The following is a 115,343-nucleotide window of genomic DNA, read 5'->3' on the forward strand; positions in this document are numbered from 1 at the left end:
TGTCACGTAACTTGAATAGAAGGTGAAGAAATGGAATTCCAGCAATCAGATGTGTTGAAACAATTACCGAAGCAATTTTTTGCGTCCCTTGTCCAAAAGGTGCAGAAAAAAGTGCAGGAAGGGGCAGATATCATTAATTTGGGACAGGGAAATCCTGATCAGCCAACTCCTCCGCACATTGTAAAAGCCATGCAGGAAGCGGTAGCAAAACCTGAAAATCATCAATACTCCTCATTCCGTGGAACAGCGAAATTAAAAAAGGCTGCTGCCGCTTTTTATGAAAGAGAATATGGCGTCACACTTGATCCAAAGACGGAAATTGCGATTTTATTTGGCGGAAAAGCAGGGCTTGTTGAGCTGCCGCAATGCCTGCTGAATCCGGGTGATACGCTTCTTGTCCCTGATCCTGGCTATCCTGATTATTGGTCAGGTGCTGTGCTTGCTGGAGCGCATATGGTAACCATGCCACTTCTTGAAAAAAATGATTTTTTACCTGACTACGATTTGCTGCCTGAGGATGATAAGAAAAAGGCAAAATTAATGTATTTAAATTACCCCAACAATCCGACGGGGGCTACGGCAAGCCGTTCATTTTTTGAAGAAACCGTTACATTTGCGAAAGATCACAAGCTATGTGTTGTCCATGATTTTGCATATGGCGGCATTGGATTTGATGGAGAAAAGCCGCTCAGCTTTCTGCAAATAGAGGGAGCGAAAGAGACGGGAATAGAAATTTACACATTGTCTAAAACGTATAATATGGCAGGGTGGAGAGTAGGATTTGCAGCTGGAAATTCGTCTGTTATTGAAGCCATTGAGCTTTATCAGGATCATCTGTTTGTCTCCCTGTTTAAAGCCACTCAAGATGCAGCAGCGGAAGCCCTATTAAGCGATCAAACGTGCGTACAGGTGCAAAATGATCGATATGAGAAAAGGCGGAATGTATGGATTGCTGCCTGCAAAGAAATTGGCTGGGAAGTCAGTGCACCAAAGGGATCATTTTTTGCTTGGTTAAAGGTGCCGGAAGGATATACATCTGAAGCCTTTTCTGACTTATTATTAGAGAAGGCACATGTTGTGGTTGCGCCAGGTAATGGCTTTGGTGATCACGGTGAAGGGTACGTGAGAGTAGGACTTCTAACAAGTGAGGAGCGGTTACAAGAAGCTGCTCAGCGCATCGCTGCTTTGAATCTGTTTGAAAAAAAGCCATTGACAACATAAAAAAATGGTGCGATAATTCAGGCAATATTTAAGAAAATTGAATATTCTTATCAAGAGTAGGCAGAGGGACTAGCCCAATGAAGCCCGGCAACCGACTTCCATGAAGCACGGTGCTAATTCTTGCAGCAAGCGCTGAGAGATAAGATTCGGACGAATGACACGAAACAACCTCTTTAAGGCGCTCAAGAAGCACTTGAAGAGGTTTTTTTATTGAACATATGCATGACGCAATCGAAAGGGGATTCCTAGTGAGTGAATTACTGGCAACATACGTATTAACACATCGAGAGGATGAACAAATAAATCGAAAAGCGGAGCAGATCGCGCTTGGTTTAACAGTTGGATCATGGACGGATTTGCCGCAGCTCAAAAAGGAGCAGCTTCAAAAGCATAAAGGCCGAGTTGAAAAAGTATTAGAAAAGGCTGCTCCAGCCGAAAATGGTCTTTATCAATCAGAGGTGACGATTGCTTATCCTGAGGCAAACTTTTCAGCTGATTTACCAGCAGTTTTCACGACGATTTTTGGAAAGCTTTCACTAGATGGAAAAGTGAAGCTAGTCGATATCCAATTTTCTGAAGAATTTAAAAAAAGCCTGCCAGGACCTGTATTTGGAATTGATGGCATTCGAAAAAAGGTAAATGTGTTTGATCGTCCATTATTGATGAGTATTTTTAAAGGCGTTATCGGCCGTGATATGCAGGATTTAAAAGAGCAGCTCCGTTTACAGGCATTAGGCGGGGTTGACTTCATCAAAGACGATGAAATTTTATTTGAAAGTCCATTAGCTCCTTTTGAAGAGCGAATCAAAGAAGGAAAAGCGATTTTAAAAGAAACCTATGAAGAGACAGGACACCGCACGCTGTATGCTGTCAATTTAACGGGCAGAACCTTTGACCTGAAGGATCGGGCGAGAAAGGCCGCTGAACTTGGGGCAGATGCGCTCTTATTCAATGTCTTTGCTTACGGCCTGGATGTCATGCAAAGCCTAGCTGAGGACCCAGACATTCCACTGCCGATTATGGCGCATCCCGCTGTGAGTGGTGCTTTGACATCCTCTCCTGAATATGGATTCTCGCATTCTCTTCTTTTAGGCAAATTAAATCGATATGCTGGCGCTGATTTGAGCCTTTTCCCCTCACCTTATGGGTCGGTTGCACTTCCGAAAAAAGATGCCCTTGGAATCTATGAAGCTTGCGTGAAAGAGGATACGGTTCAAAAAACATTCCCTGTCCCGTCAGCAGGCATTCATCCAGGAATGGTTCCAGTATTGATCAAAGATTTTGGAATTGATCATGTGATAAATGCAGGTGGAGGCATTCACGGACATCCGCGGGGAGCCATCGGCGGAGGGAAGGCATTTCGTTCGATCATTGATGCCGTTATACAGGAAGAGTCTATCCAAGATAAGGCGGCTTCCTGCCAAGACTTAAAAGCGGCACTTGATCTTTGGGGAAGGGTAGCAGAATAATGAAAAAACCAATTGTGTGTTGTGATTTTGATGGAACAATTACAAAAAATGATAATATCATCCGCATCATGAAACAGTTTGCACCGAGTGAATGGACGAAACTGAAGGATGGTGTCCTGTCAAAGGAAATTACCATTCAAGAAGGCGTCGGGCAGATGTTTCAATTACTGACAAGTGATCAGAAGGAAGCCATTCAATCATTTATTTTAGAGGATACAGAGATTCGAGAAGGATTTAAGGAATTTGTGGATGAGGTAAAAAAAGCAGACATTCCTTTCTATGTACTTAGTGGGGGGATGGACTTTTTTGTCTACCCCATCCTCGAAGGCATTGTCGATCGAGACGATATTTATTGCAATCATGCATCATTTGGGGAAGAGCATATTCAGATTGAATGGCCGCATGCCTGCGATACGCAATGTCAAAATGGATGCGGATGCTGCAAGCCCTCAATCATTCGAAACCTGACTCATGAGGATGATTTCATCATCATGATCGGAGATTCAGTGACTGATGTGGAGGCGGCGAAACATGCAGATCTTACGTTTGCGCGCGACTACTTGCTCAATGAATGTCAAGAGCTCGGGCTCGTACATAAGGAGTTTGACACATTTGTTGATCTACACGCGCAATTTGTTCAAATAAAGGAAGTGAAGGAATGGCAGACGCAAAGAGCAAACGCTGGCAGGAGCTAGCAGACGTTAAACGTGAACTGGCCCAAAGAGACTGGTTTTTCGGAACAAGCGGTAATTTATCGATCAAGGTGTCGGATGATCCAATCACGTTTTTGGTGACGGCAAGCGGCAAAGATAAACGAAAAGAAACAAATGAAGATTTTGTGCTAGTAAATGCGGCAGGCCAGCCCCATGATCCGAACGAGACGCTTAGGCCATCAGCTGAAACACTGCTTCACACGTACGTGTATGAACGGACGAAAGCAGGCTGCTGTCTCCATGTCCACACCATTGATAATAATGTGATGTCAGAGCTGTATGGGGATAAGGGAGAGATTCGTTTTAAAGGCAACGAAATCATCAAAGCGCTTGGTTATTGGGAAGAGGATGCAGAAGTGTCGATTCCGATTATTGAAAATCCAGCTCATATTCCGCATCTTGCAGAGCAATTTGCCAAACATCTGACACTAGAGGCGTCATCTGGTGCTGTACTCATTCGCAATCATGGCATCACGGTCTGGGGAAAAACAGCCTTTGAAGCAAAACGAGTATTAGAAGCATATGAATTTTTATTTAGCTATCACTTAAAATTAGCGCTGTATCAACAGCAGCTTGTAAGATAAAAAGGAGGAAAAGCACATGGCGACGATTTTGATTCACAATGAAGAGAACACATTACTTGAGAACGAGCAAGAGGTTGCATCATATTTAGAAAACCAAGGGGTTATTTATGAGCATTGGGATATTGAAAAGCTGCCAAACCGTTTATCAGAAAAGTATGATTTAACCGATGAGGAAAAGGAAGAGATTTTGACTGTTTTCCAAAAGGAAATCCAAAGTATTTCTGAAAAAAGAGGGTACAAAGCGCAGGATGTGATTTCATTATCTGATGCCACGCCAAATCTTGATGAGCTGCTCCAAAACTTTAAACGTGAGCATCACCATACAGATGATGAAGTACGCTTTATTGTGAGCGGGCACGGAATCTTTGCTATTCAAGGCAAGGATGGCGTCTTTTTTGATGTAAGATTGAACCCAGGTGATTTAATTTCTGTTCCGCCAAACATCCGTCATTACTTTACACTTCAAGAGGATCGCAAAGTGGTCGCAGTTCGCATATTTGTCACAACTGAGGGCTGGGTGCCAATTTACGAGGAAGAAACGGTTTAATGATAGAGCTGATCATTCCGCATGAGGCGGAAGATCAGCTTTTTTTTAGGAAATTAGACATAAAATGTGAAAGAAAATAGTTGATTTTGATCTTCTGTATAGGATAAAATTCTGTTTAATCAATGTGACAGTCCTGTCCAAATTTGAAGTTTACCCCCAAATTTGATTGGGTAAAAGGTCTTTAGGCTGTAAAAAATTAAATAAAATAAGCATATTTAATTTAATTTACAAATAAAGTATAATTTTGGTGTCGGATCATTTTGAGCATAGACAGTCGAAATCATTGCGGGAGCTGAGATCATGAATATTTATGTAAGGAAAGAACAATTGCTGATGTCCATTGATGAGAAGAGAAAACAGATGGTAGAAGCTGCTCAAGTGGAAGGGTACACTGGTGAGATGACAATTAAATATAGTCAAGAACTGGACAACCTGATGAATGAGTATCAGCATCTTCTTTTTCATGAGAAACAATCTGCCCCCTCCTTTCATGATCTTGTGTCTCAAATGAGTCTTTTATCTGTGAACCGCCCCTCTTATTGACATGAAAAACCGGTCTTGCATAAGCAAAACCGGCTGACATCTTCAGCTATGCTGAGTGAGCAGAAGGAAGCATGATCATAACAGTCGTTCCTTTATTCACTTCGCTATGAATATCAATTGTTCCGCCATACATCGAAATGATTCGTTTACACACGACAAGCCCAAGACCCGTGCCTTTTTCCTTCGACGTAATAAAGGGGAGGAAGATGTGCTTTAACATCTCTTCTGGTATGCCTTCACCTGTATCCGCTACTTTAATGATGACATGTTCTTTTTCAGCTTCGATCACAATCTTCAAATGACCGCCGTTTGGCATCGCTTCTAAAGAGTTCTTTGCTACATTTAAAACGACTTGTTTAATATGATCCTTCGTGCAATACACGCCCACATCTTGAATCGTATTGATTTGTAGGTCCACTTCGACATTATAAAGGTTTGCCTCAGAGAAAACGATCGGCATGATCTCACTTACAATTTCTTTAACAGAGTTATTCTGCCATTTTTCTGCCGTTGGTTTTCCTAATACAAGAAATTCACTGACGATTTGGTTGATCCGTTTAATTTCTTCCTCGATGACAGAAAAATAGAGCTGATCTTCTTCTGAATGATACTTCTTTTGCAATAGCTGGATAAATCCGCTGATCCCAGTTAATGGGTTGCGAATTTCGTGTGCTGTACTTGCTGCGAGTGTTCCGATCAATTCAAGCTTTTGCGCTTCATTTTGATGACGCTCCTGCTGAGTTTGCCGCCTTAACACGATATACTGGACTAGTGTGAATAAAATATTTAATAAAATAAACGCACTGGATAAAGGGATGAGCATCACAGACAGCACTTCACTTGTTGAAGCACGCTGCGGAAAGACCTCCAGCTTCCAGCTGTTTTCATCTAAATATGTAGACACGGTGCTGCCGCCCTCAGGTACTGGCTGTGGACCACTTGTAAACACGACATGTCCATTTTGATTCAGCATTTTAAAATGAAGATCAGGATTCAATACATTCATAATATTTCTTAAATAATCAATTTGAATGGCGGCAATCAGCACATTGGTGACCTCTTCATTTTCATCGAGAACAGGCACACAAATGGAGAGAATCCGCTGTTTTGTAATTCGGCTCACATAGTTGTCTGTGATCACGGTCTGCTTGGTCACTTGAATGCGTTTAAAGTAATCTCTGAATGATAGGTTGATTTTTTCCTTTAACGGGGTGGTGCTTGCTGTTACATTTCCTTTTTTGTCTAGGAGATACAGACCTGAAAAACGAGGTTCTTGTTTATAAATTTTCTCTAAGATGTTTTGTACTTTTTCCGTCTCAACCGGCTGGTCAAATCCCATGGCAAGGGAAGTTAATCTCGCTTCTGTTTCACTTATTAAATAATTCATTTGGTTTTTGTGAATATTTAACATAAGTGTAGCGGTTTGTTTGTTCTTTAAATCGATTTTTTCAGTTTCTTTTTCGTAGATAAAATAACTAATGATTAGGGTTGGAAGCATGACCAAAATAAGGTAAAGCCTGATCTTCTTCCAAAACCCTTTCAGTATACTCATCATTCATCGCTCCAACGTATTACCTAATAGACTTATTATAGCATTGAACCTATCTTTATTACGATGACTTGTGTGATTTTTAAAAAATTAGGTGATTCGTTCTGGTCTCATTTTCGTGCTAAAGATGGATCAAAATGTTGACATTTTACTTATTGTTTATTAATGTCACATTAGTAGGTTGCATTTCATAAAGGATGATAAAAAATGGAAAATCATAATGTTGAAAAATCATTGAAACTATTTATTGTATTATCACGTGCCTATCGCTCAATTAATCATCACATGAACAAACATATTGTGAAGCACGGGCTGAATCCAACTGAATTTGCTGTGCTAGAATTGCTATATCATAAAGGTGATCAGCCGCTTCAGCAAATCGGTGATAAGATTTTACTTGCAAGCGGCAGCATCACGTATGTGGTCGATAAATTGGAGAAGAAAGAACTCCTCAGTCGCAAGGCTTGTGCAGAAGACCGCAGAGTGACATTTGCGCATATTACCAAGCAGGGACGAGCTTTGCTTGATGACATCTTCCCAGATCATGCGAAAGAAATTCATGAGATGATCAGTGTCCTGAGCGAAGAAGAGAAAGATGTCTGCATTGATATGCTCAAACATGTAGGGCTGCGTGCAAAGCATTTATATGATCATCAAGACTAAATAAAAAGGAAGCCGCTGGCTTCCTTTTCAGCGTGCAGGCAATCCCTCGCATTCGGCGTTAGTCCTGCGTGCCGGTGCTCGTTCCTAGACTGCAAAGGTATTCTATCACGCTGAAAAGAAGAAAAAGGGCTAAAATAGAGATCATTTTAGCCCTTTGTCAACAATCTGTAAAGAAGCCCCTGGCTTCTTTTTTTATTTCGCTTTTTTCTCAATCGGTAAAATGAGTACTTCTACACGCCGGTTTTTACTTCTGCCTTCTGCTGTATCGTTTGAGGCAATCGGTTTGAATTCGCCGTATCCTTTTGTACTAAAGTTCTCTTGGTTTAGATTGCTGTTTTCAAGAAGAATATTTAAAAAGTTCACAGCGCGAATGGCGCTTAAATACCAGTTTGATTCAAATTCTGAATTTCTGATCGGTACATTATCTGTATGTCCGCTAATGACAATGTCACGTGCGGGATTAATGACGAGCAGTTTTGAGATTTCTTTTGCTAACGGGACATCTTGAGGGCGAATAACTGCCCGCCCAGAATCAAAGAAGATACTGTCTTCAATCGTAATGAGAAGTCCTTCATCCGTAAGCTTTGTTTCGAGCTTGGCACCAAGTTTTTTATTTGCAATGAATGAATCGACCTGCTTTTTGACCTTTGTGAGAACCGCTTGGTCCCTAGCCTTTGCTTTGGCTTCTTCATCTTTCTCTTCCTCGGCTGCTTTCTTGACCTGGTTGCTGTTTTCAGTTTCTTCCGTGCTTTGCATGCTGGATTGATCCATAACACCGGTACCGCCAGTAAAAACTACATTAAAAGACTTAGCCATCTGTTCATATTTTGCCGCATCAATTGAACTAGATGCAAAAAGCACAATGAAGAGGGCGAGAAGAAGCGTCAGAAGATCGGCATAAGGGATAAGCCAAGATTCATCTACATGGTCTTCATGATCATGGTTTTTACGTTTCCTAGCCATTTTGATTTTCTCCTTCTTCAATGACAAGATTTGCACGTTCTTTTGCTGGTAAGTACATAAGAAGTTTTTGTTCAATGACTTTTGGAGACTGACCTTCAAGAACAGACAGAATACCTTCGATCATAATCAGACGAAGCTTTACTTCTTCCTTTGATTTACGCTTCAGCTTGTTGGCAAATGGATGCCATAATACATACCCGGTAAAAATCCCAAGCAGTGTGGCGACGAAGGCAGCACTGATTGCATGTCCAAGTGCCTCAATATCTCCCATGTTGGCAAGTGCGGCAATAAGTCCGACAACGGCGCCAAGTACCCCTAGCGTCGGAGCGTATGTACCAGCTTGTGTAAAGATTAATGCACCTGACTGATGTCGTTCAGACATGGCGTCAACTTCTTCTGTTAAGACGTCTCGAATAAATTCAGCACTTTGGCCGTCAACTGCCATGCTTAACCCGTTCTTTAAAAAATCATCATCGACTTCCTCAAGACTTGCTTCTAATGCCAAAAGACCTTCACGACGCGCAATTTGTGCCCAGTTTGAAAATAGAGGGATCATTTCTTGAATCGTTGGAAGCTGGCTGTCTTTGAAAATTTTTCCGAACAATTTTGGTGTTTTCTTAATTTCACTAGAAGGGAATGCGATGACAACAGCTGCAACCGTTCCAACAATAATGATTAATATAGCCGCCGGGTTGAGAAGAGCAGTTAGACTCACACCTTTCAAAACCATACCGACACCTAGTGCAATAAATGCTAAAATAATACCAATTAACGATGTTTTGTCCATTATCTCACCAAATCCTTTAACTATCTTTTTCTATAGTTAATATCGGTGTGTTCTAGAATGGTTTTAGTCAGAATATAAAATTAAGACAGTTTCTGTGAAGAATTTTTGACGAAAGCGCTTTCTGAATATGTAAAAGAAGAAACTCCCTCTCATATAAAGGGAGTCTCCATTTAATCGTTTTGAGCTGGTTCATCTAAATGAAGCAGTTCTTTTAATTTTTCTTCATATATGATTTTGACAAGATCGTAGCTCCAATTCATCATATGATCCACCTCTTTTTCTTTTATCGTAAAGGAAAAGAGGCGGGGGAGCGTCGGCGTTCAGATGGAACTTAGACGCCGCAACATGATGGAGGTGCATATCATCCTGAAGATGTAGTTATCCTTTTTTTACGACGATTTCGTCATGTTCAACATCCACAGTAAATCCAGAAAGCTGCTCCTCTTCAAGCAGGATCTCCGTCATTTGGTCTTCAACGTGCTCTTGGATGGTTCTTCGAAGTGGACGAGCACCAAATGCAGGATGATATCCAAGCTCTGCGATCTTTTCTTTTGCTTCATTTGTGACATGAACTGTTAAATTCTGCTCTTTTAATTGCTCTGACAGCTCATTGAGCAGAAGATCAACAATCTTCACTAAGTCCTCTCTGTCTAGTGAATCAAATTGAATGATGCTGTCAAAACGGTTCAAAAATTCTGGTTTGAAGTAGCTGCTCAGTGAATCAATGAGTGATTGTTCCTCAAACGCTTCTTCCTGATCAGATTGGAAGCCCACTTTGACTGTTTTATCTGCGGTGCCTGCGTTACTTGTCATGATGATGACTGTATCTTTAAAGCTGACCGTTCTGCCTTGGCTGTCTGTTAAGCGGCCGTCTTCCATGATTTGCAGGAACATGTGCTGTACATCTGGGTGTGCTTTTTCGATTTCATCCAGCAAAATGATGCTGTATGGTTTTCTGCGCACTTTTTCAGTCAGCTGGCCGGCTTCATCATGTCCAACGTAACCAGGAGGAGAACCGATGAGTTTGGACACAGAATGTTTTTCCATGTACTCACTCATATCTAAACGAATGATCGCATCTCTTGAACCGAATAATTCTTCAGCTAACGTTTTAGACAATTCGGTTTTCCCGACACCTGTTGGTCCAACGAAAAGGAAGGAGCCTGTTGGTCTATGTTTCGATTTTAATCCAGCTCTGCTTCTTTTCACGGCTTTGGCCACTTTATCAACCGCATGCTCCTGCCCAATCACTCGTGCTTTTAGACGGACGTCAATTTCTTTCATTTTAGTTTGTTCGTCTGCTTGGAGTTTCCCGACAGGAATGCCTGTTTTTTGTTCCACAATGGCCTGAATGTCCTCTGCTGTAACGATATGCTCTTTTTCAGTTGTTTTGTTTTGAAGTCTTGCTTCAATGGCTTCTTCTTCATCGCGAAGCTTCGCTGCTTTTTCATATTGTTCTTCTTTTAGCGCAGCTTGTTTTTCTGCGGCAATTTCCGCTAATCGATTTGTCAGCTCATCTTCACTTGCTGCATCAATGGAGAGGTTCGCTTTTGAACCAGCTTCATCCATTAAATCAATGGCTTTATCCGGTAAATGGCGGTCTTGAATATACCGCGAAGATAATTGAACACACGCTTTGATTGCTTCATCTGAATAGGTGACACCATGATAAGCCTCGTATTTATCTTGAATGCCTTTTAAGATGTCGATCGCTTCATCTTGTGTTGGCTCATCTACGATGACGGGCTGGAAGCGCCGTTCGAGTGCAGCATCTTTTTCAATTTGGCGATATTCTTTTAATGTCGTCGCACCTACTAGCTGCAGTTCACCTCTTGCAAGGGCTGGTTTTAAAATGTTTCCAGCATCCATTGATCCTTCTGCAGATCCTGCGCCCACAAGAAGATGGATTTCATCTACAAATAAGATGATATTTTTACGGCTTTGCAGTTCTTTGATTAACTGCTTCATTCTTTCCTCAAATTGACCGCGTACACCTGTGTTTGCGACAAGTGAAGAAACATCTAATAAATAAATTTGTTTGTTCTTTAATTTATTTGGCACATCGCCGCTCGCAATTTTGAGCGCGAGTCCTTCTGCGATCGCTGTTTTCCCAACACCTGGTTCACCAATAAGAACAGGGTTATTTTTATTTCTTCTATTTAAAATCTCAATGACTCTTGCGACTTCTTCATCACGGCCAATGACTGGATCAATTAAACCAGCATTTGCTCCATCTGTTAAGTTACGGCCAAGCTCATCGAGTAAGCCTTTTTGCTTTGGCTGCTCCATGTTTGGGGCATGACCTGCTGCCTGAGAGAAGAATGAACTTCCTCCAAAGAGTTGCGGTCCCATTTTCATTTTTGACTGCTCCATCAAAGAGGTATAGCAGTCTTCACATAAAACCATTTGGCTCCGGGACGAATTTACTTGCATATTCAGGCGAATAGTTGCTTCATTTACTTGACAATGTTGACAACGCATTTGCCATGACCTCCTTAAAATAAAGTTTGACTTTATTTGACCAATGAATGTTAAAGAAAATGGTCTATTGTTTGACCATCTTTGACTATAGTATACTCTGACCTATTTTGACTTTCAACTGTTTTGCTCAAAGGGGAATAAAAATCCTTTTTTGCATTTAATCATGGTTTGTCCTTCTTTTCAAGGAACTTGTCTCATAGGATAAAAAAGGAACAATCGAAAGTGATGGGTGCGGAGGGGTCACATGAAACGTTCAAATGAATCCGCTTTTCAGCTTGCCTTTGTATATGTAGGAACAGTGGTTGGAGCTGGGTTTGCGACAGGAAAAGAAATCGTAGAATTTTTTGTTCGTTTTGGCTGGATTGGACTATTAGGAATCCTGATTAGCGGTGTTATTTTTACTGGTCTTGGTGCAAAAATGATGCTGATTTCGAAACGAATCGAAGCAGAATCTTATCAAGATATGAACCGTTTTTTATTTGGCGCAGCTGCGAGTCGATATATTAATATTGTCATGTTTTTTATTTTACTTGGTGTCACCTCAGTGATGATTTCAGGCGCAGGGGCTATTTTTGAAGAACAACTTGGTATATCGAAGGAATATGGGATCTTTTTGACGATCATTCTGAGCGTCATTGTACTCTTTAAAGGTTCAAAAGGGCTATTTGGCGTCAACGTCCTTGTCGTTCCAATGCTGATTTTCTTTTCAATGATCGTGTTTCTTGATTCATTTGTGTTTAGCAGCAGTGAAAGTTATGTTCTTGCGCTGCAAATGGGTGAGGGCGAGTGGATATTATCAGCAGTGTCATATGGTGCCTTTAATTTAGCACTGTCACAGGCAGTGTTAGTACCCGTCGCAAATGAAATGACCTCTGAAGCAGTCATTAAAAAGGGAGCGGTGCTTGGGGGTGTCATGCTGACACTCATTTTGCTTGCTTGCTTCTTATCTCTTTCTTCATTAGATATGCTGGAGGCGTTTGATATTCCAATGGCCCAGGTGGTGTATCAAGTTGCAAACTCGATTCATCTCATTTATTTATTTGTCATCTTCGGTGAAGTTTTTACATCCGTCATAGGCAATTTATACGGGCTGGAGAGACAAGTGAGGGCATATATCCGAATGAACAGCATCTTTACGATATCCCTTATTCTCATATGCTGCTATGTGATTAGTAAAATTGGTTACGGTACACTGATTTCAACGGTTTATCCGGTTTTTGGCTATGTCAGCATCTTTTTTATCCTCTTTCTTTGTCTAAAAAAAGTGCCTGCACCGCTAGATAAGTAAAGAAAGGATAGCCTGTATGAAAAATATGTGGTACACTATCCTCTGTGAAAATTGAACAAAAATCCGTGAAGACGGGAGAGGTTCTAGCAAAACCCTCTATAAAAAACTAAGGACTTGCCGTATCCTTGGATGTGGCATTTTTTATTTTTTATGGCTGGGACACCTCATACACATGTAAAGGTGTCTTTTCTTTTGAGAAAAATAGGGGTTTTCAGGAGCCTTTCAGATGCAGTGTTGTACGGTTGTACCATCTGCAAAAGGAGGAGAACAGAAAATGAAAAATGAAAAAGCAGTCGTTGTCTTTAGCGGGGGACAGGACAGTACGACCTGTTTATTATGGGCACTTCAACAATTTGAAGAGGTAGAAACAGTGACCTTTCATTATAATCAGCGTCATCAAGAAGAAATTGATGTCGCCAAAAGAATCGCTGACAAATTAGGTGTGAAGAATCATCTATTAGATATGTCACTTTTAAATCAACTGGCACCTAATGCTTTAACAAGAGATGACATTGACATTGAGGAAAAAGAAGGAGAGCTTCCTTCCACATTTGTACCAGGAAGAAACTTAGTGTTCTTATCCTTCGCCTCTATATTAGCGTATCAAATTGGAGCAAGACATATTATCACAGGTGTTTGTGAGACAGACTTTAGCGGCTATCCAGATTGCCGTGACGAGTTTGTGAAATCTTGCAACGTCACAGTGAATTTAGCAATGGAAAAACCATTTGTGATTCATACACCACTGATGTGGCTGAATAAAGCAGAAACATGGAAGCTGGCAGACGAGCTTAATGCGCTGGATTTTGTGAAAAATGAAACGCTCACTTGCTATAACGGCATCATCTCTGATGGCTGCGGGGAATGTCCTGCGTGTAAGCTGCGGAAAAATGGCTATGACACTTATATGGAAATGAAGGAGGCAAAATAAATGCTTTCTCAAATCTATCCACAAACCGATCATCCATTTTCATTTGAATTAAATAAAGACATGCATGTATCAGCTGCCCATTTCATCCCGCGGGAAGATGCGGGCGCATGCAGCCGTGTTCATGGTCATACGTACACCATCAATATCACGATTGCGGGAGACGAGCTAGATGAATCGGGTTTCCTTGTCAATTTCAGTACATTGAAGAAGCTCATTCATGGGCAGTACGATCACACGCTGCTCAATGATCATGAGGAATTCTCATCAAACGATCGATACGCGATGCCAACCACTGAGGTGGTGGCAAAGACCGTACATGACAAAGTTGCAGCGTATTTATCGACTTTAGCGAACAAGCCGACCTGTGTTCAGGTCTTTGTCAGAGAGACACCAACAAGCTATTGCATTTACCGTCCGAAACGAGTTGAGATCAATGGCTAAAGCGATTCCCGTATTAGAAATCTTTGGTCCAACCATTCAAGGAGAAGGAATGGTCATTGGACAAAAAACCATGTTTGTCAGAACGGCTGGCTGTGACTACTCGTGCAGCTGGTGTGATTCCTCTTTTACATGGGATGGCTCAGCGAAGCATGACATTCAGTGGCTTGAGGCAGAAGACATTGTCAAAGAATTAAAAAGAATAGGCGGACAGGCTTTTTCTCATGTCACCATTTCAGGGGGAAACCCGGCGCTTTTAAAACAAATGGAATCCCTCATTGATTTGCTGCATGAAGAAGGAATTGATACAGCGCTTGAAACACAAGGGACGATGTATCAGGAATGGTTTTTGAAAATTGATGATTTAACCATTTCTCCTAAGCCACCAAGCTCGAATATGAAAACAGATTTTACGAAACTAACACGTATCATAGATGAGCTGAAAAGCGGGAATAGATTGCAGCATGCTAGCTTGAAAGTCGTGATTTTTGACGATCGTGATCTTGCGTATGCGAAGGATGTTCATGCGAAATATCCTGAGCTTCCTTTTTATTTGCAGGTAGGAAATGATGACACAACGACAGGTGATGATGCGTACTTATTAACGCATTTATTAAAGAAATATGAAGCGCTTGTGAATCAAGTCGCGCAAGATCCAGACTTAAACCGCGTAAGAGTGCTGCCGCAGCTGCACACGTTATTGTGGGGAAATAAACGAGGCGTATAGAAAGGAAGAGATGACATGACGACAAGAAAACCAGAAGAATTAGAAGGTGTCACGCTACTAGGAAACCAAGGAACCAATTATTTGTTTGATTATGCACCACAAGTGCTTGAAACGTTTCCAAATAAACATACAAATAGAGATTACTTTGTGAAATTCAACTGCCCAGAATTTACATCACTATGTCCGCAAACAGGTCAGCCTGATTTTGCGACAGTTTATATCAGCTATATCCCAAATGAAATCATGGTCGAAAGTAAATCGTTAAAATTATATTTGTTCAGCTTCCGTAACCATGGTGACTTCCATGAGGACTGTATGAACATTATTATGAACGACCTGATTGAATTGATGGACCCAAGGTATATTGAAGTTTGGGGCAAATTTACGCCAAGAGGCGGTATTTCCATTGACCCATATACGAACTACGGGAAACCTGGCACGAAATATGAGGAAATGGCAGAATACCGTATGATGAACCATGATATGTATCCGGAGACGATTGATAATCGGTAATTATTCCGCTGTGTGAAACGAATTGGTGTCACATTAAAGTGGAAAAAGTCACACCTGAAAATACTCATGAGAATTGTATGAAAAAGTGTGACCTGAGGTGCAACCTGAACTGTGACTTTTATGCAGTGAAAAATTGATAGTACAGAAGCAGATGAAGGCGTACAATTTGTACGTCTTTTCTTTTTTATCCGAAAGAAAAAATGCCTATTATGAGATCATAGGCATTATTGTTTGGTTAAGTTACTGAACCTTCTCTTTAACATTTGAAACAGCTCATTTTTGAATTTCATCAAAGCTCTCCTGAATATAGTCCATGACACTTCTGATTAGAACTTCACTTTCAAAGTTGACAATCTCATTTATTTCATGACTGTTCCTCATTTGTTAGGTGAGGCTATTGAAGTTGTTTAGCATTTACTTCAGCAGCTACATTTATCCTAACTTTAGTTGTTCTGGTTGTACAATTTCATATTCACCTTCTGCATACTCTTGCTCCGCATAATGGCTCCCCCATTGACAGAGCTCCTGCAAGATAGGTTTAAGAGATTTTCCAAGTTCAGTGGATGAATATTCAACCTTCGGCGGTACTTGATTATACATCTTTCTTGTCACAAGTCCACTGGCTTCAAGCTCTCTAAGAGTTTGAATCAGCATTTTCTGAGTTATATTTGGGATAATGCGCTTTAATTCACTCGTTCTCTTTGGTCCATTCATTAAAAAGTATAATACAAGTCCTTTCCATTTTCCGCCAATCACTTCCTTTGTCACTTCAAACCCACAGCTAAATTTTTTCATGTCTAGAGCTCTCCATTCCACATTTGTTTCTTTTTAGTTACTATATCACAAAAAAGTGGGTACTTCCGATAATGTGCTTACTGAAGGATACTATTACTTGTAAGTTGTTCTTCAAGTATTTAAAGGTACTAGACATAAAATAATATGAATTCTAAAGGAGTGTTAAGTATGAGGAAATTTGAAGGTAAAATAGCGCTTGTAACGGGTGGAACAAGTGGGATTGGTCTTGCTACAGCAAAAAAATTTGTAAACGAAGGTGCATATGTTTATATCACGGGACGTAGACAAAACGAACTTGATAAAGCTGTTAACCAAATTGGCAAGAACGTAACCGGTGTTCAAGGTGATATTTCTAAGCTTGAAGACTTAGACAAACTATATGACATGATAAAGCAGGAAAAAGGTAAGTTGGACATCCTTTTTGCTAATGCAGGCATCGGCAACTTCCTTCCATTAGGTGAAATTACTGAAGAGCAGGTTGATAGAACGTTCGACATTAACGTGAAAGGAACCATTTTTACTGTTCAAAAAGCGCTATCACTATTCCCGGACAAAGTAGGTTCTATTATTGTAACGGGCTCTACTGCTGGATCAATTGGCAACCCAGCATTTAGTGTATATGGAGCATCTAAAGCAGCATTAAGAGCACTAGTTCGCAACTGGATTCTTGACCTAAAAGGTACTGAAATTCGTGTAAATGTGGTAAGTCCAGGAGTGATTCTTACACCTGCATACGATGAGCTTTTTGGTGATGCACTTGAAGGAGCGATGGAAAATGCCAGAAATACTGTTCCAGTTGGAAAAGTTGGGACACCTGAAGAAGTAGCAAACGCTGTATCTTTCCTTGCATCAGACGAAAGCAGTTACTTGACGGGTGTTGAATTGTTCGTAGATGGCGGGCTAGCACAGGTATAATGTCACTGCGAAGGGATTACAAATCGTCCTTAATGGGGATTTCCTTGAGTCGTATAAAAAAGTCGTTTTCCTTATGTCCTGAGTAACCATAAATGCTGCAAACTAAGTTTGATGATGGATATGTAAAATGAGAAAGAAGGAAAAGACATGCCGGATGCATGTCTTTTTTTGCGAATCAACCATAAAAAAAGAGAAGAGTCATGTCACTCTTCTCATACGAATGGGAATAGAACTTGCTAGGACGGCTGGGGGCTACCAGCTCGTAAACATATTATACATGACAGAACGTATGTTTGTAAAGAGGGATGATGCTTTTTTGCTTATCTCATTTGATGTAAGATAAAATAGAGGCAATGAATGAGAAACGGAGGCGTTTGAGTTGGCAAACAAAGAAGAGCGGGCAGAGCAGCTGCTAATGGAACTAAAGGAAGAGCTTCAAATGCTTGAACATCAAAACAAAGAACGGTATAAATGGAGTGCCTCCACATTGCTTGGAGTGATTGCCCTCTTGATTGATAAAGGAGTGATCACACCCGAGGAAGTCGAGATGTACAAGACGAAGGCGGAAATGCAAACTTTTCATACGCAAAAAGACTGACCCCTCTTTAAGTGGTATCAGTCTTTTTCATATGTGATTGTTCAAATAGAGCAAAGTTGTCAAACGAGCCAAATTTGCTTTATATATACGTATGTACCGATCGTCTGAATTGAGGATTGCAAATTAATGTACGGAGTCTTTGATGATTTTATAGTTTTTATGATTAACGACTGTTAGTGAATCCAGTTCTAAATCTCTATAGTTGTCCATAATGGTGACATCCACAATGACAGAGTTTTCATTCACTTTTTCAACTACACCTGTTAAACCATTTCTAAATTCGATCACATTTCCAATTTTTGCAATCTTCAACCGATCCCTCTCCTTTAAAAACAGATTTCATTCCCTATTAAAAAGTATTTTGCAATATTTTCATACCAATGTAAAGGATAAAGACGTTTTTGTTTTGTTTTCGTTGTAAGCTCTTCTAACGAATGGTATATTTAATAATTAATCATGGCTGAAAAGGAGCGGTTTTTTTGACTGAAGAACAAATCCTCACCATCCTCGAATCTTTACGGAATGGGACAGAAAAACAGGTGACCATCCAAAAAGATGACTTTTTAACGTTTCGTTCTGTTTTGGTGAATCAAGATGATTTTAAACATTTTCGCGGGATCGCCAAACATGGTGGAGATGTTATTTTTGAATATCTTACAGAAGCAAGAAGCTAAAGCTTTTTCTCATTGATGAGAGAAAGCTTTTTTATTTTCGTTCTTTTGTCACACTTCAAACCACTCTGATACATATGAAAAGAAAATGTAATAACCCATAATCAGGAGCATAAGGATGATGATAGGTGAAAAAGGGACCTTTTTAAGCGCTAACAATTCCATTTTATGTGCGCTCAACTAGGACATGCCATTTAATGACGGAATTTGGACAGGCATGTAAATCTTTGTGCGTGAAAATAGAATGAGCTCTTGTTAGAGTGGACAAGTATCTTACAGCCTACTTTTGATTAAAGGAGGAAAAAGGCGAATGATTAAAATTCATACAGCTCTTTTTGTCATCCTTATGCTAGTTGCAGCAATGAAGATGGACAATATACAAGAGCAGCAAGGCACATTAAGTCACGAACTTTCACAAGCACCTGTTAAACATCAGCTTTCATATATAGATCAAGACCACGATCAAGTCATCCCGGCATTTTCTGAAGAGAAGCGTCAGCCAAAAGTGAAAATGCTAAGTACGTCAACAGAAGAAAAGTCTTCAAAACCGAAGCAAAAGAAAAAAGTGAAATCTGAATCGACGAATAAGGCAAGCGGCAAACAGTATTCTAATGAAGAAATGGATTTGCTTTCTCGATTGGTACATGCTGAAGCGAAAGGTGAATCTTACGAAGGGAAAAAAGCGGTGGCAAGCGTTGTTTTAAACAGGGTGGAGCATCGATCTTTTCCTGACAGCGTTAAAGGTGTGATTTATCAGCGAAATGCCTTCCAGCCAGTATCGAATGGAAGCATTCATGATAAGGCAGATCAAGATTCGATTAAAGCGGTGAAGCAGGTAGTAAAAGAGCATGACAGAACAACAAAGGCTATCTATTTTTATAATCCAAAAACGGCAACAGATCATTGGATTCGTTCCCGCAAAATTGTAGAACGCATCGGACGTCACGTGTTTGCCGTATAAAGAAAAAGAGCGATCAATGAGATTGCTCTTTTTTTTGTCTTCAATTATTAAAATATTTTTTGGACTTGTCTCATAGAATGTGAAAAGAATTTGCTTTAGACAAGGGGAGGCTACATGAATCGATTTGTAAAAGGGGTCATTCTGCTATCTGTCGCAGCTTTTATTGCGGAGTGTATAGAGTTTTTAGTCAATATGATTTTAGCGAGAGAGCTTGGAGAACATGGAATGGGTTTATATATGAGTATCCTTCCAATCATCATGCTTGTCCTTGTGATCGCCAGTTTAGAGCTGCCAGTCTCCATTTCTAAATTCATTGCAGAATCACATGAGCGTCTCCACAAAAGCATGCTCCGTCATGCTTTTAAAATGACACTTGTGGTGACAAGTACAACAACAGCTATAGCAGCCATTGTACTGCCTTTCATTCCAGTGTTTCAGTCGTATCATCCGCTGATGAAGGGCCTAGTGCTGTCACTTATCCCGATTATTGCGTTTACCTCCATTGCCCGCGGCTATTTTATGGGAAAGCAGCAAATGGGCAGAATTGCTTTAGCCAATATGCTGAAGAAAACGATCCAGCTTATCTGCTTGTTTTTGTTTTTTCATTGGTATTCGTTTGATATTGAAACAGCAGTACTCATCGCCATTGGTGTCATTGTTGCGAGTGATCTTGTTGTCTTTATTTATTTATACTCCCAATACGTCATGGCAAGAAATGCTGTGAATGTCAGGTCTGTTGAATTAAGAGGAAGTGATGTGCGAAAGCGCCTATTAGCCGTTTCCATTCCGACAACGGGCATGCGCATCTTTCATGCGATTGCCAATGCGGTTGAACCATTTTTAATCAAAGGAGCGCTCGTGGCAGCAGGCATTTCTGGAACACTTGCTGTTGATCATTACGGCATGCTGGCTGGTGTCGCAATGTCGATCGGGTTTTTCCCGGCGTTTATCGCTCATTCCATCATGATTGTGATGATTCCGAGTGTCTCTGAAGCCTATGCTTTAGGTCAGTATGATCTTGTGAAAAAACGTGTTAGACAGGCGATTCTCATAACGTTTGGATATGGGGTGCCGGCAGTGATGGTGATGTATTATTTTGCTTACCCGCTCACACAGCTTTTTTTTGATTCACCGCAAGCTGCTGTCTATTTACAGCTGCTTTGGCCATACTTTTTATGCCATCTGTTTGTGATGCCTTTTCAAGCATGTTTAATCGGAATGGGGCTCATCAAAGATGTGTTCCTACATAATATATGGGTGCATGTCGTCTCTTTTTCTATGGTGTATTTCCTTGGTTCAATTGAAAGCTTGAATATGATGGGGGTTATTTTAGGGATGAACACAGGCATGCTGCTGTTGACTGCGCTGCATTATGCGACGATTTGTAAGGAGCTCGGCGTTTCAATGTTTCTTACATTGAAAAAAGCTTGAATGTCATCGTCATCGAGAGGGCAAGCTATAAGAAAACTGGGAAGGAAGATCCTGATGAATCGTAAACATCTACCCGCCAGTCTTCTGATGATGACCCTGCTTCTATTTCTCATGAGCGCAGCAGCAGAAGCAAAAGAGCCTGTGATGGCGCCAAGGATAGAGGCGCCGACATTAAATGGTGACATGCAGATGGTTCCCGAAAAAGGGAAAAAGACCATTTTGCATTTTTGGACAACATGGTGCCCGTCCTGCAAAATGGAGCTGCCCGAATTTGAACAGATTGTGAAAGAAAATCAGAGTGATGTTGACATATTGACCGTGAATTTACTAGGTGCTGAACAAAGTAAACATGCTGTTGCCCAATTTGTGAAAGACAGAAGGTTTACATTCCCGATCATCCTAGATGAACACGGAGAAATGATGAAGAAATATCAAATCATCACCATCCCAACGACCTTTTTGATTAACGAAAAAGGAGAAGTGGTGAAAAATCATGTAGGTCCACTGACGAAAAAACAAATCAAAGAGTGGACAAATTCGTAGAACAAATCCTTTATGTGAAAGAACCAATTCTGTTGGTTCTTTTTTGTGTTCGTTTGCTTTTCATCTGAATACACTGTGCTCAGAAGAAGACGGAACGATCTATATCAATAATGATAATTATTATCAAAAAGAAATTATAATAATTATTAATTGAAAATTGATCAGAACCTGTTATAATGAGTTACAGACCAATAAAAAGCTTGAAATAGCAGAAAATATAGATGGAAAAAGAAACGGGTAACGATTGATAATGTGAAAACGATTATCAATTAGAGAGGAGAAAACAATCATGAATGAGAATACAGCACTTTACCAAACGACAAATCAAAAGGAATCGAAATGGTCCTTACATAAATGGGCACAGCACGGAGAATTAATTGCAGCAGGTATCTCGGGGATTCTCATTTTAATTGGATGGATTCTAAAGGATCAGAGCATGTGGAGCATTCCTCTTTTCATCCTAGCATTTGTTATTGGAGGTTTTGCAAAGGCGAAGGAAGGAATTGAAGAAACGATTTCGTCGAAGACCTTGAATGTGGAACTTTTAATGATTTTCGCAGCAATAGGCTCAGCTCTAATCGGCTATTGGGCAGAAGGCGCTATCTTAATTTTTATTTTCTCACTGAGTGGTGCGCTTGAAACGTATACGTCAAATAAAAGCAAGAAAGATTTAACAGCATTAATGAGCATTGCACCAGATGAAGCAACTTTAATTGAAGAAGACGGTACGACCATTCAAATCGCCGCTTCATCATTAACACCAGGTGACCGGATTATGGTCAAAGCTGGGGAACGTATTGCAGCAGATGGTGTCATTTTAAGCGGGAGAACAAGTGTGGATGAATCTGCCCTCACAGGCGAATCTATTCCACAGGAAAAAGGGCAGGGGGAAGACGTATTTGCAGGAACAGTGAATTTAAATGGTTCCTTAACAGTGGAAGTCACGAAACATAATGAAGAAACGTTATTCCATAAAATTATTAAACTTGTTGAATCCGCTCAAGAAAGTGTTTCGCCAAGCCAGGCATTTATCGAAAAATTTGAGGGGGCCTATGTAAAAGGTGTGCTGATCACCGTTGCGGTATTAATGGTTCTGCCTCATTTTGTACTCGGCTGGAGTATGAGTGAAACCTTCTATCGGGCAATGGTGTTTATGGTCGTTGCTTCACCTTGTGCTCTTGTTGCATCCATTATGCCAGCCGCACTGTCACTGATCTCAAATGGCGCAAGAAATGGGATGCTTGTCAAAGGAAGCGTCTTTTTAGAAAAACTAGGCACAAGCAGTATGATTGCTTTTGATAAAACGGGGACGATTACAAGCGGGAAGCCAGCCGTAGAACAAGTTGTCATGACGGAAGGGCAGGATGAATCTGCTTTTTACCAGGCACTCTATCAAATTGAGAGTCAATCAAACCACCCATTAGCGAAAGCAATTTCTGATATGGCAAAAGAGCACCAAACAGAAAGAACAGTCCATGTCACCATTGAAGAAACCTCTGGATTTGGTGTGAAAGCACAATTAAATGGAGAAACGTGGCGGATTGGGAAGAAAGACTTTGCGGGTAAGGCGTCAATCGACCGCGAGATTGAAGAGACAGGTGATGACCTTTCAGCGCAAGGATACACAGTGGTCTACGTTCAAAAGGATGAAAAAGTTGTTGGCTGTCTTGGCCTTAAGGATCAAATCAGACCTGAAGCCAAAAAAATGATTCAAGAACTAAATGATTTAGGCATCCAGACCGTCATGCTGACAGGAGATCAGCAAAAAACGGCTGAAGCGATTGCGCAGGAAGCCGGCATCCAAACCGTAGTGGCTGAATGTCTTCCAGATGAAAAGGTACATGAGGTCAATCAATTAAAAAAACAAGGTAATTCAATCATCATGGTAGGAGACGGAATCAATGATGCACCAGCGCTTGCCACAGCAGATGTTGGGGTTGCGATGGGCGGAGGCACAGATGTTGCCTTAGAAACAGCGGATCTCATCTTAATGAAGAACAATTTAAATAACCTAACAAAGATGATCCGTCTTTCAAGAAAAATGAATCGAATCATTAAGCAAAACATTATTTTCTCATTAACGGTGATCTGTCTGTTAATTTGTGCGAATTTCTTACAAGTGCTTGATTTGCCTTTTGGCGTCATCGGGCATGAAGGAAGTACGATTTTGGTCATTTTAAATGGTCTGCGTCTGCTTCGTGCATCTTAAATCAATCATCAGAGCGCACTGGATTCATGCCAGTGCGCTTTTGTGCGAAATAAAGCAAAAACTGATACAATAGACCAGTAGTAAAACGTGTGAGGAGGATCATGATGAACCGAATGAAGAGCTTGTCTTCTTGGCTTAAGAAAGAAGACATTCAAGGTGCATTTATACATACAAAGGAAAATGTGTTTTATCTATCTGGATACTTCACAGAGCCGCATGAAAGAGTGATGGGGCTGTTTGTGTTCCAAGAGGCAGAACCATTTTTTATTTTGCCTAAAATGGAAGTCGAGCAGGCAAAAAATGCAGGATGGTCCGGCGATATCATTAGATATGAAGATCATGAGAATCCATTTGATTTCATTCAATCAGCGATAGAAAAACGAGGTATTCAAGCGGCGCGTCTTGCGATTGAAAAAGAATCGATTCCGCTTCAAAGAGCAGAAGAGCTCCAAGCTGTTACCGGGGCAGAAACGTTCGTCCGGGCTGAAGATGCGCTCAATCAGCTCAGACTGATTAAAGATGAATCTGAAATTGCTACACTCAAAAAAGCGGCTCAATTGGCAGATGAAGGTGTAAAGATTGGGGTTAACGCCTTAAAAGAAGGAATCACAGAAACAGAAGTGCTCGCTGTCATAGAATATGAACTAAAGAAAAAAGGCATTCAAGGTATGTCCTTTTCAACTATGGTTCTCTTTGGTGAAAAATCAGGCGAGCCTCATGGAAATCCGGGACAGGCAGCCTTAAAAAAAGGTGATTTTGTGTTATTTGACCTTGGCGTCATTGTCGATGGATATTGCTCAGATATCACAAGAACATTCATCTATCAGGAAGCTTCTGAAAAGCAAAAGGACATGTATCAAACCGTCTTAAATGCAGAAATGGCAGCACTTGAAATGAGTAAGCCAGGCGTGAGAATCGGTGATCTTGATTTAAAAGCTCGCGGACTGATCACAGAAGCAGGGTATGGTGAATATTTCCCTCATCGCCTTGGACATGGGTTAGGGGTTTCTGTTCATGAGTTCCCTTCTATGAGTCAGGCAAATGACGACCTTCTGCAAGAAGGTATGGTGTATACGATTGAACCAGGAATTTATGTCCCAGGAGTCGGCGGCGTAAGAATTGAAGATGATGTTCTCATTACGGCAGATGGTCCAGTCACCTTAACCAATTATCCGAAAGAGCTGACGATCATCAAGTAATGAAAAAAATCACGATGAACGTCCAGGTATTGGAAGTGTCATCGTGATTTTTTATCACTCTTCTCGATCCTTATCAACAAAAAAATCATCAATTGATTGAAACGATTTGATTTTATGTTCTTTTCCTAAAGGATGTAATGCAAAACGAGCAGAAAACAAAACAGTCATACATAATATAATCCATATGATGAAACCCATCTTGAATTCCCCTTTCCATCCAGTGATTTGTTCAGCTCACATACATCTTAAAGTATGAAACGCTTACCATATCAAGAGAAAGTAGGAGAAAAAATGGCAAACATAAGGGAGATTGCGAAAAGAGCGGGCGTATCTGTGACAACCGTATCACGTGTGTTGAATGAGCATCCTTATGTTAAAGAAGAAAAAAGGGAACGTGTTCTACAAGCGATGAAAGAGCTCAAGTATACGAGAAACATCCAGGCGGTCCATTTAGCGAAGGGCTATTCGAATATGCTTGGCATTGTCCTTCCAAACATTGAACACTCTTATTTCAGCGCTCTCGTCACAGGTATTGCAGAAAAAGCACAGGCGCGCGGCATGCATTTTGCTTTATTTCAAACAGGATATGACCCATTAAAAGAAAAAGAAGCGTTAATGAGTTTAAAAGAGCGCCGTGTAGATGGTTTAATATTTTGTTCAAATGCGTTAAGTGATGGTCACATTTTAAAATGGCAGGAATCAGGGCCGATTATATTTTGTCATCCTGTGCCGCACGATCAATGCTCAACCGTGTCGATTGCGCATGATCAAGCATTTAAGGAAGGGCTGCATCATTTGGCGGCATGCGGCCATCAACGAATTGCGATCGTTCTCGCCAGAACAGAAGGAGCGAATAGCGAGTCGCGACTTCAGGCTTATCAAGACATGATGCAATCGCTCGGGCAGACCATTGATGAGGATTGGATCATCGAAGGGAAGTTATCTCTGCTTGATGGGAAGCAATTATTTGCAGAATGGCAGGAAATGAAAAATCGTCCTACAGCTTTATTCATTACAAATGACGAAGTCTCTGCCGGCTTTTTATTAGAGGCGCAGCGTCATGACATAAAAGTAGGAGAATCACCAGCCATACTCAGCTTTCAAAATAACCAATTGAGTGAGGCTTTGGGGATTTCCAGCATTCATATTCCCCTCAAACAAATGGGACAGGAAGCGTTTGACTTGTTCGATCGGGCATTAAAGGGAGAGAAATCAGAAAAAAGAATGCTGCCATTTCGCCTGATTGAGCGAACAACAACCGTTTTGAAAAACAATCGTTGACGCACGTTTCATCTGTTTTGTACGATAAGAGGGATTGAATAAGAAGGAGGTGGGGATGTTCATGGAATCCTTCACCGTTGATAAAGCGTTAAATAATAATGTCATCATCGCAAGACACCCTTCTTTGGGCGAAGTGGTTCTGATTGGGAAAGGGATCGGCTTCGGTAAAAAATCGGGGGATCTTCTCGATCAAGACGTGTTTGAAAAAATGTTTGTGTTAAAAAACACGAAGGAACAAACAGAATATAAACAACTGCTTCATCATATTGATGAGAACATGATCGAGCTTGCCAATGACGTCATTTATCATATACGAGAAAAAATGGGACAACGATTGAATGAGCATATACATGTTGCACTGACCGACCATATTGCGTTTAGTTTTAAGCGGGTGCAGCAAGGCTATGATATCACGAACCCTTTTATGCTTGAGACGCAATCGCTTTACCCGAAAGAATACGAGGTTGCAAAGGAAGTCGTTGAACTGATTAACGAGCGGCCAGATGTCGAAACGAAGCTGCCAGAAGGAGAAATTGGCTTTATAGCGCTCCATATCCATTCAGCTTTGACGAATCGGCCATTATCTGAAGTGAACCGTCATTCGCAGCTCATTACACAAATGGTCCAAGTCATTGAAGATTCATTTCATATGAAAGTAGACAGAGAAAGTATTCATTATTTACGCTTATTACGCCATATTACGTTTTCAATTGAGCGTATTAAACGGGGAGAATCATTAGAGGAGCCAGAAAAATTGCTTCATCTATTGAAAAATGAATATCCTTTATGCTACAATACTGCTTGGAAAATGATCAAAATTTTGCAGCATGCATTGAAAAAGCCTGTACAGGATGCTGAGGCAGTCTACCTGACACTTCATCTGTACAGATTGACAAATAAAATTTCATAGTTTCCTTGAAACGTGTAACTGATTCGATCAGGCATGAGTGACTTAAGGTAAATACAGGATAAGATCCTGTTATTTGCGCAACCTTATATCACCATGCCTTTTTTTGCGTTTGAAAGTGAAATGTAAACGGTTAATTATGAAATGTACGTCAGGGAGCATCCCAAATGTATGTTGTAAGCGAAAACAAAAGGAGGTTCAACCAGTGTTTAAATCACTTTTTGGTGTGTTGCAAAAAATTGGACGAGCACTCATGCTTCCAGTTGCGATCCTTCCTGCTGCTGGTATTTTACTGGCACTTGGGAATGCGATGCAAAATCCGCAGCTGATTGATGTAGCTCAATTTTTAAGCAATGATACAATTCAGCTTGTTGCAAGTGTCATGGAGAATGCGGGGAACATCGTCTTCTCGAATCTTCCGCTATTATTTGCCGTAGGGGTTGCCATCGGTCTTGCCAATGGAGACGGAGTGGCAGGGATTGCCGCTATCATCGGTTACCTTGTCATGAACGTCACGATGAGTGCCGTATTAATGGCTAACGGATCCATTCCATCTGATTCACTCAAACTGGCTAAGTTCTTCAAGGAAAGTCATCCAGCATATATTAATATGCTCGGCATACCGACCTTGTCTACCGGCGTTTTTGGCGGGATTATCGTCGGGGTATTAGCAGCTTATATGTATAATAAATTTTACAAAATTGAGCTCCCGCAATATCTTGGCTTCTTTGCTGGTAAGCGTTTTGTTCCAATCGTTACTTCTATTTCAGCACTTATTTTAGGGCTATTGATGCTAGTCATTTGGCCGCCAATCCAAGGTGCACTGAACTCATTTTCAACAGGACTGCTCGCAGCGAATGAGCCGCTGGCTGCCTTTGTATTCGGTGTCATTGAACGATCATTAATTCCGTTTGGTCTGCACCACATTTTCTACTCACCATTCTGGTATGAGTTCTTTAGTTACAAGAGCTTATCAGGAGAGCTTGTCCGTGGTGACCAGCGTATTTTCATGGCGCAAATCAAAGATGGTGTACAGCTGACAGCTGGTACATTCATGACAGGGAAATATCCGTTCATGATGTTCGGTCTTCCAGCAGCAGCACTTGCGATTTACCATGAAGCAAAACCAAAGAATAAAAAGCTAGTAGCAGGAATTATGGGATCAGCGGCCCTTACTTCTTTCCTTACAGGGATCACTGAACCGCTTGAATTCTCATTCTTGTTTGTTGCACCAGTATTATTTGCGATTCACTGTGTATTCGCTGGATTATCCTTTATGATAATGGATATTCTAAACGTGAAAATCGGGATGACCTTCTCAGGAGGGTTAATCGACTTCTTCCTATTTGGTATCCTGCCAAATAGAACCGCTTGGTGGCTCGTCATTCCAGTAGGTCTTGTACTTGCTGTCATTTACTACTTCGGATTTAGATTCGCTATTCGCAAATTTAATCTGAAAACACCTGGCCGCGAGGATGAAGCAGCAGACGGAGCGAGTGAGGCGAAGTCTGAAAAAGGTAATGACTTGCCTTATGAAATCCTTGAAGCAATGGGTGATCAAGAAAACATTAAGCACCTGGATGCTTGTATCACGCGTTTACGTGTCACTGTGAATGATCAGAAGAAAGTGGATAAAGACCGTTTGAAAAAGCTTGGCGCTTCTGGTGTTCTCGAAGTAGGGAACAACATCCAGGCCATTTTCGGCCCGCGCTCTGATAACTTAAAAACACAAATGCAGGACATCATTGCAGGCCGCACGCCTCGTCCAGCGAAAGACCCTTCTGCAAAAGAAGAAGTCAGCCAGCAGGTCGAAGAAGTTATTGCAAAACCGCTTCAAAATGAGCAAGGGGAAGAAATTTTTGCTTCACCAATTACAGGGGAGCTTCATCCAATTACAGATGTACCAGATCAAGTATTCTCAGGGAAAATGATGGGTGACGGTTTCGCCATCTTGCCAACAGATGGAACGGTTGTTTCACCGGTAAGAGGGAAGATCTTAAATGTGTTCCCGACGAAACACGCCATTGGCCTGCAGTCTGATGGTGGACTTGAAATTTTGATCCACTTCGGAATTGATACGGTCGGCCTCAAAGGAGAAGGGTTTGAAGCATTTGTACAAGAGGGAGATCAAGTAGAAATCGGTCAAAAACTTTTAGAGGTTGATATTGATAAAATTAAGTCTGAAGTACCATCTTTGATGACTCCAATTGTATTTACCAACTTAAGTGAAGGACAATTTATTGACCTTCAAGCATCCGGTGAAATCAAAGCTGGACAAGAAAACATCATGAAAATTTCAAAATAATTTTCATAACTGCCGTTCTTGTTAGATGACAAGCTCGGCAGTATGATATAATATTGTGGATGTATTAATTGTATAAAAAGGAGATTGATAAAAATGGCTCAACAAACATTCAAAGTAACTGCAGATTCTGGAATTCACGCACGTCCTGCAACAGTTCTTGTACAAACTGCTAGTAAATATGATGCTGATATCAACTTAGAATATAATGGTAAAACAGTGAACCTGAAATCTATTATGGGTGTAATGTCTCTAGGAATTGCGAAAGGTGCTACAATCACAATCTCTGCTTCTGGTTCTGATGAAAATGATGCACTTGCTGCGCTTAAAGACACAATGAAAAGTGAAGGCCTAGGCGAGTAATGCAACAACTGAAAGGAATCGGTGCTTCAGCAGGCGTTGCGATTGCAAAAGCGTATCGTCTGGAAGAACCAGATTTAACAGTTCACCAAAAAGACATCAATGATCCAGAGACAGAAGTGAAGCGTTTTGAAGAAGCAATTCATGTTTCTAAACAAGAACTTGAAGCAATTAAAGAGCATGCGCTAAAAGAGCTTGGCCAAGACAAAGCAGATATCTTTTCTGCCCACCTTCTTGTGTTAAGTGATCCTGAACTGCTAAACCCAGTAAAGGATAAAATCAAATCTGATAAAGTAAATGCTGAGTTTGCTTTAAAAGAAACAGCGACAATGTTTGTCACAATGTTCGAAGCAATGGACAATGAATACATGAAGGAACGTGCAGCGGATATTCGCGACGTAACGAAACGTGTGACTGGCCATTTGCTAGGCGTTGACATTCCAAACCCAAGCATGATTTCTGAAGAAGTCATCATCATTGCTGAAGATTTAACACCTTCTGATACTGCTCAGCTGAACAGACAATTTGTCAAAGGCTTTGCAACAGATATCGGCGGTCGTACTTCTCACTCAGCGATCATGGCAAGATCTATGGAGATTCCAGCAGTTGTTGGGACAAAAGAAGCAACAAAAACGGTGAAAAACGATGATCTGATCATTGTGGATGGTATTAGCGGCGACGTCATCATTCAGCCTTCTGAAGATGAAGTGAAAGCGTATCAAAAAAAGCATGAAGACTACTTAGCTCAAAAAGCGGAATGGGCGAAACTTGTTGACCAGCCAACGGTTACAAAAGACGGCGTTCACGTAGAGCTAGCTGCAAATATCGGAACACCTGAAGATGTAAAAGGTGTACTTGAAAATGGCGGCGAAGCAGTCGGATTGTACCGTACTGAATTTTTATACATGGGCAGAGACCAGCTTCCTACAGAAGAAGAGCAGTTTGATGCCTATAAAACAGTTTTAGAGAAGATGGAAGGGAAAGCAGTGGTTGTCCGCACACTAGATATTGGTGGCGATAAAGAACTTCCTTACTTGCAGCTTCCAAAAGAAATGAACCCGTTCCTTGGCTATAGAGCCATTCGCCTTTGCCTGGAAGAGCAGGAGATTTTCAGAACACAACTACGCGCCTTACTTCGTGCAAGTACATATGGAAACTTGAAAATCATGTTCCCTATGATCGCGACGTTATCAGAATTTAGAGAAGCAAAAGCCATTTTACTTGAAGAAAAAGAAGCATTGGTTGCCGCTGGTACAGACGTTTCTGATTCCATTGAAATTGGAATGATGGTAGAAATTCCATCAACAGCTGTCATCGCAGACCAATTTGCAAAAGAAGTAGATTTCTTCAGTATTGGAACGAATGATTTGATTCAATACACAATGGCTGCTGATCGAATGAACGAACGAGTGTCTTACCTTTATCAGCCTTACAACCCAGCGATTTTACGTCTTATTACGCTTGTGATCGAAGCAGCGCATAAAGAGGGTAAATGGGTCGGTATGTGCGGTGAGATGGCAGGAGATGAAATCGCAATCCCGCTTCTACTTGGATTAGGATTAGATGAATTCTCAATGAGTGCAACATCCATTCTTCCAGCTAGAACGCAGCTAAGCAAGCTTTCTAAAGAAGAAGCTGCATCATTTAAAGAGCATATTTTATCACTTAGCACAACAGAAGAAGTGGTTGATTTCGTCAAGAAGACGTTTCAACAGAACTAAGTGAATGAAAACCAGACAGGTGAAACTGTCTGGTTTTTTTGTCGAATTTTATCATATTGAGTCATATTGGGCAGTGAGAAGGGCACCCTATAATTAAAAAATGGAGGTGACCAGATTGCCTTTCTCAGACTACAAACCGGGTGATCAAGTATATGTGATTTATCGAAATCCACATGCTGCAAACGTAGCACAAATTAAAGAAGCAGAAATTGTTTCACATCCATACAACGAAGAAGAGCTTGCCCTCTTTTTACTTGAAACGTATCATCCACTAGCACCTGATGATGCTGTGTTTCCAACATATGAAGAAGCAGAAGCTCTTTATCAAGACTTGTTTGAATAAGGGAGATTTTAGAAAGGATAAAAGCCATCCTGTGCGGTTAAAGTAACGGTATGAAAACCTTAAAGGTAAGGATGTGCTTAATATGATCAAACCTTTCGTTCCCCAGCTTGTTTACATTGAACCCCGGGCGTTAGAGTACCCGTTAGGACGAGAGCTGAAGGAAAAGTTTGAGGGTATGGGAATCGAAATAAGAGAAACGACTTCACATAACCAGGTCAGAAATATTCCGGGAAAAAATGACTTGCAAAAGTATCGTAATGCGAAGTCAACGCTTGTTATTGGTGTGAGGAAGACATTGAAGTTTGACTCGTCTAAACCATCTGCAGAGTATGCGATCCCATTTGCAACAGGATGTATGGGACATTGTCATTATTGCTATTTGCAAACAACAATGGGAAGTAAGCCGTACATTCGAACTTACGTCAATGTAGAAGAAATATTAGATCAGGCAGAGCAATACATGAACGAGCGGGCGCCGGATATCACGAGATTTGAAGCATCATGTACTTCAGACATCGTAGGAATTGACCATTTGACACATACACTCAAACGAGCGATTGAATACTTTGGGCAGACAGACTTAGGAAAGCTTCGCTTTGTCACGAAGTTCCATCATGTTGATCATCTGTTAGACGCAAAGCATAATGGCCGGACAAGATTCCGTTTTAGTATCAATGCCGATTATGTCATTAAATATTTTGAGCCCGGCACATCACCGCTAGATCAGCGGATTGAAGCGGCTGTAAAGGTCGCAAAGGCAGGCTATCCTCTAGGCTTTATTGTTGCTCCAATCTACATCCATGAAGGCTGGCAGGAAGGATATAAAGTTCTTTTTGAAAAGCTTGATGCAGCTCTTCCTGAAGATGTGAGAGACGATATCACCTTTGAGATGATTCAGCATCGCTTTACAAAACCAGCAAAGCGTGTGATTCAAAAAAACTACCCAAAATCAAAATTAGAGTTGGATGAAGAAAAAAGAAGGTACAAGTGGGGAAGATATGGAATAGGAAAATATATCTATCAAAAAGATGAGGAACAAGAACTAAGAAAGACTTTAGAGTCATATATAGATCAGTACTTTCCTTCTGCAAAAATTGAATATTTTACTTAAAACAAGCCAATAAGGCTTGTTTTTTCTATTTAAATTTTCTTACAACTATTGAATGCGGTATCATTTTGCCGATATATAAATTAAGGTGTGAAAGTAGATGTAGGGGTGATGAGATGTTTAAGAAACTTCAAGTGAGAATAGCTGTTTTCATCTCAGTTATTTTAATTTTAACTGTCGTGGCTGTTCAAGTGGGTTCCAACTTAGTGTTAAGACCACTGATTGAACGAGATGCAAAAACCACCGCAGCAGCAACGGCAGAAAGTATGAGAGACATTATTACGGAAAAGCTTGATAATTACGGCAATACAATTAATAAACTCGCAACAAGTACAATGACTGAAGAATTTGCGCGAAAACAAACCAAGCAAACATTGGCTTTTGAAAACGATGAACTAAAAAACATGCAGGAACAGGATAAGCTCATTTCGTTTGCCTATATTGGAACAAGTGACGGAAAAATGTTCGGCTTTCCGGAGTTCGATCTTGGGGAAGGATATGATCCATCGAAACAAGGCTGGTTTAAACAAGCAGCTGAAAAGCCTGATCAGGTCGTTTGGACAGATCCATATGTCGATGAAGCAACGAAAAAAGTGATTGTCTCAGCCACGAAGGCGATTGTCAAAAATGGAAAGGTCATTGGGGTCGCTGGACTTGATTTGAAGCTGTCCTCTATTCAAACGTATATAAATGAACAAGAGATTCCTTATAAGGGGACCGCTTTCTTAGTTGATGGCACAGGCACCCTTTTGGCGCATCCAACAGAGCAAGGAAAAAACATATCAAAGGTCCCTTCTGTGAAAAAAGCGCTTGACAACTCAGGTGTTGATGACAGCAAAGAACTGACGGTCCTATCTAAAATCAAAGAAGCCGATTGGACGGTTGGTGTCAGCTTTGAGAAAAGTAAACTGCTTTGGATCACAGAACAAATGAATCAGACAAGTATCATTATATCCGTCATTGCCATTATTCTTGCGATAATCCTCAGCTTCTTATTGGCAAGAAGCATTACAACGCCAATCAAGCGTCTAATAGAGCATGTGCGTAAGGTGTCAGAAGGCGATTTAACAAGTACGCTTGCAGTGAAATCCCAAGATGAAATTGGTTCCCTCACGAAAAGCATTAATCAAATGACCGAGGATGTCAGGGAGTTAATTGAAAAAGTGAAAGGGGCTTCAGATCAAGTTGTGAAATCAGCGGATGAAGTGACCCACATTTCAAATGAGACTTTGCTGTCTAGCGAACAGATTGCAACGGCCATTCAAGAGGTGGCAACAGGAGCGACTAAGCAGGCGTCAGATGCAGAAACGATTAATGAAAAATCAGAGTATTTGTATGAGAAAGTGCGCCATATGGGTGAGCTCGCTTCACAAATGCAAACCAACTCAAAATCATCTGAAGATGCAAGCTATAAAGGGCTTGACGCACTTGGTTTGCTCGTCCAAAAATCAACACAAGCGAGTGAAGAATCGAAAAAGGTTGAGCAAATGCTGCTAGACCTTGAGCATAAAACGAAAAATATTGAAAATGTCGTGACCGCCATCTCTGAAATCTCGGATCAAACGAATTTACTTGCACTGAATGCAAGCATTGAAGCAGCGAGAGCAGGAGAAAGTGGACGAGGATTTGCTGTAGTTGCAGAAGAAGTGAGAAAGCTTGCTGAACAATCTGCGCAGTCAACAAAACACATTAGTGAAACCGTCAAACTCATTCAAGATGAGTCGAAGAAGGCGGCTGAAGCGATGACAACAGCAAGTAAAATGAATGAGGAACAAGGTGCCGCCATCAATGCAACCGGTGAGGCACTCAGCAGTATCACAATGGAAATGCAGGCACTTGTCGGTTCAATCGACAGCATTCATACACAGATTAATGAAATGACAGAAGAACAGCAGAAGATGAGTGACTCCATTCAAAGTATTGCTGCCATTTCAGAAGAATCTGCTGCCTCAGCTGAGGAAGTGCATGCGTCTACAGATGAACAAGTTCAAGTGTTAGAAAGAACGAAAACCTCAACTGAAATGCTGAACGAATCAAGCCAGGCACTGCGTCAGGCGGTTGATCGATTTAAGGTGTAATGAGCGGAAAGGAACCTTGCGATGTGAGCAAGGTTCTTTTTGTATGATAAAATAAACTAGGGGAGGTGTTGACATGGATGTCAATCTAACTGGAAAAAAAGCATTGGTAGCTGCAAGCAGTCAAGGTATCGGAAAAGCGATTGCCTTTGCTCTAGCAAAAGAGGGAGCAGATGTGATGCTCTCGGGAAGACATGAACAAAAGCTGAAGGAAACAGTCAATGAGCTGTCTCCGCTTGTCAAAGGACAGCTGACTTATCAAGTATGTGATGTATCTGACGCCGGGCAAATCAAGGCGCTTGTTCAAGCGGCGGCTGGTGATGAGAAGTGTCTAGACATTCTTGTGAACAATACAGGCGGGCCTAAAACAGGAACGCTCGACACCTTAACAGATGAAGATTGGATCGAATCATTTCAGCTTCATTTACTCAGCTATATTCGATTATTAAAAGAGGCATTGCCTTATTTGAAAAAACGCGGCGCACGTGTGTTAAATATTGCGTCAATGTCAGTGAAAGAACCGATCCCGGGCTTGATGCTGTCGAATACATTTAGACCGGCCATAGCCGGATGGACAAAAACAGCCGCTCTGGAGTTTGCAAAGGATGGTATTTTGATCAATACGTTAGCACCGGGAAAAATTGAAACAGACCGTGTGAAACAGCTGGAGAAGCATCGCGCACAAAGAGAGAATCGGACGGTTGAAGAAATCAAAGCACAGGCTGAACGAGCGATCCCGCTTGGCCGTTACGGCCAGCCAGAGGAATTTGCAGCATATGCAGTGTTTCTTTTATCAGAAGCCAATACATATATGACAGGTCAAACACTGATCATTGATGGTGGATTGACAAAGTCTCTTTAAGGAGGAACAAGTGATGGCACAAATCAAAACAGTTGGTTTTATAGGAATCGGTGTAATGGGTCGCAGTATGGCAGGACATTTAATGGATGCAGGCTATGAAGTGATCGTTTATACAAGAACGAAAGCAAAAGCAGATGCATTGATTCAAAAAGGCGCATCATGGAAGCCGGCAGTAAAGGAGATTGCAGAAAGTGCAGATGCCGTCATTACAATGGTGGGATATCCATCTGATGTAGAAGAGATCTATTTAGGTGAAGATGGGCTTGTGGCACATGCCGCGCCAGGTACATATCTCATTGATATGACGACATCGAAGCCTCAGCTTGCAAAAGAAATTGAGTTGAAAGCGAAGGAAAGAGGTATATTTACATTAGATGCACCTGTGTCAGGCGGAGACATAGGAGCCAAAAATGGCACGCTGGCCATTATGATCGGCGGAGAAAGGTCAGCCTATGAAGCCTGTCTGCCGCTATTTGAGCAAATGGGTGAAAACATTCAATATCAAGGACCGGCAGGAAGCGGTCAGCATACAAAAATGTGTAACCAAATTGCCATTGCAGCAGGAATGGTCGGTGTCGCAGAGGCAATGGCCTATGCCGAAAAATCAGGGCTTGATCCAGAGCAGGTGCTCAAAAGCATCACAACAGGTGCAGCCGGCAGCTGGTCTTTGTCAAACCTTGCACCAAGAATGCTGAAAGGCGATTTCGAGCCAGGGTTTTATGTGAAGCATTTTATCAAAGATATGGGCATTGCACTTGAAGAAGCAGAGCTGATGGGGGAAGAAATGCCAGGGCTCTCACTTGCGAAGTCCCTTTATGAAAAGCTGAGCGAACAGGGCGAAGAAAACAGCGGGACCCAGAGCATCTATAAATTATGGGTCAAATAGTTTGCAGCATCCTCAAAACAAACTAAAAACCTGTCCCAAATAGGGACAGGTTTTCTTGATATTATTTTCCGATGAATTGCTGCGTCCAGTAGTTGCCAGATTTCACATAACCAACACCGATATGTGTGTAGCTTTTGTTTAAAATGTTCGCTCTGTGGCCTTCACTGTTCATCCATGCTGTCACAACTTCTTGAGGAGATTTTTGACCTTGGGCAATGTTTTCACCTGCTGATTTGTAAGTGATACCGAATTGCTTCATTTGATCAAATGGAGATCCATAAGTTGGGCTTGTATGAGAGAAATAGTTTTTATCTTTCATATCTTGAGATTTTGCGCGAGCAGATTTGCTTAATTTAGAATCAACAGAAAGGGCCTTTAAGCCTTGTTTTGCACGCTCTTTATTTGTAAGCTCAACCACTTCTTTTTCAAATGCATTTAAGCTGCTGTCTGCTTTTGATGCCGTTGTGTCTTTTTGGTCAGCTTTTGTGTTGCTGTTGTTGTTTGTATTTTCTTTTGCTGGAGTGCTTGGTTTAGAAGCAGTTGGTTTTTTCACTGATTCTTGTTTTTGTTCTTGTTTTGCTTTGTTTACTTCTTTTACTACTTTTGTTCCTGTAACAGGTTGACCGCTTTTGATCAGTTTGTTTAATAGAGCTTCGATCTCTTTTTGATTCGACTTGCTTAGCTTGTTTACATCTGAAGAGATATGTAATTTTGCTGCTAGTGTATGAAGATCAATAGCTTGATGCTGTACATTTATTACTTGTTTCAGGTTAAGCTCCTTCGCATCAGCTGAATGTCCTCCAGTGAATGTGATGAGTGCAGCAGCTGTCAGCGCTGAAAAAAAGAATGATTTCTTCTTCATATTGTAACTCCTCCTAAAATCTTTGTTTTGTTTTCTCACAAAAAATCATAACATGGACTTTTTGTTATAAACGTACCAGCATCCTCCATTGACAATGCAAGTTTGTCATTTTTGTTAAAGTCATCGTAAGAGCCGCTTCATATCAAAGGATGGGGAATTCTTCCATTTAAAGAAAACGACATAAACATACCATTATTTTAAAGTGTTAGTATATTTTTTTGCAGATTAGGGATTGACAGCTTTTTTTCACTCGTTTCGCTGTAACAACTATTACAAAAGTGTTACAATAATGAGTGGTAATTGTAAAAGATTGAAAAGGATGAGAGGAGCTACATAAGTGGGAGAGAAACAGCATCAAGGTGCTGCCGAGCAAAAAAAAATCAAGCGCCGGAACGCCTGGAGAATTAATCTCTTTTTCTTCGCTGTATTTAGTTTATTTGCTGGACTTGTGATCAAGCTTGGTGTGCTGCAAATCGTCAATGGTGAAGATTATAAAAAGCAAGCCAACCGAACAGAGGTCAAAACAGCATCATACCCGTCTCCAAGAGGAAAAATGTATGACGCGAGAGGAAGAGTCGTCGTTGATAACGAAAGTGTACCTGCCATCGTTTATACATCAGAAAGCGGTGTGAAAGCGGAGGATAAGATTAAGGTAGCAAGAAAACTTGCGACTTATATAAAAATGGATACTGATTTTTTGAGAGAGCGTGACATTCGAGATTTTTGGCTGGCGAGCCATCCGAAAGAAGCGGATAAACTCATTTCAAAAGCGGAGAAAAAAGATATCGATGCAAAGGATGTCTATCCGCTTCAAGTAGAGCGTGTCCCAAAGAAAGAAGTCAAAGCGATCGAAAAGGATGCAGAGGAAAAAGCTGTTGCAGCGATCTACCGTAGATTTACAGGCGGATATGCCTTTGAGCCCCAAATCGTGAAGGCAATGAACCCAAACGAAGAGAAAAAAGGGAACGAAAAAGTGGCTTTACTCGATGAAACGAAAGAATCAAAACAAACTTCATCCGTAAGCCTGACATATGAAGAAATTTCACTTGTCTCAGAGCATCTTGATGAACTGCCTGGTGTGAACGTCATCAACGACTGGACAAGAAAATATCCGTATGAAAAGACCCTTTATAATGTACTTGGCGGTGTGACTACACCAGAGCAAGGAATCATTAAAGAGCGTGAAGATTACTATATGGCAAGAGGCTACTCGCGAAATGACCGGGTAGGGAAGAGCTATTTAGAATATCAATACGAGGATTTTCTAAACCCAGAGAAAGCGACCGTTCAATATACACAGGTTGGCGGGAAGCTGCTCGATGAAATCAAGCGGACAGAAGGACGAAGAGGACTTGATCTTGCGCTGACATTTGATATGGAGCTGCAAAAGGAAGTCGACAAAATCGTTGAATCAGAGCTTAGATCCGCCAGCGCGAGAAACTATATGATGGATCGTGCCTTTGTCGTCATGATGGACCCTCACACAGGGGATGTTCTCGCCATGTCAGGCAAGAAAATGGACGGCAGAGACGTCACAGATTATGCGATCGGAACATTTACGACCCAGTACGAAATGGGCTCTGTTGTCAAAGGAGCCACAGTACTTGGCGGTTATCAGGACGGGATGTCACACAACCAAGCCTATATGGATACACCGCTCTATTTTGCAGGGAGTAATGGAAAGCCGAAACAGTCTTACAAAGTTCTTGGATGGGTTAACGACATTCAAGCACTCCAAAAAAGTTCCAACGTCTACATGTTCCAAGTAGCGATGAGAATGGCGGGCATCACCTATCAAAAGGATGGACCGTTACCTGCAAGGCCTGAGCACTTACAAAAAATGAGAAACTACTATGCGCAATTCGGTCTTGGCGTGAAAACGGGGATCGATCTGCCGCAGGAATCAAGCGGGATGCAGACGCATCCTAAGACGGTCGGCGGACTCTTGCTTGATGAAGCAATTGGTCAGTATGACACGTATACACCGCTTCAAGTGGCACAATACATGTCAACGATCGCCAATGGAGGAAGCCGTATTCAGCCAAGAGTAGTGAAAAGTGTTCATCTTCCAACGAAGAAGGATGAAGTAGGCCCAGTCGTAAAAAAATATGAGCCGAAGGTGCTGAATACGATTAACAACTCGAAAGCAGATATTGACCGCGTAAAAACGGGACTGAAAATGGTCACATCAACAGGCGGAACTGCCGCTGGCCGGTTTGGTCAGCATGATGTCGCGGGAAAAACAGGTACAGCGCAAACGTTCTACTATGGTGCCAACCGCAGCTGGTGGGGAAATTCAACGTACAACTTAACCTTTGGAGGATATTATCCTTCTTCTAATCCAAAGGTGGCGTTTAGTGTCGTGACACCTTATGTCTCAGATAAGGATCCTGTTATTAAAAACATCCCGAGTAAAATTGTGGATAAGTACGTTGAATTACAAAAGAAATATGAAAAACAATAAACCGCAGGGAGCACAGCAGCAGAAAGTGCTCCCTTTTTGCTGAAAATATGGACGTTTCCCTCGATGACAGAAGGAAAATACGGGTTTTCTAGCGAATCTTTTTTATACATCAATCTAAGGACAACCCTAAAAAATGAAAAGGAGGGTCGGACGACGATGGAACAACAAATGAAAGATTCGAATCAATTGTATTCGAACATCGATTTACATGCCGTTCTTTCTTCTAATGGCCGCTTTCTCTACATTTCTTCCAACTGTAAGCAGCTTTTGCTCTATGAACAAAAGGATTTACTAGGGTGTTTTTTGAAAGACTTTGTTCATACCGAAGATCAATTTCTCGTCGAAAGTTATTTTTACAATCAGCACATGCTAGAGGTTTGCCACTTTAGACTGCTAAGAAGTGATCTGACAGCTGTATGGATCGAAGCAAGCATTGATTTTGTTGCTTGTGATGGGTTAGACAACGAAGTAAGTAGAGAAATGATCCTGAAAATGAGGGTGCTGGATACTGAGCCCCAAAAAGCAGCATTTCAAACAACATCAAACGTAGCAGAACAGTCGTTAGGCAGTCTGCCGGCTTTCCAAAATGTCGGTGAAGCTGAACAATTGATTGCCATGCTGCCAAATCCGTTATGTATTACGACTTTAGGGAAAATTGTGTATGCGAATGATGCAATGCTGCAATTAATGGGGGTAAGTGCAAGAGATGACATGATCGGCAAGTCCGCGTTTGATTTTATTGCTGAAGAGTACCATGACATTGTCAGAAGCCGAATAACAAGGCTGCAGCAAGGACTTCCAGTCGGAATGATTGAACAGATATGGAAGCGTCAAGATGGGAGCAGTATTCATATTGAGGTAAAGTCATCACCGACGATTTATCAAAATCAGCGGGCAGAGCTTTTACTGCTCGTGGACATCTCATCCCGTAAAAAATTTCAAACCGTTCTTCAAAAAAGCCGGGAGAGGTATCAGCTGCTCATTCAAAACTCCATTGATACGATTGCGGTCATCCATGATCACAAGTGGGTGTTTATGAATGAATCTGGCATTAAATTATTTGAAGCCGAGCATTACGATAAATTAATAGGAAAGGATATCTTTCATCAAATTCATTCCTGTGATCAGCAAAAGGTCAAAAAGAGTTTATCACGTATTATTGAAAGAGCATCAGATTCTGAGATTGTCACAATGAGCTGTCATACGTTTAAACATAAGCTGATTTATACAGAAATGGTCTGTATCCCAACTACATTTTTTGGAGAAACAGCGGTTCAAATTATTTTAAGAGATATCTCCGAACGTAAGCAGACAGAAGAGCTCATGCTCCGCTCTGAAAAATTATCGATTGCAGGCCAATTGGCGGCTGGCATTGCACATGAAATCAGAAACCCATTGACCGCCATCAAAGGCTTTTTACAGCTCATTAAACCGAAAACAAAAGATCGCGATCAATACTTCGAGATTGTTTTCTCTGAGCTGAGCCGAATAGAAATTATCTTGAGTGAGCTGCTAATGCTGGCGAAACCGCAGCAAACGTCCTCAATGCAGACGCTTGATTTGAAAAAAATCATCAGCGAAGTCACAGCCTTGTTAGAAACACAAGCGAACTTAAATGGCATTTTAATGAACACAAGTGAGATAGAGGAGGGTCTCCTGATGAACGGGGATCAAAATCAGCTCAAGCAAGTGTTTATCAATTTAATCAAAAATGCCGTAGAATCCATGCCGGACGGAGGAAAGGTAGACATCACAGCCAAAGCAGAAGGTGATGGAATACTTGTCACGATTCGTGATGAAGGGATCGGCATTCCTGAATCGGTGATGAAGCGGATTGGAGAGCCCTTTTTAACCACAAAGGAAAAAGGAACCGGACTTGGCCTCATGGTCACATTTAATATTTTAGAAAATCATAACGGGACGATCCGTGTGGATAGTCAGCCTGAAAAGGGCACCGTATTTCACATCATGTTTCCTGCAAAATAAAAACAACGGCAAGAGAGCCGTTGTTTCAATCTAGCGAATGAATAGAACGTTTTTCGAGTACAAATTGTTCTAGCCGGTCAAGTCCTTCTTTCAGCGTTTCAAGTGAATAAGCGTAAGACAGGCGCACATACCCTTCGCCGAGTGGAGAGAAAGCAGAGCCTGGTACGACCGCAAGTCTTGTACTTTCTAACAGCTCCATGCAAAAATCAAAGGAACTCATCCCAAACGATTCAATGGATGGAAAAATATAAAAAGCGCCAGAAGGTTTAATCACCGGAAGCCCCATAGAAATGAGCCGATCATATACATAATCGAGTCTTTTCTTATATTGCTCTCTCATGATCAGTGCATCATCCACACCATTTGTCACAGCTTCAAGTGCCGCCTTTTGTGAGACAGCCGAGGCACAAGACACGTTATATTGATGTACTTTTAATACATGTTTAGCAATTGGAGCTGAAGCAAATAAAAATCCAATTCTCCATCCAGTCATGCTATGAGATTTAGACAGTCCATTGATGACAATGGTCTGTTCTTTTAAGAAAGAGGCAATTGAATGATGCGGCCGGTCAAATGTCAGCTCGCTGTAGATTTCATCGGATAAAATAAAGATGTCTTTTCCTTCAAGGAGCTGGGCAATTTCTTTCAATTCTTCTTCTGAAAGCGTGACACCAGTCGGGTTTGAAGGGTAAGGAAGAACCACACACTTTGTCTTTTCCGTTAGCGCATCCTCAATCAGCTTGGCATTCAATTTAAAGCCGGCATTCGTTGTGTCAATATGTACGGGCATGGCACCGCACATTCGAATGATCGGTTCATATCCGGGGTATACAGGTCCAGGTAAAATGACCTCATCGCCTTCTGTTAAAATGGTTCGAAACGCAGCATCAATTGCTTGACTTGCACCTGTCGTCACAATGATTTCTGACTCTGCATCATAATCAAGATTCACTTTCTTCTTGATATAATGCTGGATCGCTTGTCTTAGCTCTAGGAAACCAGCATTGTGAGTGTATGAGGTGAAATTCTCGTCAATGGCTGCTTTGGCAGCTGTTTTGACATGATGCGGCGTATAAAAATCGGGCTGGCCTATCGTCAATGAAACGACATCTTCATATGACGATACGAGATTTGAAAATGTTCGAATGCCTGAAATTTCAATATCCTTTACTCTTGGATTCAGCAAATGCTCCATTTCTCATCACCTTAAAAATTTATGTTTTTATCCTATTTTACCATTCACTGCATAAATGTCACCTGCGAAAGGCACTGGATATCGTTATATGTAGTCTATTCTCCTATCCATCACCGCATGAGTGATATATTAAAGAAAGAGCAACATTTATTATAGCGTAACCTCAAGAGAAAATACAGGCTGTGATGAAGATGATTAGAAAACGGCAAAACTGCGTAAACTGAAAGAACGTGAGAATCAGGGTCATGGGAATTGCTTTCATAGACATACGATCTCCTAAAGGAGGACGATAGATGGAACAATCAGCGAAGACATCGAAAATCGCGTTTCTATCCGTGCTGAGCAACACATTTGTTGTCATCTTAAAAATCATTGTGGGTCTATTAACCGGATCTGTCGCGGTTTTATCAGAAGCCATTCATTCGTTTCTCGATTTAATGGCATCGTTTATTGCATTTATTTCTGTTCGTATTTCAAGAAAGCCAGCAGATTCTAAACATCCTTATGGACATGGAAAAGTCGAAAATATTTCTGGAACGATTGAGACACTGCTGATTTTCGTTGCTGGCATTTGGATTATATACGAATGTGTTCACAAATTAATGCATCCAGAGCCAGTCAAGCTGCCTGTGCTTGGCATTGTGGTCATGCTGCTAGGCGCGCTCATCAATTTTGTTGTATCGAGGGTTGTGAACAAAGAGGCTGAGCGAGTACATTCAGTTGCCATGAAATCAAATGCACTGCATCTTTTAACGGATGTGTTTACGTCATTAGGGGTGGCATTTAGTTTATTGCTTGTGGCATTAACCGACTGGTATTTCCTAGATCCGATCATTGGAATGGTTCTGGCCCTCTTTATTATGCGTGAAGCGTTTAAACTCATGAAGGAAGCCTTCCCGCCGCTTGTTGATGCTCGGTTAACACCAGAGGAAGAACAATCAATCGAAGCGATCATTCAAGGATTTAGTCAAGAATTTATTGAATATCATGACTTTCGAACAAGGCGGTCTGGTGCCGAGGAATATATTGATTTTCATTTGATTGTAGATGGAAAGACAACGATTGAAGATGTTCACCAATTATGTGATCGAATTGAAGAGAAGATTCAGCTGGAATTTCCGCATGCACAAATCTTTATTCATGTGGAACCTGAAAGTGAAAGAAGCGCACAAACGTAAAAAAGGCGATCAACCTATTCTCAGGTTGTATCGCCTTTTTTACGCTTCATCTATGAAATGAAATCAATATCCATAAGCAGTATCGTAGTCTTCATACCAAGAGATATAAGCTGTGTCATCATTTGACAAACCATGCTTCATATCTAAAAAATCAGCCTCGCAAATATCTTCAATTACAGTCATTTCGTTGTTCTTTAATAATACGACAGTTCCCATCATGAACACCTTTCTTTAAAAAATCCTTGACTATTGTACCATTTGAAGAATCATTGTCAACAGAAGAATGGAAACAAGACGAAAATATCACAAAATGTTAAAAAATCAGGAGGTAAAAGAACTAGAAGTGCCATGTTTTTCACAAATTTTCAGTATTTATTCACATAAATCGCTTAGATCAAACTGATCTAAAATGTATGTAAAAGTGTAAAGCTCCATTGATCTTGCTATATTCATAGGATATAATAACGAATGATTATAAGAAATTTATAGAAAACATACATAATAAAGGAGAAATAGGATGGAAACCAACATAACAGAACCACACATTCAAGAAAAGAAGCATCCTGAGCTAGCAGGTGTAGGCTATCGTTTTCTTGCACACCTTTTGGACGGTATCATTATCGGCGTACCAATTGCATTTATCATGTTTATTTTGGCGTCAGTCTTTTTTATCTCAAGCCCAGAGGCAGCAATGATGATGGATGACGACAGTTATTACTATTCTTCAACCGTCATAACGGATGAGGAGTGGGAAGCTATTATGGGACTGATCTTTTTCTATATAGGGGCAATCTTGATGGGTACCGTGGTGACATGGCTTTATTACGCCATCATGGAATCATCAAAATTGCAAGGAACACTTGGAAAGATGGCTCTCGGCATCAAAGTAACAAAAGTCACAGGCGAAAAGGTCACATTCGGACGTGCAACTGGCCGCTTCTTTGCAAAAGGCTTTTTGTCTCCGATCTTATATATTGGCTATATCATTGCTTTCTTCACAGAAAAAAAACAAGCACTTCACGATTTGATTGCAAGTACCATTGTTGTGAAGAAATAATGAAAAAAGCACCTCTGCTATATGGTAAGAGGTGCTTTTTTTCATAGATCGATCGTATGGAAGAGGGAAACAGCACATAAAATAGAATGATAGTGAAAAATGAGGCAGGGAAGGGAGACAATCGATTGAGAACAGGAAAAAAGACCGCACAGAAAAAAGGGGCAGGCTTTGGGCTGTTTTTGACAGCACCTGTGCTGGCCTGGGCGTTGTATGATTTTGCAAATACGATCTTTTCATCAAATATGATCACCATTTTCTTCCCATTTTACTTGCAGGAAACGATCGGGGACAGTGCGAGAATGGACCAGATCGCCAGCACCTTTATTTCTTATGCAAACGCACTAGCCAGCTTTTTTCTCGTCATTTTTACACCTTTATACGGAGTGCTGATTGATCGTACAGGGAAAAAGAAACGCTACATTACGGTGTTTACGTTCATATGTATTGCTTGTACGTTGTTGATGGGGATTTTTGCTGGGATTGATTTCTCAAGTGAATGGTTTGGGCTGCCTGTTTCTTTATTAGTCGTGGTCACCTTGTTTGTGATCGCAAAGTTTTTTTATCATTCTAGTCTTGTTTTCTATGACACCATTTTGCCTGATCTTGGGACAAAGGAAGAAATCCCGCTTATTTCAGGATTTGGTATCGCCGTTGGCTATTTAGGAACACTTGTCGGTCTCTCTGTTTATTTACTTGTCGGCAATGACCAGTTTCATGAAGCATTTATTCCGACAGCTCTTTTATTCCTTCTCTTTTTTCTACCCTTTCTCTTTTTTGTAAAAGATCCTCATCCGCTGCCTCAGCGAGAGAAAAAGGCGTCTTTTTTCAGCGGGTATAAAGAGATTATTCACACGTTTAAAGAGATGAAAAAGTACAAGCCAGCTTTTATCTTTATGATTGCTTTCTTTTTTATGAATGATGCTTTACAAACAGCGATTGCGATGATGGCTGTTTATGCCAAAATCATCATTGGCTTTACCGCTGGGCAATTTATTTTGCTCTATCTTGTGTCGACCATTTCAAGTATCATTGGCTCCTTTCTGTTTGGATATATCACAAAAGCGATAGGGGCAAAGCGATCGATTACAGTCGTGTATGTCATTTTAATTGTGGCGCTCATTCTGGCTGTGACAGCGGCAACCGAATGGGTCTTCTGGATAGCGGGCAGTTTATTCGGGATTTCACTTGGCGCAAGCTGGGGGGCATCACGAATCTTGATTATTGAACTGACACCGAAGGAAAAGCGAGGACAGTTTTTTGGCCTCTTTGCATTCTCAGGGAAGGTGTCTTCCATTATCGGGCCGATCATTTATGGCTCAGTTACCCTGCTGTTTGCAGAGCACGGAAATCTCGCAAGCCGCCTTGCACTAGGGTCTTTGCTCATCCTTGCAGCGATAGGACTTGTGATTCATCAATTCGTTCGAGAGAAAGCGTAAAGAAACGTCAACTTTTTACCTATGCTGCCGATATAAAAAGTACAATCTTATATTGAAGAATAGAGGGATTTCCGTGGCTTTAAACAAACAAGAAATTTTACTTGACTCTGGTACCAATGAATTGGAAATTGTGAAGTTTGAAATTGGTGCAAATCAATTCGGCATTAACGTCATGAAAGTAAGAGAAATCATTCAGCCGGTTGAGGTGACGGTTGTACCGCACTCTCACCAAGATGTAGAAGGGATGATTAGTTTACGAGGCGAGATTTTACCAGTCATCAATCTATTTTCCTTTTTTAATGTCGAGTCAGATCAGTCAGAACAAGAGAAATATATTGTGACTGAATTCAACCAACGGAAATTTGTGTTCCATACAGGAACGGTATCACAAATTCACCGCGTCAGCTGGGAAGAGATTGAGAAGCCGACTGCACTCAATCAAGGGATGGACCGTCATTTAACGGGCATCATTAAGCTTGATGAAAAAATGATTTTCCTTCCAGATTACGAAAAAATCATTTATGATATTGAATCCGCTTCTGGTGTTGATACGTATCATATGTTTGACGGTGAGAAAGACGAGAGAAGAACAGGGAAGAAACTGTATGTCGTTGAAGATTCTCCGCTTCTCATGCGTTTATTAACAAATGAATTAACCGAAGCAGGCTATAAAAACATTGTGACCTTTGAAGATGGCAAACAGGCATATGATCATGTCATGGACCTTGTCAGCAAAGGAATCAGTGTCACAGAAGAAATTGATATGATTATTACGGATATTGAAATGCCTAAAATGGATGGCCACCGGCTAACAAAACTGCTGAAGGACAATCCTTTAACAAATTCCATTCCGATTCTTATTTTCTCTTCGTTAATCACTGAAGATTTGCGTCATAAAGGGGAAACGATCGGGGCAGATGATCAAATCAGTAAACCAGAAATTCATCAGCTGATTGAAAAAGTCGATCATTTTATTATCTAAACGAAAAAACCACTCGGTATGAGTGGTTTTTTCTGTTTAAAAATAACTTTCCCCGAGACGTTTGAAGACGGGCTTTGTGTAATGTGATTTTTGTTTTGTGGCGGCAGGTTTTTCTTTTAAACCGACATACGTTTGAAGTATTTGCTTTGCTCGGTTTAATGACATATTCGCTTTCGGATTGCGATATGATTGATTTAAATTTCCTAAGTGTGGCAAAAATTCGAAGTCTTCTTTCGTTGGTGGCAGGTGAAAATAATAATCTCCAATTTCAATCAGCACGTCGGACTGTTGTTGACTATACTTGGGATTGTTAGAGAAATGTAGGCCCACTTTTCTTCCTTTACCTTCTTGCAATAGTTTTTGCAGCGCGCGTTTTTTCAAAAGATAAAGAAACTTGGGGTTTGGTGCGGTTTTAGCATGGCGGTTAACAGTATAAATGGCTTTTGCGATGTTTTCTGCTGTAGGTTCTATGTCTTTAGTATGAGCATAATCGTCCATTTTTTCTCTCCTTTGTCTTTCGTCTTCCTGTGCTTAGTATAAATTATACGTTTTTATTAGTAAATTGCAAATAGAGTTATTGTAAAAAGCGATGGGATTCTCATCGCTTGTATTTACAATTGCCATTCATGATAGGTCTAAAACACCTTCTGCTTTTTAGTAAACAAGCTATCTGCCATCAGTTTTCCTCTACCTGTTTTATTTGGAGAAGATCCAGCTGTTTTAATTTTCTATATGCTAAAGGTGTCGTATTTTTTATTCTTTTAAACAAATTGATAAAATAGCTTGTGCTGTTGAAGCCTACTTGGTAAGCGATTTCTGTGATAGTGAAATCCGTTTCTTGAAGCAGGATGAGGCTTTGCTGAATTCTATATTCATTTACATAATGCATAGGTGATTTCTTTAAAATGTCTTTGAAGGATCTGCAGCATTCTGAGCGGCTAAGCTGTCCTGCACGAGCAATATCTTGGAGAAGGATCTTTTCATGATAATGCTGATGAATCCATTTCAGCATGTGTTTCATCCGTTCGTTTTTATCGTGTTTACGCGCATCATGTTTCATTTGGAAGCCATTTTGTAATAAGCTTTTCCAAATGGTGATGAGCTGAATATTGAGTTCAAGTTCATAATAGACTGGAGTTTCATCAATTAATTGTTGAATGGTTTGAATACATTGATAAATATGTTTAGGCCAGTGATCTTTTTGGTTGAGTAAAATATAAGCTGTCTGGCTCGCATGCATATAAGGATGGACAAAAGTGGTGAATAATTCATTCGCTGTGATGAAGTAGGGAGAGACATTTAAACAAACATAAGTACATGCCGTCCCATTCGCATCTTTTGCCATGTGCAGGCAGCCACTATTGATGAAAATGCCATCTCCTTGCTTTACATATAATGTCTCTTCATTGATATGAAATTCAGCCTCACCCTCTAAAATAAAGACAAATTGAAACTCGTCATGCCAGTGAAGAGGAATATAGCCGCTTCTATGATGACGAATCTTCGTATGATAAAGAGCAATAGGCCATGCTGTCGTGGAATGCTCCGTTAATTCTTTCAGGTTGCAGTCAATCAGAAAATGATGGTTGTGCATAATTCTCCTCAATATTCTTTTATTTTTATGTTCAATTAATATATCAATATGTAACAAAGTGAACTACTATCAACTATATTATCATGATTTGTTAAGAATTGAGGAGAATGAAAATGAATAGGAGAAAGGGCATTTTACTTGTACTCATAGGCGCCATCTGCTGGGGTGTAGGAGGAACGATTTCACAAAAATTGTTTCAGCAATATGGGATTGATGTCAATTGGCTTGTGACGGTCCGGCTGCTCATCTCAGGGGGATTGCTTTTATTTGTTCATGTGATGACAAAAGAAAAAACACATCTGATGGGTGTGTGGCAAAAGAAGAGGACAGCGATGCAAATCCTTCTATTTGGACTAATGGGGATGCTGGCTGTTCAATATACTTATATGGCATCCATTCAACATGGAAATGCTGCTGTGGCAACGCTGCTTCAGTATACAGCCCCTGTTATGATTATCGTGTATTTGGTCATTCGCAGGCAATCAACCTTCACTAGAAGAGATCTAGTCACAGTGGTATTGGCTTTAGCAGGTATGTTTTTCTTATTGACGAATGGTTCTATTTCAACATTAACCGTTCCATTTGCGGCAGTGATGTGGGGAATATTATCGGCTGTGGCGCTCTCGTTTTATACGTTATATCCAATCAGACTGTTAAAACAATTCGATTCTCTAGTGGTTGTCGGCTGGGCGATGCTGATAGGAGGAGGCGCCCTTAGCTTGATCCATCCTCCTTGGAAGGTTAATCTCACTCATTTACCTTTTGAAGCGTATGTCTATTTATTATTTGTGGTCATATTTGGAACGATGATCGCTTTTTGGTTTTACATAGAAAGTTTGCAATACTTATCACCAAAAGAGTCGAGCTTAATTGGAAGTGTTGAGCCCCTTGCAGCAGTCGTTACGACAGTTTTCTGGTTAAAAGAGCCATTCGGACTTTTCCAATGGATAGGGACAGCTTGTATTGTCTATATGATTTTATTCTTGGCATTGTATCAGCCGAAAAAATGAGAGGGATGGGTGTTGAACAATAGAAGGAACGATAAGAAGAGTTGACTGAATGAAATATAAATAAAGTGAACTATTAGTTCATGATAACTACCTATTTATTAAAATGGGTAGTTTCTCAAATGATATTTTTTATATGATGTAAGCAGATGAATTATTTTGTATGAATAGAATAAGCGCAATAAAAACAACCATTAAAGTCCGTTTCATTTGTCATTTGTTTGGCTTCGCCCATGGCGCTTTCCCCATTCATATGCATGCCAATCAATGTACGGCTTGCAGCATCACCTAAAAATGCACAATCTTCTGTATGTACAACAAACTGTCCCTGTTCATTCTTTGTATGAATAAAATAGTAACTTTTTAGCATTTCCTTCACCTCCAACCTGACTATCCTACTATAAAACGTTTAATGATGTAAAGGAATTTTATTGTGAAAAACAAGAAAAAATGGATCAACAAAACAAAACGAGAGGTGCTAAATGGATGGAGGGGGGAGTAAAGCGAGGTAAATGTGATTTATTTATGCATGCTTCAAGCAGATTCTATGGGCAGAGGAAATGAAATGAAGGATGTTTCAGCCATGCAAAAAGGACTTTCCTGAAAAGAAAGTCCTTTTGCTATTTACTTATTGAACTCCCTGACCCTTTAGTTCACGCTGCACGTCTAAGTCGGCAGCTTCTCTGCTGAACTTTGGCAGTGTAATGAAGTAAAAAAGGAAGACGAGTAAAATAATAAAGCCCATTCCGTAATAAATATAAGAAACATTTGTGATGAGTTTTGGAAATAATACAGCAATCAGACCTAATGTCATCGATTGAGCAAACATAGTAAGCGGATCAACCCATCCTGACACACGGCCCATCAGGCGTGGGTGGACGATTCTAGGCAGCCAGCCGCCAATGACAATGTTGACTGGGCCAATGCATGTACCAATGACAAATGACGTGACATAAAACAACCATAAGGTATGGGTAGAACCAAGGACAAAAATCAAAATACCTGCGACCAAAATTGGAATCGACATGAGATATTGCATCTTTACCTTTTTAGCGAGGACAGAGCCCATTAAGCTTCCAACGAGCAAGCCTGCACCGATCGCAATGGTAAAAAAGGATGTATGCAGTTCAAAATGGTCTGGTGAAAGTCCATATTTCATTGTAAACATCGGAAGAACGGCAAATGCACCATTGACTAGACCGAAAACAAAAAAGCCAAAAATTAAAGAAGCCAATAATTTATTTTTTAAAATATACAGGATGCCTTCTTTAAAATCTTTCAGAGACGTTTTGATGGTCATGCCTCTCCAGCCAGCTTGTCCATTTGGCTGACGCGCTTCAATTGGAATGTTACATGAACGAATCAGGATGCCTGAAATAATAAAGCTGACCAAATCAATTGTAATGGCACCGTGAAGTCCAATCGTCTTATACATAATGGCACCAAGTCCAACGCCAAATACCATAAATAAACTAAACAGCATTTGATTTAAGCCAGCGGCTTTTGCATATTGATCTTTATTTAAAATCGCCTGAACGAGAGAAGCTTCAGCTGGATAGAAGAACTTCGTAATGGCACTTCGAATAAACAAGATCAAGAAAATAAGTGGCAGTGAATTAAAATAAATAACGATGAATAATACAATCGTCAGCCCAGCTCGTATCCAATCACAGTTCTCTGCGACTTTTTTACGATCAAAACGGTCTGCGACCACACCGACCATAAAAAAGACAAAGACGGTAGGAAGAGAATACATAAGTTCAGCCAATGTGGCGTATGCGGGCTGATGACTAAAATGGTCGAGCAAATAAAAGGCAAACGCCATATTGCCTACTGTTGTCCCCATTTGCGAAGCAAGTGCCGCAAAAAAGAGACGAACAAAATTTCTGTTTTTAAAAATATCCATAAATACGCTCCTTAACCTGAAGATCCCACTTTATATCATATAAAATTTTAACCATTCGTACAATTGATTTCATCTACTGGCTAATGGTCACAGGTGTTCCGTTTGGAACGAGTGAAGCAAGCTCGATGACATTCTGATTATACATGCGAATGCATCCTCTAGAAACAGCTTTACCAATTGAAGACGGGTTATTCGTACCGTGAATGCCGTAATGAATTTTTGAGAGGCTCAGCCAATAAGCGCCAAAGGGACCTCCTGGGTTTGGCTGTCTGTTGACAATATAATAAGAACCTGTCGGTGTCATATTTAAAATTTTCCCTGTTGCAATCGGATACGAACGAATAAGTTGTGATCCAGAAAACAAAACGAGGCGTTTCGTTGAAATCGAAACAAAGATGCGGTATGGGATCGTATTAGGATCTGGCAAACCAGGTATGATGATGACCTCATTTTGTTCGGGCTCGCGAGCTTGAAGTGACGGATTTGCAGCCTTTAAGGCATCTGTTGTTGTTCGAAAATCAAGCGCTATAGAAGCAAGAGTTTCTCCTCTTTTCACCGTATATCGCAGCACCAAAGTACACTCCTTTTACTCAAATAAAAGAAGCCATGATGCCGTCACTTGACATACTATATGGACGGAATCAGGCCCAGTAAGGTTTCTCCTAACATTTGTCATGAGAAAGAACTTTGATTATACATATGCAGGAGAGGGCGGTTTGGCTTCTATTTATACACGAGATGTAAAGGTAAAAAAGGTTAACTCTGGCTTGGCTAAAAACCGAAGCGGGAGACGTGTTGTCCCAAGTCCACGGTTGACATAGATGCGGTGCTGATCGCTTTCGTATAAACCTTCTACATATGTACGGCCGTAAGGTGCTGTGAGAATCGGTCCATAGAAAGGCAGCTGCACTTGACCGCCATGCGTATGCCCGGAAAGCTGCAAGTTAATAGGTGTTGTTTTCAGCTCTAATGCTGCATCAGGCTCATGGACGAGCAGCAACGTAAATAAATCAGATGATACTTCCCGTTTGATCAAATCGTAATCAGGCACGCTCATCATAAGGTCATCCAGTGCAGCAATCTGAATATGTGCATGATCTTTTTCTAATAGAAACACATCATTTTTACATAATGTAAATCCACAAGCCTCCATTGTTTTCTCATAAAGCTCCACGCCAAATGGTCCGTAGTCATGATTTCCGTAGATGGCGAGTTTACCGAACGGAGCATGAAGCTTATTCAAATAAGTCTTCGCTTTTTCATGCTCTTGGGTGGATGCTTGAAAATCAACGAGATCACCTGTGAACACAATGAGATCTGGAGATGCAGCATTGATTTTCTGAACGATGGCTTCTAGGTCCTTCGCAGGAAATGTATCACTCAAATGAACGTCACTAAATTGGGCTATTTTAAACTGGTCAAATGAAGCTGGAAGCTGAGTATCTCGAATGGTCAGTGACACGGTATCGATCATGCGCGGCTCAATGTACCTGGCATATCCATATCCACAACTTGTAGCCAAAAACCCGAGAATACTAGCACCAGCTGCTCCTTTTAAAAATTGTCTGCGGGAAAGCTGCTTCATATAAGACTCCTTTATAAATAAAATTAAGTATAGCATCATATTTGGATAATCTCCCATATGGTGCACCGAGGGTCAATCATGATATGATAGACAATAATGAATGAATAGTCATTCAAATCATACAAAGGGGGAGAACAAATGACGAAGCAAACAGTGATTGTGACAGGGGGATCAAGCGGTATGGGGAAGGCAATGGCTGCCCATTTGGCAGCTGAAGGCTGGAATGTTGTGATTACTGGTAGAACGGAAGAGACGCTGGAAAAGACGGCAAAAGAAATGAAGCAGAAGGGCGGAGCAGTCGCTTACTTCCAAATGGATGTGCGAAACCCAGAGGATGCTGACCAAATGGTCAAGTTTGCGGTGGATACATTTGGTGATGTCGATGCCCTCATTAACAACGCAGCAGGAAATTTTTTAGTGCCAGCAGAAAAGCTGTCTCCTAACGGCTGGAAAGCTGTGATTGATATTGTGTTAAATGGTACATTCTTTTGCAGCCATGCAGTGGGCAATTACTGGATTCGGCAAAAGAAAAGGGGAAGTATCCTTAACATGGTGGCTACCTATGCATGGGGTGCTGGTGTAGGCGTGGCGCATTCGGCGGCAGCAAAGGCCGGCGTGTTGTCTCTCACTCGAACGCTTGCTGTGGAATGGGGGAAGCAATATCGAATTCGCGTCAATGCGATCGCACCAGGTCCAATTGAGAGAACAGGCGGAGCAGATAAACTATGGGAATCTGAAGAGGCAGCGCAAAGAACATTAGATAGTGTTCCTCTTGGCAGACTGGGCACACCTGAGGAAATTGCAGCGCTTGCGAGCTTTTTATTGTCTGAGCATGCGTCTTATATAAATGGAGATTGTATCACGATGGATGGGGGACAATGGCTCAACCAATCACCATTTTGATTGACGATGTAAGACCTGCTTTTGATGTGGTATAATCACACAAAGAGAGAAGCAGGTGATGAAAATGGTCGATCCATTGGATATTTTAACGAATATTGAAGATGTTTTCCCGCACTATCAAGCAATATTCAGTGCGGAAGAGCAAAAAGTGATAGGCTATGAGATTCTAGGAAGAATGAAGCTTGAGTCAGAAACGGTCAGCCTAGGCTCCTTCTTTACGGATTCATCTATTCCTGACGAATATAAATTGGAAGTAGATCACAAAGTATTGACTCAAGCACTTGATCTCTTCACAACTGCAGATGACGATTTGCTCATTTTTATTAATCATGATGCCAATATCCTCATGCTGGATCATGGAGAAAGCTTTTTAGAACTTTTAAAGGAATATGAAGCACGGGGCATTCAGCTTAACCGGTTTGTTATTGAGTTTGCAGAGCATACGTTTAGCGGCGACATTGAACAGCTATACCATACGTTAACGTATTATCGTACATATGGGATTAAAATCGCTGTCTCAAATATAGGAAAAGAAAGCAGTAATCTTGACCGGATTGCCTTGCTTTCACCCGATTTATTAAAAATAGATTTACAGGCATTAAAGGCATCGGCTCCATCTCCTTCCTATGAATATGTCTTGTACAGCATTTCATTGCTTGCAAGAAAAATAGGAGCAGCCTTAATTTATGAGGATATTGAAGCAAATTTCCAGCTGCAGTATGCTTGGAGAAATGGCGGGAGATATTTTCAAGGGTTCTATCTTCATGAGCCTGCAGGAGAATTAATCGACCGAAGCCACCGAAAAGATCAGCTTAGAGAAGAATTCCAGCAATTTATTGCTCATGAGAAAAAGAAGCTGCAAGCGGTCTACGAACATTCTGAAACATTCTATAAACGAATTCATCAAGCTGTTACGACTTTAAAGAAATCGTGCAGTACAAATGATGAGCTCATTCAAAAGCTGGCACTCGAACTAACAGATTGCAGCTTCCGGATTTATATGTGTAATGAAGAAGGCTTTCAAATCACTGGAAATGTGTTCAAAAAAGAAGAAGAATGGCTGTTTCAGCCGGAGTATATAGAAAAAAACTGGAGCTGGCGTCCTTATTTCCTAGCAAATATTCTTCAAATGAGAATTAGCGGAAAAGGATTTTTCAGCGATATTTACAGTGATTTAGAAACCGGTGAGAGGATACGTACGTTTTCTTATCCTTTAGAGGGAGATATGTATTTGTTTATAGACCTTCCGTATGCTTATTTATATGAGCAAGATGGATTAATTTGAAGATGCGGCGTGAAGACAAACCCTCTCATTCGTTGTCAGTCCTATGTGCTAGTGCTCGCGAATGTATAATTCGCTCCGCTCCGGTACTCGTCCTTCCTAGACTTCAAAAGTTTTCTATCACACTGAAATGTAAACAAAAGGCAGCCTTGAAGGCTGCTTTTTTTGATAGAAAAAAGAAATAAAAAATGGTTGACAATGAAACTGATAATCATTATCATTTAGTTATAGAGAGAAGCTACTCTCTGTTCCCCAACCCCTCTATCAGATCAAGATCCAAAAAACTTGGCGCTACCCCCGCCAAGTTTTTTTTGTGCTTCAATCTTTCCCTTCATGCATAGGACAGCCCAAACCCTCCATACATCTTAAGTGATGATAGTTAGACAGTAGGAGGGAAACATCATGATCAAACGTGACACGCGGCTGCTCATTGATTTGCCAAGACCAGATCACCCAGATGCAAATGGTGCCGCTGCTGTGCAAGAATTACTCGGCGGAAAATTCGGTGAAATGTCCACATTAAATAATTACATGTTTCAATCCTTTAACTTTAGAGGGAAACGAAAACTCAAACCGTTTTATGACCTCGTATCCAGTATTACAGCTGAAGAATTCGGTCATGTTGAGCTTGTGACCACAGCCATCAATCTCATGATTACAGGAACCACCCATGGCGGGGACCCAGATACGACGCCGATGAAGGCAGCTGTCGATAAACGAAATACACAGCATTTTATTCAAACAGCCCAAACAGGCTATCCGTTTGATTCAATGGCAAAACCTTGGACAGGAGAGAATGTGTTCTCAAGCGGCAACCTGATTCTTGACCTCCTTCATAATTTCTTCCTTGAATGCGGAGCACGTACGCACAAAATGCGTGTATATGAAATGACGGACCACCCTACAGCAAGAGAGATGATCGGTTATTTACTTGTCAGGGGCGGCGTGCATATTGTGGCATATGCAAAGGCACTAGAAGTCGCTACAGGAGTAGATGTAGGGAAGATGCTGCCAATCCCAAATCTTGATAACAAATACTTTGATTCAGCGAGAAAATTTGAAGATCAGAATGTTCATACAAAGCTGTATACATTTAGTGATACGGACTACAAGGATATCAATAAAATTTGGAAAGGCAGCCACCCGATTGATGGAAAACCGCTGACAGTCATTGAGGGCACCCCGCAAGGTGCACCTGTGCCAGATTATAGAGAATTACCGGAAGAGTTTGCTCCAGGCATATCAAAAGAGGATTTTGATGAAATTGCGAAACGACTGATGAGATCTGCTGGTTTATAAAAATCATGGTGCATGAGATGAGAAAAAAGACTCAAACTAAAAAAACAGATTCTTTTTCTTTTTTTGAATTCAAGAGGAAAAATATCATCTGAGAACACTTTATGGTATGATGCTTTGTAGGACTTGTGTATAATCAATACGGGTTCATCTTGAGTTGTTTTTTTGAAAGGAGTCTTTTTTTAGAATGTCACAATTAATGGGTATCATTACAAGGCTGCAAAGTCTTCAAGAGACAGCAGAAGCTGCAAACGAGCCGGCACAGCGTTATTTCGAAGTGAACGGTGAGAAAATCTGTAGTGTTAAGTATTTCGAAAAGAATCAAACGTTTGAATTGACTGTTTTTCAACAAGGGGATAAGCCAAACACTTTCCCATTTGACAACATTGATATGATTTCGATTGAGATTTTTGAGCTTCTACAATCCTAAGCTGAATCGTATGAAATGTTTTTTCTGAGGATTCCTTCGTTTATTGCGGCAGCATACATGGATCATCATAGATGATATGTACAAATGGAAGATGATCAATCAGCGCATTTTTCGGATAAGAGACCATTAAAAAGGAGTTCCTTTCTGTGAGTGATTCTTTTTTCTACAATCTTTCTGAAGATCGTTTAGCGTTTTCTGATGTCGTCATGAGAATGAAAGACTTTATTCGAAAAGACCCTAGATCCGCCTATGTGTTATCAATTGGTACGGACTCTCAGGTCAATCAAAATGTCACAACATTTATGACTGCAATTCATCTCCACCGGATTGGCAAAGGAGCTTGGGGCTGCCTCACACAACAAGTGATTGAAAGACCCGTGCAAAGTCTTATAGAAAAAATTTCATTAGAGACAGCGTTTAGCCAAAAGGTATGTGCAGACATCCTTGAGGGGCCTTTAACAGAACTGATGGATTTGCTTCTTCCGTTTGCTGAGGAAGGGGCAGACCTTCGTTTTGAAGCCCATCTGGATATTGGCAAAAAAGGAAGTACGAAAGAGCTGATCCAGGAAATGACCGGAATGATCACAGCTATGGGAATTGAAGCAAAAATAAAACCCGACTCATATGCAGCATTTTGCTATGCCAATCGATACACAAAATAAATTCCGTCATTTTTCTCCAAACCTTGTCGAAACGTGCGGTTGACGATTCGATTCTAGTTCCTTATTCTAGCTGTATAGAGAGGAAGCAGACATTCAAAAGCCTGCTAATCAATATAAAAGCATATATGAAACAGGGGGCCTGATGTTGAATGAGCGTCATCGAAAATCGTTTTAATGAAGAAGAGAAAAAGCTATTATTAAACGTATTGCTGAATCAGGAATATGCTGTCGAATTACTAAGCAGTGAGATCAATGATATAGAATGTGGAACAAAAAATGTCGACGACAATACGTATAAGCAATTGATCACATTGTATGACAGAGTAAGGTTTGAGAATTAATATTGGTTTAACATTCTATTAGATACTCGGGGGCTGAGTATCTTTTTTATGCAGAAAAAATCTTTCGACAAAATTCGTTTTAGTTTATGCTTAATCGTAATGGGGAATGTATGATTGATGATTGAGAGAAAAGGGGTCGAAGAAACATGATAGAGATAGAGCCGACTCAATTGCTTGAGTCCACAGTAGCCGAGCATATGATTGATGCAGATAAAGTCGCACATGTTCAAATTGGCAATAACCTTGAGCATGCCCTATTGGTCCTAACCAAAACAGGATATACAGCCATTCCGGTATTAGACGCTTCTTATCATTTACACGGGTTAATTGGAACGAATATGATTATGGATAAAATCTTCGGTTTAGAACGAATCGAATTTGAGAAGCTCGACCAGTTGAAGGTCGAAGAGGTTATGCTGAAAGATATTCCGAGACTCAAAACGACAGATCCTGTAATAAAAGGCGTTCACGCTGTGACGAATAATGGATTTGTTTGTGTAGTAAATGAGGAGCAAGTCTTTGAAGGCATTTTTACTCGACGAGTTGTATTAAAGCGCTTAAATGAGGTCATTCATTCCGCGAAAAAATGAGCTGCAGCCCAGCTTATTTTTTTTTGCCTTCATAAGTTAAAATTTATATAATGAGCATATGGAATAAGAAAAACTTATAGAGAGAAAGGGGACGCCCATGCAGCTTCAGGAGTTACATATGCTTGTTGTGCTAAGTGAAGAATTGAATATGAGGAAGGCTTCGGAACGGCTCTTTGTCTCTCAGCCTGCATTATCACAAAGATTGCAAACGATCGAAAAGGAATGGGGAACCAAAATCTTTTTTCGTTCACAAAAGGGGCTGACTGTGACCTCGGCAGGTGAACAGATTATTCAATTTGCAAAAGAGGTGACGGTTGAACAGGATCGAGTGAGAGAGCGAATTGATGAACTTGAGGGTGACATTCACGGTACACTCAAGCTTGCGGTGGCGTCGATTATTGGACAGCACTGGCTGCCAAAGGTGTTAAAACGGTATGTTGAAAAATATCCAAATGCCAAAGTATCACTCGTTACTGGCTGGAGCAGTGAAATGCTCAAAAGCTTGTATGAAGATCACGTGCACATAGGAATCATTCGCGGTAACCCCGATTGGAAGGGGACAAAGGAATACTTGATGACAGATCATTTATATTTAGTCGATTCCGTGATCAAGGACGTAGATGAATTAATCAAGACAGAGCGGCCATTTATCCAATTTAAAAGCGACAGCACGTATTATCAGGAAATCCAGCACTGGTGGCACCAAAAGTTTAAAGTGTCTCCAAAGCAGACGATTTTAGTAGACCAAATTGAAACATGTAAACAAATGGCCTACCACGGCATCGGCTACGCCATTTTGCCTTCTGTTACCTTATATGACCACGAAAAAAGTGTTTATAAAACACCGCTTGTTGATGTGAACGGAGAGCAAATTGGCCGTGACACATGGCTGCTAGGCTATGAAGCGTCTTTTCAGTTAAAACAGGTACAAGCATTTGTCGGTGTGGTTAAAGAAATGCTTGAGAATGATGCCGTGTAAGTACCTTCTTGGAATAGGGAGGTACTTTTTTTTATGAAATCATTTGACAATGAAAATCATTATCATTTAAAGTGTACATATAATAATTGAAAATGATTATCATTTAGATGAGGTGACCGATAGATGAAAGCACTAATTGCATTTGCGAGTATGTCTGGAAATACGGAAGATATGGCAGCGATCTTAAAGCAAACACTTGAAGGAAAAGGGATCGATACAGAGATGATGGAATTTGATGATACGAATGCAGAAGACCTTTCCTCATACGATTACGTATTCATTGGTTCTTATACATGGGGTGATGGAGATTTGCCTTATGAAGCAGAGGATTTTTATGAAGAGGTCTCTACTCTTGAACTTAGCCACATCAAAGCAGCTGTCTTTGGATCGGGTGATTACAGCTATCCGAAGTTTTGCGAGGCTGTCCATACATTCCATGACATGCTGAAATCAACGGGTGCATCTGTTTTTCCTGAAACATTAAAAATGGAGCTTGCACCGGATACAGATGAAGATGTGGCGTGCTGTCAGGAATTTGCTGCGAGCTTTTTAACGTGGGCTGCTTTATCTGAGAAACGAGTTGAAAATCATGTTTCATAAAGGAGCAACAGCCGTTGCAGCATCTAAAAGCGGTGGATATTTTGTTGCTGTAAAACGTGAAGGTATTTTTCACTATAGTGTGGAGAGCGGATGGCAGCAGCTGTTTAAGCTCAAGCATAAAATCCATGCGATCAGCTATATTGGCCCTTATTTATTCGGTGTTGGTGAAAATGGTACAGTGATTAGATCAGGAGATGAAGGCAGTACATGGGCGTTATCTTCATTCCCAACAAATGCAGTCGTTTGGTCTATTACAGGACGCAAAGATGGATTTGTGTGTGCGCATGGAAAACATAGTATCTATGTGTCAAATGATTTCGGAATTTCCTGGGAAATTATGAAGCCATTTGCTCATGTGAATCATCCGCCGGTCATTCGTTCTTTATGTGCTACAGGTGACCATCTTTATATTGGAACACAGATTCATGAGGTTCACGGTGGAATATGGGTGTATGACTTGCAAAGTGAACAGATTTTTCTTCTAAACAGAGAGGAGCACCGAATGACGGCTTCTATGCTGCTCTGTCATGAACATCTTCTTGTTTGTGCGTTAGGTTCAAAAAAAGGCAAAAAAGGATCTGTTCAAATTTTAGATTTACATACAAATATTCTGCATGATATTCAATCACAGGCCTTTGCTAGAGAAGAATCATTTTTGGATGTGTCAGAGGATAATGGCATTGTGTATGTGACCACCTCACAAGACGAACACGGATTTTCTAAAGTGTATCAGCTTGATATTGAGCAAAAAGAGCTCAAATGGTTTGATACGATCAAAGGACATGGTTTTCGTGTAGCCAATCAAAACGAAAACTTTTTCTGTGCGGGTTTATATGAAAGTAAGTTTGTCAGGCCATATGAGGAGCCTGCATTGATTCATTGATAAGGAGGAAGAAAAAGTGACAGAAAAGGTTTTATTGGTATATGCCACGATGTCTGGAAATACAGAAGCGATGGCAGATTTAATTGAAAAAGGTATAACGGAAGCAGGAGCCAGCGTAGACCGGCATGAAGCGATGGATATTGATGCCGAGCTGCTCAATGATTACTCGCACATTATGTTAGGTGCGTATACTTGGGGAGATGGCGATCTTCCGGATGATTTTATTGATTTATATGAAGAAATGGAAGAGCTTGATTTAACGGGAAAAGCATTTGCAGTATTTGGTTCTGGCGATACATCTTACGAACATTTTTGCGGAGCTGTTGACCTAATTGAAGAAAAAGTGAAGGAGCTTGGCGGTGACATTGTCCTGCCCTCAGTTAAGATTGAGCTGAATCCAGAAGGGGAGGAAGAAGACGAATTAATATCTTTTGGCAAACAATTTGTTCAGCTTCACCAGCAAGAAGCGGGATAATCGGTCCCGCTTGTTTTATTTTCCATTGCGGAGATGACTCTTTCACTTGTCATTAAAACACTCCTTTGGTACAGTAATGAAGTATAAATTAAGAGGAGGACATACATACATGAAACAAATGGACGCTAATGAAATTATTTCATTTATTCAAAATAGTACAAAATCAACACCTGTCAAAGTCTATATCAAAGGTGACTTAGAAGGTATTGAGTTTGGTGAACATGCAAAAACATTCATCACAGGAAACACTGGAGTTGTTTTCGGTGAGTGGAGCGAAATTCAAGAAGCGCTAGCATCTAACAAAGATAAAATTGAAGATGTTGTCGTGGAAAATGACCGCCGCAACTCTGCAATTCCGATGTTAGATTTGAAAAACATTAAAGCCCGTATTGAGCCAGGGGCAATCATTCGTGACCAAGTTGAAATCGGTGATAATGCAGTCATTATGATGGGTGCTTCTATTAATATCGGTTCTGTGATCGGCGAAGGTACGATGATTGACATGAACGTGGTGCTTGGCGGCCGTGCGACAGTAGGTAAGAACTGTCATATCGGTGCTGGATCTGTTCTTGCAGGTGTCATTGAGCCGCCGTCTGCTAAACCAGTTGTTGTAGAAGATGACGTTGTCATCGGTGCGAATGCTGTTGTTCTAGAAGGCGTGACAATTGGTAAAGGTGCAGTAGTAGCTGCTGGTGCAATCGTTGTAAACGATGTAGAGCCTTACACAGTTGTAGCAGGTACACCTGCTAAGAAAATCAAAGACATTGATGAGAAAACAAAAGGTAAGACTGAAATCAAACAAGAACTGCGTCAGCTTTAATTCATATAATTCGCAGCTGAAGACAAAGACGTGGATGAGATATCCACGTCTTATTCGTATAGAAGAAAGGAAGTGAGTTCACTTGTTAAATCGTGAGCAATTAATATCCATTCGAAGAGATTTACACCAAATCCCTGAGCTTGGTTTCCAAGAATTTAAAACACAAGCGTATCTCATTCAGCACCTTAATACCTATTCAAAAGATCGAGTTGAGATTGAAACGTGGCGTACTGGGCTTTTTGTGAAAGTGAAGGGAACAAATCCAACGCGCGTATTTGCTTATCGTGCAGATATGGACGGTCTGTCTATTCCTGAGGAAACAGGGTATCCATTTGAATCTGTGCATGAAGGAAAGATGCATGCATGTGGACATGACCTTCATATGACCATTGCGCTTGGTATCATTGATCATTTCGTCCATGAACCGATCAAAGAAGACGTATTATTTATCTTCCAGCCGGCAGAAGAAGGTCCAGGCGGAGCTGAACCGATGCTTACAAGTGATGTATTGAAAAAATGGACGCCAGACTTTATTACAGCGCTGCATATCGCACCTGAATATCCTGTTGGAACAATTGCTACGAAGCCTGGTTTGTTATTTGCCAATACGAGTGAGCTTGTGATTGAGCTTGAAGGAAAAGGCGGACACGCTGCATATCCTCATTTAGCCAATGATATGGTTGTTGCTGCAAGTGCACTTGTAGGTCAGCTGCAATCGGTTATTTCGCGTAATGTCGACCCCCTTGATAGTGCGGTCATTACAGTCGGCACAATTACCGGTGGAACGGCTCAAAATATTATTGCGCAGCATGCAAAGCTTGACGGTACCATTCGCACACTATCCCCAGAGTCTATGGACAAGGTGAGAAAGAGAATTGAAGCATTGGCAAAAGGCATTGAAATTGGCTACGAATGCAAGGCAACCGTTCGATATCCTTCATCTTATTACGAAGTGGACAATTCAAAGGATTTGACTGAGGAATTTATGTCATATGTAGCCGAAGAAGGGCTAGCAAATGTGATTGAATGCAGAGAAGCCATGACAGGAGAAGATTTTGGGTACATGCTGAAAAAGTATCCCGGCTTCATGTTTTGGTTAGGGGTCGATTCAGAATACGGCCTGCACCATGCAAAGCTCCAGCCTGATGAAAACGCGATTGAAACAGCTGTGAAAGTCATGACGGCTTATTTTAAAAAGCAAGCTGGCGAATGAATAATCGAGCTGCCTCCTGTACACCTTATGAACAGGAGGTGTTCTTGATTATGACAAGAATTGGTGTAGAACAATCTTTATCCGATGTAGAAGAACTATTGAAGCAAAAAGGGTATGATGTCGTACGTATTCAAAATGAACAGCAAATGGATCAGTGTGACTGTTATGTCGTCACAGGACTAGATTCAAATGTTCTTGGCATTTCAGACACAACAACAAAGGCATCTGTTATTACAGCATCAGGTATGACGGCTGATGAAATTTGTCAAGAAGTAGAACAGCGTGTTCAATAAAACAAGAAAAAGAACCGGTAGATTATGATCCCGGTTCTTTTTGCTCTTTTTCTATATCGAGTACTTCTTTCATTTTTTTGCGCAAGATTCGTTCCACTCGCCATTGCTCCATTGTTTCAGTTTTCGCTATGATGCGCAGCACAAGGGAAGAGGAACCGAACGCCTCTACGCCGACAACTTGAGGACCTTCGATAATTTGCGGAGTTTCCTCCCGCACCTCATCACAGGCAGCTTGGAGGGCTGTGATCATCTGATCCACATTTTCATCCGGTGACAGCTCAATATCAACGAGTGCCTGCATCGTCCCTCTTGAATGATTGCTCACATTCAGTATGCTGCGATTTGGAATGAAATGAAGGGTGCCGTCAAAGCTTCGAAGCTGCGTGGTTCTTAGGCCAATTTGTTCGACAATCCCATCAAAGCCCGCGACCGTTATATATTCTCCTACATCAAATTGTTTTTCCAATAATATGAAGAATCCGGTCACAATATCACTCACTAACCCTTGAGCGCCAAAACCGATCGCAAGTCCCACAACGCCCGCACCTGCCAGCAAAGCGGTCGGGTTATAATGAAATAAGTCGAGGATCATCACAACTAGAATAAAAATCAATAAGTAGGCGAAAATATTTAATGTCAAACTTTGCAGTGTCTGAGCTCTTGATAAAGAGACTTCATGCTTTTCAGCGAATGTTGAATAGGCGCGCTTAATCATCTTGTTTCCTATGGCTCTGATGATAAAGTAAATGGCAAAAATGGCGACTAGTTTTAGCAAAATCATACTGCTATTGAGGATAATGGAAACCCAATCTACTTGTTGAAATGCTCTCATAATCTTCAAAACCTTTCTATGTATGCTCTAAAAGAGAAGCTAATCATTTGTTCCCTTATGCAAGTCATGTTAAACTTTTGATAAGTAGAGCAGGAATTGTGACAAATCGTTAATTAAATTTATTATTAATTAATATTGACTAAAAATCGCATAAGTATTATAATTGTAATTGTGAAGTTATTAACTAAATGAGAATTTTAAGTTTTGATTCTCATTTTATATACAGCTAAGAAGACTGTATAAAAGATATTATTTTTTGGAGGGATTTACATATGGCAGAGCGTTTTGTAGGAAAACAAGCTCCACGTTTTGAAATGGAAGCAGTACTTGCTAACAAGGAATTTGGTAAAGTAAGTTTAGAGGAAAACATGAAGAATGACAAATGGACAGTTCTTTTCTTCTATCCAATGGATTTCACATTTGTTTGCCCAACTGAAATTACAGCAATGAGCGATCGTTATGACGAGTTCGAAGATTTAGATGCAGAAATCATTGGTGTATCTACTGATACAATCCACACGCATCTTGCTTGGATCAATACAGACCGTAAAGATAATGGTCTAGGTGAATTAAAATACCCGTTAGCTGCTGATACTAACCACACAGTATCTAGAGAATACGGCGTTTTAATTGAAGAAGAAGGGATTGCTCTTCGCGGTTTATTCATCATTAACCCAGAAGGCGAACTTCAATATCAAACAGTATTCCACAACAACATCGGTCGTGATGTAGATGAGACATTACGTGTTCTTCAAGCATTACAAACTGGTGGACTTTGCCCAGCGAACTGGAAACCGGGTCAAAAAACACTTTAATTGATAGCTGAAGAAACAGGAGGGTCTAACTGATGTTAGACCTTTTTGTTTCGACACATACAATGGATGGAGGCGCTTCATAATGAAATTACGTCAACCAATGCCAGAACTAACTGGTGCAAAAGAATGGTTAAATGGAGAAGTAACAAAAGAAGATTTGATTGGTGACAAACCAACATTGATTCATTTCTGGTCAGTCAGCTGTCATCTTTGTAAAGAGGCAATGCCTCAAGTCAATCAATTCCGTGATGAATACAAGGATCAACTAAACGTTGTGGCAGTTCATATGCCTCGTTCAGAGGATGACCTAGATCTAGAAAAAATCAAAGAAGTTGCGAAAGAGCATGAAATCACGCAGCCAATCTTTGTGGACAGTGATCATCACTTAACAGAAGCCTTTGAAAACGAATATGTACCGGCATATTATGTATTTGATAAAACAGGTGCTTTGCGCCACTTCCAAGCCGGCGGAAGCGGAATGAAAATGCTTGAAAAACGTGTCAATCGAGTGCTTTCTGAGTCTGAAAAGGCTGCAGAATAAGCTTTCCCCCATAAATGGGGGTTTTTTCATGGGCAAAAATAGGAAGCATATGGCTTCGGATGAGTTTTTATGTAGGTGTTATTCCTAAGAAAAGAGAAAATGAGGGAGTTTATTAAAAAATATCCCTGAAACAAAAAGGTATAACGACCTATTTACATTTTTGTTTTGAAATGAAAATGTAAAGATTTTAACTTTTTACTATTCAGAACGTTTTTGCACAAAAGAAATTTCAGTTAGGTAAATAACTATATAAATCAAGTAGTATAAGCGTTTATTCAATTTTTTTACAATATTTTAAGGTTTGTCAAAAGCCTATAGTGGCAATGAAATGGGTGCCGATTTTTCCTCTTTGGCAAAATTTTAGTTGAAAATACCTATCTGTTAGCAAACTGTAAAATGATAAAAAAATAGTTGATAAAATTAGTTTTCTAATCTAATATTTACTATAGAATATTTTTTATATGATGAGGGGGAAATCCATTGTTTAATGAGAGGGAAGCGTTACGTTTACGATTGGAACAATTAAACGAGGCAGAAGTAAAGGTCATCCGTGAATATCAAATTGAGCGAGATGCGATTTATGCAAAATTAAGAGAATTAGACCGTCAAGGAACAGGTCTAGTGTCAGATACAAAAAAAGAAGTACGTACAGAGAGAAAGACGGATTCACTGCCTGTATTAGCTGAGCTTGCTGCGCAAGAAATGAGAAGCTACCAGCAGCCGGCACAACCACAATCATCATCTTTAGGAACAGGACAGCTAAACGGTGCACCTGTAGGTATTCCTGAAGGATCGACAAGACGCAGAAGAGGCACAGCTCGTCCTGGCTCTAAGGCAGCGAAGCTTCGTGAAGCTGCGATTAAAACGTTAAAACGTCATAATGCAGCGATTAAAAGCTCAGAACTTCAAAAAGAGATCGAAAAAGAGAGCGGTCTTGAAATCCCAAATATGACAACGTTTATGCAAAGCTTAATTAAAATGTACCCTGAAGTGAAGAAGCCTTATCGTGGACAGTATATTTTAGAAGGCGACATTCAAACAGAAGACGAATAAAATAAAAAACTGCTGGGCGTAAAAGCCAGCAGTTTTTTATTTCGAGAATTACTTCTTTTGATCAACTGTATAGACAATTTTGCGTTCCTTGGGCAGGTGATCACGCTGTTTTTTGAAGCTGTCGATTTTGACTGTCATGACCTCTCCATTACGCTGCACTGCATCAACGTGTTCCTGAAGTGTTTGAACTTGTTCGTTGAGTTTCTTCAAGATCGGTTCGATTTCTTCTGTCGTTTGCAGGATGCGGTCTCGTGAGAATGGCTGTGCATTTGTTTTTGCTGACTGGTCAATATCAGCAAAATGTGAGGCGATCCATTCTTCGCTTTCTGCTAACTGTTTTTGATAGCTTGTGAGCGTTTCGTAAAAAATCGCTTCTTTTGCTTTTTCTATTTGCAGCAATTTCTCTTGTGTTTCATAAAAACGCTCTTGAAGGTGTCTGACTCCTTCCTGTAATACATGAAACTCTGCATTTTTATCGCTCAATGTTTGCTGCAGCTTCTCAATCACTGCGGATAAAGTATTTCCTTTTTTCTCCTCTTTTGCAAGCTGTTTATCTTGATCCTCTATCCGCTCATTTAATTGTTGAGAGATTTCCTTATATTTGACAACTTTCAAATGCAGCCTGTGTTTTTCTTCGGTTTCTTTTCTTCTATGATAGGTTTCCTTTTGCAGCATCTCATGGAGAAGAACAATTTTATGTAATAATTCTGATTTGCTGTAGGAGAGTTCCTGTATTTTTGAGGCAGCATCGTGTTGATCATTGGTCATTTCATCCAATTGTTGTTTTAATTGCGTGAAATCCTTTTTCATCTCATGATATTCTTGAGTTAACTTCTTATTTTTAGAATACGTATATGAGGACTGTAAATCAGAGATCATTTGTTGATATTTGGCAGTTTCAGCTTTTAAGTATAAATTCTCTTGAGATAAATCATGGAATAGGGGAGAAGCATGGCGCCTGTTCATCGATAGACCCTCCTTATTCATGTTACCAATAAAGTATGCGAAAGGAGTGCGATTAGAACAACCATATCAAAGGAGGACTTAGAGGATGCACGTAGTGAATGTCATTTTAGCTGGAGGCGCTTCCAGACGCTTTGGAGAGCCAAAGGCAAGTCATATGTATCAAGGGAAACCATTATATGAGCATGTGAAAGAGCAGCTTTTAGAAGGGCAGACGGTTATCATCAGCCATCCGTCGCTTCTTCCTTTTTTCAAAGCAAGAGGTGAACAAAGTGTGTGGTTAGATGATGAAGAGGTGCGCGGATGCGGACCGCTTGCCGGCATATATACGGCGATGCAAAAGCAAGAGGCAGAATGGTATTTAGTAACGGCATGTGACATGCCTTTCATACGAAAGGAAACGGCGAAAGTATTATCGTCCTATTGCAGTGAGCACACAGATGCCATTATCCCGCTTGTTCAGGGCAGATTACAGCCTTTGTTTGCGCTTTATCACCGCCGCTCTCTGCCTTTTATTCGTGCGTGTTTAAAAGAGAATCAATTTGCCGTCAAGGACTTGCTTCAAAAGCTTCAAGTGCGCATCGTTTCAGAGGAAGAACTGAACGTGACATCAAACGAATTTCGTAATATCAATAAAAGAAGCGATTTACCTGAAAACGGTATGATATGATACATAAAAAACGGTGAGGAGAGAACAGCATTGAATGATCGATATTCAAGACAAATCTTGTTCCCTCCGGTTGGGGAAAAAGGACAGCATGCGCTGGCTGAAAGTCATGTTCTGATCGTTGGAGCCGGTGCTCTTGGTACCGCCTCTGCGGAAGGGCTTGTTCGGTCTGGCATCGGTACGCTTACGATTGTCGATCGTGATTATGTGGAATTTTCAAATTTACAGCGGCAGCAGCTGTACACGGAACATGATGCAAACGCACATGTGCCAAAAGCAGCAGCAGCAAAAAAACGTCTCGAGCAGATCAATCATGAAGTGACGATACACGCCCTGATTGAAGATGCAGGGGCGGAGCTGTTAAGGCCGTTATTCCAGAGAGCAGATATCGTCATTGATGCAACAGATAATTTTGAGACAAGAATGGTGATGAATGATTTATCACTAGAAACGAAGACGCCGTGGATATATGGCGCTTGTGTGAGCAGTCAGGGGATGTATATGACCATATTGCCGGATAAAACGCCATGTTTATCATGTGTGTTCACGGCAATGCCTGTTGGCGGCTTGACGTGCGATACAGCGGGGGTTATTTCACCTGCCGTTCAAATGGTTTCTGCTTATCAGCAAACAGAGGCACTCAAATATTTAACTGGTCATGAAGAGCAAATCGAGCGGAAATTTGTCACGTTTGATCTTTGGCAGTCTACATCATTTAAAATGGATTTATCTCGCACTAAAGAGAAGACCTGTCCAACTTGCGGCACGGCAAGGACCTATCCTTATTTACATGATCAGCGTAAAAAATCGACGGTCCTTTGCGGACGTGACACCGTTCAAATTGTATCAAAGGATTTAGCAAAACTATCATTTCAGCATATAAAAGAGCGGCTCTCATCTATATGTGAGGTGGAAGTAAACGACTTCTTAATCCATGTACGCTACGAAAACTACCGAATGGTCTGTTTCAAAGGGGGACGTGCATTAATCCATGGGACAAATGATGAAAAAGAAGCCAATTCATTACTAGCAAGACTGCTAGGGATATAGGAGTGAAGTGTGATGGAAAGACGGCAGCCAATACCAGTAGAAGAGGCCATAAAGAAAGTTCACCAATACGAAAAACATGGAGAAATAGAATGGGTCCCTTTAAAGGACAGCCTTGGACGGTTTATTGCAGAAGATATTTTGGCAGACCATGATGTTCCGGCATTTGATCGTTCTCCTTATGATGGCTTTGCACTTCGGGCAGAAGATACAAAAGAAGCGTCAAGTGCGCATCCAGTTGAATTCGAGGTCATTGATCATATTGGTGCAGGAATGGTCTCAGCAAAAACCATCGGTCCCTTTCAGGCCATTCGTATTATGACAGGAGCAAAAATTCCAAATGGCGCAAATGTCGTCATCATGATTGAACTGACGAAGACTTTTGAAAAAGGCGGCAAATCATTCATGTCACTGAAAAGACCGCTGAAAAAGGGAGACAATATTTCTCGTCAAGGAGAAGAAGTACTCAAAGGAAACGTGATGGTCAAAAAAGGAACAGATGTCACTCCTGGCGTCACGGCTCTATTGGCGACATTCGGATATGCGGTAGTGCCAGTTGTCAAAAAACCGGTGATTGGCATTATCTCAACAGGCACAGAGCTTCTTCAAGTAAGTGATGCCATGGTGGACGGCAAGATTAGAAATAGTAATCTTAGTATGGTCTATGCGCAAGTACTTGAGGCCGGAGCTGAGCCGCTTGATTTAGGGGGAGTCTCCGATGATTTTGACAAAAGTTATCATGCAGTAAAAGCAGCCATGAGCAAGGTAGACATTCTGATCACAACAGGCGGTGTGTCAGTGGGCGATTTTGACTTTCTGCCTGCCATTTATGAAAAGCTGGGAGCCAAGGTCCTGTTTAATAAAGTAGCCATGAGACCTGGAAGTGTGACGACTGTGGCTGCAATGCCGAATGGTCAATTGCTGTTTGGGCTGTCCGGAAACCCTGCTGCCTGTTTTGTGGGCTTTGAATTATTTGTGAAACCGATCATTTATAAATGGTATAGGAAAGAAAATCCGTTTCCCGGCTTCGCTGAGGCGAAACTCACACATGATTTTCCAAAAGCCAATCCGTTCACTCGTTTTGTCAGGGCGGCCCTTCAATTCACTGGCAGTCAGATCAGTGTGACTCCAACAGGTCTTGATAAATCAAGTGCAGTGACCTCTATTGCAGAGGCTGACTGTTTCATCGTGCTGCCTGGGGGAACAAGAGGTTTTCAAGCAGGTGATCAAGTTGATGTTCTGCTGTTTCAGCACAAAGGCGGTGGGTCTCCATGCTGGATGACAAATTAAGCATATTACAGGTGGTCGGTTATCAAAATAGCGGCAAGACCACGTTGATCGAAAAGCTCTGTCAGCTGGCTGAATGTGAAGGGCTGAAGCTAGGCTGCTTTAAACACCATGGACATGGCGGGACACCAGATCTTCTTTTCAAAGAAAAAGATACTGATCGATATATTCAGGCAGGTGCATATGCCGCAGGTGTGGAAGGAGAGGGTGAATTTCACTTTTCGATGCAGCACATCACGTTAGAGCAGCTGCTCAACATGTGTCAGCATCTTCCGTTAGACGCTGTTCTCATAGAGGGGTACAAACAGGCGCCTTATCGCAAAATCGTTTGTGTCAAGAATGAAGAGGAGCTTATTGACCTTTCAACTCTTTCTAATATACAAGCAGCTATTTATTTTTCTCAAGAGGATCCATTAACCGAAAATTACCCGTTTCCTGTGTTTTCAGCTTTTGATAAGCGCGGGATGACATTTGCTTTTCACTTATTGAAGGGAGGCGGCACGTTTTGAGCGAACTTTTTAAAATAACAAAAACGCCGATTGAGGTAAACGAATTGATTCAGCATGTGACAAGACGAAAGGCAGGAGCCATTACAACGTTTATCGGGACGGTCAGAGAATGGACAAACGGCAAGAAAACATTGCGTTTAACCTACGAAGCATACATACCAATGGCGGAAAACATGCTAAGGCAGATTGGACAAGAAATGAAGAATCGGTGGCCTGACACTGAAGCAGCGATTGTGCACCGGATTGGAACACTTGAGATAACCGATATTGCTGTTGCGATCGCCGTTTCGTCTCCTCATAGGAAGGCTGCCTACGAAGCCAATGAATATGCTATTGAACGAATCAAGGAAATCGTTCCTATTTGGAAAAAAGAATATTGGGAAGATGGAGAGGCCTGGATAGGTGATCAGCTTGAAACGGTTTCATATCCAGAAGGTAAACCTAGGCATCTTCAACTTGCAGAGAAAGAAGGTGATCAGCATGATTAATGTGTTATTGTTCGCCGGCCTTGCTGAGAAGGCCGGTAAACAACAAATCATCATTCAAAAAGATCAAACAACGGTTGATGAGATTAAAATAGAATTACAGGAGGTATATGGTGTTGATGCTGCACAAAATGTAATGGTTGCAGTCAACGAAATATATACGAGGGGAAATGCTGAAGTGCGTAGCGGGGACACTGTTGCACTCATTCCTCCTGTAAGTGGTGGATAATAGATATTAGAGGATTTGGTTATGGCCACCCGGCTGTAACCAATTTTTTATGTGTGAAAAGTTTGTAGAGGTGCTTGGGTGTGATCTTCGTAAATAAAACATCCCCTTCTTGCTTTAGAAATGTGAGGATCGAGCTGCTGAATGAGATCATACAATTCGCTGATTCGTCTCACATTGAAATCTGTTTGAGCTTGAAGCTGTTCCTTTAATTCTTTTGTGCTCACAATGCTTCCCTTTTTCTCTTTAATAATATCTACACATCTTGCAGCGTAGTATATTTTGTCGTTAGAAGGTCTGCTTTCTTTCATATCAAGTAATTTGAGCTCATGATAAATCGATTCTCTTTCCTTTCGAAAGTATTGCCATGCTTCTTGTTCCTTTTCATACAGTAAAATCAATTGCATTTTCAATTTTTCTCTTAACATTCACTTGACTCCATTTCCACTATCATTTAACCTACCTCTATTTTACATTATATGAAAAAATAACTTTTGATCAAGTAAAATCCCTTTATTTTTAATTTTTTAATATGAAAGTATTGATACTAAAGACTTATTTGTTCTGTAAAAGAAACCATTCATAGTCCTATAAAGCCGGGATTTGCCGAAATTACTAGGATTATTTTAACAAAAAATTGTTGTGTCTATGTAAGACCATGCGAATCCAAAAGAAAAGGATATTTATTCCGAAAGACATATTGTTTACTTAATAAAATGTTTTTAAGTCAGTAAAAGCACGATTCTTGATATGAATATGGTCGGATCATGAGGTCATTTGAAGGATTTCATTCGTGAAAATAGAATAATAGATAAAATTTTTTCTCAACGAAAATAAGAAAATTAAATGATTGATCACTTATTGGCAATCTTTTGATAAAATAGAAAGAAAAAGAGCGTCTTGTGCGTTTGCATACTTGCTTGACATAGAGAGGATGAGATTTGATGAAAGAAAACATGCAAAAACCTACGATCATTGGAGTGAGCACAAGACCATCAGAGCACCTGAAAAGAGTATGGGAACATCCAGTTGTTTGGTGGCCTTTATCTTGTGTGCTTATTTTAACAGTCGTTGTGACTTATTTGTCTGAGCACGTAAATAAGGGAATGTGGGCAGATTTAAGTTTGCCGGTACCTGTTGTTTATGTGGTGACGCTCATTGGCCTGGTATTTGGCATTGTCATCAATGCAGCTATATATAAGTTCATCGTATTTTTAGCGAAAGGTGATGCATCATTTCGGCAGCTGTTTTCAGCGGTCCTGTTCATTACGCCCGTTACGATCATTGGAACGATTATTTCTCATTTGGCAGTCATCCTTTTTCATGTTCCAAAAGACATCACGGTTACCTCGTTAAACGCGCTCATTCGAATTTCTGGTCCATGGCAGGCGGTGTTAGCCAATATCGATCTTTTTGTGATCTGGAATCTTGTTTTAACAGGCTTTTTATTCATTCGAGTTGGGCGTATATCACCGAGAATTTCTTGGGTGATTATAGGCGTTTTTTATATCTTATCGTTAATTTTTCAATATATAGGAACAACAATTAACATATCAGTAAGCTGGGGGTAGAAGGTTTTTATGAGAAAGAAAATCATCATCGGATCTATTTTAATTATTGTGATTGGACTATTTATTGGATTTAATATTGCGAAAAACCAAGCAAAGCCTGCTTCTACAGCAGCGATTAAAACAGTCAAACTCACGCCGAAAGAAATCACATCTACGGTGATGACACCCGGGACACTTTCGTTCTCTGAAGAGCAGTTCATCTATGAAGAAGAGGAAAAGGGGAAATTGAAGGGAATTGCTGTGAAAGAAGGGGAAAAGGTAAAGGCTGGTACGCCGCTTCTTACATATGAAAACAAGGAACTGGAGCTTGAGGAGCAGCAGCAAGCACTAGCGGCTGAGTCAAGTACATTAAAACTGGAACAATTGCAAAAAAGGCTGAGTGAATTAGATGAGAAAAAAGCAGGCGGATCTGACGCTAATGCTAAAAGCGAGCGAGATCAGCTTCAATTAGAACTGAAAGCGGCTGAATTAGAACAAAAGCAAGCAGAGATCAGCCAAGAAAAAGTAAAGGCGCAAATAGAAGATTTAACCGTACATAGTAAAATTGATGGAACGGTCATTTCCATTGAGCAAGAGGCCGGGGCAGGGGGACCGGAAGAAAGACAGCCGATCATCCATATTGGTCATGAGAAAAAAATGATTGTGCGGGGTTTGATCTCAGAGTATGATGCCATCAAAATCAAAAAGAAACAAAAAGTGAAGGTAACATCTGATGTTATTCGCGGGAAGAGCTGGCAAGGAGTCGTGAAAAAAGTGGGCGCTGTTCCTGTCCAGACTACAGCCGAAACAACTTCGAGCGATCAAACGGTTCAATATCCTGTTGAAGTTGAAATAAAGGGAAAGAAACCTGAGGCGAAGCCTGGTTTTAAAATGATCATGGAAATTGAAACAGATAAGCGCCAAGCGCAAACGATTCCTGAAACAGCGGTAAAAAAAGAGACTGATGGACAATACGTTTATGTTGTTCGAAAAAATGTACTGAAAAAAGTAAAAGTGGTCATAGGGGAAACGTCAGGTCATGATCTTGAAGTGACAAAAGGTGTCAAGGCAGAGGATCAAATCATTGCTCATATAGCAGATGATATGTATGACGGAATGGAAGTGGATGCTGAATGATTCAGCTTTCCAACGTAACAAAAAGCTATGAGGTCGCACACGAAACATTTGATGTATTAAGTGACATGAATCTTGTCATTGAAAAAGGCGAGTATATGTCCATTATGGGCCCGTCCGGCTCTGGAAAGTCAACATTAATGAATATTATTGGCTGTTTAGACCGCCCGACGACAGGACAATATCATTTTCAAGGTACAGAGCTGTCAGCAGCAAAGGATCAAGAGCTTGCGGTCATTCGAAATCAATCCATTGGATTTGTTTTTCAGCAATTTCACCTCCTACCAAGGTTAAATGCGAGGCGCAATGTTGAACTGCCAATGATTTATGCTGGGATCAGTCAAAAGGAAAGAAAAGAACGTGCGGAATTGGCGCTTGAAAAGGTTGGTTTGGCAGATCGAATGAAACATATGCCAAGTGAGTTGTCAGGAGGACAAAAGCAAAGGGTGGCCATTGCACGAGCGATTGTCAATATGCCTCAGCTTATTTTAGCAGATGAACCGACTGGTGCGCTCGACTCAAAAACAAGCATGTCAATTATGGAACAGTTTACACAGCTGAATGAGGAAGGGACAACGATTGTGCTTGTCACCCATGAAGAAGAAATAGCTGCGTATACAAACCGTACGGTCGTTGTGAGAGATGGACGGCTTGTTGAAGATAGATGGATACAAGGGGACGCTATGAATGAAACTCTTTGAAAATATCAAAATAGCGCTGAATTCGGTTTTAGCTCATAAATTACGTTCTATTTTAACGATGCTTGGGATTATTATTGGTGTTGGATCAGTCATTGCAGTCGTGGCGATCGGTCAAGGCGGTGAGCAAATGTTAAAAGGATCGATTTCAGGTCCAAACAATACCATTGATATGACATATACGCCTTCTGACGAAGAGTTAAATGTAAATCCAAATGCTTTATTCGAAGCCTCATTTACTGAGGAAGACATAAAAAGCATTAGGACAATCAATGGGGTGAAGCAGGTCGCTTCCTCGACTGCACAAGGAATGCAGCTGAGATTTCAAGATACGACAGTTGATGCGACCGTTAACGGCATAAATGAGGGGTATACGGATGTACATTCATTACAAATCGCAGAAGGACAGAATTTAAGAGATATTGACTTTAGAAGCGGCAGAAGAGCTGCCCTCATCTCGGATGGCTTACAAAAAGAACTATTCAATGGACAAAAGGCATTAGGTGAACTGATTTGGATGAACGGACAGCCAGTTGAAGTCATCGGTGTGTTAGCAAAACAGAAAGGGATGTTTTCATTTGATATGAATGAAATATATGTCCCATTTGCGATGCTCACCTCCACATTTGGTATGAATGAATATGATAAGTTGTCTATTCAAGTCGCACATGCGGATCAAATGAAGGAAGTAGGAAAGAGCGCGGCTGCCATACTAAATGAAAATCATCATACAGAAGAAGCTTACGAAATGATCAATATGGAAGAAATCGCAGAGGGGATCGGTCAAATAACGTCCGTTATGACAACGATCATTGGCTCAATCGCCGGAATCTCTTTACTTGTCGGCGGCATCGGTGTAATGAATATTATGCTCGTTTCTGTGACAGAGAGGACAAGAGAAATAGGTATTCGAAAGGCGATGGGCGCAACAAGGGCACAAATTCTCGTTCAATTTTTAATTGAGTCTGTCGTTTTAACACTCATCGGCGGGCTGATGGGAATTGCACTTGGATTAGGCGGTGCTTCGCTAGTATCACTATTTGCCGGCTGGCCGTCTCTCGTATCTTGGCAAGTGGTTTGTGGAGGCGTACTGTTTAGTATGCTCATTGGAATTGTTTTTGGGTTAATTCCTGCGAATAAAGCAGCGAGACTAGACCCTATTGAATCGCTCAGGTATGAATGATTCGGAGGAGAAAAAAGCATACAAATGGTCTACATTCGCCTTCATTACACACCAAAAGCTTTTATGCAAATCGCATAAAAGCTTTTTTTAGTTCCATTGAATGAAATAAAAAATGATAGAAATGCTAATATCATGACTTTCATCATAATGTCACATATTTTTCAGTTTACAAATGGTACATATAAAGGTAAGATGACCATGGTGAAAGATTTTGATAGTTATTGAATGTATTTGATTGTTTTGTATTGATAATGTTGAAAAAAGCGATTACAATAAAGGTGCGCGCAAAATGAATACGTTTTCAAAAGGGGTGTTCTCATGTTAACACCGGAAAGACATCAACTCATTATCGACAGCTTAGAAGAAAATGATGTCATTAAAATACAGGACTTAACGATGATGACGGATGCGTCTGAATCTACAATTAGAAGAGATTTATCAGCCCTTGAAGAAAAAGGATTTCTTAAAAGGGTTCATGGAGGAGCAGCCAAGATTTCGAGTATTCGCCTTGAACCAGATGTATTTGAGAAATCTGCCAAAAACCTTCAAGAAAAGTCATTGGTAGCAGAGGCAGCGGCATCTCTTTTAAAACAGGGCGACTGTATTTATTTAGATGCAGGTACAACCACACAGCAAATGATTGAATATATCGATCCAGATCAAGATATTGTTGTGGTGACAAACGGTGTGATGCACATTGAAGCACTTATGAGAAAAGGCATTACTTTTTACTTGATAGGCGGATCAGTGAAACATCGAACAGGAGCCATGGTGGGAGCCGCAGCTTTGACAGCGATGGAAAATTATCGTTTTGACAAAAGCTTTGTTGGGACAAACGGCATCCATCCCGAGGCGGGTTTTACAACGCCTGATCCAGAGGAAGCACTCATGAAAAAAAGAGCCATGAAACAGGCGAAAAAAACCTATATCTTATCAGATGCCTCGAAGTTTGGCGAAATATCGTTTTCAGCCTTTGCTAGTTTACAGGAAGCCACCATTATCACAAACGACGCAAAAGAGGATTCATTCGATAATTACCATGAAAAAACGGTTATAAAGGTAGTGAAAACATGATTTATACAGTTACTTTAAACCCATCAGTTGATTACATCGTACACGTGGAGGATTTTGCAGTCGGCGGTTTAAATCGTTCAACCTATGATCAAAAATATCCAGGTGGTAAAGGAATCAATGTCTCAAGGTTATTAAAACGTCACGGTGTTGAATCAAAAGCACTTGGATTCATTGGTGGATTTACAGGCAAATATATTCAAGATTTTTTACAGAACGAACAATTACAAACAGCCTTTCACGAGGTGTCAGAAGATACAAGAATTAATGTGAAACTAAAAACAGGTGAAGAGACAGAAATCAACGGACTCGGCCCATCTATTACTGAAGCGCAATTTGAGTCGTTTCTATCTCAATTTTCTTCATTGACTGAAGGAGATGTCGTGGTTTTAGCTGGCAGCATTCCTTCTTCATTACCTCATAACACATATGAGCGCATTGCTGAAGTTTGCAGAGAGCAAGGTGTAAGAGTTGTTCTTGATATTTCTGGCGAAGCGTTAAAAAAAGCAGCAGACATGAAACCGTTCTTAATGAAGCCAAATCATCATGAACTGGGTGAAATGTTTGAGACGAGTATTTCATCAGCAGAAGAAGCAATTCCTTATGGGAAAAAGCTGTTAGAACAAGGTGCTGAACATGTCATCGTCTCCATGGCTGGAGATGGCGCCCTTTTATTCAGTAAAGAAGGAATCTATCAGTCCAATGTTCCAAAGGGAACGCTCGTAAATTCAGTTGGAGCAGGAGATTCAGTCGTTGCAGGGTTTTTAGCCGGCGTTTCAAAAGGCCTTTCAATTGAAGATTCATTTAAGCTTGGTGTTACTTCAGGAAGCGCTACAGCCTTTTCTGAGGAGCTTGGCACAAAAGAGCTTGTTGACACACTATTACCACAAGTAAAAGTCACACGCATTTAAAGGAGGAGTCATCATGAAAATTACAGAACTACTCACGAAGCATACCATTAAGCTTCAATTAGACAGCCAGCAGAAAGAAGCAGTCATTGAAGAGCTGGTCACTGTTTTAGATACAGCAGGCAAGTTAAATGATAAAGAGGGCTACAAAGAAGCAGTGATCAATCGTGAAAAACAGAGCTCTACTGGTATTGGCGAAGGAATTGCCATCCCGCATGCTAAAACAGCGAGTGTAAAAGAGCCTGCCATTGCATTTGGCCGCTCAACTGCTGGTGTTGATTATGAATCACTAGACGCGCAGCCGAGTCATCTTGTCTTTATGATTGCCGCAACTGAAGGCGCAAACAACACGCACTTAGAGGCACTTTCTCGTTTATCCACACTTCTTATGCGTGAAGAAATTCGAAAGCAGCTCCTTGAAGCGGCGACTGAAGATGAAATCATTGAGATCATCAATACACATGATCAAGATGATGAAGAAGAAGAAGAGGAAGTTCAAGAGGAGCCGGCTGCAGAAGGAAAACCTGCTAAAATTTTAGCGGTAACCGCTTGCCCGACAGGTATTGCCCATACATTTATGGCAGCAGATGCTTTGAAAGAAAAAGCAAAAGAAATGGGCGTTGACATTAAAGTTGAAACAAACGGCTCTGGCGGTATTAAACATGCCCTTACAGCAAAAGAAATTGAAGAAGCACCAGCCATCATTGTGGCAGCGGACAAGCAAGTAGAAATGGAACGCTTTAAAGGCAAGCATGTCATTGAAGTCCCTGTAACAGCTGGTATTCGCCGTCCACAGGAATTAATTGAAAAAGCAATCAATCAAGATGCGCCGATTTATAAAGGTTCAGGCGGCAGTTCTTCTAAAGAGGAAAATGAATCATCTGGCAAAGGAAGAAGCGGATTTTACAAGCACTTAATGAGTGGTGTAAGTAACATGCTTCCATTTGTTGTCGGAGGCGGTATCCTTGTTGCGATTTCATTCTTCTGGGGCATTAACTCAGCAGATCCTAAGGACCCTTCATTTAATTCATTTGCAGCTGTCTTAAAAGGAATTGGCGGCGATAATGCGCTTGCCTTAATCGTTGCGGTATTAGCTGGATTTATTGCCATGAGTATTGCAGATCGTCCAGGTTTTGCGCCAGGTATGGTCGGTGGTTTTATGGCGTCAGCAGCAGGTGCAGGGTTCTTAGGCGGATTGATTGCTGGTTTCCTAGCAGGTTACATTGTTGTGCTGCTCAAAAAAGTATTCACATTCGTACCACAGACACTCGATGGGATTAAACCGGTTCTGCTGTATCCATTGTTCGGTATTTTCTTCACAGGCATTATCATGCATTATATTGTCAACACACCAGTGAAAATGGTGATGGACGGATTAACACATTGGCTTGAATCATTAGGTACGGGAAACCTTGTCTTAATGGGTATTATTTTAGCTGGTATGATGGCAATTGATATGGGAGGCCCAATTAACAAAGCGGCTTACACATTTGGTCTTGCGATGATTGCTGCTGGCAACTATGCACCGCATGCTGCGATTATGGCAGGCGGAATGGTTCCACCACTAGGTATTGCACTTGCAACAACGATCTTTAGAAATAAGTTTTCAAAACGTGACCGTGAAGCAGGGATTACATGTTACTTCATGGGAGCTGCCTTCATCACGGAAGGAGCGATCCCGTTTGCGGCGGCAGATCCTCTTCGTGTGATTCCTTCAGCTGTTATTGGTGCAGCAGTTGCTGGCGGATTAACGGAATTCTTCAGAGTGACGCTTCCTGCACCGCATGGCGGACTATTTGTTTTCTGGGTAACAAATCATCCAGTTCTTTATATCATCAGCATCTTAATCGGTGCCGTTGTGACAGCGATTTTACTGGGTATTTTGAAAAAACCAGTCAGACAAGAAGCGTAATGCAGAAGAGAAGCATCGTGTAAAACGGTGCTTCTTTTTGTTTAATTATCAGTGAATTAGGAAAAAATATCTAATTAGATGGTTGTCTTGTGAATTTTTAATTGACATATGATAAAGTAAAGTTATTCAATTCACGTTTCAAGTCTTTTAGCAGAAAGTCTTAGGAGGAAGCAGTATTTTGAACGAAGAAAACAAACAAAACGAAAATGACATTCAATCTGATGCGAAGCAAGCCAAAACAGAGAAGAAAAGTTCACTGTTTGAATGGATCAAAGCCATTTTAATCGCACTTGCGCTCGTCTTGCTCATCCGTACGTTTATATTTGAACCGTATGTGGTGGAAGGAGAGTCAATGGAACCGACACTTCATGACGGGGAAAAGCTGTTTGTCAACAAAACCATTAACTATCTCGGTGGTGTGAAACGCGGTGACATCGTGATTATTAATGGAAAAGATGGTCAGAAGATTCATTATGTCAAACGATTAATCGGCCTTCCAGGTGATACGATTGAAATGAAGGATGATACGCTTTACATTAATGGAAAAAAAGTAGATGAGCCTTATTTAAAAGAGAACAAGGCGCATGCGAAAGAGTATGAAGTGCATTTAACTGGAGATTTTGGTCCAGTAAAAGTACCGAAAAACGATTACTTTGTGATGGGGGACAACAGACTCAATTCCATGGACAGCCGAAATGGACTTGGCCTCATTGAAAAGGATCGGGTTGTCGGGACATCAGAATTTGTTTTCTTCCCATTTGGCGATATTCGACAGACAAAATAAAAGCACCTTCTCATGGGCAAGAGAAAGGTACTTGAACGAGCGACCCTTACAGAAGGGTCGTTTTTAATTTGGTGTGAGCACCGTCACAATGATCACAATCGCAAGAACAGAAGCGAACACAGATCCGGTAATGGCTAAAACGGATCGAAGCAATCCGATCTTTTGGTTTTCTTTGCCCCGCTTTTGTAAAAAGCGTTTGGAAAAGATGTGAACCAGTGTGTAAATGAGGACAAGCCCAATATAAAGGCCAAAGTCCCTCGCATTAAAGCCTGTTGCAGATAAATAAATGCCCATAAAGAAAATCAATAAACAGTATTCCATCAGTGTGAGTAATCTCAAATCGCCCGAACTCCTTCAATCAATCATTCCCGTTTATTATATCATAATAGACAAAAAGCCTTCGTTCTTAGCGAGAGACGTTTCTATCAAGCGTTATTCATGTTATACTTCATATTGATGAATGAGTGATGGAGGATTAATAAATGATTGCAGTAAATAATGTTAGTTTGCGCTTTGCTGATCGTAAACTATTTGAAGAAGTAAATATTAAATTCACTCCTGGCAACTGCTACGGATTAATTGGTGCCAATGGAGCTGGTAAATCAACGTTCCTAAAAATTCTTTCTGGCGAAATTGAGCCTCAAACGGGCGATGTTCATATGAGTCCTGGCGAGCGTTTAGCGATTTTAAAACAGAACCACTTTGAATACGAAGAGTTTGAAGTGCTGAAAGTCGTCATCATGGGTCACAAACGTCTATATGATGTGATGCAGGAGAAAGATGCGATCTATATGAAACCTGATTTTTCAGATGAAGACGGGATTCGTGCAGCAGAACTTGAAGGTGAATTTGCTGAATTAAACGGTTGGGAAGCTGAAAGTGAAGCAGCGATCCTATTAAAGGGTCTTGGCATTCCAGAAAGCCTTCAATCGAAGAAAATGTCTGAGCTTGGCGGTTCTGAAAAGGTAAAAGTACTTTTAGCTCAAGCTTTATTTGGCAAGCCTGACGTTCTGCTTCTCGATGAGCCGACGAACCACTTGGACTTACAAGCAATCCAGTGGCTCGAAGAGTTCCTCATTAACTTTGAAAATACCGTCATCGTCGTTTCGCATGATCGTCATTTCTTAAATAAAGTATGTACACATATTGCGGATCTTGATTTCGGAAAAATCCAAGTATACGTCGGTAACTATGATTTTTGGTATGAGTCCAGCCAGTTAGCGCTGAAACTAAGCCAAGAAGCAAATAAGAAAAAAGAAGAACAAATTAAGCAGCTTCAAGAATTCGTTGCCCGGTTTAGTGCGAACGCTTCTAAATCCAAGCAAGCGACATCAAGAAAGAAATTGCTTGATAAAATCTCTTTAGATGACATTAAGCCTTCTTCACGTAAATATCCGTATGTTCATTTTGCACCAGAGCGCGAAATCGGAAATGATGTCCTTCAAGTAGAAGGTCTATCAAAAACAATTGACGGTGTAAAAGTACTGGATAATGTCAGCTTTATTATGAACCGCGAAGATAAAATTGCGTTCTTAAGCCGTAATGAGCTTGCTGTGTCCACATTATTTAAAATCCTTGCTGGTGAAATGGAGCCAGACAGCGGATCATTTAAATGGGGCGTCACAACGTCACAAGCCTTTTTCCCGAAAGATAATAGTGAATACTTTGAAGGGAATGACGTTGATCTCGTTGATTGGCTTCGTCAATATTCTCCGAATGATCAAAGCGAAAGCTTCCTGCGTGGTTTCTTAGGACGTATGCTTTTCTCTGGGGAAGAAGTGAAGAAAAAAGCAAGTGTTTTATCAGGAGGAGAAAAGGTTCGTTGTATGTTATCAAAAATGATGCTGTCAGGAGCGAATATTTTGCTGCTGGATGAGCCAACGAACCACTTAGACCTAGAATCCATTACAGCGTTGAATAACGGTCTCATGAGCTTTAAAGGAGCCATGCTCTTCTCATCTCATGACCATCAGTTTGTTGAAACAGTTGCAAACCGGATTATCGAAGTGACGCCAAATGGCATCGTCGATAAACAAACAACATATGATGAGTTTTTATCAGATCAAGACATCCAAAAAAGACTTGAAGAGCTTTACGCATAAATAAAAAAGACATCCATTGGATGTCTTTTTTTGATTAAATCGCCCAGTTTCCATTTCGGAAGATCGGTTCGCGTTTCCCGTCTTTTGTGATTCCGTCAATATTCATTTCCTTTGAACCAATCATAAAATCAACGTGTGTAATACTGCTGTTCACACCCGCAGCATCCAATTCCTCTCGTTTCATTTCTTTTCCGCCTTCGATATTAAACGCATATCCGCTGCCGATGGCAAGGTGATTTGATGCATTTTCATCGTAAAGTGTATTGTAATAAAGAATATTTGAGTTAGAAATTGGTGAATCATCTGGTACGAGGGCAACCTCACCTAGATAATGAGAGCCTTCATCTGTTTCAACGAGAGATTTTAAAATATCTTCGCCTTCTTTTGCTTTCACATCCACAATCCGGCCATTTTCAAAGGTTAATGAAAACTCATCAATGATGTTTCCAGCATAGCTGAGCGGCTTTGTGCTTGAGACTGTCCCGTTTACACCGTCTTTTTTCGGTACGGTAAAGACTTCTTCTGTCGGCATGTTGGCCATGAACGAAACGCCGCGTTCACTTACGCTGCCAGCACCTACCCAAATATGCTGCTCTGGAAGCTCGATCGTTAAGTCTGTGCCCGGTGCTTCATAATGAAGCTTGTGGTAGTGGCGTTCATTGAGTATTTTGACCTTTTCGTTTAATGACGCATCGTGCTTTTTCCAAGCCTCAACTGGATCTGCTTGATCAGCGCGTGCGACTTTAAAGATTTGATCCCACAATAACGTGACAGCTTCTTCATCTGTATGGTCAGGGAAAATCTTTTTCGCCCATTCTTTTGATGCAGCACCTACGACTGTCCAAGCGACTTTGTCAGATTGAACGTATTGACGATATGTATGTAGTGCTGAACCAGCAGCTTTTTGCTGTGCAGCGATTTTTTTCGAATCAATGCCTCGCAAAAGGTCAGGGCTTTCTGACAGGATGGTAATAAAAGCGCCTCCGCGTTTTGCGATGGTTTCCATCATCTGTGCTTCCCATTCAGGGAATTGCTCAAATACATCTTGCGGTGCATGTTCATACTTTAAACGGGTGAGAACACCATCACTCCAGCGGATATGTACGTTTTTCGCCCCGCGCTCATACGCGTGTTTTGCTACAAGACGAACAAGATGTGCAGATTCAGTAAATGCGGATACAACGACTTCCTGCCCCTTTTGTACATTCACACCGACTTCAACGATGGTCTTCGCATATTGATCTAGTTGTTTTTCAAATGAACTCATAAAAACCCCTCCTTTAGTCATGTTCATCATATCAGATTTATGACCGAAAAGGAAAATGGGGAGCCCGTTTAAAGCCAAAATAAAAAAGCCGCTTTCGTGCGGCTTTTTTAGCGGTTCAGTTGTTTCACAGGCTGTGCATTAGAAGGCGGCATATGTGAAAACGACAGGCTCATTCCTCCTAAAATAATACCCGTTAAAATGACTGTGACAACGACCCGTTTACCTAAATCAAGCAACATGTTCTTCCTCCTTCACGTTTATCCATTTCTCACGATATGATCGAAATGACAAAAAAAGAAGTAGAACAAGAAGATTATTTTAAAGTTTTTTGCAATTTGTCGATCACTTCTAATGAACGACCTGTTCCAATTGCAACAGATTCAAGGGGATTGGCTGCAATATGGACTGGAACAACAATCTCTTGAGAAAGCCATTCTTGTATTCCATTTAAAAGAGCGCCTCCGCCAGTTAAAATGACGCCGCGGTCTACAATATCTCCGCTTAGCTCTGGAGGGCTGTCCTCTAATGTGGCACGGATCGCTTCTAAAATATGAAGAAGTGATTCACGCATGGCGCCTTGAATTTCATGAGAGACAAGTGTGATCGTTTTTGGCAGACCTGTCACAAGATCGCGCCCGCGCACTTCTAATGATTCAGGCTCATGCTCAATGAGACCATACCCAATTTCCATTTTCACCTGCTCGGCAGTCCGTTCACCGATTAATAGGTTATATTTCTTTCTGACAAACGTAATGATATCTTCATCCAGCTGATCGCCGCCAATTCGGATCGAATGACAAGAGACAACGCCGCCAAATGAAATGATTGCAACTTCTGTTGTTCCGCCGCCAATATCGACTACGACGTTCGCAACAGGCTCGTCTACCGGAAGATCAGCACCGATTGCAGCTGCAACAGGTTCTTCAATTAAATGCACATGTTTTGCTCCGCAGTTTTTCACAGCATCGCTGATGGCGCGGCGCTCAACAGCTGTTGAACCAGAAGGTGTACATACAACGACAGTTGGCTTTCTGAAGGTAAACCCGATATTTTTTCCTGCTTTTTTCATGATTTGTTTAAGTAAATCTGTTGTCATATCATAATCAGCGATGACACCGTCTTTCATCGGACGGATCGCAACAATTTTCCCAGGTGTTTTCCCGATCATTTCTTTCGCTTCTGATCCGACGGCAAGTACAGTCTTTGTTTCTGTATCAACTGCTACGACGGACGGTTCATTTAAAATAATTCCCTTATTTTTACTATAAACCAATATGTTAGCTGTTCCTAAATCAATTCCAATTTCGGCATTTTGAAACATGTTTTCACCCAATCTCTATTTTTGCTGTTTTAAACAATTTTACATTTAAAAGTTCAGAGGGTTGATGTCATTTGTGGGGGTTTGTGATCACCTTGAAATGAATCTGTAAAATTCAAGTATCATTTTGACAATCACAATAAATTTTCCCTTTGTTTTTTCTTTTATGAAAAAAATTTTTATAGAGGAGAAACCTTTTAAGAATCTCTTACGTCTACGATATATCAATTGGTGAAAAACAGATTGATCTTGAGCTAATGAAAGAAAGAGGGAACGAAATTGAAATCTATCGGAGTCGTAAGAAAAGTAGACGAACTAGGGCGTATTGTGATGCCAATCGAATTGAGAAGAGCACTTGATATCGCTATTAAAGACAGTATGGAATTTTTTATAGATGGAGATAAAATCGTCTTGAAAAAATATCAGCCAGAGGGCGTTTGTCTCATGACTGGTGAGATTACATCAGAGAACCATGAATATGGAAATGGTCAAATTACATTAAGCGCTGAAGGCGCAGAACTGCTGTTAAAAGAGCTGCAAGAAGCTCTTCAGAAGTAATCAAAATAGCCTGCTCTCTTCCTTTGTGCTGAGAACAGGCTATTTTTTCTTTAAAAAAGTTCCTTAAAAATGCCCCATCTCCCTCAAAAAATAAGTGGAAAATGGTACAATTGACAAAGAATCTCAGGGCGGCAGGTGGAATCATTTGAACAAAACATATCAAGTGCGGATCGTGTTATCTGTTCTTGCATTTATCTTAATCATAAGCTGGGATTTGTTTTATTATCTAGGCGGCTATCAAATTAATTGGCCGCTCGATCTAGCCTTTACAGTCGTTGTGTTAGCAGGGATCTGGGTTGTCTCAAGATATGTAGACCGCTTGAATTTACTTGTGTCAGATCTAAATAAGAGAGAAAAAGAAGCACACGAGCTGACAGAGCGGCTGAATCGAATTACAGATAACTTGCAAGAAATTGTCTTTGAAACAGATGAAAAAGGGCACATCATCTTCTTAAATCAAGCATGGAAACAAATGACCGGCTATGACATAGATGAATGTCTAGGTACGATGTACAATCAGTACTTTGATCAAGAAGAAAGAGTTATTCAGCATTTGTCATCTGTCATCAAAGAGCATAAAGATTCAGGGCGGATCGAGCTGCAGCTTCTTCATAAAGAGGGGAAGAAAGTATGGGGAGACGTTCATTATAAGCTCTACTTTGATGAGCAGCACCAGTTTACTGGAGGTATTGGAACAGTTGCAGATATTACAAAACAAAAGCTGGCAAAGCTTGAACTTGAAAGATCAAATCAACAAGTGCAAATGCAGGCGCAAAAGTTAGCCGTTGCAGGACAAATAGCCGCTGGAATCGCCCATGAAGTCAGAAATCCGCTGACCTCAGTAAACGGCTTTTTGCAGCTAATGAAAACACAATATCCTGAAAGAACCGATTATTTTGACATTATCTTTTCCGAAATTAAACGGATTGATTTTGTTTTAAGTGAGCTGCTTGTGCTGGCAAAGCCGCAGTCTGTCCATTTTCAAGAAGTTCAGCTTCATGGACTGTTAGAGCAGGTCATTACATTGCTAAAAACCAATGCAGTCCTTTCGAATATTGATCTCAAACAGCCATTTAAAAAGCAGGATGCCGGCGCTATATTAGCAGACGCTAATCAAATGAAGCAGCTGTTCATTAATTTAATCAAAAATGCCATTGAGGCAATGCCCGAAGGCGGCAGCATATACATATCAACAGAAAAAGTGATGAACGAATGGAAAATTACCATTCAAGATGAAGGAAAAGGGATGTCTGAAGAGGATATTCAGAAAATATATGATCCTTTCTTCTCTACGAAAACAGAAGGGACGGGGCTTGGCCTCACCATCTGTGCAGCGATTTTAAAAGATCATCACGGTAGGATGGATGTGGTCAGTGAGCTGGGAAAAGGTACAGCTTTTCATATCTATTTACCTGTGTGGCAAAAATGCAGACAACAGCAAGGCGAGAGGACGTGATTTCATGAAGGTGAAAGCTTTATTTGTATATGGGACGCTTTTGCAGCATGAAGAGCACCACGAGTCGTATATGAAAGAAAGCAGGCCATTAGCTAAATCAGCTTGGATCAGCGGCAGAATCTATGATACAGGTCAAGGATACCCTGCGTGCGTTCTAGAAGAGAAAAGCACAGTATATGGAGAATTGTACGAGGTAACCGTAAGCACGCTGAATAAGATAGATTTTCTTGAGGAAGGGTATGACAAGCAGGTGGTCGATGTCATGACAGACCAAGGGCTGGTGGCGGCTGTTACATACACTTTACCAAAGCAGAAGGCATCAGCGCTGAAGGAGATCGAGAGCGGCTGCTGGAAGGAATATAGACTGTGGCAGCAGAAGCCGGCATCCTTCTATTATTTTGCCTATGGCTCCTGTATGGATGATGCAAGATTTAAACTGGCGGAAGTTGATCATTATTTTAAACAAATCATCGGCGGCGGTGCACTGAACGGCTTTACAACTAGATTTACGTTGGTAAGGCCTGATGGATCAAGAGCCGATATGGTAGAAGACGGCGGAGAAACAGAGGGCGTTTTATATGAGGTTCCTTTTGATGCCATTCGATATTTGTACAAACGAGAAGGCGTCTATGAGGGCACATATCGTCCAGCTTTTGTCGATGTCAAAATAGGTGATCAAATATATGCAGACTGTTTAACCTTTTTAGTTCTTCAAAAGAGCGATGAAATTGCTCCGCCAGGTCATTACCGCAGTGAAATTGAAAAAGGAGCAGATCTTTACTTAAGTGAAGCGTTCCGCAAAAAAATTCGCTCGCATATGGATTCGTTAATCAAACCGTAGTAAAATGCATGGTAAGTAAGATAAAAGGAGTCTGAACATGAAAAAGGAATATGCAGTCATTGGTCTTGGACGCTTTGGCGGAAGTATTTGCAAGGCGCTGAGCGAAGAAGGACTTGAAGTCATGGCCATGGATATGAATGAAGATCGAGTGAACGAATACGCGAAAATTGCGTCACATGCGGTCATTGGTGATTCGACGGACGAATCTGTTTTAAAAAATCTCGGCATTCGCAATTTTGATCATGTCATTGTTGCGATTGGTGAAAACATTCAGGCCAGTATTTTAACGACGATCATGCTGAAAGAGCTTGGCGTCAAAATGGTCACAGTAAAGGCGCAAAACGACTATCACGAAAAGGTACTAAATAAAATTGGGGCTGACCGCATCGTTCATCCAGAGCGGGACATGGGCAGACGAATTGCACATAAAATCATCTCCAATAACGTATTAGATTATCTTGAGCTGTCAGATGAGTACAGCCTCATTGAAATCGTTGCCAACAGCAGGCTTGCAGGGCATTCTCTTTTAGATCTCGATATTAGAGCGAGATATGGCATTAATATTGTGGCGATTAAGCGTGGAAAAGAAGTGATTGTTTCACCGCTCGCAGATGAAATGATTCAAAAAGAAGATATTCTGATTGTCATTGGGGCAGTTGCCGATATCGGACGCTTTGAAAAACGAGAAATGCAGAACGATTATTAAACACCCTGGGCAGGGTGTTTTTTTATATGATTGTGTACACATGAGGTGGACAGTGAAGAGGGAAGAAGACATTTAAAAGGGCTGTTTTGTTCTGCATAAACAGCTAAAGTCAATCATCATATTTTTCATGCAATTATCACTATTCAGAAATAAAAATCAGTCTTTTTATCTGGATGATTTTCTCTAAATGTCATTGACTGGGCAAACAGATTCGTATACGATAAGAAACATTATATTGTTTACTTGGAGGAGGCAGTGTCGTTGGATAAGGAGCTTTTCAGACATCAAATTGAGGTAGCTGCAAAGAGAAAAAAAGCAGCCCTAGTGATTAAACATGCGAAGGTTATGGACGTGTTTAACCAGGAATGGCTAGACGCTGATGTCGCTGTTGAAAATGGACAAATAGTAGGGATTGGAGAGTACGAGGGAGAACAGGAGCTGGATGCAGCAGGTCAAATGCTTGTACCCGGTTTTATTGATGGCCACGTTCATATCGAGTCCTCCATGGTTACCCCTGCTGAATTCTCCAAAGCTGTCGTCCCGCGCGGTGTGACAACTGTCGTAACAGACCCGCATGAAATAGCCAATGTGTCAGGGATCACAGGCATCCGTTTTATGCTGGAAGAAGCGAGAAAAGCTGCCTTAAATATTTATTTCATGCTGCCATCCTGCGTACCGGCAGTTAGTTTTGAGCGATCAGGTGCTGTTTTAAAAGCGAAAGATTTAAAGCCTTTGTATCAAGAGAAAGAGGTTCTTGGTCTTGCCGAGGTGATGGATTACGTCGGTGTGGAGCAGGCTGAAGAAGATATGCTTCAAAAACTGCTTGATGCTCAAAATGAGAATAAATTGATTGATGGCCATCTAGCAGGCTTAACAGACCGATTAATAAACGTTTACCGCACAGCTAGTGTCCAAACAGATCACGAGGTAACAACAGCCGGCGAAGCCCTTGAACGTGTAAAACGAGGCATGTATGTCATGCTGAGAGAAGGCTCTGTTGCCAAAAACGTGAAAAACGTTTTACCAGCTGTGAATGAAAAGAATGCGAGACGCTTTTTCTTTTGTACCGATGATAAACATTTAGATGATTTAATGGCTGAAGGAAGTATTGATGAACAAGTACGTATGACTATAAAAGAAGGATTAGACCCATTTTTAGCGTATCAAATGGGAAGTTTAAACGCAGCGGAGTGCTTTGGCCTCAAAACAAAGGGAGCCATTGCGCCAGGCTTTGATGCTGATTTTATGCTTGTCTCTGATCTTCATCAAGTAGACATCACCAGCGTATTTATTGCAGGAGAATTGGTGGCGCAGCATGGAGAGTACAAGCCAGGTGTCGAAAAAATTGCACCAAGTCCAGCCTTATTACAATCTGTTCATGCTAAAGACGTTCGAGAGCAGGATCTGGCTCTGCCTATCACAGCTCATCAAAAAATGAATGTCATCCGCATTATTCCGAATCAGCTAGAAACAAAATTAGAACAAATCTCTCCTTCAGAAACGAACGGACAATTCACTAGTGATACAGAAAGAGATGTATTAAAAATGGTGCTTGTCGAACGCCATCAAGGCTTATCTGAAATGGGGATAGGGGTTGTCAGCGGCTTTGGATTAGAAAAGGGCGCAATTGCAACAACGGTTGCGCATGATTCTCACAATTTAATTGCGGTTGGCACAAATGATGCTGATATCGTGAAAGCCATTGACGCATTAAAAGAAGCAGGGGGCGGTTTGACGGTTGTCAAAGAGGGCCAGTCTCTTCATACGCTGCCATTACCGATCTCTGGTTTACTTTCAGATCAGCCGGCACATCTTGTAAAAGAAAGCCTTCATGCACTCCATGAAGCGTTGAAAGAAACAGGCTTTACTTTAGATTTTAATCCATTTTTGACGCTGTCCTTCTTGGCACTCCCAGTCATTCCTGATGTGAAAATGACGACAAAGGGTTTGTTTGATGTCAGAAGTTTTCAGCATCTCCCAATTCAATAAAAATGAGAAACCGCATGTGTACCTTGTATATATGCGCTTTTTTCAATGAATAGTGAAAAAAAGAGACACAGCCAAGCGGCTTGTGTCTCTTTTTATGGTTACACTTCCATAATAATCGGTAGGATCATTGGACGGCGTCTTGTTTTTTCATAAAGGAAAGGTGCAAGGGTGTCAGTAATTTCGTTCTTGATTTCAGACCACTGAGTTGTCTTACGTTCCATTACTTTTTCAAGATGCTTCGAAATTAAATCCTGTGCATCGTTAATCAGATCTCCAGATTCTCTCATGTAGACAAAACCTCTTGAGATCAAATCAGGACCAGCAGAGATTTTGAATTCTTTCATGTCCATACTCACGACTACAATGACAAGACCTTCTTCAGAAAGAATGCGGCGGTCTCTTAAAACGATGTTTCCGATATCGCCAATACCGCTTCCGTCGATATACACGTTGCCTGATGGAATTTTGCCAGCGACACTTGCTTCGTCACCTTTCAGTGCAAGAACTTCACCGTTATCCATGATAAAGCAGTTTTCCTCAGGGATGCCGCAATCATTCGCAAGTTTGATATGCGTTTTTTGCATGCGGTATTCACCGTGAATCGGCATAAAGAATTTTGGTTTAATTAAACGGAGCATGAGTTTTTGTTCTTCTTGTCCGCCGTGACCAGATGTATGAATATTATTAAGCGAGCCATGAATGACCTCAGCACCTGCACGATAAAGCTGGTTAATGGTGCGGCTTACACTAATATTGTTACCTGGGATCGGTGAAGATGAGAAGACAACAGTGTCTCCAGGGTTAATAGAAATCTGGCGGTGAGTACCGTTCGCAATACGAGAAAGAGCTGCCATCGGTTCACCCTGGCTTCCAGTACAAAGAATGGTCACTTTGTTTGCCGGAAGGCGGTTGATTTCATTATGTTCAATAAACGTGTTTTTTGGACATTTAATATAGCCAAGATCTTGTCCAATATCAATAGCAGACTCCATACTGCGTCCAAATACAGCGACTTTTCTGCCGTTGGCAACAGCAGACTCAATCACTTGCTGAAGTCTGTGAATGTTTGAAGCAAACGTGGCAAAGATGATGCGTCCATCGACTTTTCTGAAGATGTCATCAATGCTTTCACCTACGCGTCTTTCAGACATCGTAAATTCTGGGATTTCACTGTTTGTACTATCAGATAAAAGACAAAGAACGCCTTCTTTTCCGATCTCAGCCATTTTGGTTAAATTGGCAGGCTCGCCAACAGGAGTAAAGTCAAACTTGAAATCACCTGTATGTACGATGTTACCAGGAGGTGTCTTGACGACAATTCCATAAGAATCTGGAATACTGTGTGTCGTTCTAAAGAAAGACACAGCTGTTTTTCTAAATTTAATGGTATCTTCTTCTTCAAAAATATGAAGTTTTGTTTGTCTCAAGAGACCGTGCTCTTCCAATTTATTACGAAGTAGGCCGATTGCGAGTTTGCCGCCGTAAACTGGAATATTCACTTGCTTGAGAAGGTAAGGGATACCGCCGATGTGGTCTTCATGTCCGTGAGTGATGAAAAGACCTTTGATTTTATCTTCGTTTTTAACTAAGTACGTATAGTCAGGGATGACGTAGTCAATTCCAAGAAGCTCGTCTTCAGGAAACTTAATACCTGCATCAATTAAAATGATTTCATCTTGAAATTGAACGCCATACGTGTTTTTACCGATCTCGCCTAAACCGCCGAGCGCAAAAACTGCCGCCTGATCGTTTTTAACAAATTTCATTCCTCTCATAGCTCCAATACTTTAAAATTTTCACTTTCTCGTTCATAGTCTAAAAAAGCACCGTCTACAGGCTGAATGAATTCAATGTTGTAGTTATGTTTTTTCAACTTATCGCGTACGTCTCTTTCAGAAACCGCTTCAACGTATAGTGAATCTGTGTGTTCTCTTACAGGTACCTCAGTAGTACTTGCCTGAAAAAATACCTTATATATCATCCAAATCTCTCCTTAAATACCGTATGTTACACTCGCTTATTCTATTATATTAAAAAAACGCGCATAAGAAAAGTCTCTGAGAAAAAAGGACCTTCGGCAAATGTGCGGAAGATCCCTTTAAGCAATCGATTTTTTACGAAGCATGTCCTTCCATTGTCTTCGAATTTTCTTACGCAGACGACGAAGCATCACATGCCGCCTCCTTTCGGGTTGAAGTAAGCTTAACCAGCGTGTTCCGGTCTCTCTATATACTTGTATTATATGATGTTTCTATTGAATGTTACATGGTTATATGTGGGAAATGGGCGCTTTCAAAAGGAATTAGTTTCGAAAGCGGAAATCTTTCTGTATGATGAAAGGGAGTGTGTATACATAACGAAGAGCAGGAGGGCGAGATATGAATAAAAAAGTCATCTTCTTTGATATCGACGGTACTTTATATGACCATGATAAAAATATACCTGAGTCAACGAAGCGAGCGGTTCATTTATTAAAAGAAAAAGGTCATCATCTCTTCATTGCATCTGGGCGTTCTCCTTTTCTGATTCGGCCCATTTTAGAAGAATTAGGGCTTGACTCATTCATTGCTTATAACGGTCAGTATGTCATGTATGAGGGAGACGTTATTTACGGCAATCCGCTGAAGCAGGAGCTGATGGAGCGGATTTATGAAACAGCGGATCGTCATGATCATCCGCTTGTTTTTATGGGAGAAGAAACGATGAAGGCGTCTGTGCCGAATCATCCGTTTATCCATGAAGGAATCGGTACTTTAAAAACAGAGCATCCTGAGCACGATGTATCTTTCTTTAAAGAAAACGACATTTTTCAAATGCTGTTATTTTGTAAGGCAGAAGAGGAAGTGGAGTATAAGGCATTCCGCGAAGAAATTGACCTTGTCAGATGGCATGAGCTGTCAACAGACGTTCTGCCAAAAGGCGGATCAAAAGCTGAAGGAATCAAACGAGTCATCGAAAGACTTCCTTATGATCAAAAGGATACCATTGCCTTTGGAGACGGACTGAACGATAGAGAAATGATTTCGTTTGCTGGAACAGGCGTGGCGATGGGAAATGCTGTGAGTGAACTGAAAGCATTGGCTGATTTTGTGACAAAGCCAGTAGATGAGGACGGCATATTCCATGCATTGACCCAGCTTGGCCTCATTGAAGAATAAAAAAGAAGACCCTTAGATCGCCGGGTCTTCTTTTTTATGTTATGATCTGCCGATCGCAACAGAGTTTTCTGGCTCAGCGAACGGCTGATCCTTTTGAATATGATCATAAAACATAATGCCATTTAAATGGTCAATTTCGTGCTGAAAGACAATGGCAGGGAACCCTTTTAGACGGATATCAATGTCCTCTCCTTCAAGCGTAGTGGCCTTGACCCTGATTTTTTGATATCGAGGAACAAATCCAGGGATGGCTTCATCAACTGATAAGCAGCCTTCACCAGTCGCTAAATAAGCTCTTTTGACTGAATGACTGACAATACGCGGGTTGAACAGAGCATAGCTGTATTCTTCTCCGTCTTCATCCTCACAGTGAACAGCGATCATTCGTTTACTAATATTGATTTGCGGAGCTGCCAATCCAACGCCGGGTCTTAGTCCGTATTTTTCAGCAATGTCAGCATCCTGACTGTTTTTGACGAATTCGATCATGTCAGCTAATTGCTGTTTTTCCTCTTCTGTCGGCGGGAGTTCGACCGCTTCAGCTGTTTGTCTTAAGACGGGATGTCCGTCCCTTACGATATCATCCATGGTAATCACAAAACTTCACTCCTATTTCCTTTGTATGTAAAGTATATAAAATGATACACAACATATGCAATGAAATAAAGAAGACCGGTCCTATGAGACCGGTCAGAGGCTTAAACAGCCTTAGCAGCAGCCACCGCCGCCTAAGAATGCTGCGCCAACGATAATTAATAGGATGAAAAGCACAACGATTAAAGCGAATGTACGTCCGCCGCCGTATCCGCATCCGTATCCACCGCCATAACTTGGGTAACAACAGCCGCCGCCATATCCACCACCGAATCCATACCCGTAACCGCCGTATCCACCATACATACTTCCATGACTATAATTAGACATACTTTTGACCTCCTTTGGAAATACACTTGGCCTCTCATAAGTGAAGGCGAAGCGTGTAATATAAACTATGTATGAATGCACTATTTGTATAGTCATGCGCCTATTGCTTGAAAAAAATCTTCTCCGCCTCATCTGATTGACCTCTTTCCTTGTCACAAACGTCTATAAAAATTATAGTGGTATGTGGAGATGTAAAGGGGGACCTTGTCATGAGACAGATGAAAAGAAGCATGAAAGCAGGTGCTGCTTTAGCGGGGGTATGTACCCTTTTGCTGACAGGGTGCGGAGGTCAAAGTCCGATCAATGATATGCAGGACGCAATGACGAAAATGAGTGAAAAAGAAGCATCCTTCGAAAAAGAGCAAGGTACACTGCAAAGCTATGAAGAAAAAGAGCAGAAGCTGTATAAAAAAATGATTCAAACAACAAAGGACCATACAAAAACAGTGGAAAGCCTTTCTGATCAGGCGTTAGCATCGGCAGCGAAACGAGAAGAACATTTAAAAACTGAAAAAGACAGTATGGATGAATCGAAAAAAGAATTGAAAACGGTAAAGGAATCTGCCGCACGATTGCAAGATGCGGAGTTAAAAGAGAAAGCAGATCAAACGGTCAAATCGATTGAGAAACGATATGCGTCATATGATCAGCTTTACAAGGAGTATCAAAAGGCGCTGAAACAAGACCAGCATTTGTATCAATCTTTGAAGAAAAAGGATCTCGGATATGAAGAACTGAAGTCAAAGCTGAAGACCGTGAATCGTTCATATAGCAAAGTCAGAAAAGAAAGTAAGAAGTTCAATCGATATACAGATCAATTGAATGATCATAAAAAGGCTTTGTATAATGCAGCGGATCAAGAGTCGAAAAAGAGCTGAAAAACAGCTCTTTTTTTATTTTTCGACAAAAACAAACATTTTCTATTGTAGTACAGTAGTACACTCTATACTAGTACAGATTAGGTTGTTTGTTAAACAGATTGATACAGTTCACCATAAAAAGTAAAGCGAATACATTTATTTAAATAAAGCCGTTAAATCAATTGACGGACTATTTTTCTTGTTGTAAACTATTCCTTGTTAACAGAAGTTGTATTAGTTTTTTGTGAACTATCGTTAATACAGTTAGAAGGGCTCAAAAACGAGTGGTCAACCAATGTTTCGACAACGATCTTAGTGGCTATTATATACAGGAGTCATATGAGTATTTTGGGTTATCCTATATCTGTATGTATAAATGGATTCACGACAAATGGACTGTTAAAAGAAAGGAAGAGGTGACTTTAGAATGGCTGCAAAAACAAAAAAAGCAATTGTTGATAGCAAAAAGCAATTTGATGCCATCAAAAAGCAGTTTGAAACGTTTCAAATTTTAAACGAAAAAGGCGAAGTCGTAAACGAAGCGGCAATGCCGGATCTTTCAGATGACCAATTAAAAGAATTAATGCGCCGTATGGTGTTTACACGAGTATTAGATCAACGTTCAATTTCATTGAACCGTCAAGGCCGTCTTGGCTTCTACGCGCCAACAGCTGGACAAGAGGCTTCTCAGCTTGCAACTCACTTTGCACTTGAGAAAGAAGATTTCATTCTTCCAGGATATCGTGACGTACCACAATTAATCTGGCATGGTCTTCCGCTAACAAAAGCATTCTTGTTCTCTCGCGGACACTTTGTTGGTAACCAAATGCCTGAAGATGTGAATGCACTTTCACCACAAATCATTATCGGTGCTCAAATCATTCAAGCTGCTGGTGTAGCTCTTGGTTTGAAAAAGCGCGGTAAAAAAGCTGTTGCAATCACTTACACTGGTGACGGTGGAGCTTCACAAGGTGATTTCTACGAAGGTATTAACTTTGCAGGGGCTTACAAAGCGCCAGCGATTTTTGTTGTCCAAAACAACAGATATGCGATCTCTACACCTGTTGAAAAGCAGTCTGCTGCACAAACAATTGCACAAAAAGCAGCTGCAGCTGGTATCGTAGGCGTACAAGTTGACGGTATGGATGCATTAGCTGTTTATGCAGCAACTGCTGAAGCTCGTGAGCGCGCTGTAAATGGTGAAGGTCCAACATTAATCGAAACTCTTACATTCCGTTACGGCCCACATACAATGGCTGGTGACGATCCAACAAGATATCGTACAAAAGAAGATGAAAACGAGTGGGAGCAAAAAGATCCATTGGTACGCTACCGCAAATTCTTGGAAAACAAAGGCCTATGGTCTGAAGAAGAAGAGAATAAAGTGATTGAAGATGCAAAAGAACAAATCAAACAAGCGATCAAAGAAGCTGACGAACAGCCTAAGCAAAAAGTCACTGACTTGATTGAAAACATGTACGATGTAAAACCATTCAACTTAGTTGAACAGCTTGAAATTTACAAACAGAAGGAGTCGAAGTAAGCCATGGCGCAAATGACAATGATTCAAGCGATCACTGATGCGTTACGCACAGAACTGAAAAATGACGAAAACGTTCTCGTTTTCGGAGAAGACGTTGGTAAAAACGGCGGCGTATTCCGTGCGACTGAAGGATTGCAAAAAGAGTTTGGTGAGGATCGTGTATTCGATACTCCACTTGCTGAATCTGGTATTGGCGGTCTTGCTATTGGCCTTGGACTACAAGAATTCCGCCCGGTAATGGAAATTCAATTCTTCGGATTCGTATACGAAGTATTAGATTCTGTTTCTGGACAAATGGCTCGTATGCGTTACCGTTCTGGCGGACGCTGGCATTCTCCAGTGACAATCCGTTCTCCATTCGGCGGGGGAGTTCACACACCTGAGCTTCACGCTGACAGCTTAGAAGGTCTTATCGCACAACAGCCTGGTATCAAGGTTGTTATTCCTTCAACACCTTACGATGCAAAAGGACTTTTAATTTCTGCAATTCGTGACAACGATCCTGTAGTATTCCTTGAGCATATGAAACTTTATCGTTCTTTCCGTCAGGAAGTTCCTGAAGAAGAGTACACAATTGAAATCGGTAAAGCTGACGTGAAACGTGAAGGTTCTGACCTTTCAATCATCACTTACGGTGCAATGGTTCACGAATCACTAAAAGCTGCTGAAGAGCTAGAAAAAGAAGGCGTTTCTGCTGAAGTGATCGACCTTCGCACAGTAAGCCCGCTTGATATTGAAACAATCATCGCTTCTGTTGAAAAAACAGGCCGTGCGATCGTTGTTCAAGAAGCACAAAAACAAGCTGGTATTGCTGCAAACGTAGTAGCTGAAATCAATGACAGAGCGATCCTTAGCTTGGAAGCACCAGTACTTCGTGTAGCTGCACCTGATACTGTATTTGCTTTCTCTCAAGCTGAGAGCGTATGGCTTCCAAACCATAAAGATGTACTTGAAACAGCGAAGAAAGTTCTTGAATTTTAATTAAATGACAGAGGGGAAAAGAATTTATTTCTCTTCCCCTTTATCAATTACATGACCGTGTAAATATACACAACAAGGGTTCAACAAAATCTAGGAGGCGAAAAACAGTGGCATTTGAATTTAAACTTCCGGACATCGGAGAAGGTATCCACGAAGGTGAGATCGTTAAGTGGTTTGTTAAACCAAACGACGAAATCAATGAAGATGACGTTTTAGCAGAGGTACAAAATGATAAAGCAGTTGTAGAAATTCCTTCACCTGTTAAAGGAAAAGTATTAGAATTAAAAGTTGAAGAGGGAACAGTTGCAACTGTAGGACAAACAATCATTACGTTTGATGCACCTGGTTACGAAAATCTTCAATTTAAAGGCAGCGAAGAAGAAGGCGAAGCAAAAACTGAAGCTCAAGTACAAGGTACTGCTGAAGCTGGTAACGAGCCAGAGAAGAAAGAAGTAGCACAAGAAGAAGCGGCAGCAGCAACTGGTGCAGGCGCACAAGAGCAAGTAGACGCTGATCCAAACAAACGCGTGATCGCTATGCCATCTGTACGTAAATATGCTCGCGAAAAAGGCGTTGAAATTTACAAAGTTGCAGGTTCTGGTAAAAACGGCCGTGTGTTAAAAGAAGATATCGACAGCTTCGTTAATGGTGGTTCTGCAGCTCAAGAAGCAGCACCTCAAGCAGCTGAAAGTGCGAAAGAAGAAGCAGCTCCTAAAGCAGCAGCAGCTCCAGTTCTTGAAGGAGAATTCCCAGAAACTCGCGAGAAAATGAGCGGAATCCGCAAAGCAATCGCAAAAGCAATGGTGAACTCTAAGCATACAGCTCCTCACGTAACATTAATGGATGAAGTTGATGTAACAAACCTTGTTGCACATCGTAAACAATTCAAACAAGTTGCAGCTGATCAAGGAATCAAGTTAACTTACTTGCCTTACGTTGTAAAAGCTCTAACTTCTGCTTTGAAAAAGTACCCAGTACTTAACACTTCTATCGATGATAAAACAGATGAAGTTGTTCAAAAGCATTACTACAACATCGGAATTGCAGCTGACACTGAAAAAGGCTTGCTAGTTCCAGTTGTAAAAAATGCAGATCGCAAAGCGATTTTCGAAGTTTCTAACGAAATCAATGAGCTTGCAACAAAAGCACGTGATGGTAAATTGGCTCCAGCTGAAATGAAAGGTGCATCTTGCACAATCACAAACATCGGTTCTGCTGGTGGACAATGGTTTACTCCAGTCATCAACCACCCAGAAGTAGCGATCCTTGGTATTGGCCGTATCGCTGAAAAAGCGGTTGTTCGTGATGGCGAAATCGTTGCAGCTCCTGTCTTAGCTCTTTCCCTAAGCTTTGACCACCGTATGATTGACGGAGCTACTGCGCAAAATGCCCTTAACCACATCAAGCGTTTATTGAATGATCCACAATTAATTTTAATGGAGGCGTAATGTCATGGTAGTAGGAGATTTCCCAATCGAAACAGATACTCTTGTCATCGGTGCAGGTCCTGGTGGATATGTAGCTGCTATTCGTGCTGCACAGCTTGGACAAAAAGTAACAATCGTTGAAAAAGGAACACTTGGCGGTGTATGTCTAAACGTTGGCTGTATCCCTTCAAAAGCACTAATCAATGCTGGCCATCGTTTTGAAAATGCTAAGCATTCTGAAGACATGGGTATCAAAGCTGAAAACGTAACAGTTGATTTCACAAAAGTTCAAGAGTGGAAAGCTTCTGTTGTTAATAAGTTAACAGGTGGAGTTCAAGGTCTTCTTAAAGGAAATAAAGTAGACATCGTCAAAGGTGAAGCTTATTTCGTAGACAGCAACTCTGTACGTGTAATGGATGATAATTCAGCACAGACTTACACTTTCAAAAATGCAATTCTTGCAACTGGATCTCGTCCAATTGAATTGCCTACTTTTAAATACACAGACCGCGTGATCAACTCAACTGGTGCTTTAGCGCTTAAAGAAGTACCTAAAAAGTTAGTTGTCATCGGTGGTGGATACATCGGCACTGAGCTTGGTACTGCTTATGCAAACTTTGGAACTGAAGTTGTGATCCTTGAAGGTGGAGACGAAATCCTTCCAGGTTTCGAAAAGCAAATGAGCTCATTGGTTAAACGTAACCTGAAGAAAAAAGGAAACGTTGAAATCCATACAAACGCTCTTGCAAAAGGCGTTGAAGAAAAATCTGATGGTGTCACTGTTACGTTCGAAGTAAAAGGCGAAGAAAAAACAGTTGATGCTGATTACGTACTTGTGACTGTTGGTCGTCGTCCAAACACGGATGAGCTTGGTCTTGAGCAAGTTGGTGTTGAATTGACTGACCGCGGAGTTGTCAAAACAGACAAACAATGCCGTACAAGCGTATCTAACATCTATGCAATTGGTGACATCGTTGATGGACCACCACTTGCTCACAAAGCTTCTTACGAAGGTAAAATTGCAGCTGAAGCAATCGCTGGAGAGCCAGCTGAAATTGATTACCTTGGTATTCCTGCTGTTGTATTCTCTGAGCCAGAACTTGCAACTGTTGGATACACTGAAGCAGAAGCAAAAGCAGAAGGAATCGAAATCGTTGCAGCGAAATTCCCATTCGCAGCGAACGGACGTGCACTTTCTCTTGATGCAACTGATGGCTTCATGAAAATGATCACTCGTAAAGAGGATGGTCTAGTGATCGGTGCTCAAATCGCAGGTGTTGGCGCTTCTGATATGATTTCAGAGCTTAGCCTTGCAATCGAAGCTGGAGTGACTGCTGAAGATATCGCTATGACAATTCACGCTCACCCAACATTAGGTGAAATTACAATGGAAACGGCTGAAGTAGCAATCGGAAGCCCAATCCACATCGTAAAATAATGAAACCTATGAAACCCTCTCCATCAAGGAGAGGGTTTTTTTGGCGCCCTGAACACCATATGAAAAACCCCTCATGAGGTGAGGGGTTTTTTCATATGGATATATATAAGTGCAAGGTACATATCATTAGTTTGTATTGACGCGGTCTAAAGCATGACATAAAGGCGATAAGATCTCCTGTTTACTGCGGACATTTCCTTCCACTTTCACGATCACTTTTTCATCATTGACAAGTAAAATAGCCGGCAGTTCATCAACTTCATTTTTCCACCCTTTACGATCTTCTTTCACAATCATTTTTGACATTTCCTTAGGGTATTCATTTTTTAAATCGAGGACTGCATCATAATATGGGCTTTCTTTATCAAGGTTTTCTGCATCAGTAAAAAAGAGAATTCTCGGTTTTTGAATATGACGGACTTGGTCGGTCTGATTCGGTATGATATACGCAAATGAGCATGAACTAAGTACAAAGAGCATGGGGAATATAATGAGAAGTGTCCTCATAAAATTCAATCTATTCACCTCAAAATCATTTGGGGTTGTCCCAACATTTTTAGGAGCTTGTTCCCTGTTAGTCACTCTAGTGTATCATGTCCCTTTTGACAATTTTCGATTGTTACTCAATTGTTACAGAATTGATATGAAGCAAAATACAATTGAAACGTTCCCACAATATGATAAGAAAAAAGCACATATTTATAAAAAATGATTAAATGTGTCATACAATTAACCGTTGACAACTTAAATGTGACATCATATTATAGAAATAAGAAATAGATCAAACGCTTTCAAACTATGAATGAAGAAAAGGGGAATGTACGTGGGTACAATTATTTGTCAAGATTGCAATGAAACCATTGATCAATTTGAAAATGAAAAAGTGACAACGCTATATGGAACGTGTGGTCACTGTCATTGCTGTGATGAAGCCTCTGAATAAATAAAAAAGCATGCAGCTCCATTTGGGGCTGCATGTTTCTTTTTTATAAAATTGGTTTTTGTTCCTTAATCACACGGATCATTTCAAGCGTTGAATCTTCAGGTCCTTGGACAGGAAGACCAATTTCAATATTTTTAAAGATATACGATATATTTTCTTCTGTGATAATTTCACCTGGTATAAAAATCGGAATACCTGGCGGATACACCATCACAAACTCTGCGATAATGCGGCCGACTGCTTCCTTAAATGGAACGACTTCCGTTGTAGCGTAAAAGGCGTCACGCGGCGTCATAGCAAGCGATGGGATCTCAGGCAGCAGCACTTCCGTTACTGCTTGTTTGCCGCTCTCACGAGTAGAGGCTGCGGCAATCTCCTGCATCGCCGTCACGAGCGTATCAATTGTCTCATCTGAATCGCCAGGGGTAACGATACATAAAATGTTGTAAAGGTCAGAGAGCTCTACTTCAATTCGATAGCTTTCTCTCAGCCATTTTTCGACATCATGTCCGTTTAACCCAAGGTCTTTAATGGAGATAATTAATTTCGTTGGGTCATAATCGTAAGTGGAAGCTGAACCGAGTACTTCCTTGCCAATGCAGGTAATGCCTTCAATTTGATTCAAGCGGTCTCTCGCTGATTCAGCCAAACGAATGGATTCTTCAGCTAGTGCCTTTCCTTCAGTGGCTAATCGTTTTCGAGCGACATCAAGTGACGCTAAGAGCAAATAAGAAGTGGACGTTGTCGTCAGCATACTCAAAATCGATTGCACTCGGTCTTTTGAAACAAGCCCTTCCTTCATATTTAAAATAGAGCTCTGCGTAAGAGAGCCGCCGAGTTTATGGACACTTGTTGCTGCCATGTCGGCACCTGCCTGCATCGCAGAGAGGGGAAGCTCATCGTGAAAATGTATATGCACACCGTGTGCTTCATCGACAAGGACAGGCACATCAAATGAATGGGCAATGTCTACGATTGATTTTAAGTCTGCTGAAATACCAAAATACGTTGGATTAATGACAAGCAAACCTTTCGCATCTGGATGCTCAGTGAGCGCCTTTTTGGCTGATTCAGGTGTAATACCGTGAGAGATGCCAAGTTCTTTGTCTATTTCTGGGTGAATAAAAACAGGAACTGCGCCAGAAAATACAATCGCGGACATAATTGATTTATGGACATTACGCGGAACGATGATTTTATCCCCGGGCCCGCATACCGTCATCACCATTGTCATGATAGCGCCGCTTGTGCCTTGAATGGAGAAAAACGTATGATCAGCACCGAAGGCTTCAGCAGCAAGCTCCTGTGCTTCTTTTATCATCCCTCGAGGTGAATGTAAATCATCGAGAGGTTCTATATTAATGAGGTCAATGCTTAATGCATTGTCGCCAATGAATGCTCTAAATTCAGGATCCATTCCGGCTCCTTTTTTATGGCCTGGAATGTGAAATTGGACTGGATTGGTTGCTGCGTGTTTTTTTAGTCCAGTATATAAGGGTGTATCATGTTGTGACAATTGCTTTCCCACCTTCATCGAAATACCTGCTATTATTGTGCCAATTACAGCAGATTTCATTGCATAAAACAAAAGAATTATATTATGAACTGATCGGAATGTAAAGCATAAAATCAATCGGTTTCTGATCAAACAGATGCTATAATAAAAGTTCAAATGAGAAATGAGTGTTAAAGTGAGGGACAAGTAAATGGAATATCAATATCCAATGGATGTCGACTGGACGACAGAGGAAAAAATTGCAGTCATTTCATTTTTTCAGGCTGTTGAAAAAGCATATGAAAAAGGAATTGCGAAGCAGGAGTTATTAGATGCTTATAAACGATTTAAAGAGGTTGTGCCATCAAAAGCAGAGGAAAAAACGCATTGTGCGGCGTTTGAAAAGGGAAGCGGGTATTCCCCTTATCGTGCAGTGAAAACCGCAAGAGAGGCAGAAGAGACTGCTATTATACGTATGTAAAAAACGAGCCTATAAGGGCTCGTTTTTTTATACAGATTCTTTCTGTGTGAAGCGGTATAGATACGTCAGCGTGCGGAAGGCATTTTCGATTTTCGATAGAAATTCTTCATTATTCATTTGAACGACTTCCTCTCTAGGCAGCTGAATGCCGCACAGAAGCTCGGCTTTCTTCACTGTTTGAACACGTTCAAACAGCGTTTTCAGCTGTTCGGAATCTAGTTCGCTGTGACGCATGACATCTGGTTTCATATGATCTTTAGACCATACAAAATCTTGCGGTATTTTCTGCTGGATGGTGTCTAGCTCTTTTTCAAATAGCTGGCCGTACTCACCTTTCACTGGAGATTCATAAATGAGCGCAAACCAGACAAAGACATGTGTTTTCCAAAGTCCAATTTGAAAGTGAGGAAGTTTTTTATATCCACGCTTACTGTTTGCAAAAGCAACCCATGTATCATTTGGCGGGTTGACAGATCTTCTAGCATGCTTTGCGACGTGTACAAACATTTCGTCTCCTGTAATAGAAGAAAGAAGTGGTGCAAAATGTTCGCCAAGTGCCTCAAGCTTTGGACGGACTCTTTCTTTTAATACAGTCATTCGTTCATCTAAACCATCAACTGTGAATGTTTCAAAATCTTCATCTCTAAAACGTATTTCACTCATGTTATGCCTCCTGTATCTTTTCGCTGATCATATTTTATCATAGCTTGGGTCAAGCTCAAAAAAAGATGCACCGGCAGATAAAAGGGCGTGGTGCAGCGTTTAAAACCTTTCAATTTGTGGTACATCATTAATAGGTAAAGACACAATTTTCAGAATGTCGTTGCGGTTATGCGATCGCTTCATACGATATAAGCAAGAACCATTTCTCTTATCGATTGAATTTTTATCAATGAAAACTGACAAGGAATGAATCATTCTCTGGAAGGGGCGTTGACCAATGAAGCAAATCGTGAAGCAGGGCTATAGACAGGAGAAGAAAAATCGCATCGCTGTGTGGAGATTAGAGGTTGATTATGAGCTTTCTACGCTTCATGAAGCCATCGAACAAAAAGATGACATCCAAATCGAACGCAGCAAACGAAAGCTTGAGCGCCTAAGAAAAGAATGGGAGCAGCTTCAAGGGTAAAACAGCGTGAGGTAAAAACGAACCAATTCATCGGTTCGTTTTTGTATGAAGCTGCTTTTTTCTTGCTTTTACGTACATAATATCAGTATGCTATTACAAATAGGTCCTACATAGAAAAGAGGTTTACAATCTGATGACAAACTGGGTGGAAATTGACCGTCTTGCAAAGCTCTGGGTAAAAGAAGCAGGAAGCCGTATTAAAGCGTCCATGCAGGAAGGTCTATCAATTGAAACAAAATCAAATCCAAATGATCTAGTCACGAATATCGATAAAGAAACAGAACGTTTTTTTATTGAAAAAATACAGTCGACATTTTCAGATCATCACATTTTAGGAGAAGAGGGACAAGGGGAAGAGGTCACCTCACTCGATGGAATTGTGTGGATCATTGATCCGATCGATGGCACAATGAACTTTGTCCATCAAAAACGAAACTTTGCCATTTCAATCGGGATATTTGAAAATGGTGTGGGGAAAATCGGTCTTATTTATGACGTCATTCATGACGAGCTCTACCATGCCATTAAAGGAGAAGGAGCCTATATGAACGATATCCTGCTCCCGCCATTAAAAGATGTGGAGATTGAAAAAGCCATTGTGGGTATTAATCCGACATGGGCGATTGAAAGCCCTTATTTTGACGCCAAACCATTTGCCCGTCTTGTGCGTGACGTGAGAGGGACACGAACGATTGGATCAGCTGCCCTTGAGCTTGCTTATATTGCAAGCGGCAGAAGTGACGCATATGTCACCTTAAGGCTTGCGCCGTGGGATTATGCAGCGGGCTGCGTACTGCTTGATGAAGTAGGGGCCGTTTACTCAAATATTCACGGAGAACGTCTTACGTTCCTAGACAAAAACAGTATAGTGGCTGGAAATCGATCCATTTGTGAAAAAATCTTGCATGATTACATAAAAGGAAGCGGAAATAAAAAATAAACGACATCACTTCATGAGAATGAAGTGATTTTTTGTTTTTCCTGAAACTTTTTGGTAAGGCGGATGTCTATACGAATGAGGCCTTAATTTCAAGTAAAGGATTGTGTATCAATGTTTGATTTGTTTAGTGATTTATCGCTCCATTTTGAAAGGTATTTTATTTTAAATGAGTACAGTATCCACATCATTCAATGGTGTGTACTTGGACTATTTGTCCTGTTCGTAACACTCCCCATATGGAAAGAAAAGAGGAGTAGTTATGTATTTTATGCTGGAATCGTATTAAGAGTTGTTCTGCTTGGCGGGATGACAGTTGAAATGATCCACCAAGTTCTGTCTAGACAGTATACGATCGAAACATTTGAAGTGCTGACAGATTTCATGCAATTTCTCATTTATGGGTATGTCTTGCTTGCATCACTGTACTATGTGATTACTCTTCCTTATTTAAAAAATAAAGGTATGTTCTTTGTTTTTGATTTATCTGTATTACTTCTGCCTTTATGTCAAACAGTGTTTATTGTGTTTGCTGAAAGCAAAAAGTTCTTTCTTAGCGGTGATACGGGGCTAGTATGGAGAGATATGATCACCATTTTGGTTATGGCTTGCTTTGCCGCTTTGCTGCTGCACCTTTTCTTTCGCTTGTTTTGGCACCGAAAGTGGAAGGAATTGCTTTTCTTCTATGGCTTAATTTTCGCAGCCTTGCTTTATATATTTTATCCTTCTATCTCGAAGCATGAGCTCCAATCTTCATTTAAATCGATAGTCATTTTAGCGGCAGCAGCAGGAAGCTTTATGACGATTGATTTGTTATCTGCTTTACTACGGGACAAGCTGAGATTAAGGAAGTGGGGCGTTGGTTGTATAACTGTCTTTTTTCTGCTGTTACTCAACCCGGTTGTCAATATTCCTCATACCATGTTCCAATTTACCAAAACGGAACTGGTAGATACTTTTTCAGAAGAATATCGCCCTTTATCAGCAGCAAGTGCAAAAGCATTCGCTTCAAAATTTGTACCAGAGGATCAATCGCTTTATTTAAATGCTAGTCATCAGCCTATCCCTGATCATTACGTGTTTGCAGATGATCAGTATGAAGTGAATATTTCTCCGTTTACAGGTGAATTAAGCGGATATTCTTATCGAGGTCGTGTAGAGGGAAAGGAGATGACCGATAAAGAATATAGGAAAAAAACCATTGAATTTTTCGAAAGAAGCGGGCGGTCAATCGATCTACAGCGTATTCAATTAGCTGTAAAAAAACAGGACGGTGAGACGAATGTTCTACTTCTGCCAAAAATGTCTCAGAATGAAGAGGACAGTTTAGCGTCTGCCACCTGGAAAAAAGGGACGCTTCGACAAGCGCAATACGTAAACGCCATCTTTCAATTAAAGGATATTGACGGAATCCATTTAACAGAAACGGAGATAAAAAACAGGATCAACAGTATTTATAAACACTTAAACCTCAAGCCGCCAGCTTATCAAATCACAGGCATTGATGAATTTTATTTTAATTGGCAGCATGAAGTGAGGGTTACAACTAAAGATCAATCGGAGTTTCTGTTTAATGGCTCAACAAAAGAAGTTATCAGCTTTAAGCTGTCAAAAGCGATTCTTCAACAGAAAAAAGGGAACGTTAGCGATGAAGATTTGTTAAAAATCATAGGGAAAAAACCAAAAGACATAAGAAAAGAAACAGGCACTAGTGAAAGCAAACAATTTACATTTAACCACTCATCTCATGTCGTCAATCTGTTTAAAGGGGATGATGGAATTGAGTTGAGAGTACAATCAGATTCTTCAATCCCGCATGCAGTATCTAATCAAGATCGGGAGGAAGTCTATCAGCAAGTACTTAAAAGGTATAAACCATCTACGATCTATAAAAAACAAATAAAACCTGTGAAGATGATCGACAAAGAAGGGAACATCGACATTTCGTGGCTTGTCATCATACAAACCTTCGGATCAAATGAGCATAAAATCTATGAAGTGAATGGACGAACAAAAGAGGTGCATCGTTTTGACAGATAAAGAAAAACAAGCCATCTTTCAAGACTTATATGAACTGTATCAAGAAGGGGATCTGGGAGCCGAGGCAGCGAGCTGGATGAAGGCACACGAGCAGCAATTTCAGCATGTGGACGCGGGTAAAAAGCAGTCATCAGCACCGATGGAAGGTCAGAATGACTATGACGAGTTAAAACGTATGAAAGGGTTTATTTACTCATTATATTTCTTTTTTATCGTTTTATCGATTTGGATGACTGTGTGGTTTTATTTTTGATGTCCAGACCAGCAGAACAAATTGAAAAAATCTATGAAGAATATTTTCAGGAAATCACTAAATATTTATATCGCCGGACGGGAAATATGGAAACAGCCAAGGACCTTGCACAGGACGTATTTATGAAGGCACTGCATGGATTGTCCTCCTTTAAGGGACATTCTAGTATGAAAACATGGCTTTATACCATTGCTTATCACACATTTGTGAATGATTATCGCCGAAAAGTAAAATGGACTTTTACAAACGTAGAGGAAATAGATTTCTTAGAGCAGCAGTCGTTCACGACACCAGAAGATCACATTGAAAAACAAGCTGATATAGAAAGGCTGTGGCATCATATTTATCAGCTGAAGGATTCCTACCGGGAGGTCCTTATTTTAAGAGATATTCAAGAATTGTCATATGAAGAAGTAGCTGAAATTTTGAATTGGACTTTATCTAAAGTCAAAACAACCCTTCATCGAGCCAGATTAGAGCTGAAGCGAATGCTACATTGTGAGGAGTTCAATAAATGAGCTGTTATTTGATTGAAGAATTGTTACCACTTTATATAGAGGGGGACACAAGTGCAGAAACAAATAAAATTGTTGCAGAGCACTTACAATCCTGCGAGAGCTGCCAACACCTTTATCACGAAATGAAAGAGCCAATAACTTTTATACAAACTCCTGATCTCATGCCATATATAGATGAAAAGGAAGAAAGAAGAAAATTCGAAAAGCGCTACTATGGCAAGCTGTTATATCGAGCAAGTATCGCGTTTTGTATAGGATATGTCGTGATGATCATTCTTTATTGGCTGAAATAAAAAACCCCCACCTGGTTTATCCAGTTGGGGGTTTTTTCTAGATTAGCTTAATTTTTCTTTCGCAATTTGAACTGCATCATAGAACGTTTTCAATTGCTCTTGAGGAATTTTCTTAAGCATTTGGTTGAAAACAAGTAATTCAGTAGAGCTGAATCCAAGACCTTTTGCAATTTTTGAATCAATCACAACGTTTCCTTTTTTGTCTAGAACAAGGGCATCACCAGCAAGATCAGCAATTCTGATCACTGATTTGAAAAGCTTTTCGAATTTAGCCGCTTCTTCTTTTGTAAGACCAAGTTCAACAGCTTTTGCTGCATCAAAAACCAATTTCCCTTTTTCGTTTTTAGTGATGCTTTCACTGAAAACGATTGTAAGAACAGCTGCGCGATCTAAGAATTTCTCAGCAGTCGCCGCTTCTTCTTCAGTTAGTCCAAGCTCAACAGCTTTTTTCACATCAAATGTGTAGTTGTTGTCTTCCTCAACAAATGAATTGATGAGAATGTTGATGACACGCTCGTTTTTCTCCAATAATTCTTTAATGATTTGCTGCTGTTCAAAAGGAATTCCTTTGAAAGTTGCAGCGCTTGCTTGCCCAGGAGCTACTGTTGTGAAAGTAAGAATGATAGCTAAAGCGAAAAATACAACAGAGCTGAGCGATTTGCTCAAAAACTTCTTCATGCTTCTTTTCTCTCCCTTTTCTGTTAAATTTTGTTGCAAGAAAAGCATACCATGAGAAACTTTGTGGAAGAATAGGAAAATTGTAACTTTCTGTTTGATTTTGGAGAACTATAAAAGTTCTTGTCGAAAAATGGAGGGGTTCAGATTGCTTACTTTTGTCAATTCTTCAAGATACGTTCTGTTTGCAAAATGGAGCTTTCATAGGTGATTTGTCTTGTTTTTACTCAAAATAAAAAGCCTTCTACATATAGAATGTAAAAGGCTTTTCACTAATTTTATGATTGCACGTTTAATTTTCTTTTTAATGTAAATCCTGTACCCATGAAAATCATGGCGAACACGATACTTAAACATATGCCCAGTATGTTTTTTTCAGCAAGAGATACCCCAATAAACGCCATACTGACAACTGCAAGTAATGCACATAATAATAGAAGCCATTTGATTTGTTTCATTTGTCTCCATCCCTTTTTTTAGAGTTAATATAAGTTTACAGAAAAACGATCGGCATTTAAAGGGGATTGTGATATAATATGAAAGTTATCTAATTATTTTAGGAGATGAAAATGTGAAACTTCGAAAAGACCTTCGCAACATCGCAATTATTGCCCACGTTGACCATGGTAAAACGACGCTTGTTGACCAATTGCTCCATCAAGCTGGTACTTTCCGTGCGAATGAAAATATCGCTGAGAGAGCCATGGATTCAAATGATTTAGAGCGAGAGCGCGGTATTACGATTTTAGCTAAAAATACTGCGATAAATTATAAAGATACACGCATTAATATTTTAGATACACCAGGACACGCCGATTTCGGTGGTGAAGTTGAGCGTATCATGAAAATGGTAGATGGTGTACTCCTTGTTGTGGATGCTTATGAAGGCTGTATGCCTCAAACACGCTTTGTGCTGAAAAAAGCACTTGAGCAAAACTTAACACCAATCGTTGTCGTCAATAAAATTGACCGCGACTTTGCTCGTCCGGCTGAAGTGGTCGATGAAGTGATTGACTTGTTCATTGAATTGGATGCAACAGAAGAACAGCTTGAGTTCCCAGTTGTCTATGCATCAGCAATCAATGGTACAGCAAGTAACGATGCGAGCAAGCAAGATGAAAACATGGAATCATTGTTTGAAGCCATTGTGAACCATATTCCTTGCCCAGTTGATAACCATGAAGAGCCGCTTCAATTCCAAGTGGCACTACTTGATTACAATGATTATGTTGGCAGAATTGGAATTGGCCGTGTATTCAGAGGAACAATGCAAGTAGGACAGCAGGTAGCCTTGATGAAAGTCGACGGCACTGTGAAACAATTCCGCGTGACAAAGATCTTTGGTTTCCAAGGGTTAAAACGAGTGGAAATCAACGAAGCGAAAGCGGGAGATCTTGTCGCTGTATCTGGAATGGAAGACATCAACGTAGGTGAAACGGTTTGTCCGGTAGAACACCAAGAAGCACTTCCAATCCTTCGTATTGATGAGCCGACACTTCAAATGACGTTTGTTGTAAACAACAGCCCATTTGCAGGCCGTGAAGGAAAATACGTGACATCACGTAAAATCGAAGAGCGTTTAGAGCAGCAGCTTCAAACAGACGTCAGTCTTCGTGTAGATCCAACTGATTCACCTGATGCTTGGGTTGTTTCTGGACGCGGAGAGCTTCACTTATCCATTCTCATTGAGAATATGAGACGTGAAGGTTTTGAATTACAAGTATCGAAGCCAGAAGTTATTGTAAAAGAAGTTGATGGTGTTCGATGTGAGCCTGTAGAGCGCGTTCAAATTGATGTACCAGAAGAGCATACTGGCTCTGTTATGGAATCAATGGGTGCAAGAAAAGGTGAAATGATTGACATGATCAACAATGGTAACGGTCAAGTTCGCCTGATCTTTACAGTGCCATCACGTGGTTTAATTGGATATACAACTGAATTTCTTTCATTAACTCGTGGTTTTGGTATTTTGAACCATACGTTTGACAGCTACCAGCCAATGCAGTCTGGTCAAGTTGGCGGACGCCGTCAAGGTGTACTTGTTTCAATGGAAACAGGTAAAGCGACTGCTTACGGAATCCAAGGTGTTGAAGAGCGCGGTGTGATCTTCGTTGAGCCAGGTACTGAAGTATACCAAGGGATGATTGTTGGGGAGCATAACCGTGAGAACGACCTTGTTGTAAACGTAAGCCGTATGAAACAACAAACAAACGTACGTTCAGCGACGAAAGATCAAACAGTTAGCATGAAAAAACCTCGCATTATGTCACTTGAGGAATCTCTTGAGTACTTGAATGAAGACGAATACTGTGAGGTTACACCTGAATCAATTCGTCTTAGAAAGAAAATTTTAGACAAAAACGAACGTGAGAAAGCAGCGAAGAAGAAAAAGCTAGCAGGATTATCTTAATTCCATGAAGAATTAAAAAGATAGAACCCTGAAAGATAAGGGGAGGGAATCTTTTTGAATGATCAGGAAGTAAGTGAAAATCTATCCTTTTTCGCGATGCTGTTTCGTGTCGATGAAAATCCGCAAACAGGGATGTGGCTCCTATATGGCACCATCCTTGTTTTAGCGATTATTGTTTTTAAGCTCGGCTTTGCAAGACGTTTACCGATTTTAAAAGCGCTCGTGATTTATTTGTTTTTGATTTTTGGCTGCACGTTTCTCACATTTCTAGGAATCTTCCTGCCAGTAGCGGAAGGCCTTGTTGTGGCAGCTGCCATTTTGATTATTTATAAAATACGGCTGCATCGTGCGAAAAAAGAAGGAACAGTCAATACGTAAAAAAAGACCTGAACATGTGTCAGGTCTTTTTTTATGTCTTTTGTTCTTTCTTTCCTTTTTTCTTCTTTTTCTCTTTTGTCGCAGGATCCTGATAAAGAGAGAATCTGCCAGTTTTGATGCGAGCTTCAGTCTTTATTTTAATGCGTTCTTGGCAGTCATCGCACATATATGTATGAATTGGCCGGTTTCTTAACCGTTTAGCAACAAGTGTATCATCATCAATGGTTTCAAGCTTTTCACATAATGAGCACTTCACTCTCATCATTTTCACCTCACTTTAATGCATTTATTATAGCATGTTTTCCAGTCACTTAAAATCAGCGTAGAAAAAGGCTTATATCACAGGAGATATAAGCCGTTCTCATTATTTCTTCTGATTCATATGATGGTTTGATTGGTCGTTCTGATTTTTTTCTAACTGTTTTTGATCTCGTTCTTTGAGCTGATTATTCGGATCATTTGTCGGATCCTTTTCGTTACGGTCGATCTCATTTTTCGGCATCTCAGGCATCACGCGGCCGACAATGGCAGCCAGTTCATCCATAATACCGCTTACAGGACGGCCTGCTTGAATTTCTTTGCCCATTTCTTTTAAACGGCTGACTGTATCCGGATCAGCAACTACAACAGCATTTGCACCTTCCGGGTCATTTCTCAGCGCTTTTGCAACTGAATATTTAATGGTTTCTACTTTGCTTCTATCTAAATCATCTTTTACATCAATACCAACAACAGCATAGCGGCCGATGACGATTGCCGTTGCATCATTGACATCTGCTACGTGCTCTGTCACATTGACAAGATGCTCCGCAACATCTGTGGATGGGCGGGCTTGATCTGTCTTTTTCTTCGATGAGTCAGACACCCTTACTAAGTGCTGGCGTCCATCTTGCTCATCCAGCGCCTCTGGCTTTTCCTGCTGCTGGCAAGCGCCTAACAGAATGATCGTTTGAAT

The 115,343-nt window shown here is 40.8% G+C and carries 124 protein-coding genes, 1 pseudogene and 2 riboswitches (1 of these 127 cut by a window edge); of the genes and pseudogenes, 91 read left to right on the forward strand and 34 right to left on the reverse strand.

Translation table 11 applies throughout. The features are described 5' to 3' along the window. The first annotated feature begins 30 nt into the window (after positions 1-30). The 6 genes from H7F25_RS05345 (at position 31) to H7F25_RS05365 (ending at position 5,077) form a co-directional block, all read left to right on the forward strand. Positions 31-1,221, forward strand: coding sequence for a pyridoxal phosphate-dependent aminotransferase (locus H7F25_RS05345; RefSeq protein WP_133743890.1), 1,191 nt, complete (start codon positions 31-33; stop codon positions 1,219-1,221). A 44-nt stretch (positions 1,222-1,265) separates the two neighbouring features. Next, positions 1,266-1,367, forward strand: a riboswitch (SAM riboswitch). Between the two features lie 102 nt (positions 1,368-1,469). Beyond that, the gene (mtnW, locus tag H7F25_RS05350; RefSeq protein ID WP_395960491.1) at positions 1,470-2,690 is read left to right on the forward strand and encodes a 2,3-diketo-5-methylthiopentyl-1-phosphate enolase; all 1,221 of its coding nucleotides are present in this window, start codon (positions 1,470-1,472) and stop codon (positions 2,688-2,690) included. Further along, entirely contained in the window at positions 2,690-3,385 is a 696-nt protein-coding gene (locus tag H7F25_RS19290) for a 2-hydroxy-3-keto-5-methylthiopentenyl-1-phosphate phosphatase (protein ID WP_058838973.1), read from the forward strand. The genes mtnW and H7F25_RS19290 overlap by 1 nt, the downstream gene beginning before the upstream one ends. Then, entirely contained in the window at positions 3,349-3,987 is a 639-nt protein-coding gene (locus H7F25_RS19295) for a methylthioribulose 1-phosphate dehydratase (protein ID WP_059376919.1), read from the forward strand. Before H7F25_RS19290 ends, H7F25_RS19295 begins: the two co-directional genes overlap by 37 nt. Before the next feature lie 16 nt (positions 3,988-4,003). After that, positions 4,004-4,534: a 1,2-dihydroxy-3-keto-5-methylthiopentene dioxygenase gene (locus tag H7F25_RS05360; RefSeq protein ID WP_024426834.1), complete on the forward strand. Its 531-nt coding sequence runs from the start codon at positions 4,004-4,006 to the stop codon at positions 4,532-4,534. A 300-nt stretch (positions 4,535-4,834) separates the two neighbouring features. Beyond that, positions 4,835-5,077: an aspartyl-phosphate phosphatase Spo0E family protein gene (locus H7F25_RS05365; RefSeq protein ID WP_039178071.1), complete on the forward strand. Its 243-nt coding sequence runs from the start codon at positions 4,835-4,837 to the stop codon at positions 5,075-5,077. Between the two features lie 46 nt (positions 5,078-5,123). On the opposite strand, the gene H7F25_RS05370 is transcribed toward H7F25_RS05365, so the two are convergent. Beyond that, on the reverse strand, positions 5,124-6,629 hold the full coding sequence (locus H7F25_RS05370) for a sporulation kinase KinD (RefSeq protein ID WP_185854364.1): 1,506 nt from the start codon (positions 6,627-6,629) through the stop codon (positions 5,124-5,126). Between the two features lie 204 nt (positions 6,630-6,833). Here H7F25_RS05370 and H7F25_RS05375 point away from each other — a divergent pair, with 204 nt between their 5' ends. After that, positions 6,834-7,289, forward strand: coding sequence for a MarR family transcriptional regulator MhqR (locus tag H7F25_RS05375; RefSeq protein WP_024424678.1), 456 nt, complete (start codon positions 6,834-6,836; stop codon positions 7,287-7,289). 192 nt (positions 7,290-7,481) lie between these two features. Here the strand turns inward: H7F25_RS05375 and motB are convergent, their stop codons facing one another. The 3 genes from motB to H7F25_RS05390 form a co-directional block, all read right to left on the reverse strand. Further along, positions 7,482-8,252 carry a flagellar motor protein MotB gene (gene motB / locus H7F25_RS05380; protein ID WP_024424679.1) on the reverse strand — a complete coding sequence of 257 codons (771 nt, stop codon included), beginning with the start codon at positions 8,250-8,252 and terminating at the stop codon, positions 7,482-7,484. Beyond that, on the reverse strand, positions 8,245-9,039 hold the full coding sequence (gene motA / locus H7F25_RS05385; protein WP_024424680.1) for a flagellar motor stator protein MotA: 795 nt from the start codon (positions 9,037-9,039) through the stop codon (positions 8,245-8,247). The genes motB and motA overlap by 8 nt, the downstream gene beginning before the upstream one ends. 378 nt (positions 9,040-9,417) lie before the next feature. Beyond that, positions 9,418-11,520 (reverse strand): ATP-dependent Clp protease ATP-binding subunit, encoded by a 2,103-nt coding sequence (locus H7F25_RS05390; RefSeq protein WP_024426836.1) that lies wholly within the window; start codon positions 11,518-11,520, stop codon positions 9,418-9,420. A gap of 244 nt (positions 11,521-11,764) precedes the next feature. Between H7F25_RS05390 and H7F25_RS05395 the strand changes: the two genes are divergently transcribed. The 5 genes from H7F25_RS05395 (at position 11,765) to queF (ending at position 15,417) form a co-directional block, all read left to right on the forward strand. Further along, the gene (locus H7F25_RS05395) at positions 11,765-12,808 is read left to right on the forward strand and encodes a YkvI family membrane protein (RefSeq protein WP_034623360.1); all 1,044 of its coding nucleotides are present in this window, start codon (positions 11,765-11,767) and stop codon (positions 12,806-12,808) included. Between the two features lie 71 nt (positions 12,809-12,879). Continuing rightward, positions 12,880-12,924: riboswitch (PreQ1 riboswitch) on the forward strand. Positions 12,925-13,082: 158 nt separating this feature from the next. Then, positions 13,083-13,739: a 7-cyano-7-deazaguanine synthase QueC gene (gene queC / locus H7F25_RS05400; protein WP_024424683.1), complete on the forward strand. Its 657-nt coding sequence runs from the start codon at positions 13,083-13,085 to the stop codon at positions 13,737-13,739. After that, entirely contained in the window at positions 13,740-14,180 is a 441-nt protein-coding gene (queD, locus tag H7F25_RS05405) for a 6-carboxytetrahydropterin synthase QueD (RefSeq protein ID WP_024424684.1), read from the forward strand. Beyond that, positions 14,173-14,904: a 7-carboxy-7-deazaguanine synthase QueE gene (gene queE / locus H7F25_RS05410; protein ID WP_034623358.1), complete on the forward strand. Its 732-nt coding sequence runs from the start codon at positions 14,173-14,175 to the stop codon at positions 14,902-14,904. Before queD ends, queE begins: the two co-directional genes overlap by 8 nt. Before the next feature lie 15 nt (positions 14,905-14,919). Beyond that, the gene (queF, locus tag H7F25_RS05415) at positions 14,920-15,417 is read left to right on the forward strand and encodes a preQ(1) synthase (protein ID WP_024426839.1); all 498 of its coding nucleotides are present in this window, start codon (positions 14,920-14,922) and stop codon (positions 15,415-15,417) included. Positions 15,418-15,849: 432 nt separating this feature from the next. Here the strand turns inward: queF and H7F25_RS05420 are convergent, their stop codons facing one another. Beyond that, on the reverse strand, positions 15,850-16,212 hold the full coding sequence (locus H7F25_RS05420) for a winged helix-turn-helix transcriptional regulator (protein ID WP_034667321.1): 363 nt from the start codon (positions 16,210-16,212) through the stop codon (positions 15,850-15,852). 168 nt (positions 16,213-16,380) lie between these two features. On the opposite strand from H7F25_RS05420, the gene H7F25_RS05425 reads away from it, so the two are divergent. After that, on the forward strand, positions 16,381-17,127 hold the full coding sequence (locus H7F25_RS05425) for an SDR family NAD(P)-dependent oxidoreductase (protein WP_171464184.1): 747 nt from the start codon (positions 16,381-16,383) through the stop codon (positions 17,125-17,127). A 379-nt stretch (positions 17,128-17,506) separates the two neighbouring features. Beyond that, on the forward strand, positions 17,507-17,725 hold the full coding sequence (locus H7F25_RS05430; RefSeq protein ID WP_024424687.1) for a hypothetical protein: 219 nt from the start codon (positions 17,507-17,509) through the stop codon (positions 17,723-17,725). Positions 17,726-17,848: 123 nt separating this feature from the next. Here the strand turns inward: H7F25_RS05430 and H7F25_RS05435 are convergent, their stop codons facing one another. Further along, complete coding sequence (locus tag H7F25_RS05435; protein WP_003211747.1) at positions 17,849-18,037, reverse strand: YkvS family protein; 189 nt, start codon at positions 18,035-18,037, stop codon at positions 17,849-17,851. A 167-nt stretch (positions 18,038-18,204) separates the two neighbouring features. On the opposite strand from H7F25_RS05435, the gene H7F25_RS05440 reads away from it, so the two are divergent. The 6 genes from H7F25_RS05440 (at position 18,205) to H7F25_RS05465 (ending at position 24,739) form a co-directional block, all read left to right on the forward strand. Continuing rightward, positions 18,205-18,399 (forward strand): hypothetical protein, encoded by a 195-nt coding sequence (locus H7F25_RS05440; protein ID WP_024424688.1) that lies wholly within the window; start codon positions 18,205-18,207, stop codon positions 18,397-18,399. Positions 18,400-18,706: 307 nt separating this feature from the next. Beyond that, complete coding sequence (locus H7F25_RS05445) at positions 18,707-19,357, forward strand: cell wall hydrolase (protein ID WP_044331914.1); 651 nt, start codon at positions 18,707-18,709, stop codon at positions 19,355-19,357. A gap of 114 nt (positions 19,358-19,471) precedes the next feature. Next, a complete protein-coding gene (locus H7F25_RS05450) occupies positions 19,472-20,788 on the forward strand; it encodes a polysaccharide biosynthesis protein (protein ID WP_041116459.1) in 1,317 nt (438 codons plus the stop codon). 54 nt (positions 20,789-20,842) lie between these two features. Further along, entirely contained in the window at positions 20,843-21,331 is a 489-nt protein-coding gene (gene stoA, locus H7F25_RS05455) for an endospore biogenesis thiol-disulfide oxidoreductase StoA (protein ID WP_044331916.1), read from the forward strand. Positions 21,332-21,620: 289 nt separating this feature from the next. Then, positions 21,621-23,540, forward strand: coding sequence for a heavy metal translocating P-type ATPase (locus tag H7F25_RS05460; protein ID WP_056766305.1), 1,920 nt, complete (start codon positions 21,621-21,623; stop codon positions 23,538-23,540). A gap of 104 nt (positions 23,541-23,644) precedes the next feature. Continuing rightward, positions 23,645-24,739 carry a M24 family metallopeptidase gene (locus tag H7F25_RS05465; protein ID WP_185854365.1) on the forward strand — a complete coding sequence of 365 codons (1,095 nt, stop codon included), beginning with the start codon at positions 23,645-23,647 and terminating at the stop codon, positions 24,737-24,739. 54 nt (positions 24,740-24,793) lie between these two features. Here the strand turns inward: H7F25_RS05465 and H7F25_RS05470 are convergent, their stop codons facing one another. After that, positions 24,794-24,937, reverse strand: coding sequence for a hypothetical protein (locus H7F25_RS05470; protein WP_172643420.1), 144 nt, complete (start codon positions 24,935-24,937; stop codon positions 24,794-24,796). A gap of 93 nt (positions 24,938-25,030) precedes the next feature. Here H7F25_RS05470 and H7F25_RS05475 point away from each other — a divergent pair, with 93 nt between their 5' ends. From H7F25_RS05475 to H7F25_RS05520, 11 genes and pseudogenes are all read left to right on the forward strand, one after another. Then, positions 25,031-26,020: a LacI family DNA-binding transcriptional regulator gene (locus H7F25_RS05475; protein WP_024424694.1), complete on the forward strand. Its 990-nt coding sequence runs from the start codon at positions 25,031-25,033 to the stop codon at positions 26,018-26,020. 55 nt (positions 26,021-26,075) lie between these two features. Then, complete coding sequence (glcT, locus tag H7F25_RS05480; protein ID WP_024424695.1) at positions 26,076-26,930, forward strand: glucose PTS transporter transcription antiterminator GlcT; 855 nt, start codon at positions 26,076-26,078, stop codon at positions 26,928-26,930. 202 nt (positions 26,931-27,132) lie between these two features. After that, positions 27,133-29,232 carry a glucose-specific PTS transporter subunit IIBC gene (gene ptsG / locus H7F25_RS05485; protein ID WP_024426846.1) on the forward strand — a complete coding sequence of 700 codons (2,100 nt, stop codon included), beginning with the start codon at positions 27,133-27,135 and terminating at the stop codon, positions 29,230-29,232. Positions 29,233-29,325: 93 nt separating this feature from the next. Further along, positions 29,326-29,592: a phosphocarrier protein HPr gene (locus H7F25_RS05490; protein WP_003211078.1), complete on the forward strand. Its 267-nt coding sequence runs from the start codon at positions 29,326-29,328 to the stop codon at positions 29,590-29,592. Next, positions 29,592-31,310, forward strand: coding sequence for a phosphoenolpyruvate--protein phosphotransferase (ptsP, locus tag H7F25_RS05495; RefSeq protein ID WP_024426847.1), 1,719 nt, complete (start codon positions 29,592-29,594; stop codon positions 31,308-31,310). The genes H7F25_RS05490 and ptsP overlap by 1 nt, the downstream gene beginning before the upstream one ends. A gap of 100 nt (positions 31,311-31,410) precedes the next feature. Beyond that, complete coding sequence (locus tag H7F25_RS05500) at positions 31,411-31,653, forward strand: transcriptional regulator SplA domain-containing protein (protein ID WP_044331928.1); 243 nt, start codon at positions 31,411-31,413, stop codon at positions 31,651-31,653. An 82-nt stretch (positions 31,654-31,735) separates the two neighbouring features. Beyond that, complete coding sequence (gene splB, locus H7F25_RS05505) at positions 31,736-32,764, forward strand: spore photoproduct lyase (protein WP_024424698.1); 1,029 nt, start codon at positions 31,736-31,738, stop codon at positions 32,762-32,764. 263 nt (positions 32,765-33,027) lie between these two features. Continuing rightward, positions 33,028-33,849, forward strand: a pseudogene (locus H7F25_RS19505) (cache and HAMP domain-containing protein); the annotation flags it as partial. 42 nt (positions 33,850-33,891) lie between these two features. Then, a complete protein-coding gene (locus tag H7F25_RS19510) occupies positions 33,892-34,839 on the forward strand; it encodes a methyl-accepting chemotaxis protein (protein WP_370880879.1) in 948 nt (315 codons plus the stop codon). Between the two features lie 73 nt (positions 34,840-34,912). Beyond that, positions 34,913-35,698: an SDR family oxidoreductase gene (locus H7F25_RS05515; protein ID WP_024424700.1), complete on the forward strand. Its 786-nt coding sequence runs from the start codon at positions 34,913-34,915 to the stop codon at positions 35,696-35,698. Between the two features lie 13 nt (positions 35,699-35,711). Further along, positions 35,712-36,584 (forward strand): NAD(P)-dependent oxidoreductase, encoded by an 873-nt coding sequence (locus tag H7F25_RS05520; RefSeq protein ID WP_024426850.1) that lies wholly within the window; start codon positions 35,712-35,714, stop codon positions 36,582-36,584. 61 nt (positions 36,585-36,645) lie between these two features. Here H7F25_RS05520 and H7F25_RS05525 read toward each other — a convergent pair whose 3' ends face one another. Further along, positions 36,646-37,446, reverse strand: a complete 801-nt coding sequence (locus tag H7F25_RS05525; RefSeq protein ID WP_041108781.1) for a CAP domain-containing protein — start codon at positions 37,444-37,446, stop codon at positions 36,646-36,648. A gap of 337 nt (positions 37,447-37,783) precedes the next feature. On the opposite strand from H7F25_RS05525, the gene H7F25_RS05530 reads away from it, so the two are divergent. Next, positions 37,784-39,910: a peptidoglycan D,D-transpeptidase FtsI family protein gene (locus H7F25_RS05530; RefSeq protein ID WP_185854366.1), complete on the forward strand. Its 2,127-nt coding sequence runs from the start codon at positions 37,784-37,786 to the stop codon at positions 39,908-39,910. A 156-nt stretch (positions 39,911-40,066) separates the two neighbouring features. Then, positions 40,067-41,896 (forward strand): PAS domain-containing sensor histidine kinase, encoded by a 1,830-nt coding sequence (locus H7F25_RS05535; RefSeq protein ID WP_034623336.1) that lies wholly within the window; start codon positions 40,067-40,069, stop codon positions 41,894-41,896. Between the two features lie 25 nt (positions 41,897-41,921). On the opposite strand, the gene H7F25_RS05540 is transcribed toward H7F25_RS05535, so the two are convergent. Next, positions 41,922-43,091: an aminotransferase A gene (locus tag H7F25_RS05540; RefSeq protein WP_024426854.1), complete on the reverse strand. Its 1,170-nt coding sequence runs from the start codon at positions 43,089-43,091 to the stop codon at positions 41,922-41,924. 293 nt (positions 43,092-43,384) lie between these two features. On the opposite strand from H7F25_RS05540, the gene H7F25_RS05545 reads away from it, so the two are divergent. Further along, positions 43,385-44,269: a cation diffusion facilitator family transporter gene (locus tag H7F25_RS05545; protein ID WP_024424706.1), complete on the forward strand. Its 885-nt coding sequence runs from the start codon at positions 43,385-43,387 to the stop codon at positions 44,267-44,269. A gap of 63 nt (positions 44,270-44,332) precedes the next feature. On the opposite strand, the gene H7F25_RS05550 is transcribed toward H7F25_RS05545, so the two are convergent. Continuing rightward, a complete protein-coding gene (locus H7F25_RS05550) occupies positions 44,333-44,485 on the reverse strand; it encodes a hypothetical protein (protein WP_162842519.1) in 153 nt (50 codons plus the stop codon). A 301-nt stretch (positions 44,486-44,786) separates the two neighbouring features. Between H7F25_RS05550 and H7F25_RS05555 the strand changes: the two genes are divergently transcribed. The 3 genes from H7F25_RS05555 to H7F25_RS05565 all read left to right on the forward strand — a co-directional run bounded on the left by H7F25_RS05555 (position 44,787) and on the right by H7F25_RS05565 (position 47,744). Next, positions 44,787-45,326, forward strand: a complete 540-nt coding sequence (locus tag H7F25_RS05555; protein WP_024424707.1) for an RDD family protein — start codon at positions 44,787-44,789, stop codon at positions 45,324-45,326. Positions 45,327-45,451: 125 nt separating this feature from the next. Continuing rightward, on the forward strand, positions 45,452-46,762 hold the full coding sequence (locus tag H7F25_RS05560) for an MFS transporter (RefSeq protein ID WP_034281575.1): 1,311 nt from the start codon (positions 45,452-45,454) through the stop codon (positions 46,760-46,762). A 73-nt stretch (positions 46,763-46,835) separates the two neighbouring features. Continuing rightward, entirely contained in the window at positions 46,836-47,744 is a 909-nt protein-coding gene (locus H7F25_RS05565; RefSeq protein ID WP_024424709.1) for a chemotaxis protein, read from the forward strand. A 36-nt stretch (positions 47,745-47,780) separates the two neighbouring features. Here the strand turns inward: H7F25_RS05565 and H7F25_RS05570 are convergent, their stop codons facing one another. After that, positions 47,781-48,242, reverse strand: coding sequence for a YkyB family protein (locus tag H7F25_RS05570; protein WP_008356877.1), 462 nt, complete (start codon positions 48,240-48,242; stop codon positions 47,781-47,783). Positions 48,243-48,420: 178 nt separating this feature from the next. Further along, a complete protein-coding gene (locus H7F25_RS05575) occupies positions 48,421-49,338 on the reverse strand; it encodes an AraC family transcriptional regulator (RefSeq protein ID WP_024424710.1) in 918 nt (305 codons plus the stop codon). Between the two features lie 113 nt (positions 49,339-49,451). Between H7F25_RS05575 and H7F25_RS05580 the strand changes: the two genes are divergently transcribed. Then, positions 49,452-50,348 (forward strand): DMT family transporter, encoded by an 897-nt coding sequence (locus tag H7F25_RS05580; RefSeq protein WP_024424711.1) that lies wholly within the window; start codon positions 49,452-49,454, stop codon positions 50,346-50,348. A gap of 151 nt (positions 50,349-50,499) precedes the next feature. Here H7F25_RS05580 and H7F25_RS05585 read toward each other — a convergent pair whose 3' ends face one another. The 4 genes from H7F25_RS05585 to H7F25_RS05600 all read right to left on the reverse strand — a co-directional run bounded on the left by H7F25_RS05585 (position 50,500) and on the right by H7F25_RS05600 (position 53,836). Beyond that, the gene (locus tag H7F25_RS05585; RefSeq protein WP_024424712.1) at positions 50,500-50,715 is read right to left on the reverse strand and encodes a hypothetical protein; all 216 of its coding nucleotides are present in this window, start codon (positions 50,713-50,715) and stop codon (positions 50,500-50,502) included. A 258-nt stretch (positions 50,716-50,973) separates the two neighbouring features. Then, the gene (locus H7F25_RS05590) at positions 50,974-52,251 is read right to left on the reverse strand and encodes an MFS transporter (protein ID WP_024426859.1); all 1,278 of its coding nucleotides are present in this window, start codon (positions 52,249-52,251) and stop codon (positions 50,974-50,976) included. 73 nt (positions 52,252-52,324) lie between these two features. Continuing rightward, a complete protein-coding gene (locus H7F25_RS05595; protein ID WP_039178139.1) occupies positions 52,325-52,822 on the reverse strand; it encodes a L,D-transpeptidase family protein in 498 nt (165 codons plus the stop codon). A gap of 156 nt (positions 52,823-52,978) precedes the next feature. Next, a complete protein-coding gene (locus H7F25_RS05600; RefSeq protein ID WP_185854367.1) occupies positions 52,979-53,836 on the reverse strand; it encodes a metallophosphoesterase in 858 nt (285 codons plus the stop codon). 138 nt (positions 53,837-53,974) lie between these two features. Here H7F25_RS05600 and fadH point away from each other — a divergent pair, with 138 nt between their 5' ends. From fadH to H7F25_RS05670, 14 genes are all read left to right on the forward strand, one after another. After that, on the forward strand, positions 53,975-54,739 hold the full coding sequence (fadH, locus tag H7F25_RS05605; protein ID WP_064498386.1) for a 2,4-dienoyl-CoA reductase: 765 nt from the start codon (positions 53,975-53,977) through the stop codon (positions 54,737-54,739). Between the two features lie 64 nt (positions 54,740-54,803). Beyond that, positions 54,804-56,024: an EAL domain-containing protein gene (locus H7F25_RS05610; protein ID WP_024426863.1), complete on the forward strand. Its 1,221-nt coding sequence runs from the start codon at positions 54,804-54,806 to the stop codon at positions 56,022-56,024. Positions 56,025-56,423: 399 nt separating this feature from the next. Then, on the forward strand, positions 56,424-57,320 hold the full coding sequence (locus tag H7F25_RS05615) for a manganese catalase family protein (protein ID WP_024424718.1): 897 nt from the start codon (positions 56,424-56,426) through the stop codon (positions 57,318-57,320). Between the two features lie 184 nt (positions 57,321-57,504). Further along, positions 57,505-57,747 carry a YkuJ family protein gene (locus H7F25_RS05620; protein ID WP_003212254.1) on the forward strand — a complete coding sequence of 81 codons (243 nt, stop codon included), beginning with the start codon at positions 57,505-57,507 and terminating at the stop codon, positions 57,745-57,747. A 146-nt stretch (positions 57,748-57,893) separates the two neighbouring features. After that, positions 57,894-58,409, forward strand: a complete 516-nt coding sequence (locus tag H7F25_RS05625) for a ribonuclease H-like YkuK family protein (protein WP_185854368.1) — start codon at positions 57,894-57,896, stop codon at positions 58,407-58,409. A 149-nt stretch (positions 58,410-58,558) separates the two neighbouring features. After that, complete coding sequence (gene abbA, locus H7F25_RS05630) at positions 58,559-58,750, forward strand: antirepressor AbbA (protein ID WP_003210802.1); 192 nt, start codon at positions 58,559-58,561, stop codon at positions 58,748-58,750. A 146-nt stretch (positions 58,751-58,896) separates the two neighbouring features. Further along, positions 58,897-59,340 carry a cyclic-di-AMP-binding protein CbpB gene (cbpB, locus tag H7F25_RS05635; protein WP_039178150.1) on the forward strand — a complete coding sequence of 148 codons (444 nt, stop codon included), beginning with the start codon at positions 58,897-58,899 and terminating at the stop codon, positions 59,338-59,340. A 97-nt stretch (positions 59,341-59,437) separates the two neighbouring features. Then, positions 59,438-60,319 carry a transcriptional regulator CcpC gene (locus H7F25_RS05640; protein ID WP_024424721.1) on the forward strand — a complete coding sequence of 294 codons (882 nt, stop codon included), beginning with the start codon at positions 59,438-59,440 and terminating at the stop codon, positions 60,317-60,319. A 123-nt stretch (positions 60,320-60,442) separates the two neighbouring features. Further along, complete coding sequence (locus tag H7F25_RS05645; RefSeq protein WP_024426866.1) at positions 60,443-60,919, forward strand: flavodoxin; 477 nt, start codon at positions 60,443-60,445, stop codon at positions 60,917-60,919. After that, a complete protein-coding gene (locus H7F25_RS05650) occupies positions 60,909-61,802 on the forward strand; it encodes a WD40/YVTN/BNR-like repeat-containing protein (protein WP_103132186.1) in 894 nt (297 codons plus the stop codon). The genes H7F25_RS05645 and H7F25_RS05650 overlap by 11 nt, the downstream gene beginning before the upstream one ends. Before the next feature lie 49 nt (positions 61,803-61,851). Next, positions 61,852-62,277, forward strand: a complete 426-nt coding sequence (locus H7F25_RS05655; RefSeq protein WP_047203713.1) for a flavodoxin — start codon at positions 61,852-61,854, stop codon at positions 62,275-62,277. Positions 62,278-62,386: 109 nt separating this feature from the next. Further along, positions 62,387-63,097 carry a 2,3,4,5-tetrahydropyridine-2,6-dicarboxylate N-acetyltransferase gene (gene dapD, locus H7F25_RS05660; RefSeq protein ID WP_008347987.1) on the forward strand — a complete coding sequence of 237 codons (711 nt, stop codon included), beginning with the start codon at positions 62,387-62,389 and terminating at the stop codon, positions 63,095-63,097. Positions 63,098-63,179: 82 nt separating this feature from the next. After that, positions 63,180-64,310: an N-acetyldiaminopimelate deacetylase gene (locus H7F25_RS05665; protein WP_185854369.1), complete on the forward strand. Its 1,131-nt coding sequence runs from the start codon at positions 63,180-63,182 to the stop codon at positions 64,308-64,310. Positions 64,311-64,360: 50 nt separating this feature from the next. Further along, positions 64,361-64,603 carry a YkuS family protein gene (locus H7F25_RS05670; RefSeq protein WP_024424725.1) on the forward strand — a complete coding sequence of 81 codons (243 nt, stop codon included), beginning with the start codon at positions 64,361-64,363 and terminating at the stop codon, positions 64,601-64,603. A 22-nt stretch (positions 64,604-64,625) separates the two neighbouring features. On the opposite strand, the gene H7F25_RS05675 is transcribed toward H7F25_RS05670, so the two are convergent. After that, positions 64,626-65,435, reverse strand: coding sequence for a mechanosensitive ion channel family protein (locus tag H7F25_RS05675; protein ID WP_024424726.1), 810 nt, complete (start codon positions 65,433-65,435; stop codon positions 64,626-64,628). A gap of 272 nt (positions 65,436-65,707) precedes the next feature. Between H7F25_RS05675 and ahpA the strand changes: the two genes are divergently transcribed. From ahpA to rok, 3 genes are all read left to right on the forward strand, one after another. Continuing rightward, complete coding sequence (ahpA, locus tag H7F25_RS05680; protein ID WP_003211758.1) at positions 65,708-66,250, forward strand: biofilm-specific peroxidase AhpA; 543 nt, start codon at positions 65,708-65,710, stop codon at positions 66,248-66,250. 82 nt (positions 66,251-66,332) lie between these two features. Beyond that, a complete protein-coding gene (locus tag H7F25_RS05685; protein WP_024424727.1) occupies positions 66,333-66,791 on the forward strand; it encodes a TlpA family protein disulfide reductase in 459 nt (152 codons plus the stop codon). A gap of 480 nt (positions 66,792-67,271) precedes the next feature. Then, a complete protein-coding gene (gene rok, locus H7F25_RS05690; protein WP_024426871.1) occupies positions 67,272-67,844 on the forward strand; it encodes a transcriptional regulator Rok in 573 nt (190 codons plus the stop codon). 48 nt (positions 67,845-67,892) lie between these two features. On the opposite strand, the gene H7F25_RS05695 is transcribed toward rok, so the two are convergent. Next, on the reverse strand, positions 67,893-68,810 hold the full coding sequence (locus H7F25_RS05695) for a coiled-coil domain-containing protein (RefSeq protein ID WP_034623329.1): 918 nt from the start codon (positions 68,808-68,810) through the stop codon (positions 67,893-67,895). A gap of 85 nt (positions 68,811-68,895) precedes the next feature. On the opposite strand from H7F25_RS05695, the gene H7F25_RS05700 reads away from it, so the two are divergent. Genes H7F25_RS05700 through moaD form a run of 6 tightly spaced genes read left to right on the forward strand, consistent with a single transcriptional unit; the run spans position 68,896 to position 73,031 of the window. Continuing rightward, the gene (locus H7F25_RS05700) at positions 68,896-69,477 is read left to right on the forward strand and encodes a molybdenum cofactor guanylyltransferase (protein ID WP_185854370.1); all 582 of its coding nucleotides are present in this window, start codon (positions 68,896-68,898) and stop codon (positions 69,475-69,477) included. A 30-nt stretch (positions 69,478-69,507) separates the two neighbouring features. Further along, positions 69,508-70,524 carry a thiazole biosynthesis adenylyltransferase ThiF gene (locus H7F25_RS05705; protein ID WP_185854371.1) on the forward strand — a complete coding sequence of 339 codons (1,017 nt, stop codon included), beginning with the start codon at positions 69,508-69,510 and terminating at the stop codon, positions 70,522-70,524. Positions 70,525-70,533: 9 nt separating this feature from the next. Beyond that, complete coding sequence (glp, locus tag H7F25_RS05710; protein ID WP_185854372.1) at positions 70,534-71,811, forward strand: molybdopterin molybdotransferase MoeA; 1,278 nt, start codon at positions 70,534-70,536, stop codon at positions 71,809-71,811. Beyond that, entirely contained in the window at positions 71,793-72,317 is a 525-nt protein-coding gene (mobB, locus tag H7F25_RS05715) for a molybdopterin-guanine dinucleotide biosynthesis protein B (RefSeq protein ID WP_073208298.1), read from the forward strand. The genes glp and mobB overlap by 19 nt, the downstream gene beginning before the upstream one ends. Further along, positions 72,314-72,805 (forward strand): molybdenum cofactor biosynthesis protein MoaE, encoded by a 492-nt coding sequence (locus H7F25_RS05720; protein ID WP_073205015.1) that lies wholly within the window; start codon positions 72,314-72,316, stop codon positions 72,803-72,805. The genes mobB and H7F25_RS05720 overlap by 4 nt, the downstream gene beginning before the upstream one ends. After that, a complete protein-coding gene (moaD, locus tag H7F25_RS05725) occupies positions 72,798-73,031 on the forward strand; it encodes a molybdopterin converting factor subunit 1 (RefSeq protein WP_024424733.1) in 234 nt (77 codons plus the stop codon). Before H7F25_RS05720 ends, moaD begins: the two co-directional genes overlap by 8 nt. A gap of 47 nt (positions 73,032-73,078) precedes the next feature. On the opposite strand, the gene H7F25_RS05730 is transcribed toward moaD, so the two are convergent. Beyond that, a complete protein-coding gene (locus H7F25_RS05730) occupies positions 73,079-73,456 on the reverse strand; it encodes a Rok-like winged helix domain-containing protein (RefSeq protein ID WP_024424734.1) in 378 nt (125 codons plus the stop codon). Between the two features lie 516 nt (positions 73,457-73,972). Between H7F25_RS05730 and H7F25_RS05735 the strand changes: the two genes are divergently transcribed. The 8 genes from H7F25_RS05735 (at position 73,973) to lepB (ending at position 82,268) form a co-directional block, all read left to right on the forward strand. Continuing rightward, positions 73,973-74,599 (forward strand): YknW family membrane protein, encoded by a 627-nt coding sequence (locus tag H7F25_RS05735; protein ID WP_073205018.1) that lies wholly within the window; start codon positions 73,973-73,975, stop codon positions 74,597-74,599. A 9-nt stretch (positions 74,600-74,608) separates the two neighbouring features. Beyond that, positions 74,609-75,715, forward strand: coding sequence for an efflux RND transporter periplasmic adaptor subunit (locus tag H7F25_RS05740; protein ID WP_073205021.1), 1,107 nt, complete (start codon positions 74,609-74,611; stop codon positions 75,713-75,715). Beyond that, positions 75,712-76,413 carry an ABC transporter ATP-binding protein gene (locus H7F25_RS05745; protein ID WP_024424737.1) on the forward strand — a complete coding sequence of 234 codons (702 nt, stop codon included), beginning with the start codon at positions 75,712-75,714 and terminating at the stop codon, positions 76,411-76,413. Before H7F25_RS05740 ends, H7F25_RS05745 begins: the two co-directional genes overlap by 4 nt. Next, the gene (locus H7F25_RS05750) at positions 76,400-77,593 is read left to right on the forward strand and encodes an ABC transporter permease (RefSeq protein ID WP_073205022.1); all 1,194 of its coding nucleotides are present in this window, start codon (positions 76,400-76,402) and stop codon (positions 77,591-77,593) included. Before H7F25_RS05745 ends, H7F25_RS05750 begins: the two co-directional genes overlap by 14 nt. A 318-nt stretch (positions 77,594-77,911) precedes the next feature. Then, on the forward strand, positions 77,912-78,667 hold the full coding sequence (locus H7F25_RS05755) for a DeoR/GlpR family DNA-binding transcription regulator (protein WP_024424739.1): 756 nt from the start codon (positions 77,912-77,914) through the stop codon (positions 78,665-78,667). Beyond that, positions 78,664-79,575, forward strand: a complete 912-nt coding sequence (pfkB, locus tag H7F25_RS05760; protein WP_025092362.1) for a 1-phosphofructokinase — start codon at positions 78,664-78,666, stop codon at positions 79,573-79,575. Before H7F25_RS05755 ends, pfkB begins: the two co-directional genes overlap by 4 nt. 13 nt (positions 79,576-79,588) lie before the next feature. After that, entirely contained in the window at positions 79,589-81,484 is a 1,896-nt protein-coding gene (locus H7F25_RS05765; protein ID WP_171464193.1) for a PTS fructose transporter subunit IIABC, read from the forward strand. 211 nt (positions 81,485-81,695) lie between these two features. Next, a complete protein-coding gene (gene lepB, locus H7F25_RS05770) occupies positions 81,696-82,268 on the forward strand; it encodes a signal peptidase I (protein WP_029706712.1) in 573 nt (190 codons plus the stop codon). Between the two features lie 63 nt (positions 82,269-82,331). Here lepB and H7F25_RS05775 read toward each other — a convergent pair whose 3' ends face one another. Next, positions 82,332-82,607 carry a hypothetical protein gene (locus H7F25_RS05775; RefSeq protein WP_122631280.1) on the reverse strand — a complete coding sequence of 92 codons (276 nt, stop codon included), beginning with the start codon at positions 82,605-82,607 and terminating at the stop codon, positions 82,332-82,334. Between the two features lie 143 nt (positions 82,608-82,750). On the opposite strand from H7F25_RS05775, the gene H7F25_RS05780 reads away from it, so the two are divergent. Beyond that, positions 82,751-84,370 carry an ABC-F family ATP-binding cassette domain-containing protein gene (locus tag H7F25_RS05780; RefSeq protein ID WP_024426884.1) on the forward strand — a complete coding sequence of 540 codons (1,620 nt, stop codon included), beginning with the start codon at positions 82,751-82,753 and terminating at the stop codon, positions 84,368-84,370. Between the two features lie 34 nt (positions 84,371-84,404). Here H7F25_RS05780 and H7F25_RS05785 read toward each other — a convergent pair whose 3' ends face one another. From H7F25_RS05785 to mreBH, 3 genes are all read right to left on the reverse strand, one after another. Next, on the reverse strand, positions 84,405-85,637 hold the full coding sequence (locus tag H7F25_RS05785) for an aminopeptidase (RefSeq protein WP_024424744.1): 1,233 nt from the start codon (positions 85,635-85,637) through the stop codon (positions 84,405-84,407). Between the two features lie 107 nt (positions 85,638-85,744). After that, positions 85,745-85,876 (reverse strand): protein YkpC, encoded by a 132-nt coding sequence (locus tag H7F25_RS05790; RefSeq protein ID WP_003210922.1) that lies wholly within the window; start codon positions 85,874-85,876, stop codon positions 85,745-85,747. A 74-nt stretch (positions 85,877-85,950) separates the two neighbouring features. Beyond that, a complete protein-coding gene (gene mreBH, locus H7F25_RS05795; RefSeq protein WP_024424745.1) occupies positions 85,951-86,958 on the reverse strand; it encodes a rod-share determining protein MreBH in 1,008 nt (335 codons plus the stop codon). Positions 86,959-87,234: 276 nt separating this feature from the next. Here mreBH and H7F25_RS05800 point away from each other — a divergent pair, with 276 nt between their 5' ends. The 5 genes from H7F25_RS05800 (at position 87,235) to ade (ending at position 92,505) form a co-directional block, all read left to right on the forward strand. Next, the gene (locus H7F25_RS05800; protein ID WP_024424746.1) at positions 87,235-87,513 is read left to right on the forward strand and encodes a transcriptional regulator AbhA; all 279 of its coding nucleotides are present in this window, start codon (positions 87,235-87,237) and stop codon (positions 87,511-87,513) included. 145 nt (positions 87,514-87,658) lie between these two features. Next, positions 87,659-88,969, forward strand: a complete 1,311-nt coding sequence (locus tag H7F25_RS05805) for an ATP-binding protein (protein WP_171464194.1) — start codon at positions 87,659-87,661, stop codon at positions 88,967-88,969. A 4-nt stretch (positions 88,970-88,973) separates the two neighbouring features. Beyond that, entirely contained in the window at positions 88,974-89,810 is an 837-nt protein-coding gene (locus tag H7F25_RS05810; RefSeq protein ID WP_171464195.1) for a gamma-glutamylcyclotransferase family protein, read from the forward strand. Between the two features lie 37 nt (positions 89,811-89,847). Next, on the forward strand, positions 89,848-90,516 hold the full coding sequence (locus H7F25_RS05815; protein WP_008345123.1) for a potassium channel family protein: 669 nt from the start codon (positions 89,848-89,850) through the stop codon (positions 90,514-90,516). Positions 90,517-90,777: 261 nt separating this feature from the next. Further along, positions 90,778-92,505 (forward strand): adenine deaminase, encoded by a 1,728-nt coding sequence (gene ade, locus H7F25_RS05820; protein ID WP_151039433.1) that lies wholly within the window; start codon positions 90,778-90,780, stop codon positions 92,503-92,505. A gap of 98 nt (positions 92,506-92,603) precedes the next feature. Here the strand turns inward: ade and rnjA are convergent, their stop codons facing one another. Further along, a complete protein-coding gene (gene rnjA, locus H7F25_RS05825) occupies positions 92,604-94,271 on the reverse strand; it encodes a ribonuclease J1 (RefSeq protein ID WP_012009818.1) in 1,668 nt (555 codons plus the stop codon). Positions 94,272-94,276: 5 nt separating this feature from the next. After that, positions 94,277-94,486, reverse strand: a complete 210-nt coding sequence (locus tag H7F25_RS05830) for a DNA-dependent RNA polymerase subunit epsilon (protein ID WP_008345114.1) — start codon at positions 94,484-94,486, stop codon at positions 94,277-94,279. Between the two features lie 397 nt (positions 94,487-94,883). Between H7F25_RS05830 and H7F25_RS05835 the strand changes: the two genes are divergently transcribed. Next, positions 94,884-95,663, forward strand: coding sequence for a Cof-type HAD-IIB family hydrolase (locus H7F25_RS05835; protein ID WP_073205038.1), 780 nt, complete (start codon positions 94,884-94,886; stop codon positions 95,661-95,663). Positions 95,664-95,702: 39 nt separating this feature from the next. On the opposite strand, the gene def is transcribed toward H7F25_RS05835, so the two are convergent. Then, positions 95,703-96,260, reverse strand: coding sequence for a peptide deformylase (gene def, locus H7F25_RS05840; protein WP_024424751.1), 558 nt, complete (start codon positions 96,258-96,260; stop codon positions 95,703-95,705). Between the two features lie 111 nt (positions 96,261-96,371). Continuing rightward, positions 96,372-96,563: a YjcZ family sporulation protein gene (locus H7F25_RS05845; protein ID WP_029706718.1), complete on the reverse strand. Its 192-nt coding sequence runs from the start codon at positions 96,561-96,563 to the stop codon at positions 96,372-96,374. 233 nt (positions 96,564-96,796) lie between these two features. Between H7F25_RS05845 and H7F25_RS05850 the strand changes: the two genes are divergently transcribed. The 5 genes from H7F25_RS05850 to lpdA all read left to right on the forward strand — a co-directional run bounded on the left by H7F25_RS05850 (position 96,797) and on the right by lpdA (position 102,836). Further along, complete coding sequence (locus H7F25_RS05850; RefSeq protein ID WP_073205041.1) at positions 96,797-97,465, forward strand: YkyA family protein; 669 nt, start codon at positions 96,797-96,799, stop codon at positions 97,463-97,465. A 409-nt stretch (positions 97,466-97,874) separates the two neighbouring features. Next, a complete protein-coding gene (pdhA, locus tag H7F25_RS05855) occupies positions 97,875-98,990 on the forward strand; it encodes a pyruvate dehydrogenase (acetyl-transferring) E1 component subunit alpha (RefSeq protein WP_024424754.1) in 1,116 nt (371 codons plus the stop codon). A 3-nt stretch (positions 98,991-98,993) separates the two neighbouring features. Next, on the forward strand, positions 98,994-99,971 hold the full coding sequence (pdhB, locus tag H7F25_RS05860; protein WP_012009824.1) for a pyruvate dehydrogenase complex E1 component subunit beta: 978 nt from the start codon (positions 98,994-98,996) through the stop codon (positions 99,969-99,971). 107 nt (positions 99,972-100,078) lie between these two features. After that, positions 100,079-101,419 carry a dihydrolipoamide acetyltransferase family protein gene (locus tag H7F25_RS05865; RefSeq protein WP_024426891.1) on the forward strand — a complete coding sequence of 447 codons (1,341 nt, stop codon included), beginning with the start codon at positions 100,079-100,081 and terminating at the stop codon, positions 101,417-101,419. Positions 101,420-101,423: 4 nt separating this feature from the next. Further along, positions 101,424-102,836 (forward strand): dihydrolipoyl dehydrogenase, encoded by a 1,413-nt coding sequence (lpdA, locus tag H7F25_RS05870; protein WP_024426892.1) that lies wholly within the window; start codon positions 101,424-101,426, stop codon positions 102,834-102,836. 126 nt (positions 102,837-102,962) lie between these two features. Here lpdA and H7F25_RS05875 read toward each other — a convergent pair whose 3' ends face one another. Continuing rightward, positions 102,963-103,343, reverse strand: coding sequence for a hypothetical protein (locus tag H7F25_RS05875; protein ID WP_223250976.1), 381 nt, complete (start codon positions 103,341-103,343; stop codon positions 102,963-102,965). Between the two features lie 316 nt (positions 103,344-103,659). On the opposite strand from H7F25_RS05875, the gene H7F25_RS05880 reads away from it, so the two are divergent. Next, positions 103,660-103,779, forward strand: coding sequence for a GapA-binding peptide SR1P (locus H7F25_RS05880; RefSeq protein WP_003212464.1), 120 nt, complete (start codon positions 103,660-103,662; stop codon positions 103,777-103,779). Positions 103,780-103,822: 43 nt separating this feature from the next. Here H7F25_RS05880 and H7F25_RS05885 read toward each other — a convergent pair whose 3' ends face one another. Beyond that, on the reverse strand, positions 103,823-105,295 hold the full coding sequence (locus H7F25_RS05885; RefSeq protein WP_103132241.1) for an aminotransferase class I/II-fold pyridoxal phosphate-dependent enzyme: 1,473 nt from the start codon (positions 105,293-105,295) through the stop codon (positions 103,823-103,825). A 190-nt stretch (positions 105,296-105,485) separates the two neighbouring features. Here H7F25_RS05885 and H7F25_RS05890 point away from each other — a divergent pair, with 190 nt between their 5' ends. Continuing rightward, the gene (locus H7F25_RS05890; protein WP_024424759.1) at positions 105,486-105,755 is read left to right on the forward strand and encodes a UPF0223 family protein; all 270 of its coding nucleotides are present in this window, start codon (positions 105,486-105,488) and stop codon (positions 105,753-105,755) included. Between the two features lie 27 nt (positions 105,756-105,782). On the opposite strand, the gene H7F25_RS05895 is transcribed toward H7F25_RS05890, so the two are convergent. Further along, positions 105,783-106,418, reverse strand: a complete 636-nt coding sequence (locus tag H7F25_RS05895; RefSeq protein WP_103132175.1) for a DUF1054 domain-containing protein — start codon at positions 106,416-106,418, stop codon at positions 105,783-105,785. 277 nt (positions 106,419-106,695) lie between these two features. Here H7F25_RS05895 and H7F25_RS05900 point away from each other — a divergent pair, with 277 nt between their 5' ends. From H7F25_RS05900 to H7F25_RS05925, 6 genes are all read left to right on the forward strand, one after another. Continuing rightward, the gene (locus H7F25_RS05900) at positions 106,696-106,884 is read left to right on the forward strand and encodes a hypothetical protein (RefSeq protein WP_024424761.1); all 189 of its coding nucleotides are present in this window, start codon (positions 106,696-106,698) and stop codon (positions 106,882-106,884) included. 133 nt (positions 106,885-107,017) lie between these two features. Next, a complete protein-coding gene (locus H7F25_RS05905) occupies positions 107,018-107,824 on the forward strand; it encodes an inositol monophosphatase family protein (protein WP_024426895.1) in 807 nt (268 codons plus the stop codon). 111 nt (positions 107,825-107,935) lie between these two features. After that, the gene (locus H7F25_RS05910) at positions 107,936-109,861 is read left to right on the forward strand and encodes a hypothetical protein (protein ID WP_185854373.1); all 1,926 of its coding nucleotides are present in this window, start codon (positions 107,936-107,938) and stop codon (positions 109,859-109,861) included. Next, positions 109,851-110,114 (forward strand): hypothetical protein, encoded by a 264-nt coding sequence (locus tag H7F25_RS05915; RefSeq protein ID WP_044334013.1) that lies wholly within the window; start codon positions 109,851-109,853, stop codon positions 110,112-110,114. The genes H7F25_RS05910 and H7F25_RS05915 overlap by 11 nt, the downstream gene beginning before the upstream one ends. After that, positions 110,114-110,632: a sigma-70 family RNA polymerase sigma factor gene (locus H7F25_RS05920; RefSeq protein ID WP_044334033.1), complete on the forward strand. Its 519-nt coding sequence runs from the start codon at positions 110,114-110,116 to the stop codon at positions 110,630-110,632. Before H7F25_RS05915 ends, H7F25_RS05920 begins: the two co-directional genes overlap by 1 nt. Continuing rightward, the gene (locus tag H7F25_RS05925; RefSeq protein ID WP_044334015.1) at positions 110,629-110,925 is read left to right on the forward strand and encodes an anti-sigma factor family protein; all 297 of its coding nucleotides are present in this window, start codon (positions 110,629-110,631) and stop codon (positions 110,923-110,925) included. The genes H7F25_RS05920 and H7F25_RS05925 overlap by 4 nt, the downstream gene beginning before the upstream one ends. 42 nt (positions 110,926-110,967) lie before the next feature. On the opposite strand, the gene H7F25_RS05930 is transcribed toward H7F25_RS05925, so the two are convergent. Beyond that, the gene (locus H7F25_RS05930; protein WP_024424766.1) at positions 110,968-111,603 is read right to left on the reverse strand and encodes a hypothetical protein; all 636 of its coding nucleotides are present in this window, start codon (positions 111,601-111,603) and stop codon (positions 110,968-110,970) included. Between the two features lie 275 nt (positions 111,604-111,878). Then, positions 111,879-112,058 carry a DUF5325 family protein gene (locus H7F25_RS05935; protein ID WP_024424767.1) on the reverse strand — a complete coding sequence of 60 codons (180 nt, stop codon included), beginning with the start codon at positions 112,056-112,058 and terminating at the stop codon, positions 111,879-111,881. A gap of 113 nt (positions 112,059-112,171) precedes the next feature. Between H7F25_RS05935 and typA the strand changes: the two genes are divergently transcribed. Together typA and H7F25_RS05945 are read left to right on the forward strand one after the other, a co-directional pair. After that, entirely contained in the window at positions 112,172-114,010 is a 1,839-nt protein-coding gene (typA, locus tag H7F25_RS05940; protein WP_024424768.1) for a translational GTPase TypA, read from the forward strand. 96 nt (positions 114,011-114,106) lie between these two features. Continuing rightward, complete coding sequence (locus H7F25_RS05945; protein ID WP_044334035.1) at positions 114,107-114,388, forward strand: YlaH-like family protein; 282 nt, start codon at positions 114,107-114,109, stop codon at positions 114,386-114,388. Between the two features lie 31 nt (positions 114,389-114,419). Here the strand turns inward: H7F25_RS05945 and H7F25_RS05950 are convergent, their stop codons facing one another. Continuing rightward, positions 114,420-114,650: a YlaI family protein gene (locus H7F25_RS05950; protein ID WP_024424769.1), complete on the reverse strand. Its 231-nt coding sequence runs from the start codon at positions 114,648-114,650 to the stop codon at positions 114,420-114,422. A 102-nt stretch (positions 114,651-114,752) separates the two neighbouring features. Continuing rightward, on the reverse strand, positions 114,753-115,343 hold the 3' portion of the coding sequence (locus tag H7F25_RS05955; protein WP_185854374.1) for a YhcN/YlaJ family sporulation lipoprotein. Its footprint extends 27 nt past the window's final position; 591 of the gene's 618 nt are visible here — the last part of the coding sequence; its start codon lies beyond the right edge, outside the window — the gene reads right to left on this strand; it ends in the stop codon at positions 114,753-114,755.

Source organism: Bacillus sp. PAMC28571 (assembly GCF_014250435.1).
Lineage (GTDB): Bacteria > Bacillota > Bacilli > Bacillales > Bacillaceae > Bacillus > Bacillus safensis.

Coding starts and splice junctions, on each gene's coding strand:
- H7F25_RS05345 (WP_133743890.1), top strand. CDS start 31: ATGGAATTCCAGCAATCAGATGTGTTGAAACAATTACCGAAGCAATTT.
- H7F25_RS19290 (WP_058838973.1), top strand. CDS start 2,690: ATGAAAAAACCAATTGTGTGTTGTGATTTTGATGGAACAATTACAAAA.
- H7F25_RS19295 (WP_059376919.1), top strand. CDS start 3,349: ATGGCAGACGCAAAGAGCAAACGCTGGCAGGAGCTAGCAGACGTTAAA.
- H7F25_RS05360 (WP_024426834.1), top strand. CDS start 4,004: ATGGCGACGATTTTGATTCACAATGAAGAGAACACATTACTTGAGAAC.
- H7F25_RS05365 (WP_039178071.1), top strand. CDS start 4,835: ATGAATATTTATGTAAGGAAAGAACAATTGCTGATGTCCATTGATGAG.
- H7F25_RS05370 (WP_185854364.1), bottom strand. CDS start 6,629: ATGAGTATACTGAAAGGGTTTTGGAAGAAGATCAGGCTTTACCTTATT.
- H7F25_RS05375 (WP_024424678.1), top strand. CDS start 6,834: ATGGAAAATCATAATGTTGAAAAATCATTGAAACTATTTATTGTATTA.
- motB (WP_024424679.1), bottom strand. CDS start 8,252: ATGGCTAGGAAACGTAAAAACCATGATCATGAAGACCATGTAGATGAA.
- motA (WP_024424680.1), bottom strand. CDS start 9,039: ATGGACAAAACATCGTTAATTGGTATTATTTTAGCATTTATTGCACTA.
- H7F25_RS05390 (WP_024426836.1), bottom strand. CDS start 11,520: ATGCGTTGTCAACATTGTCAAGTAAATGAAGCAACTATTCGCCTGAAT.
- H7F25_RS05395 (WP_034623360.1), top strand. CDS start 11,765: ATGAAACGTTCAAATGAATCCGCTTTTCAGCTTGCCTTTGTATATGTA.
- queC (WP_024424683.1), top strand. CDS start 13,083: ATGAAAAATGAAAAAGCAGTCGTTGTCTTTAGCGGGGGACAGGACAGT.
- queD (WP_024424684.1), top strand. CDS start 13,740: ATGCTTTCTCAAATCTATCCACAAACCGATCATCCATTTTCATTTGAA.
- queE (WP_034623358.1), top strand. CDS start 14,173: ATGGCTAAAGCGATTCCCGTATTAGAAATCTTTGGTCCAACCATTCAA.
- queF (WP_024426839.1), top strand. CDS start 14,920: ATGACGACAAGAAAACCAGAAGAATTAGAAGGTGTCACGCTACTAGGA.
- H7F25_RS05420 (WP_034667321.1), bottom strand. CDS start 16,212: ATGAAAAAATTTAGCTGTGGGTTTGAAGTGACAAAGGAAGTGATTGGC.
- H7F25_RS05425 (WP_171464184.1), top strand. CDS start 16,381: ATGAGGAAATTTGAAGGTAAAATAGCGCTTGTAACGGGTGGAACAAGT.
- H7F25_RS05445 (WP_044331914.1), top strand. CDS start 18,707: ATGATTAAAATTCATACAGCTCTTTTTGTCATCCTTATGCTAGTTGCA.
- H7F25_RS05450 (WP_041116459.1), top strand. CDS start 19,472: ATGAATCGATTTGTAAAAGGGGTCATTCTGCTATCTGTCGCAGCTTTT.
- stoA (WP_044331916.1), top strand. CDS start 20,843: ATGAATCGTAAACATCTACCCGCCAGTCTTCTGATGATGACCCTGCTT.
- H7F25_RS05460 (WP_056766305.1), top strand. CDS start 21,621: ATGAATGAGAATACAGCACTTTACCAAACGACAAATCAAAAGGAATCG.
- H7F25_RS05465 (WP_185854365.1), top strand. CDS start 23,645: ATGAACCGAATGAAGAGCTTGTCTTCTTGGCTTAAGAAAGAAGACATT.
- H7F25_RS05470 (WP_172643420.1), bottom strand. CDS start 24,937: ATGGGTTTCATCATATGGATTATATTATGTATGACTGTTTTGTTTTCT.
- H7F25_RS05475 (WP_024424694.1), top strand. CDS start 25,031: ATGGCAAACATAAGGGAGATTGCGAAAAGAGCGGGCGTATCTGTGACA.
- glcT (WP_024424695.1), top strand. CDS start 26,076: ATGTTCATGGAATCCTTCACCGTTGATAAAGCGTTAAATAATAATGTC.
- H7F25_RS05490 (WP_003211078.1), top strand. CDS start 29,326: ATGGCTCAACAAACATTCAAAGTAACTGCAGATTCTGGAATTCACGCA.
- ptsP (WP_024426847.1), top strand. CDS start 29,592: ATGCAACAACTGAAAGGAATCGGTGCTTCAGCAGGCGTTGCGATTGCA.
- H7F25_RS05500 (WP_044331928.1), top strand. CDS start 31,411: ATGGAGGTGACCAGATTGCCTTTCTCAGACTACAAACCGGGTGATCAA.
- splB (WP_024424698.1), top strand. CDS start 31,736: ATGATCAAACCTTTCGTTCCCCAGCTTGTTTACATTGAACCCCGGGCG.
- H7F25_RS19510 (WP_370880879.1), top strand. CDS start 33,892: ATGACCGAGGATGTCAGGGAGTTAATTGAAAAAGTGAAAGGGGCTTCA.
- H7F25_RS05515 (WP_024424700.1), top strand. CDS start 34,913: ATGGATGTCAATCTAACTGGAAAAAAAGCATTGGTAGCTGCAAGCAGT.
- H7F25_RS05520 (WP_024426850.1), top strand. CDS start 35,712: ATGGCACAAATCAAAACAGTTGGTTTTATAGGAATCGGTGTAATGGGT.
- H7F25_RS05525 (WP_041108781.1), bottom strand. CDS start 37,446: ATGAAGAAGAAATCATTCTTTTTTTCAGCGCTGACAGCTGCTGCACTC.
- H7F25_RS05535 (WP_034623336.1), top strand. CDS start 40,067: ATGGAACAACAAATGAAAGATTCGAATCAATTGTATTCGAACATCGAT.
- H7F25_RS05540 (WP_024426854.1), bottom strand. CDS start 43,091: ATGGAGCATTTGCTGAATCCAAGAGTAAAGGATATTGAAATTTCAGGC.
- H7F25_RS05545 (WP_024424706.1), top strand. CDS start 43,385: ATGGAACAATCAGCGAAGACATCGAAAATCGCGTTTCTATCCGTGCTG.
- H7F25_RS05550 (WP_162842519.1), bottom strand. CDS start 44,485: ATGGGAACTGTCGTATTATTAAAGAACAACGAAATGACTGTAATTGAA.
- H7F25_RS05555 (WP_024424707.1), top strand. CDS start 44,787: ATGGAAACCAACATAACAGAACCACACATTCAAGAAAAGAAGCATCCT.
- H7F25_RS05570 (WP_008356877.1), bottom strand. CDS start 48,242: ATGGACGATTATGCTCATACTAAAGACATAGAACCTACAGCAGAAAAC.
- H7F25_RS05575 (WP_024424710.1), bottom strand. CDS start 49,338: ATGCACAACCATCATTTTCTGATTGACTGCAACCTGAAAGAATTAACG.
- H7F25_RS05580 (WP_024424711.1), top strand. CDS start 49,452: ATGAATAGGAGAAAGGGCATTTTACTTGTACTCATAGGCGCCATCTGC.
- H7F25_RS05585 (WP_024424712.1), bottom strand. CDS start 50,715: ATGCTAAAAAGTTACTATTTTATTCATACAAAGAATGAACAGGGACAG.
- H7F25_RS05590 (WP_024426859.1), bottom strand. CDS start 52,251: ATGGATATTTTTAAAAACAGAAATTTTGTTCGTCTCTTTTTTGCGGCA.
- H7F25_RS05600 (WP_185854367.1), bottom strand. CDS start 53,836: ATGAAGCAGCTTTCCCGCAGACAATTTTTAAAAGGAGCAGCTGGTGCT.
- fadH (WP_064498386.1), top strand. CDS start 53,975: ATGACGAAGCAAACAGTGATTGTGACAGGGGGATCAAGCGGTATGGGG.
- H7F25_RS05610 (WP_024426863.1), top strand. CDS start 54,804: ATGGTCGATCCATTGGATATTTTAACGAATATTGAAGATGTTTTCCCG.
- H7F25_RS05615 (WP_024424718.1), top strand. CDS start 56,424: ATGATCAAACGTGACACGCGGCTGCTCATTGATTTGCCAAGACCAGAT.
- H7F25_RS05620 (WP_003212254.1), top strand. CDS start 57,505: ATGTCACAATTAATGGGTATCATTACAAGGCTGCAAAGTCTTCAAGAG.
- abbA (WP_003210802.1), top strand. CDS start 58,559: ATGAGCGTCATCGAAAATCGTTTTAATGAAGAAGAGAAAAAGCTATTA.
- cbpB (WP_039178150.1), top strand. CDS start 58,897: ATGATAGAGATAGAGCCGACTCAATTGCTTGAGTCCACAGTAGCCGAG.
- H7F25_RS05640 (WP_024424721.1), top strand. CDS start 59,438: ATGCAGCTTCAGGAGTTACATATGCTTGTTGTGCTAAGTGAAGAATTG.
- H7F25_RS05645 (WP_024426866.1), top strand. CDS start 60,443: ATGAAAGCACTAATTGCATTTGCGAGTATGTCTGGAAATACGGAAGAT.
- H7F25_RS05650 (WP_103132186.1), top strand. CDS start 60,909: ATGTTTCATAAAGGAGCAACAGCCGTTGCAGCATCTAAAAGCGGTGGA.
- H7F25_RS05655 (WP_047203713.1), top strand. CDS start 61,852: ATGTCTGGAAATACAGAAGCGATGGCAGATTTAATTGAAAAAGGTATA.
- dapD (WP_008347987.1), top strand. CDS start 62,387: ATGAAACAAATGGACGCTAATGAAATTATTTCATTTATTCAAAATAGT.
- H7F25_RS05670 (WP_024424725.1), top strand. CDS start 64,361: ATGACAAGAATTGGTGTAGAACAATCTTTATCCGATGTAGAAGAACTA.
- H7F25_RS05675 (WP_024424726.1), bottom strand. CDS start 65,435: ATGAGAGCATTTCAACAAGTAGATTGGGTTTCCATTATCCTCAATAGC.
- ahpA (WP_003211758.1), top strand. CDS start 65,708: ATGGCAGAGCGTTTTGTAGGAAAACAAGCTCCACGTTTTGAAATGGAA.
- H7F25_RS05685 (WP_024424727.1), top strand. CDS start 66,333: ATGAAATTACGTCAACCAATGCCAGAACTAACTGGTGCAAAAGAATGG.
- H7F25_RS05695 (WP_034623329.1), bottom strand. CDS start 68,810: ATGAACAGGCGCCATGCTTCTCCCCTATTCCATGATTTATCTCAAGAG.
- H7F25_RS05700 (WP_185854370.1), top strand. CDS start 68,896: ATGCACGTAGTGAATGTCATTTTAGCTGGAGGCGCTTCCAGACGCTTT.
- mobB (WP_073208298.1), top strand. CDS start 71,793: ATGCTGGATGACAAATTAAGCATATTACAGGTGGTCGGTTATCAAAAT.
- moaD (WP_024424733.1), top strand. CDS start 72,798: ATGATTAATGTGTTATTGTTCGCCGGCCTTGCTGAGAAGGCCGGTAAA.
- H7F25_RS05730 (WP_024424734.1), bottom strand. CDS start 73,456: ATGTTAAGAGAAAAATTGAAAATGCAATTGATTTTACTGTATGAAAAG.
- H7F25_RS05735 (WP_073205018.1), top strand. CDS start 73,973: ATGAAAGAAAACATGCAAAAACCTACGATCATTGGAGTGAGCACAAGA.
- H7F25_RS05740 (WP_073205021.1), top strand. CDS start 74,609: ATGAGAAAGAAAATCATCATCGGATCTATTTTAATTATTGTGATTGGA.
- H7F25_RS05745 (WP_024424737.1), top strand. CDS start 75,712: ATGATTCAGCTTTCCAACGTAACAAAAAGCTATGAGGTCGCACACGAA.
- H7F25_RS05750 (WP_073205022.1), top strand. CDS start 76,400: ATGAAACTCTTTGAAAATATCAAAATAGCGCTGAATTCGGTTTTAGCT.
- H7F25_RS05755 (WP_024424739.1), top strand. CDS start 77,912: ATGTTAACACCGGAAAGACATCAACTCATTATCGACAGCTTAGAAGAA.
- pfkB (WP_025092362.1), top strand. CDS start 78,664: ATGATTTATACAGTTACTTTAAACCCATCAGTTGATTACATCGTACAC.
- H7F25_RS05765 (WP_171464193.1), top strand. CDS start 79,589: ATGAAAATTACAGAACTACTCACGAAGCATACCATTAAGCTTCAATTA.
- H7F25_RS05780 (WP_024426884.1), top strand. CDS start 82,751: ATGATTGCAGTAAATAATGTTAGTTTGCGCTTTGCTGATCGTAAACTA.
- H7F25_RS05785 (WP_024424744.1), bottom strand. CDS start 85,637: ATGAGTTCATTTGAAAAACAACTAGATCAATATGCGAAGACCATCGTT.
- H7F25_RS05790 (WP_003210922.1), bottom strand. CDS start 85,876: ATGTTGCTTGATTTAGGTAAACGGGTCGTTGTCACAGTCATTTTAACG.
- mreBH (WP_024424745.1), bottom strand. CDS start 86,958: ATGTTTCAAAATGCCGAAATTGGAATTGATTTAGGAACAGCTAACATA.
- H7F25_RS05810 (WP_171464195.1), top strand. CDS start 88,974: ATGAAGGTGAAAGCTTTATTTGTATATGGGACGCTTTTGCAGCATGAA.
- H7F25_RS05815 (WP_008345123.1), top strand. CDS start 89,848: ATGAAAAAGGAATATGCAGTCATTGGTCTTGGACGCTTTGGCGGAAGT.
- rnjA (WP_012009818.1), bottom strand. CDS start 94,271: ATGAAATTTGTTAAAAACGATCAGGCGGCAGTTTTTGCGCTCGGCGGT.
- H7F25_RS05830 (WP_008345114.1), bottom strand. CDS start 94,486: ATGATATATAAGGTATTTTTTCAGGCAAGTACTACTGAGGTACCTGTA.
- H7F25_RS05835 (WP_073205038.1), top strand. CDS start 94,884: ATGAATAAAAAAGTCATCTTCTTTGATATCGACGGTACTTTATATGAC.
- H7F25_RS05845 (WP_029706718.1), bottom strand. CDS start 96,563: ATGTATGGTGGATACGGCGGTTACGGGTATGGATTCGGTGGTGGATAT.
- H7F25_RS05850 (WP_073205041.1), top strand. CDS start 96,797: ATGAGACAGATGAAAAGAAGCATGAAAGCAGGTGCTGCTTTAGCGGGG.
- pdhA (WP_024424754.1), top strand. CDS start 97,875: ATGGCTGCAAAAACAAAAAAAGCAATTGTTGATAGCAAAAAGCAATTT.
- pdhB (WP_012009824.1), top strand. CDS start 98,994: ATGGCGCAAATGACAATGATTCAAGCGATCACTGATGCGTTACGCACA.
- lpdA (WP_024426892.1), top strand. CDS start 101,424: ATGGTAGTAGGAGATTTCCCAATCGAAACAGATACTCTTGTCATCGGT.
- H7F25_RS05875 (WP_223250976.1), bottom strand. CDS start 103,343: ATGAGGACACTTCTCATTATATTCCCCATGCTCTTTGTACTTAGTTCA.
- H7F25_RS05890 (WP_024424759.1), top strand. CDS start 105,486: ATGGAATATCAATATCCAATGGATGTCGACTGGACGACAGAGGAAAAA.
- H7F25_RS05895 (WP_103132175.1), bottom strand. CDS start 106,418: ATGAGTGAAATACGTTTTAGAGATGAAGATTTTGAAACATTCACAGTT.
- H7F25_RS05900 (WP_024424761.1), top strand. CDS start 106,696: ATGAAGCAAATCGTGAAGCAGGGCTATAGACAGGAGAAGAAAAATCGC.
- H7F25_RS05905 (WP_024426895.1), top strand. CDS start 107,018: ATGACAAACTGGGTGGAAATTGACCGTCTTGCAAAGCTCTGGGTAAAA.
- H7F25_RS05910 (WP_185854373.1), top strand. CDS start 107,936: ATGTTTGATTTGTTTAGTGATTTATCGCTCCATTTTGAAAGGTATTTT.
- H7F25_RS05920 (WP_044334033.1), top strand. CDS start 110,114: ATGTCCAGACCAGCAGAACAAATTGAAAAAATCTATGAAGAATATTTT.
- H7F25_RS05925 (WP_044334015.1), top strand. CDS start 110,629: ATGAGCTGTTATTTGATTGAAGAATTGTTACCACTTTATATAGAGGGG.
- H7F25_RS05930 (WP_024424766.1), bottom strand. CDS start 111,603: ATGAAGAAGTTTTTGAGCAAATCGCTCAGCTCTGTTGTATTTTTCGCT.
- H7F25_RS05935 (WP_024424767.1), bottom strand. CDS start 112,058: ATGAAACAAATCAAATGGCTTCTATTATTATGTGCATTACTTGCAGTT.
- H7F25_RS05945 (WP_044334035.1), top strand. CDS start 114,107: ATGCTGTTTCGTGTCGATGAAAATCCGCAAACAGGGATGTGGCTCCTA.
- H7F25_RS05950 (WP_024424769.1), bottom strand. CDS start 114,650: ATGAGAGTGAAGTGCTCATTATGTGAAAAGCTTGAAACCATTGATGAT.